Origin of the sequence: Oribacterium sp. NK2B42 (assembly GCF_000424445.1) — a bacterium.
GTDB lineage: Bacteria > Bacillota > Clostridia > Lachnospirales > Lachnospiraceae > Oribacterium.
In genome coordinates this window covers 1-94,357 of sequence record NZ_AUJX01000010.1, presented here as the reverse complement: position 1 = coordinate 94,357, position 94,357 = coordinate 1, and the positions used below count along the sequence as shown (strand labels likewise).

At 42.9% G+C, this 94,357-nt stretch carries 74 protein-coding genes, 2 pseudogenes and 2 riboswitches; of the genes and pseudogenes, 59 read left to right on the top strand and 17 right to left on the bottom strand.

Annotated features, from left to right (window positions below):
* From G625_RS0105775 to G625_RS21065, 3 genes and pseudogenes are all read left to right on the top strand, one after another.
* Positions 1–1,515, top strand: a pseudogene (locus tag G625_RS0105775) (DUF1542 domain-containing protein); the annotation flags it as partial.
* A 10-nt stretch (positions 1,516–1,525) separates the two neighbouring features.
* Positions 1,526–2,539, top strand: a complete 1,014-nt coding sequence (locus G625_RS0105770) for a DUF5640 domain-containing protein (RefSeq protein WP_029200358.1) — start codon at positions 1,526–1,528, stop codon at positions 2,537–2,539.
* Positions 2,540–2,722: 183 nt separating this feature from the next.
* Entirely contained in the window at positions 2,723–3,973 is a 1,251-nt protein-coding gene (locus tag G625_RS21065; RefSeq protein ID WP_049895749.1) for an STAS domain-containing protein, read from the top strand.
* A gap of 358 nt (positions 3,974–4,331) precedes the next feature.
* Here the strand turns inward: G625_RS21065 and G625_RS0105760 are convergent, their stop codons facing one another.
* Entirely contained in the window at positions 4,332–5,189 is an 858-nt protein-coding gene (locus tag G625_RS0105760; protein ID WP_029200356.1) for an AraC family transcriptional regulator, read from the bottom strand.
* A gap of 134 nt (positions 5,190–5,323) precedes the next feature.
* Here G625_RS0105760 and G625_RS0105755 point away from each other — a divergent pair, with 134 nt between their 5' ends.
* The 4 genes from G625_RS0105755 to G625_RS0105735 all read left to right on the top strand — a co-directional run bounded on the left by G625_RS0105755 (position 5,324) and on the right by G625_RS0105735 (position 9,796).
* Positions 5,324–7,516 carry an alpha-galactosidase gene (locus G625_RS0105755; RefSeq protein WP_029200355.1) on the top strand — a complete coding sequence of 731 codons (2,193 nt, stop codon included), beginning with the start codon at positions 5,324–5,326 and terminating at the stop codon, positions 7,514–7,516.
* Between the two features lie 219 nt (positions 7,517–7,735).
* Complete coding sequence (locus G625_RS0105750) at positions 7,736–8,185, top strand: HIT family protein (protein ID WP_044931757.1); 450 nt, start codon at positions 7,736–7,738, stop codon at positions 8,183–8,185.
* A gap of 203 nt (positions 8,186–8,388) precedes the next feature.
* The gene (locus G625_RS0105745; RefSeq protein WP_029200353.1) at positions 8,389–8,880 is read left to right on the top strand and encodes an NAD(+) diphosphatase; all 492 of its coding nucleotides are present in this window, start codon (positions 8,389–8,391) and stop codon (positions 8,878–8,880) included.
* Between the two features lie 212 nt (positions 8,881–9,092).
* Positions 9,093–9,166: riboswitch (cyclic di-GMP riboswitch) on the top strand.
* Positions 9,167–9,276: 110 nt separating this feature from the next.
* Positions 9,277–9,350: riboswitch (cyclic di-GMP riboswitch) on the top strand.
* A gap of 14 nt (positions 9,351–9,364) precedes the next feature.
* On the top strand, positions 9,365–9,796 hold the full coding sequence (locus tag G625_RS0105735; protein ID WP_029200352.1) for a CAP domain-containing protein: 432 nt from the start codon (positions 9,365–9,367) through the stop codon (positions 9,794–9,796).
* Between the two features lie 209 nt (positions 9,797–10,005).
* On the opposite strand, the gene G625_RS23615 is transcribed toward G625_RS0105735, so the two are convergent.
* Positions 10,006–10,299, bottom strand: coding sequence for a hypothetical protein (locus G625_RS23615; RefSeq protein ID WP_049895748.1), 294 nt, complete (start codon positions 10,297–10,299; stop codon positions 10,006–10,008).
* Between the two features lie 72 nt (positions 10,300–10,371).
* Positions 10,372–11,961 (bottom strand): Y-family DNA polymerase, encoded by a 1,590-nt coding sequence (locus G625_RS0105725; RefSeq protein ID WP_029200351.1) that lies wholly within the window; start codon positions 11,959–11,961, stop codon positions 10,372–10,374.
* 195 nt (positions 11,962–12,156) lie between these two features.
* Here G625_RS0105725 and G625_RS22980 point away from each other — a divergent pair, with 195 nt between their 5' ends.
* The 3 genes from G625_RS22980 (at position 12,157) to G625_RS0105710 (ending at position 15,849) form a co-directional block, all read left to right on the top strand.
* Positions 12,157–12,702 carry a DUF4298 domain-containing protein gene (locus G625_RS22980; RefSeq protein WP_242826596.1) on the top strand — a complete coding sequence of 182 codons (546 nt, stop codon included), beginning with the start codon at positions 12,157–12,159 and terminating at the stop codon, positions 12,700–12,702.
* A gap of 191 nt (positions 12,703–12,893) precedes the next feature.
* On the top strand, positions 12,894–14,090 hold the full coding sequence (locus G625_RS0105715; RefSeq protein ID WP_029200349.1) for an FprA family A-type flavoprotein: 1,197 nt from the start codon (positions 12,894–12,896) through the stop codon (positions 14,088–14,090).
* 178 nt (positions 14,091–14,268) lie between these two features.
* Positions 14,269–15,849: a glucose-6-phosphate isomerase gene (locus G625_RS0105710; protein ID WP_029200348.1), complete on the top strand. Its 1,581-nt coding sequence runs from the start codon at positions 14,269–14,271 to the stop codon at positions 15,847–15,849.
* Positions 15,850–16,005: 156 nt separating this feature from the next.
* Here G625_RS0105710 and G625_RS0105705 read toward each other — a convergent pair whose 3' ends face one another.
* Positions 16,006–17,673 carry an AAA family ATPase gene (locus tag G625_RS0105705; protein WP_029200347.1) on the bottom strand — a complete coding sequence of 556 codons (1,668 nt, stop codon included), beginning with the start codon at positions 17,671–17,673 and terminating at the stop codon, positions 16,006–16,008.
* Positions 17,674–17,969: 296 nt separating this feature from the next.
* Between G625_RS0105705 and G625_RS0105700 the strand changes: the two genes are divergently transcribed.
* The 18 genes from G625_RS0105700 (at position 17,970) to G625_RS0105615 (ending at position 35,122) form a co-directional block, all read left to right on the top strand.
* Positions 17,970–18,704, top strand: a complete 735-nt coding sequence (locus G625_RS0105700; RefSeq protein WP_029200346.1) for a hypothetical protein — start codon at positions 17,970–17,972, stop codon at positions 18,702–18,704.
* 125 nt (positions 18,705–18,829) lie between these two features.
* Positions 18,830–20,134, top strand: a complete 1,305-nt coding sequence (locus G625_RS0105695) for a hypothetical protein (RefSeq protein ID WP_029200345.1) — start codon at positions 18,830–18,832, stop codon at positions 20,132–20,134.
* Positions 20,135–20,203: 69 nt separating this feature from the next.
* Complete coding sequence (locus G625_RS0105690) at positions 20,204–20,500, top strand: DUF4176 domain-containing protein (RefSeq protein ID WP_029200344.1); 297 nt, start codon at positions 20,204–20,206, stop codon at positions 20,498–20,500.
* 1 nt (position 20,501) lies between these two features.
* On the top strand, positions 20,502–20,777 hold the full coding sequence (locus tag G625_RS0105685) for a DUF4176 domain-containing protein (RefSeq protein ID WP_044931754.1): 276 nt from the start codon (positions 20,502–20,504) through the stop codon (positions 20,775–20,777).
* Between the two features lie 44 nt (positions 20,778–20,821).
* Positions 20,822–25,876 carry an FtsK/SpoIIIE domain-containing protein gene (locus G625_RS0105680; protein ID WP_029200342.1) on the top strand — a complete coding sequence of 1,685 codons (5,055 nt, stop codon included), beginning with the start codon at positions 20,822–20,824 and terminating at the stop codon, positions 25,874–25,876.
* A 1-nt stretch (position 25,877) separates the two neighbouring features.
* Positions 25,878–26,588 (top strand): LytR/AlgR family response regulator transcription factor, encoded by a 711-nt coding sequence (locus tag G625_RS0105675; protein WP_029200341.1) that lies wholly within the window; start codon positions 25,878–25,880, stop codon positions 26,586–26,588.
* Entirely contained in the window at positions 26,585–27,106 is a 522-nt protein-coding gene (locus G625_RS0105670) for a hypothetical protein (RefSeq protein ID WP_029200340.1), read from the top strand. Before G625_RS0105675 ends, G625_RS0105670 begins: the two co-directional genes overlap by 4 nt.
* A 1-nt stretch (position 27,107) precedes the next feature.
* On the top strand, positions 27,108–27,356 hold the full coding sequence (locus tag G625_RS0105665) for a hypothetical protein (RefSeq protein ID WP_029200339.1): 249 nt from the start codon (positions 27,108–27,110) through the stop codon (positions 27,354–27,356).
* 105 nt (positions 27,357–27,461) lie between these two features.
* Positions 27,462–27,851, top strand: a complete 390-nt coding sequence (locus G625_RS0105660; RefSeq protein WP_029200338.1) for a hypothetical protein — start codon at positions 27,462–27,464, stop codon at positions 27,849–27,851.
* 22 nt (positions 27,852–27,873) lie between these two features.
* Entirely contained in the window at positions 27,874–28,176 is a 303-nt protein-coding gene (locus G625_RS0105655; protein ID WP_029200337.1) for a WXG100 family type VII secretion target, read from the top strand.
* Positions 28,177–28,192: 16 nt separating this feature from the next.
* Positions 28,193–28,516, top strand: a complete 324-nt coding sequence (locus tag G625_RS0105650; RefSeq protein WP_029200336.1) for a WXG100 family type VII secretion target — start codon at positions 28,193–28,195, stop codon at positions 28,514–28,516.
* Positions 28,517–28,532: 16 nt separating this feature from the next.
* The gene (locus tag G625_RS0105645; protein ID WP_029200335.1) at positions 28,533–28,832 is read left to right on the top strand and encodes a hypothetical protein; all 300 of its coding nucleotides are present in this window, start codon (positions 28,533–28,535) and stop codon (positions 28,830–28,832) included.
* Positions 28,833–28,891: 59 nt separating this feature from the next.
* Positions 28,892–29,185, top strand: a complete 294-nt coding sequence (locus tag G625_RS0105640) for a WXG100 family type VII secretion target (protein ID WP_029200334.1) — start codon at positions 28,892–28,894, stop codon at positions 29,183–29,185.
* A 67-nt stretch (positions 29,186–29,252) separates the two neighbouring features.
* Positions 29,253–29,579: a WXG100 family type VII secretion target gene (locus tag G625_RS0105635; RefSeq protein WP_029200333.1), complete on the top strand. Its 327-nt coding sequence runs from the start codon at positions 29,253–29,255 to the stop codon at positions 29,577–29,579.
* Positions 29,580–29,661: 82 nt separating this feature from the next.
* Positions 29,662–31,188, top strand: a complete 1,527-nt coding sequence (locus G625_RS0105630; protein ID WP_044931750.1) for a VWA domain-containing protein — start codon at positions 29,662–29,664, stop codon at positions 31,186–31,188.
* The gene (locus tag G625_RS0105625; protein WP_029200331.1) at positions 31,166–32,047 is read left to right on the top strand and encodes a PP2C family protein-serine/threonine phosphatase; all 882 of its coding nucleotides are present in this window, start codon (positions 31,166–31,168) and stop codon (positions 32,045–32,047) included. Before G625_RS0105630 ends, G625_RS0105625 begins: the two co-directional genes overlap by 23 nt.
* Positions 32,040–32,207, top strand: a complete 168-nt coding sequence (locus G625_RS22315) for a hypothetical protein (RefSeq protein ID WP_156885043.1) — start codon at positions 32,040–32,042, stop codon at positions 32,205–32,207. Before G625_RS0105625 ends, G625_RS22315 begins: the two co-directional genes overlap by 8 nt.
* Positions 32,208–32,218: 11 nt before the next feature.
* On the top strand, positions 32,219–35,122 hold the full coding sequence (locus G625_RS0105615; RefSeq protein ID WP_029200330.1) for a protein kinase domain-containing protein: 2,904 nt from the start codon (positions 32,219–32,221) through the stop codon (positions 35,120–35,122).
* A 100-nt stretch (positions 35,123–35,222) separates the two neighbouring features.
* Here G625_RS0105615 and G625_RS0105610 read toward each other — a convergent pair whose 3' ends face one another.
* The 4 genes from G625_RS0105610 to tnpA form a co-directional block, all read right to left on the bottom strand.
* Positions 35,223–36,725 (bottom strand): GGDEF domain-containing protein, encoded by a 1,503-nt coding sequence (locus G625_RS0105610; RefSeq protein WP_029200329.1) that lies wholly within the window; start codon positions 36,723–36,725, stop codon positions 35,223–35,225.
* Between the two features lie 483 nt (positions 36,726–37,208).
* Positions 37,209–38,270: a prephenate dehydratase gene (locus G625_RS21060; RefSeq protein ID WP_049895747.1), complete on the bottom strand. Its 1,062-nt coding sequence runs from the start codon at positions 38,268–38,270 to the stop codon at positions 37,209–37,211.
* Positions 38,271–38,827: 557 nt separating this feature from the next.
* Positions 38,828–40,438, bottom strand: coding sequence for a hypothetical protein (locus tag G625_RS0105600; protein WP_029200328.1), 1,611 nt, complete (start codon positions 40,436–40,438; stop codon positions 38,828–38,830).
* Entirely contained in the window at positions 40,416–40,799 is a 384-nt protein-coding gene (gene tnpA, locus G625_RS23450; RefSeq protein WP_256377618.1) for an IS200/IS605 family transposase, read from the bottom strand. Before tnpA ends, G625_RS0105600 begins: the two co-directional genes overlap by 23 nt.
* Before the next feature lie 582 nt (positions 40,800–41,381).
* Here tnpA and G625_RS22710 point away from each other — a divergent pair.
* The 5 genes from G625_RS22710 to G625_RS0105570 all read left to right on the top strand — a co-directional run bounded on the left by G625_RS22710 (position 41,382) and on the right by G625_RS0105570 (position 46,422).
* A complete protein-coding gene (locus G625_RS22710) occupies positions 41,382–41,525 on the top strand; it encodes a hypothetical protein (RefSeq protein ID WP_198014866.1) in 144 nt (47 codons plus the stop codon).
* A gap of 75 nt (positions 41,526–41,600) precedes the next feature.
* On the top strand, positions 41,601–42,542 hold the full coding sequence (locus G625_RS0105585; RefSeq protein ID WP_029200327.1) for an FKBP-type peptidyl-prolyl cis-trans isomerase: 942 nt from the start codon (positions 41,601–41,603) through the stop codon (positions 42,540–42,542).
* A 375-nt stretch (positions 42,543–42,917) separates the two neighbouring features.
* Positions 42,918–44,510: an AAA-like domain-containing protein gene (locus tag G625_RS0105580; RefSeq protein WP_029200326.1), complete on the top strand. Its 1,593-nt coding sequence runs from the start codon at positions 42,918–42,920 to the stop codon at positions 44,508–44,510.
* Positions 44,494–44,979: a hypothetical protein gene (locus G625_RS18550; RefSeq protein WP_156885042.1), complete on the top strand. Its 486-nt coding sequence runs from the start codon at positions 44,494–44,496 to the stop codon at positions 44,977–44,979. The genes G625_RS0105580 and G625_RS18550 overlap by 17 nt, the downstream gene beginning before the upstream one ends.
* A gap of 90 nt (positions 44,980–45,069) precedes the next feature.
* A complete protein-coding gene (locus G625_RS0105570) occupies positions 45,070–46,422 on the top strand; it encodes an anti-sigma-I factor RsgI family protein (protein ID WP_029200325.1) in 1,353 nt (450 codons plus the stop codon).
* A 4-nt stretch (positions 46,423–46,426) separates the two neighbouring features.
* Here G625_RS0105570 and G625_RS0105565 read toward each other — a convergent pair whose 3' ends face one another.
* Positions 46,427–47,176, bottom strand: a complete 750-nt coding sequence (locus G625_RS0105565) for a MurR/RpiR family transcriptional regulator (protein ID WP_029200324.1) — start codon at positions 47,174–47,176, stop codon at positions 46,427–46,429.
* Between the two features lie 151 nt (positions 47,177–47,327).
* Here G625_RS0105565 and G625_RS0105560 point away from each other — a divergent pair, with 151 nt between their 5' ends.
* From G625_RS0105560 to deoC, 8 genes are all read left to right on the top strand, one after another.
* On the top strand, positions 47,328–49,349 hold the full coding sequence (locus G625_RS0105560) for a flavocytochrome c (RefSeq protein WP_029200323.1): 2,022 nt from the start codon (positions 47,328–47,330) through the stop codon (positions 49,347–49,349).
* A 253-nt stretch (positions 49,350–49,602) separates the two neighbouring features.
* Positions 49,603–51,840: an EAL domain-containing protein gene (locus G625_RS18545; RefSeq protein ID WP_044931746.1), complete on the top strand. Its 2,238-nt coding sequence runs from the start codon at positions 49,603–49,605 to the stop codon at positions 51,838–51,840.
* A 161-nt stretch (positions 51,841–52,001) separates the two neighbouring features.
* Positions 52,002–53,264: a hypothetical protein gene (locus tag G625_RS0105550; RefSeq protein WP_029200322.1), complete on the top strand. Its 1,263-nt coding sequence runs from the start codon at positions 52,002–52,004 to the stop codon at positions 53,262–53,264.
* A 98-nt stretch (positions 53,265–53,362) separates the two neighbouring features.
* Positions 53,363–53,620: a TIGR03905 family TSCPD domain-containing protein gene (locus G625_RS0105545; protein WP_029200321.1), complete on the top strand. Its 258-nt coding sequence runs from the start codon at positions 53,363–53,365 to the stop codon at positions 53,618–53,620.
* A 119-nt stretch (positions 53,621–53,739) separates the two neighbouring features.
* Positions 53,740–56,343, top strand: a complete 2,604-nt coding sequence (locus tag G625_RS0105540) for a DEAD/DEAH box helicase (RefSeq protein ID WP_029200320.1) — start codon at positions 53,740–53,742, stop codon at positions 56,341–56,343.
* A 3-nt stretch (positions 56,344–56,346) separates the two neighbouring features.
* Positions 56,347–57,078 (top strand): SWIM zinc finger family protein, encoded by a 732-nt coding sequence (locus tag G625_RS0105535; RefSeq protein WP_029200319.1) that lies wholly within the window; start codon positions 56,347–56,349, stop codon positions 57,076–57,078.
* Positions 57,079–57,317: 239 nt separating this feature from the next.
* A complete protein-coding gene (locus G625_RS0105530; RefSeq protein ID WP_029200318.1) occupies positions 57,318–58,898 on the top strand; it encodes an ATP-binding protein in 1,581 nt (526 codons plus the stop codon).
* A 42-nt stretch (positions 58,899–58,940) separates the two neighbouring features.
* Positions 58,941–59,585, top strand: coding sequence for a deoxyribose-phosphate aldolase (deoC, locus tag G625_RS0105525; protein ID WP_029200317.1), 645 nt, complete (start codon positions 58,941–58,943; stop codon positions 59,583–59,585).
* Positions 59,586–59,745: 160 nt separating this feature from the next.
* On the opposite strand, the gene G625_RS0105520 is transcribed toward deoC, so the two are convergent.
* Positions 59,746–61,632 (bottom strand): BglG family transcription antiterminator, encoded by a 1,887-nt coding sequence (locus G625_RS0105520; protein WP_029200316.1) that lies wholly within the window; start codon positions 61,630–61,632, stop codon positions 59,746–59,748.
* A 197-nt stretch (positions 61,633–61,829) separates the two neighbouring features.
* Here G625_RS0105520 and G625_RS0105515 point away from each other — a divergent pair, with 197 nt between their 5' ends.
* Together G625_RS0105515 and G625_RS0105510 are read left to right on the top strand one after the other, a co-directional pair.
* Positions 61,830–63,278: a glycoside hydrolase family 1 protein gene (locus tag G625_RS0105515; protein ID WP_029200315.1), complete on the top strand. Its 1,449-nt coding sequence runs from the start codon at positions 61,830–61,832 to the stop codon at positions 63,276–63,278.
* A 59-nt stretch (positions 63,279–63,337) separates the two neighbouring features.
* Positions 63,338–64,690, top strand: coding sequence for a PTS transporter subunit EIIC (locus G625_RS0105510; RefSeq protein WP_029200314.1), 1,353 nt, complete (start codon positions 63,338–63,340; stop codon positions 64,688–64,690).
* A 142-nt stretch (positions 64,691–64,832) separates the two neighbouring features.
* Here G625_RS0105510 and G625_RS0105500 read toward each other — a convergent pair whose 3' ends face one another.
* Both G625_RS0105500 and G625_RS0105490 read right to left on the bottom strand, forming a co-directional pair.
* A complete protein-coding gene (locus G625_RS0105500; protein WP_029200313.1) occupies positions 64,833–65,942 on the bottom strand; it encodes a hypothetical protein in 1,110 nt (369 codons plus the stop codon).
* A 261-nt stretch (positions 65,943–66,203) separates the two neighbouring features.
* Complete coding sequence (locus G625_RS0105490; RefSeq protein WP_029200311.1) at positions 66,204–66,596, bottom strand: barstar family protein; 393 nt, start codon at positions 66,594–66,596, stop codon at positions 66,204–66,206.
* 374 nt (positions 66,597–66,970) lie between these two features.
* On the opposite strand from G625_RS0105490, the gene G625_RS23220 reads away from it, so the two are divergent.
* Positions 66,971–68,128, top strand: a complete 1,158-nt coding sequence (locus G625_RS23220) for a hypothetical protein (RefSeq protein WP_049895744.1) — start codon at positions 66,971–66,973, stop codon at positions 68,126–68,128.
* Positions 68,129–68,373: 245 nt separating this feature from the next.
* On the opposite strand, the gene G625_RS18535 is transcribed toward G625_RS23220, so the two are convergent.
* Together G625_RS18535 and G625_RS0105475 are read right to left on the bottom strand one after the other, a co-directional pair.
* Positions 68,374–69,678: an EAL domain-containing protein gene (locus tag G625_RS18535; RefSeq protein WP_198014865.1), complete on the bottom strand. Its 1,305-nt coding sequence runs from the start codon at positions 69,676–69,678 to the stop codon at positions 68,374–68,376.
* A 205-nt stretch (positions 69,679–69,883) separates the two neighbouring features.
* The gene (locus G625_RS0105475; protein WP_029200310.1) at positions 69,884–70,780 is read right to left on the bottom strand and encodes a TIGR01212 family radical SAM protein; all 897 of its coding nucleotides are present in this window, start codon (positions 70,778–70,780) and stop codon (positions 69,884–69,886) included.
* A 177-nt stretch (positions 70,781–70,957) separates the two neighbouring features.
* Here G625_RS0105475 and G625_RS0105470 point away from each other — a divergent pair, with 177 nt between their 5' ends.
* Both G625_RS0105470 and G625_RS0105465 read left to right on the top strand, forming a co-directional pair.
* Positions 70,958–71,908, top strand: a complete 951-nt coding sequence (locus tag G625_RS0105470; RefSeq protein ID WP_029200309.1) for a TIM44-like domain-containing protein — start codon at positions 70,958–70,960, stop codon at positions 71,906–71,908.
* Positions 71,909–72,077: 169 nt separating this feature from the next.
* Entirely contained in the window at positions 72,078–73,352 is a 1,275-nt protein-coding gene (locus G625_RS0105465; protein ID WP_044931742.1) for a chloride channel protein, read from the top strand.
* A 256-nt stretch (positions 73,353–73,608) separates the two neighbouring features.
* Here G625_RS0105465 and G625_RS0105460 read toward each other — a convergent pair whose 3' ends face one another.
* Positions 73,609–74,487 (bottom strand): ROK family protein, encoded by an 879-nt coding sequence (locus G625_RS0105460; protein WP_029200307.1) that lies wholly within the window; start codon positions 74,485–74,487, stop codon positions 73,609–73,611.
* 377 nt (positions 74,488–74,864) lie between these two features.
* Here G625_RS0105460 and G625_RS0105455 point away from each other — a divergent pair, with 377 nt between their 5' ends.
* From G625_RS0105455 to ptsP, 5 genes are all read left to right on the top strand, one after another.
* Positions 74,865–76,715: an alpha-amylase family protein gene (locus G625_RS0105455; protein WP_029200306.1), complete on the top strand. Its 1,851-nt coding sequence runs from the start codon at positions 74,865–74,867 to the stop codon at positions 76,713–76,715.
* A gap of 167 nt (positions 76,716–76,882) precedes the next feature.
* Entirely contained in the window at positions 76,883–77,707 is an 825-nt protein-coding gene (locus tag G625_RS0105450) for a Cof-type HAD-IIB family hydrolase (protein ID WP_029200305.1), read from the top strand.
* Positions 77,708–77,933: 226 nt separating this feature from the next.
* On the top strand, positions 77,934–79,799 hold the full coding sequence (locus G625_RS0105445) for a PTS beta-glucoside transporter subunit IIBCA (protein WP_029200304.1): 1,866 nt from the start codon (positions 77,934–77,936) through the stop codon (positions 79,797–79,799).
* Positions 79,800–79,846: 47 nt separating this feature from the next.
* A complete protein-coding gene (locus tag G625_RS0105440) occupies positions 79,847–80,104 on the top strand; it encodes an HPr family phosphocarrier protein (RefSeq protein ID WP_029200303.1) in 258 nt (85 codons plus the stop codon).
* Positions 80,105–80,181: 77 nt separating this feature from the next.
* Positions 80,182–81,825, top strand: a complete 1,644-nt coding sequence (gene ptsP, locus G625_RS0105435) for a phosphoenolpyruvate--protein phosphotransferase (RefSeq protein WP_029200302.1) — start codon at positions 80,182–80,184, stop codon at positions 81,823–81,825.
* A gap of 91 nt (positions 81,826–81,916) precedes the next feature.
* Here ptsP and G625_RS0105430 read toward each other — a convergent pair whose 3' ends face one another.
* Complete coding sequence (locus tag G625_RS0105430; RefSeq protein ID WP_029200301.1) at positions 81,917–82,402, bottom strand: peptidylprolyl isomerase; 486 nt, start codon at positions 82,400–82,402, stop codon at positions 81,917–81,919.
* A gap of 491 nt (positions 82,403–82,893) precedes the next feature.
* Here G625_RS0105430 and G625_RS0105425 point away from each other — a divergent pair, with 491 nt between their 5' ends.
* The 8 genes from G625_RS0105425 (at position 82,894) to dapA (ending at position 94,021) form a co-directional block, all read left to right on the top strand.
* Complete coding sequence (locus tag G625_RS0105425) at positions 82,894–83,796, top strand: S1 RNA-binding domain-containing protein (RefSeq protein WP_049895740.1); 903 nt, start codon at positions 82,894–82,896, stop codon at positions 83,794–83,796.
* Between the two features lie 222 nt (positions 83,797–84,018).
* On the top strand, positions 84,019–85,341 hold the full coding sequence (locus tag G625_RS18530) for an ATP-binding protein (protein WP_084152773.1): 1,323 nt from the start codon (positions 84,019–84,021) through the stop codon (positions 85,339–85,341).
* A 219-nt stretch (positions 85,342–85,560) separates the two neighbouring features.
* Positions 85,561–86,451 carry a radical SAM protein gene (locus tag G625_RS0105415; protein ID WP_029200299.1) on the top strand — a complete coding sequence of 297 codons (891 nt, stop codon included), beginning with the start codon at positions 85,561–85,563 and terminating at the stop codon, positions 86,449–86,451.
* Between the two features lie 223 nt (positions 86,452–86,674).
* Positions 86,675–87,316, top strand: a complete 642-nt coding sequence (locus tag G625_RS0105410; RefSeq protein WP_029200298.1) for an RpiB/LacA/LacB family sugar-phosphate isomerase — start codon at positions 86,675–86,677, stop codon at positions 87,314–87,316.
* A 214-nt stretch (positions 87,317–87,530) separates the two neighbouring features.
* A complete protein-coding gene (locus G625_RS18525) occupies positions 87,531–90,182 on the top strand; it encodes a transglycosylase domain-containing protein (RefSeq protein ID WP_084152772.1) in 2,652 nt (883 codons plus the stop codon).
* Positions 90,183–90,292: 110 nt separating this feature from the next.
* Complete coding sequence (locus G625_RS0105400; RefSeq protein ID WP_029200297.1) at positions 90,293–90,907, top strand: IMPACT family protein; 615 nt, start codon at positions 90,293–90,295, stop codon at positions 90,905–90,907.
* 56 nt (positions 90,908–90,963) lie between these two features.
* Positions 90,964–92,799 carry a translational GTPase TypA gene (gene typA, locus G625_RS0105395; RefSeq protein ID WP_029200296.1) on the top strand — a complete coding sequence of 612 codons (1,836 nt, stop codon included), beginning with the start codon at positions 90,964–90,966 and terminating at the stop codon, positions 92,797–92,799.
* A gap of 337 nt (positions 92,800–93,136) precedes the next feature.
* Complete coding sequence (gene dapA / locus G625_RS0105390; RefSeq protein WP_029200295.1) at positions 93,137–94,021, top strand: 4-hydroxy-tetrahydrodipicolinate synthase; 885 nt, start codon at positions 93,137–93,139, stop codon at positions 94,019–94,021.
* 93 nt (positions 94,022–94,114) lie between these two features.
* On the opposite strand, the pseudogene G625_RS22835 reads toward dapA, so the two are convergent.
* Positions 94,115–94,357: pseudogene (locus G625_RS22835) on the bottom strand (hypothetical protein); the annotation flags it as partial.

Genomic DNA, 94,357 nt, shown 5'->3' with positions numbered 1-94,357 from the left:
CTGCTCGACGGCAAGGCCGAGGCTGACTACGACGCGGATGACTGGGCAGCACTGAACCAGGCAATCACAGACGGCAAGGCCGCCATCGACAATGCGACCACGATTGATGAAGTGACCGCAGCAAAGAGCAATACGGAAACAGCTGCGAATGCCGTGAAGACCACAACAGAGAAAAAAGAAGAAGCTGACACTGCAGCAGCAACTGATGTAAGCGATACCATTAACGCCCTTCCGGCAGCCGATGAAGTGACCATAACTGACAAGGAGGCCATCGAAGCGGCAAGAGCGGCATACAACGCCCTGACTGCAGATCAGCAGGCGAAGATATCTGCTGATACGTTAAAGAAGCTGACCGATGCTGAAGACAAGCTTGTGATCCTGCAGGTCATGAGCGAGGTTTCAGCAAAAACAGGCATGACGTACTCGGGAAGTCCGATCCAACTGATCAACACGCCGACGACCGCGCTTCCGGCAGGCTACACCATGAAGTACGCCGTGACCACTACGAACTCAGCCCCTGCGGATAACCTTTATACCACATCCATCCCTGCAAAAACCGACGCCGGAACCTACTATGTATGGTACAAGGCTGTTGGTGATAATGCTCACAGTGACAGCGAAGCTAAAGTCATTTCAGTAACTATCCAGAAAAAGGGAGAAGCCCATACGCATACGTTCAAGCTGGTTGAAGCGAAAGAGCCGACATGTACGGAAGATGGTAATAAAGAATATTATGTATGTCCGGAATGTGGCAGGTGGTTTGAAGATGCGACCGGATCAAAGGAAATAACTGACGGGTCTTCATACAGTATCAAAGCTACAGGTCATAAGTGGGATAAGGTCGAGATCACAAAGGAAGCTACCTATGATGAAGAAGGAATAAGGACTTATACATGTTCAATATGCGGAGAAACAAAAACGGAGTCCATTAAAAAGAAGGAGAGACCAAGCAGTTACGATGATTCTGATGACAGCAGTTCAGATGACAGTGACAGCGGAAGCAACTCAAGCAGCGGTTCTTCCTCTAAGAGATATACAGAAGCTCAGGCAAAGGTTGATCAGATCAATAACGTAAGCACATACAGCATTCCCGAGAACCATCAGGTTGAGTCAGGAGTACCTGCCAGTGACATAGGCGGAAGATGGGGTAATAATGCTAATGCTGACACCTGGACATACACAAAGTCAGACGGAACTTTAGCTAAATCCGAGTGGATGAGCCTCGACTACAATGGTCTCAGATATTGGTATTACTTCAATGAGGATGGAAACATGCAGACTAACTGGTTTGACTATAAAGGCGAGAGGTTTTACCTGATGCCGGAAAAGGATGGCTGGCGTGGCAGAATGGCAACCGGCTGGAAGAACATCGAAAACAAGTGGTACTATTTCGACATTGTACCGGGATCATCACAGGGAAGACTTTACAGGTCTACAGTGACACCTGACGGACATACAGTTGGTGCCGATGGTGCCTGGAACGGCGTTGGTGCGACACCTGTAGGGCAGGAGTAAGGAGTTTAGAATGAAAAGAAAATTAATAAAAGGTCTTGAAATGCTCGTGATGGCCGGCTTCCTGGTTACAGCTGTAGGAAGTAATGCCCATGCCACCGAGAATCAGGTCAATGAAAATACAGAAAACAGTTCTCAGCAGAATGAGAAAAAGTCGGAAGAGAAGAATACTGATACCGGGAATGATGATACTGATAAAAAGGGCTCTGATACAGACAACTCAGAATCTGTAAACAAAGACCAAGACAAGTCCGGTACGGATACTGATAATTCAAATAAAGGCTCAGATAAGTCTGACTCAACATCGGATAATAAAGCCGGTGAAAAAGACACGTCAGGCAAGGATGAGTCAGATGGTAAGTCTGATGATAAGTCAAAAGATGCGGATAAAGACTCAACTGATGATAAATCAAAGGATGTAGACAAGGACTCAACTGATGATAAATCAGGAGATACAGATAAGGATTCAACTGATGATACGGAACAGATTGAAGAAGGTAAAGTAGCTGCTTCGGAAGATGGATCAGATTCAGAAAATAAAGACAAGGATGATTCAGATAAAGAAACCGATGGTGAAACAGATGAATCCGGCGAAGTTCCTGAGTCCGAAGAAACTGTAGCATCAACAGAAGACCTTGAAGAGACAACGGCAGAGGAAACATTAGCTGAGACAGAAGCTCTGATAGAAGAAACTGTTCCTGCAGAGACGACGGCACCGGCGGAGACATTGGCAGAAAAGAAAAAGGAGTACCTCACCATGGAAGACCTGGAAGGACTTTGGAGCATCGATGACATCACTTCCTACCGCTTCACAAAGAGTGGATCAGGGGCTCTGGTACTTCCGGAGCACAGCTACAGCTTCGACTATGAGCTAGAAGAAGATACTCTCAAGTTAGATTTCGAGAAGAGTAACCTCAGGGACTCAACCTTCAAGGTATCTATCGTGGACGGAGTCATGAACCTTCAGTGTCTGGATGAGTATTTCGAGAATGAGTATGAGCTTATAAGGAAACTCGAAATTCATTAGACTAGATGCGGTTAACATAAATCCATCGTTATGTGAATTTGAAGAAAAGGAATTTCTGAAAAAAAGATTAAACTAACGTATTAAAAAAGAACGCTATTGAAAACACCCATAGCGTTCTTTTTTTTATTATTTTTATCGTGCAGCCGATATATGAAATATCAATTTTTTTTGAGGAGGAACAGCATGGAAAAAGAATCCATTGACTACAGTGTACAGGCACGGACGAATCCCGTTTTTATGACGGCTAAGACGGCGGTATGCCTGATGGCGCAGGCCGGTATCCCGAATGCCGCCGAAATCGTCAATAGGCTGGGGCTTGGCAGCGCCGAGGAGGTTTCAGGTATGAAGGATTCCGGAACTATTCTCGGAAATGAGCTTGTGGTGGAGGCTAAGTACCGCACCATGTGCCGTCTGATCGAAGAATCCGGCTATAAAATCAACGTGGATCTACCCTGTGGATATACTCCTAAGGCTTTGCATTTAACGGCAAAGGGTCTTAAATTCATAGGTCTGGACCTGCCGATCGTTGCGAATGAGGTGGGTCCGATTCTCTCTGATCTCACCGATCATCCCGAGAGAATGCTTTTTGAGGGGGTGGATGCCACCAATCCGGATTCACTTATAGCAGCACTTAAGGATGTTCATGAACCCATCTGCCTGACCACTGAGGGGATGATGATGTACTTCACCGACAGCGAGGTCAATGCAGTCATCACCAATGTACGCAGCCTCCTTGAAGCACACGGTGGCTGCTGGATCACTCCGGACCCGGAATATATCCTGCAATTCACGTTGACCTTCAAGTCTGTTCTTGGAGAGGACGCCCTTCAGAAACTGATGGCATCCAGAGATGCCGCATCGGGGCAGTCCGACGCCGGCAGCCTGACCAATGCTTTTATCATCAACCCAATGGACGTTCCGGCATCATTGGACAGAGTAACAGCTCTTTTGGCAGTACATGGACTGAAGGCAAGGCGTGTGAATCTGGCCGAGCACATGCCGGAGCTGACGGTCTATCAAAAGCTGACGGGAAAACAGACAGATGCATTCAAGGAAGCAATGCGCAGCTGTCATTACTGGGTTATCACACCTGAGGAGCATTGGAAAGCCTCTGATGTCCGGCAAACAGACAGCACCTTCTCCATGGATCATATGGTGTCGGACGGGGTCTTACGAGTGAATCTTCGCGGTCGAATGGACACCATCACTGCGCCTGAGCTTTTGAAGGTCTGGGAGACTGAAAAGTCAAATAATACCATAACAAAGGCAGAAATCAATTGTGCCCGGCTTCAATACATTTCTTCTGCGGGGCTGCGTGTACTGATGATACTTCAAAAAGGCGGTGCCAAGGTTCGTCTCACCGGTGTCAATGACACTGTATGGGAGATACTGGAAACAACCGGATTTATCAATATCTTTGAGGTTGCAAGATAAATAATGGTTAACAGAAAATATTGTGATCTCTTAAAAGATGGTTTCGGATATAAAATGGCTGCTGGACATATTGCCGCCTGATACCGGACTTATACAAAAAATCCGCAACATTTTCTCGAATGGGGAGGGGGAGAAAATGGATTGCGGATTTTTTCACGGCACCGCCATTGGATTGGTCACAGTGCATTAACAAGTTTCTATTTACTATATCTTGTATTTACAATATTATAATATCACAACATTTTGCTTTCAGCATTAGTTTTTAAGAGATTTTATAATTATTTTATTGTTTTTATTGTCGTATTATAGCTGATTTACAAAGTTTATTATTCGGCTGTTGAAGTATCGTGTAAGGGGGTCAGCCCCCCTTACGATTTTCTGATTCTGCACGGTAAATGGACGGAGAATTGCCGAATACTTTTTTATATGCTTTCGAAAAAGTGAATATGTCCTTATAGCCAACCAGGTTTGAAATAGTCTGAACGGACTCGCCCGTTTCTTTCAGAAGCCGGTTGGCTTTTTTCATGCGGTAATTCATAAGATATTCCTGGATGCTTGAACCGGTGGCATCTTTAAAGATTCTGGACATATAACTTCTGTTGAGCCCGCAAAGCTCTGCAATCTGAGTGACTTGCAGAGGTTCTGAATATTTTATCTGGATGATGTGTATGATACGCTGCACAAAATCCAGTTGTGTGTTTGGCCTGGAAAGCTGCCGGTTTACGGAGGTTGATGTGACATGATCCATGATTTCAAATAGCTTTGAAATGCAATACAGTTCTCTGTCTCGTTTTTCAGAAATATCCCTGTAAAGTTCAGGCATAGGAGAGGAGTCGACGTCTGAGACAAATACAGGATTATCCTCTGACAGACCCGCCTTTGTCCATATTTCAGCCAGTCTTGCACCGCCTATATGCAGCCAGAAATAGGACCAGGGATCATTCCTGTCAGCTGTATATAGAGCCTTGACTTCATGAGGGATGAGAAAGCCCTGACCGGCTTCTACAGTATACTCGCGGTTTTTTATATAAAGCTTACCCTTGCCTGAAAGAACAAAATGGAATATATCTCTGGGACGTGCAACAGGACCATAGGAATATAGCGGAGGGCAGTTGAAGTTACCTATTTCATAAAGTGAAAGATCATCGGACCAGTCATAATCAAGAAAGGCATGATCATCAAATCTTCCGACGGACGCAGTTGTCTGAACTCTCATAAACACTCCTTTGATAAGTCACAAAAAGACAAATTCTAAACGCATTATAACATACTAAAAGATGCAAAAATAGCGTAGTATAGCCATGTCCAAATATTATGAAATATAATTTGCAAGGCAAAAGGAGTGTCATTATGGCAATAGTTTTTGATGAAACAAAAAAGTTTTTCAGACTGCTTACAGAGAATACAGAGTACCAGATGAAGATAGATGACATCGGACTCCTCTTACATACATATTATGGAAGACCGACCTATGGGACTGATATGAGTTACCAGATTATACCTGTGGACAGAGGATTTTCAGGAAATCTTTATGAGTACCGTCTTGACAGGGGTCGTTCCATAGATGTACTCCCTCAGGAGTTTTCAGGATGCGGAGTCGGGGATTTCAGAGTCAGCTCATTACATCTCATAGCTGAAAATGGCAGCAGAAGCTGTGATCTGAGATATAAATCATATAAGATACTTGAGAAAAAGCCTGAGATACCGGGGCTTCCTTCGGTGAGACAGTATGATGATGAAGTAAGCACACTTGTCATTACTATGGAAGATGAGATCATCGGATTGACAGTTGAGCTTTACTATTCTGTATTTGCTGAAAAAGATATCATCGTTAGACATACAAGATTTATCAATGCCTCGGACAATGCTATCCGTCTGGAGAAGGCTTCCTCAGCTACCCTTGACATTCTTTACGGAAGCTGGGATGAGATACATTTTGTGGGAAAGCATACCATGGAACGAGAGATGACCCGTCATAAACTGGATCAGGATATCAGAGTCATCAGCTCGAAGAGAGGCATGAGCAGCCACCATCAGAATCCTTTCGTGATTCTTTGTGATCATGAGGCCACAGAAACAACGGGCGACTGCATTGGCATGATGCTTATGTACTCGGGAAATCACAAGTTCGAGATCGAGCAGGATCAGGCCGGAGCCGTGCGTGTGGTTTCCGGTATCAATGACGAAGGCTTCTCCTGGATGCTTGAAAAGGGTACATCATTTGACACTCCTGAGGCTATCATGACTTTTACGGATCAGGGTCTCGAAAAGCTCAGCCACAATTACCATAACCTTATCCGTGATAATGTCTGCGACCGGAAGTATAGAGACCTGAAGAGACCTGTTCTCATAAATAACTGGGAAGCTACTTACTTTGATTTCAATGCTGAGAAGATCATAGACATCGCAAGATCTGCTTCGGAACTGGGAGTAGAAATGATGGTCCTTGATGACGGCTGGTTCGGAAAGCGTGACGATGATAATTCAGGTCTCGGTGACTGGTTTGTTAATGAAAAGAAGCTTGTTGGCGGACTCAAGAGAATATCAGACGAAACCGATAAGCTTGGCATGAAGTTCGGTCTCTGGTTTGAGCCGGAGATGATCAATGAGGATTCGGAGCTTTTCAGAAAGCATCCGGAGTGGGCTTTGAGGGATCCGGACAGACTCCCGAACATGTCACGAAACCAGATGGTGCTGGATATGAGCAATAAGGAAGTGGAGGATTACCTTTTCGACTGTATCAGCAAAATCCTTGCAAGTGCTCATATTTCCTATATTAAGTGGGACTTTAACAGATCTGTATGTAATGTTTACTCCAACAAGCTCCCGGCAGACCGTCAGGGGGAGGCTGGCCACAGATTTATGCTGGGAACCTACTCACTGCTGGATCGACTTTTAAAGGCTTATCCGGAGCTTATGATCGAAGGCTGCTCAGGCGGCGGCGGACGTTTTGATGCGGGAATGATGTATTACTGTCCTCAGATCTGGTGCTCAGATGATACCGATGCCATCGAAAGACTTGAGATCCAGGAGGGAACCTCATTTGGTTATCCTGTAAGCACTGTAGGAAGCCATGTTTCAGCGGTTCCGAATCACCAGACAGGAAGAAGCACACCTTTTGAGACCCGCGGCATTGTTGCCATGTCCGGAACCTTTGGCTATGAGCTTGATATAACGAAGCTTACAGAGGAGGAGCGTGAGAAAGTAAAGGATCAGATAAAAACTTTCAATAGATTCTATTGGCTTATACAAAAGGGAGATTACTACAGAATCACACCGGAAAGTCAGCGTGAGATTTATAAAGCCTGGGAGTTTGCGGCAGCCGATAAGTCTGAGGTTCTTGTCAATGTTGTAGTCAAGAAAGCTCAGGCTAATGCAAAGATCAAGAACATAAAGCTCAGAGGCCTTGACGAGGAGGCTGTATACGTACTGGAAGGAACAGAGCAGAAAATGACCGGCGCCGCACTGATGTACGGTGGTTACGCCATGAATTTATCCATGGGAGATTATCCGGCGGTACAGCTGCACTTCATAAGGGTATAATGCAGCACAACAGTTGATTAAAAGCTTTCCAAAGATGAATGTAAAGTTATTCATCTTTGGAAGGCTTTTATTATTAATGTTTTCTATACGGATATGAATATAATAATAACAGGTAAATCCTTTAAAATATCCTTTTATAATGTGACATGAAGTGCTATACTATCCAAAAATGTAAGCGATTACACAAATCATGTTTATTACTATTTTGGAGGTATTTTTATGGCACAGGATATGGCGAAAGAGCATCCGGACTGCGCATATTGCGCAAAGGGCGAGCTGGTAGAAAAGTTTGGTTATGAAATCTGCGAGCTCCCTTCTTCAACAGTTTATCTTTTTAAGGAACAGAGCCATCCGGGTAGATGTATAGTTGCATCAAAGCATCATGTATCTGAGATGCTGGACATTTCTCTCGAGGAGCGTAACGCATTTATCGCAGACGTGGCAACCGTTGCTGATGCTATCCACAAGGTTTTCAAGCCGGAAAAGGTAAACTATGGAATGTACGGTGATACAGGCTGTCATCTCCACATGCATCTGGTTCCAAAGTACAAGGATCAGTTCGAGTGGGGCGGAACCTTCGCCATGGATCCGAACCTGAAAAAGATACAGGATCAGGCTGAACTTGAGAAAATCGCAGCACCTCTTCGTGATGCAATTCTTGGCAAGTGAAGGCCGGCAACCCTCAGAGAATCAATGATCAGATAATATGCATTCTATCATCTTTGTCATAGAACTTAAGCGGTTAAGATCCGGTACATTCGGATTTTTAACCGCTAATTTTTCTTTTATAAATCCTATTATCAGTAAACTGTGTTACGATATAGTTAATATTTTAAGAACGGTGAATATAGGAATATCGATAGGAGTTAAGTATGAGCGAAAAATATTGTCAGGTATGCGGTTCTGAATTAATTGAGAAGGAATTGGAAGGAGAAGGCATGGTGCCTTTTTGCCCTTCCTGCAATGAGTTCAGGTTCCCCATGTACAATGTGGCTGTAAGCATGATCGTTATCAATAAAAAGACAAACAAGATACTCCTCATCAAGCAATATGGCAGGGATGTCTATATCCTTGTTGCCGGATATGTCAACAGAGGTGAACAGTTAGAGCATGCTGTAGTAAGAGAACTTAAAGAGGAAACCGGTATGACTGCATCACATATCCGATTCAACAGAACTAAATTCTTTGAGCCATCAAACACCTTGATGTGCAATTTTACAGTATTTGTTGATTCTGACAGCGAGCTTTCCACCAATAAGGAAATCGATTCATTTAACTGGTTCGCCTTTGATGATGCAAGAAAAAATATTAAACCGGGAAGTCTTGCCGCCGAGTTCCTGAATGCATATCTGGATGAGTTATAGTCATATTTAAGATGACAAAATATGTGGGGCTTGATATTATTAAAAAGTGAGCATCAAAACACAAATTAAAATCAAAAATTAATTGATTAATTTTAAGGAAAAGGCTTGCGATTTAAAAAATCTATAGTATAATTAGTATTGTAAAGAGGAGATGAGAAAAGAAAGGAATCAGAAAAACGGTTCGCTTCTCTTTAAACTAAGATCCAACCTAGATCTTAGTTGGGCAAACCCGGAGAAATCCGGCGACGCAAAACTACAGGGGCCGAAAGGCCAGCCAGTTGCAATCTTCATGGAGCAGAGCTCCGAAGGTTAGTTCTCGAATCAGAATTAATTCAAGAAGGTTCTAGGTTAACTGGCACAGGGTACAAAACCCGGTGCCAATTTTTTTATCCCGATTCACTTAAATAGCAAACCCGGAGAAATCCGGCGACGCAAAGCTATAGGGACCGAAAGGTCAGCCAGCTGCACTTGAAAGGAAAAGAAAATGAGAAACCTTGTTAGAACAATATTCGTAGCAATCTTCTTCGCAGTAATGATGACACTTACATCTTTTGCACAGACTGACCTTGAGGCTCAGGCACTTGCAAAGGTTAATGAGATAAGAATAGCAAACGGACTTTCAGCAGTTCAGTACAGCGCATCACTTGAGACAACATCAGTAGTAAGAGCAAACGAGATCACAACTAAGTTCTCACACACAAGACCGGACGGATCAGACTGGTACACAGTAAATGCAGATCTTCAGTACGGCGAGAATCTTGCAGAAGGCTACAACACAGCAGACGAAGTAGTAAACGCTTGGATGGCATCACCTACACACAAAGCAAACATCTTAAAGCCGGACTTTAATACATGTGCAATCTCAACAACAACTCAGAACGGCAGAACATACTGGGCACAGGAATTCGGAATCTGATTAAAACAAATATAACGGAAAAACCTCTCCTTTATAGATAAATCCTACGCAAATAGAAGACCCTGTCGGAATAGTCCGGCAGGGTCTTTTAGTTTTGCAGGTCGAGACTACGTGCCACGTGCTGCTTCAGGTATTTCGGGCAGCAAAACGATCAAGCCTGTGGCACATAAACCCACCCGCTATACGGGTGGGTGTTCAAGTTTTGCAGGCTATCGTTGATTATTCATCGTCGGAACTGTCCACAGCGGATCCTGGACAGACCCCGGATCAAAAGTCACTGAAGTAGGATTTTTTTCGGAAAAACCTGCTTCCTTTTCTGCTTTCCTGGCTTCCTCGCTCACCATGTCCTCGTATCCTGTCAGTGCAGCGAACGGAGCAAACTGAGCGGCACGGTCATAGAGACTCATGTGAGGTCTGGTGGGACTCTGCCAGTGCGGGTGGTGGAATATGTCCGCATAAACAATCTCCGGATCCGGTTCTTTATTTGTTATTCCTTTTGTCATATAATTCTCCATTCCTCCGCTTTGAGTCGGGTGCATAAAAAATAATGAATAGTATTATTTACACTACATACTTCATTCTGCCTTGTGACCACCGATCTGGCCGTTCCTTGCAATCGTCATGGCACCTTTTTTCAGATTCATTCCCTTGAGAACAGCATTCTTGCCGAATTTTTCCTGCAAAAGCAGCGTTGCCTTTTGCAGATTTTTTTCCCGTTTATCTTCTGCATCCTCTGCAGCTTTCTGTTTCTCCAATGTTTCATAGTCCGTGAAGAGATCCATCTGGAAAGGTGCGCCGGCAGGTATCTTATCTTCAGGTATCAGATCACAGGCCACAACATTAACACGACGGATCACAAGATCCTGATCAACGATGCGATCATACAGTTCAAGCATCACCTCCATGATCCGCTTTGTGGAACTCGTCCAACGGTCTATATTTCCTGTTCCATGTGCATGATATGGAAGGGGGCGGCCGTATGGATCCATAGTCACTTTCCCGGAATATCTTTTTCCTGTCTTCGTATTCCTAAAGGTCGAATCCTGAGGAGACCTTCCTTTATACTCATATTCAATGCTTGTCCTGTCATAGCCCAGGGTCAGTTCGATCCTTTTTGTTACCAGACCCTTACGCACTAAATCAAGAACCAGAAGTTCTGTCATTTCCTGTACGATCAAACGGGCATCTGTGCTGTCATAGGGTTCCATCAGAACCTGTCCGGATGACAAACTGTTCGTTTCAGGCTTATAGGATTTGATGGTTGCTATCTCTGTAGGTTCCCATCCCCAGGCATGGTCTATCAGGAGTTCGGCATTAACACCCAGGGCCTTGTACAGGGAAGACTCATCCACTTCACTCTGTCTTGCTATATCACCCATGGTATAAATCCCCATGCTTTCAAGCCTTTTAGATATGCCTCGTCCCACCCGCCAGAAGTCAGTGAGAGGAGTATGGCACCAAAGGAGCTTCCGATATCTCATTTCATCAAGCTCTGCTATACGTACACCCTGTTCGTCAGCAGGAGCGTGCTTCGCAACTATATCCATGGCTATCTTTGCAAGATACATATTGGTGCCAATGCCGGCGGTAGCGGTTATCCCGGTTTCATCCAAAACCTCCCGAATCATCTTCATTGCCAGTTCATGGGCAGTGAGAGAGTAGGTTTTGAGGTAACCGGTAACGTCGATAAAACATTCATCGATGCTGTACACGTGGATGTCCTCTGCGGAAACGAAGCGGAGATATATGGAGAAGACCCTGGTACTTATTTGCTCATACAGTTTCATTCTCGGAGGAGCTATGATATAGGATAGTTCCAAAGAGGGGTCAGCCTCAAGTGCCTCTCTGTCATAAGAGGCAGAGGAGAAACCATATTTACCTGTGCTCTCATCTTTCACTGCCACACCAAGCCGGATTGCGTTTCTGAGACGTTCTTCATTGACTTCCTTCACGCGCTTTATGACCTCAAAGAGCCTGGCGCGGCCGCTGATTCCGTAAGCCTTCAGGGATGGGCTGACAGCAAGACATATCGTTTTCTCGGTCCTTGATGCATCCGCTACTACAAGGTTTGTGGTCAGAGCATCGTATTTTCTTTCTGTAAGCTCGCAGCTGGCATAAAATGATTTTAAATCGATGGCAATGAACCATTTCTGTGAAGTGCCCATGTTTAGGTGATTCCTTTCTCTGTGGGAGAATGCTGAGTGCCCTTTATAACTATATTGTGTTCTTTTTCAGAACGCGTCCTATATCAGAAGATAGTATATTTATTCTAACAAATCAGATTCAGTAAGACGATAATATTTAAGATTTCTATGGTAAAATTGATACGGTCAGGAATGAAGAAATGAGGGGATTAGGCTATGAACAAACAAAATATGGCTGAGGGACAGATTTCACAGGTGGATAAAACGTACAGTCAGTTAAAGACCGTACAGAAAGAAAAGATAGGCAGCTGGATGTATGAGGCATATAAGAAACAGTCAGAGGAGAAACTATCCGATGATGAAGCCCTTCAATATGTCTTTGGTAAAATCGAAGCAGAACAGATCCGGATTCCTTACACAGAGATAGAAAAGAAGTACAGTGAAAAGAAAAAGCAGTACAGGGATCGTTTTGCAGCCGAGAATATTCCAAAGCACCTTAATGAGATGGAAGAAATCCTTGACAGGGCGATACAGAGGATGGACGCTCTTGAAAAGAAGATGGCTGAGTATGAAAAATTCCAGACTGAGATACAGGTACTGGAAAAGTATTATACAAGTCAGCAATGGAAGGATGACTTCGCCATGGACGAAAAGGGTAAACTTCCCGAGAGACTGAAAAGGGGTATTCTTTCGGAGGACGGTATCTATAACATGCTGGAGCGCAATAAGGAGCTCCTTGAAAGGATAAAGGAAAAGCATTAATAGTTGTAAATGCTTGTTTAAACCATAGAAACTTAGATGAATTGATTAAAAACTAATGTCCAATGAGTTTCCGTTGGTTTATAATTGTGGTCAGACGCAACTAAACAGAGACAGAGGGAATAGAGTCTTACAAGAGTTTAGATTATGTATTTTCTACGTCCCTGAAAAATACATATTTAGGAGGAAACATTATGTACAATGTGAGAGAAGTACAGAAAGACATTTGGTGGCTGGGAGCTTCCGACAGAAGGCTGGAGCTTTTTGAAAATGTTTATCCCGTGCCGGCGGGCATGTCTTATAACAATTATGTGATCCTTGACGACAAGACCTGTCTTATGGATGGAATAGATGATGCCGTTTCACGTCAGTTCCTGGATAATCTCGACCATGTCCTTGCGGGCAGAGCCCTTGATTACATGGTGGTTCAGCATATGGAGCCGGATCATTGTTCCTGCATTCCTGAACTCCTTTCGAGATATCCGGAGATGAAGATTGTGGCATCTCAGAAAGCCATACAGATGATCGACCAGTTCTATCACATCAAGGTTGAAGGTATCGCAGTAAAGGAAAAGGATACACTTGAGCTTGGACATCATACACTTAATTTCTTCACGGCACCTATGGTTCACTGGCCGGAGGTTATCGTTACTTACGAGTCTTCTACAGGAACATTGTTCTCGGCAGATGCATTCGGAGCCTTTGGAGCCATGAGTGGAAACATTTTCGCAGATGAGGTTGACTGGGATCAGGACTGGAAGTCTGAAGCCAGAAGATATTATGTCAATATCGTCGGAAAATACGGGGTACAGACCAATGCACTTCTTAAGAAGGCAGCAGCTCTTGATATCAGGATGATTCTCCCTCTCCACGGCCATCTTTGGAGAAGCGATTTCGGAAAGATAATTGATCTCTATACCAAGTGGGCGACCTATACTCCGGAAAAGAATTCAGTTGCTGTTTTCTATGGCTCGGTTTACGGAAATACTGCCAATGCCGCCGACATTCTCGCTATGGATCTTGCGGAGCTTGGTGTTAAGGACGTAAAGGTTTTTGATGTTTCCAAAACACATTTTTCATACCTGCTTTCCACAGCATTTGAGTATTCAACACTTGTATTTGCAAGTGCAACCTACAATGCAGAGATATTTGACCATATGCATACATTCCTTACAGACATTAAGAACCATAATCTGTCCGGAAGAAAGGTTGGACTCATCGAAAACGGAAGCTGGGCATCGATGGCAGGGAAGAAGATGACAGAGCTCCTCGGCACCATGAAGGACATGACCATCCTGGAGCCTTCCGTTAAGTTGACATCCTCTGTGGATGATGCATCCAGGGCACAGCTGAAGGAACTTGCAACAGCACTTGCTGAAAGCCTAAAGTAATCACGAATGCCCTTTACGTTTTAAAAGAGGCTATGCAGGACAGTTTAAACAAATGTATTCAGCTGCATTTATTTCTTGCGATTTGCCGCAATAAAAGCGATAATGTAGCTATTGGATTTTAATAAAAAACCAGACAAATTTAATCCGTGAAGGTACATGGTTAAGGAGGAATCTGAACATGACAAACTGGAACAATCTTGATACTTTAAAGTCTTATCAGGAACTTAAAAATGTTAAGCACATTAATCTTGTGGAGGCTATGTCAGGTGCAAAGGGCGCTGAGAGAGTCGGCAAGTATTCTGTACCGATGGCAGCAGGTCTTACTTACAATTATGCTTCCAAAGAGGTTGATGATGATGTATTAAAGGCACTTGCAGCTCTTGCTGATGAGGCTCAGCTTACCGAAAAGTATCAGGCTCTTTATGAGGGAGAGGTTATCAATACAGGCGAGAAGAGAATGGTTCTCCATCATCTCACCAGAGGTCAGCTTGGAAAAGACGTTATTGCAGACGGGGTGAACAAGCGTGAGTTTTATGTTAATGAGCAGAAGAGGATCGCAGAGTTTGCAAACAAGGTGCACTCAGGTGAGATTGCCAATGCAAAAGGCGAGAAGTTTACAACAGTAGTTCAGATCGGTATCGGCGGAAGTGATCTTGGTCCTCGTGCTATGTACCTTGCACTTGAGAACTGGGCAAAGAAGCATGATACCTTCAAGATGGAGGCCAAGTTCATCAGTAATGTTGATCCTGATGATGCAACAGCTGTACTTAATTCAATCGATGTTGCTCATTCACTTTTCATACTTGTTTCAAAGTCAGGAACAACTCTTGAGACACTTACAAACCAGTCCTTTGTTATGGATGCGTTAAAGAAGGCAGGTCTTGATGCTTCAAAGCACATGATCGCTGTTACTTCAGAGACATCACCGCTTGCTCACAGTGATGATTTCATTACAGCCTTCTACATGGATGACTATATCGGCGGACGTTACTCCAGTACCTCCGGAGTAGGCGGTGCAGTTCTTTCACTTGCCTTTGGACCGGAAGTATTTGCAGACTTCCTTGATGGTGCGGCAGCAGAAGACAAGCTCTCAACAAACAAGGATGCTTTAAAGAATCCTGCAATGCTTGATGCACTTATCGGCTTCTATGAGAGAAACGTACTTGGATACCCTTGCACAGCGGTTCTTCCTTACTCTCAGGCACTCAGCCGTTTCCCTGCACACCTTCAGCAGCTTGACATGGAGTCTAACGGTAAGAGCGTTAACCGTTTCGGTGAGCCTATTGATTATGTAACAGGTCCTGTTATCTTCGGTGAGCCGGGAACAAACGGACAGCACAGCTTCTATCAGCTCCTTCACCAGGGAACAGACATCGTGCCTCTTCAGTTTATCGGATTCCGCAACAACCAGTGTGAGAATGACGTAGACATCCAGGGCAGCACCAGCCAGCAGAAGCTTTGTGCCAATGTTGCAGCCCAGATCGTAGCATTTGCCTGCGGAAAGTCTGACGAGAACAAGAACAAGAATTTCGAGGGCGGCCGTCCATCAAGCATCATTATCGGTGATCAGCTTGATCCCAAGGCTCTCGGTGCACTTCTTGCTCACTTCGAGAACAAGGTAATGTTCCAGGGCTTCATCTGGAATATCAACAGCTTTGACCAGGAAGGCGTTCAGCTTGGAAAGACTCTCGCAAAGAAGGTTCTTGCCCATGAAACAGAGGGCGCACTTGCAGAGTACAGCAAGCTTCTTAATATTTAATAACGGTTATTTTAACTTATAAATTATTCCGGGTGAGGCTTATTGAGTCCCTTTTCAAGAGGTTTTTTTGAAATTTCACAAAGACTATTCTTCAAGCAAAGGATAATGAAAAGCTGCCGATGCCAGAGTGCATCGGCAGCTTTTTTGGTATTCGATCTATTTAACAAGTGCGATCCGGCATTTCTTACCTTTAAAGGACATTCCATATTTTATAAGGTTATCATAACCTTCATATGTTAGCTGGCTTTCGTACTCTTTTTGAATGATTTGATTGGACGCTTCTTTAAGCGCACTTTCCAATTCTGAAATGTTTTCAACATGCTTAAGCTCAATCAGTAATCCTCGTTTTCTGGACGGATCAAGTATGATAAGATCGCTTCTGCCATATCCGGATTCTCTTTCTGACTGAACAATATATCCTTTTCCGGTAAAGAAACCATCCAATATCAAATGATAGCTATATTCTCTATATTCGTGATAAAAAGAAAGAGTTGATTCAAGTATCTGATTTAAGGATTGTTCTGCTTTTTCGATATTTCTGTACCATAATGCCTGAACAAAATCATTTACAAATACATTGTCAATCTTATCCTGAAAATAATTCCATACTTCTTGCCTGAATACAACCTGTATTTCCTTATTTGGGATTCGAAGAGGCATAAGCTGCATTTCTTCAGTAACCGCTTTAGTCAGATATCCGGTTTCAAGAAGGGCAGACCATAAGTTATTGCCTCTTTCATATATTCTATTATATGGAATAGTGTCATCTACTATACAATCAATAGAGTTGCCTGAAAGTAATTGCTCAAAGTTCTCTGTCACAGCTTCTGTTTTGCCAAGGAAACCGTGTATCAGATTCTGAGAGGTCTCAGATGTATTGACCCAATAGCTCTTCGGACCCATGGACTCACTATAGGTACCATCAAGCTTTGAACGGACATAAAGAAGAACATCCCATGGACAGTACATTTTTTCTCTTCCAAAAATATATCCGTCATACCAATCAGAAATAATATCATACTGGTCTTCGAGACCTGCATCTTTAAGTACTCTTTTTACATTTTCATCTGTAAAACCAATTGCTCCTGCAAAGTTCGGCGAAAGAACAGTATAAGGGATAATATTATTTACTCCCGTATAAGTACTGTTTTTTACTGTATAGAAGCAGCCTGAGAGAATGACACCTTTGACATTATCATTGGTTTTGCATACAAAACTCAGCATATGCTCTATCATGTCACTGACACGGTCATACTCGGGCCTGCCCAATGCTTTTGCCATAGGGACATCATATTCGTCTATTATTACGAACACCTGCTTATGGTAATGGTCATGAAGCATCCTTGATAGAAGATCGAGGGATGCTACTGTATTTGTCTCGTCAGCCTTCTGATACTCAAGATCCGAAAACACTGCCTTATCAGCATCGTTAACTCCTTCGTCATTAAGAATGTCTTCGATTTTTTTACAGTAATTTGCTATTAACAGCTGTAAATTTCGATATGTTTTTTCAAAACTAACTCCGTATATTTCTTTTAAAGATAAAAAAATTACAGGATATTTGTTCATATATTTATCAACAACGTCCTGTTTTTTTATTATTTCCAGATTGTTGAAAATGTCATGACTGTCCTGTCTGATATCCAGAAAGTCTCTGAACATCGTCATCGTTAATGTTTTTCCAAACCTGCGTGGCCTTGCAAAGAGAACTGCTTTATCAAATTTGTCTACCAGATACTCTTCAATAATGCCGGTTTTATCAATATAGTATGAATCATTTTCTATAAGATCCCGAAAGCTGTCATAGGATGTCCGTATATTCATAATATCAACTCCATAAAACATACATTTTTCTAGAATTATACTATTTCTAAAACATTCTGTCATGGAATATGTGTTACATGTAAGACAAATAATTTAAGCGGTTCAATGCCGACTTTTGGATGGCATCGGCGACTCTCTTTACGATTTTATTAAGACACAAAAGGTGACACACGTTGAGCGAGTGTTTGTTAATCGGATAAAATAAGGATATGTTACGTAAAAGGGAATGATATGTTAAGAATTTTTTTACAGTATAGTGATAATTATTTTGGGTTATTAATAGAAATAATCAGAGCATGAACTTAAGTAAAGAGAAGATTGAACATATTTATATTGGGGCAAAAGATTATTTTAATTCTGTTCATCCTGAGTGGGCATGTACTATAGAACAGGGCGTATTGGTAATACAACTGAATTGGCAGAATTCGACATATTTTAATGGCAGAGGGGTATCTCATGTAGCTAGAGTATATAGACATGTCGTTAAGGTATTTCCAAATGGAAAGTTCATGACGATAGATGTTAATACCACAGATGAATCATCTATCGGACTTGGTAGTATTGGAATTTCACAGGAGTCATTTGCAGGTAAAAGCTGGAATTATCATTATGAAAAAGAGTTGGGATACGATAATGCCACAGGTGAGACGGGGATACTTACATATAGATTCTCAACATCTGATATTCAGGTACCTGTAAGAAAATACTTTGAAAATCTAGGATTAAAATATAATTTCTATTCCTTTGGAGAAGATATCAAGGCTATTTCTGCAACTACAAAAATATCATTGGGTGTTTTATTTTTATTTATTGGGACTGTATTTTCAGTTATAGAGTATTGTGTATTATATATAGATCCCGATCGAGTATTAGATGTGACCATAAACGGAGTTCCGCAGTTAGTACCAGTATCCGAGATATCGTTAGGTGTAAGAATTGCATTTGCACTATTTCCGGCAATATTCTTGTTTGTTGGAATTTTTCTGATAATTAATTTTGTAAAATATAATGTCAATCGGGACATGTATTGAGGACAGTATATGCTATTCATCCAATCAGAATCGCAGTTTATCAGAAATAAGGGTGGCACGCCGAGTATGCGTGTATATTATGACTATACAAAACGTAACCATAAAACATGAGTTGAGGTAAATATATGAGCAATTTTAATGTAGATACGGATGGGCTTAGATCGGCAGCCGGTATATGTGATGGTATAAGTGGTAATATCTCTAACTTAGGCGATCAGATAAATGATGTTCGGGCTTCACTTTATGGAACAATAGGTAAGTATAGTGGTGTAATGAGCGCATTAAACACCTGCTATTCTAATGCTAAAAGATGCAGTACAAAAGTAAATCAGTATGGCAATGTGGGCATGAGGATTGCCAATGAATACGCTAACACAGAAAATACAATTTCAGGAAAAATGAAGCTTGATAAATTCGGAAATATTACAAGTGGTAATCGTATTGCGCAAGCTTCGGTTATATCCGACATTTTTGATGGATCATGGCTTCCTAAAATTATAAGCATTGTCCAATTTGCTATTCCAATTAGCGCTCTTTACTTTCGATATCTATTTGGCTTGGGAGCGTTGAATGCGGAAGAGATAGTTCCGAATGATGTAATCAATGCGAAGATCAAGTTGAGGAAAAATGAAGGAACAAAATATAAATGGGATTTACAAAAAAAGAAATTTATCGAAGAAAAGAGCAAAGACGGAAAAGAGAAAAATCCATTAAAAAAAGAATATAGTTTAATTGATCACGAATGGGATTCGAAAAATAAGAAATGGGTTGAGTCTGAAAAAGAAGCTAAAAAGAAGGGCTTCGCAGGAATGGAAAAGGAGGTAACGATCCATAAGTGGAAGGCATCAACTCCAAGTGGTGAGTTTTGGGGAGGCAAAGGCACTCTTCAAGGAAAATATGGAAAACTTGAGGGTAGCGTAGATGTTTCTAAATGGGAGACCGAAGCAAGCGGCTATGTTGGATTATTAGCAGCCGGAGGCACATTAGGTGCATCCTATACAGCATTTAACGCTGAGGGACTTGCCCAACTTGGAAGTGATGATTTTGGCGGTTATCTAAAAGGAACAGTAACTGTAGGGAAGATTGAGGGAAAAGCGACCGGATCAGTTGGATTATTTGATAAATATGGAAATTTTAAGCCGAATGCAATGGCAGAAGCATCGTTAGAAGCAATTGCAGGTGAAATATCAGGAAAAGCTGGAATTAAAGTTGCCGGTATCGATGCTGGGCTCACCGGAAGTCTTAACTATGGTATTGGAGCTCATGCGAAGGTCGGTTACAGTGATGGAAAATTATCAGTAGATATAGGTGCCACTCTTGGTGTTGGAGGAAGTGTAAAACTAGATATCGATGTTTCCGGTGCAGTTAACGCGGTCTGTGGTGAGGCCAAAGCAGTTTGGGATGGATTTAAGGGATTATTTGGACATTAGCTCTTGAATACAGAAATAAAAAGTAAAATAATAATCTCTAAAGGAGGCGCAGTATTCTGCGGATAGTATATGGCGAAAAAATTATTACCAATAGGAACAGTTGTAGTATTAAAGGAATCGGATGGAAGAGTTATGATAAGCGGTTATCTTCCCGTAACACAGAGCAGGGAGAATTATGCCTGGGACTATTCAGGATTCAGATTTCCGATTGGATATGTGAACGATAATGAAGTCTTCTGCTTTGATGCAGAGCAGATAGACACGGTTATTCAGTATGGCTTTAGAGACTATGAGGCAGATAATTTCATCGAAAAGATTGAAGAATCAATGGATGAAATAAAGAAGCAGATTTCTGAGGGGGAATGATATGTTTGATTATAATAGAGTATTGCCAATTGGTACGGTTGTGCTTCTTAAAGGAGCTACAAAGAGACTTATGATTCTCGGATATCATAGAACTTCGGCTGATGATGCTGATAAGGTATATGATTATTGCGGATGCGTTTATCCAGATGGATATATCAGTCCTGACCAGACTGCTATTTTTAATCATGATCAGATTGATAGGATTTATGCATTGGGGCTTCAGAATGATGAGGAAAAGGTCTTCCAGGAGAAGCTTAGAAGCCTTATTAATGGATAAAATGATTATTTGACAAGTGCAGTGCTTGATATCGGAGGGAACAAATGAGCACAATAATAACCGTATACAGCCATGATGCTTTCAAGAGCCATCTTTTGCCTGCTATCAATGATGCAGATTACTCTATTCTTTTGGCGGAGAGTCTTTATAATACGGTAAAAGATCTTGAGCTTAAGATGGAAGTAAGGGACAATAAGTGGTTCTTTGTTCGCTCCGATGAATATGACTTAGAGTATCTGGACAATAAAGGAAATTGCTATGCATCGTCTTTGGATGATGCAGTAAGAAAAGGAAATAATGAATTTCGTATATTGATAGAGGGTAGGCATATTCTTTCGATAATGGTAAAAGAAAGTGATGAATACTTTTCGACATACGATCATTACAGCCTTAACGGCATTTCTGCACCAATAAAGATCGGAAGAGCAGAGGGTAATGATATCCAGTATTGCACTTTGGGAAAACAGTTTGTATCTTCGTCACATGCCCAAATGTATAATGACGGAACCGGATATATATTCCAGGACGATAGTTCTGCAAATGGCAGTTTCGTAAATAACAGAAGAGTGGCGAGTGCTGTAAGACTTGGCTTTGGTGATTTTATTGACATATTTGGCCTTCGCATAGTTTATTTAGGCAACGAGATTGCGGTTAATACTTTTGAGAGCGGCGCAAGAATAAACAAAAATTTGTTGAGGAAGATTAAAATCGAGGCTCCTGCTCTCGATAAGGTCAGCCATAAGAAACTTACTACAATATTCCACAGATCCCCAAGACGTTTAAATAAGATTGAGCAGGACACAGTTAAGATTGATGATCCACCTGCACCTAAGGAGGAAATAAAAAATCAAGGTGTACTGGCTGCAATTGGTTCAGCGATAAGCATGGCTTTGCCCATGCTTCTTGGTTGTGCATTTATGATTTATGCTTCTCAGGTTTCCGGCATGAGCAGAGGAATATTCATGTATGTTGGACTTGTAACAGCAGTTACATCAGCAGTTATCGGATCTATCAGAGCCATAAGCGGGATGAGAAGAGCTGTAAAAGAATACGAAGAATATGAAACTAAGAGAAATGTTAAGTATGGTGAATATCTTAAGGAACAGGAAGAATTAATCAAAGAAAAATATGATAAAAACAGCTATGCATTACGAGACAGGTATGTTTCTTCGCAGGAATGCTGCAGATACGATGAGAACCAGCCTCTTTTGTGGTGTAGAAATTCTTCTCAGAAAGACTTTCTTACACATAGACTTGGTATCGGAAATCTTCCGTTTCAAGTTGATATAGCGATACCGGATCATAAATTTTCGATGACAGATAATAATCTTATCGATATACCGGCAAACATAAAAAAGACATATTCAATACTGCGTGGAGTTCCTGTGTGCGTTGATCTTCTGACGGAGAAACTGGTAGGTGTTATCGGCGGAAGAAGAATGCATGGTGGAATAGTTGCGGTACGAAATCTCATTGCACAGATTGCTGCAAATAATTCATATACGGATGTAAAGCTTGTATTCATATATGATGAAAAGAAGAACGGAATAGGGCATGAGTGGGATTTTGCCAAATGGCTTCCTCATGTATGGAATGAGACAAAGACTTTCCGTTATGTTGCGTGCGACAAGGAATCAGCCAGCGATGTTCTATATGAGCTCAATAAAATAATCAGACAGAGAATAGATAATGCATCAAACTATGATTCGTCAAGGGAGGAGATAAAAAAACCGTATTATATACTTATTGTGGCAGCACCGGAATTTCTCGGAGGTGAGCTTGTTTCTAAGTATGTTTTGAATCCTGAAGATAGTTACGGTCTTAGTACCATTTATATGGTACAGCGTTATGAAGAGCTTCCAAATCAGTGTGAATTTATTATAGAAAATGACGAGACCTTCAGTGGATGCTATCACACCAATGATGATCTTGAAGACAGAGTGGCAATAGACTTTGATGAAATCACTGTGTCAGAGGTTTCATCATTTGCAGAGAGGATTGCGAATGTTGAAGTACAGGAAGTAGAGGTAGGTGGAGATATTCCTACTTCCATAACCTTCTTCGAGATGTATAATGCCAAAAAGCTTGAAGACTTTGACGTTGAAAACCGTTGGAAGAAAAACAGGACTTATGAGTCCATGAAAGCTCTCGTGGGTCAAAAGGCCGGTGGTGCGCCGTGTTTTCTTGACATACATGAGAAATATCATGGCCCTCATGGACTTGTTGCAGGTACTACCGGTTCGGGTAAATCGGAGACGTTGCAGACATATATTCTTTCTCTTGCCATAAACTTCAGCCCTGATGATGTAAGTTTCTTTATCATCGATTACAAGGGCGGTGGAATGGCAAACCTGTTTATGGATCTGCCGCACATGGTCGGACAGATATCCAACCTTTCCGGAAATCAGATTCAGAGAGCGCTTCTTTCTATTCAGAGTGAGAAAGACAGACGTGAAGCACTCTTTGCAAGCTATGGTGTAAAAGATATAAGAGATTACACAAAATTGTATAAAAATCATGAGGCGGCAGTTCCGCTTCCTCATTTGATAATGGTAATTGACGAGTTTGCTGAAATGAAGAAGGAAGAGCCGGAATTCATTCAGGAAATCGTCAGCGTATCACGTGTTGGTCGAAGTCTGGGCATTCACCTCATTATGGCTACGCAGAAACCGGCTGGAAGTGTCAGCGATGATATATGGGCTAACTCCAGATTCAAGCTCTGTCTTCGTGTTCAAAGCAGACAGGATAGTACGGATATGCTCCATAAGCCTGACGCAGCATATCTTACACAGTCCGGAAGGTGTTACCTTCAGGTAGGTAACGATGAGTTATACGAATTGTTTCAATCGGGTTACTCAGGGGCAACTTACTATGATGACGAGGCAGATGTTAATACAGATATCGCACAAATGCTTGATATTGACGGAACTTCATCCCTCGAAGGAAATCATGCAAGGAGTCAGAAACAGAGAGAAAAGAAAGTATGCTGGATAGAGCAGCTTCTTGATACGATCAAATCTGTTTACGGTGCTGATAGTGCATCTCTTAAAGAGATGGAGAGAGCAAGAAAAGGACAGGTTTCGGAGAAGGTTATTGCTCATCTTTTGTCTAAGGGTGTTGATTACCCTGACACTGACAATAACAGGGAAAATATGATAACTCTTCTTGAACAGATTGCGGATCTGGGATTTGATGCAGAAGCTATAGTTTCTGCTGAGAGTTCATTTACTAATGCAAAAAAGAAGCTTCCTCAGCAGCCTGAAAGAACTCAGTTAGAGGCTGTGGTTTCATATCTTGGCTATATGGCAAAGAAGAACCATTACGACCATGACTTCAGTTTGTTCCTGCCACTTCTTCCGGAGATGATGACACTTGCAGATCTGCCTAAAGGTTCAGGATTTGATGAAGATCAGTTATTTGATGGTAAAGTCTGGAAGAGCCATGGCAATTCTGCGGATATTGAGATTTGCATGGGTCTTTACGATGACCCTCAGAACCAGAGACAGGAGGCATTTGCTGTCAACTTTACAAGAGATGGAAATATCATTCTTTTTGGTGCGCCTACAACCGGAAAGAGTACTTTCCTCCAGACTCTTGTGTTTGGCATGATGATGAAGTATTCACCTTCAGAGGCGAACTTCTATATCATGGAGTACTCGGCAAGAAAGTTCTCTGTGCTTGAAAAGGCACCTCATATAGGTGGAATCATCAAGGACGGAGATGATAATGAGCGAATCGAGAAGTTCTTCACCTTACTTCTTCGCATGATGAAAGAAAGAAAAGACATTCTCGGAGATATCGGTTTTGCTCAATATACAGAGGCACATGGAAAAGATTCCATACCTGCTGTATTTGTTGTGATTGATAACTTTGCATCTCTTCTTTCAAGAACGGATGATGCATTTACAGCGGCGATACAAAAGCTTGTCAAGGAAGGAAACAGCTGTGGTATATTCCTGATCGTTTCGGCTGCAGGAACAGGAAATGGTGAGATTCCTAACAGCATAGCTCAGAACATCAAAACACCTATCTGTCTTGAGCTTAATAATAGTTATGATTACGGTAACTACTTAAGAGCTTCAAGAGTCCGTATAAGTCCGGAGGCAGGTGTCAAGGGACGAGGTGTCGGAAAGGTAGGAGAAAGAATACTTGAGTTCCAGACAGCACTTATTCTCAAAGGCGAGAACGAGAATGAGATGAATAAAGAGGCAGCCGGTATAGTTGATAAGATGAGGGAGAGCTGGACATCGGGCGGAAATGAGATTGCAAGACAGATTCCTGAGATTCCTGCAGAGCCTGTATGGTCTGAGTTCAGAAAGCTGCCTGGAACAATTAAACAGTTTGAATCCGACAGATTCCTTCCTGTAGGTTATGAATCAAGATTTGCAGAAAGCTATGGTATAGACCTTAGCAGTATCTATACATTCCTTCTTACCGGTGCAAAGAAGAAGGGTAAGACCAATGCTCTCAAGGTTCTTGCTGCATCAGCTGCGGAGAAGAATGCAGATGTTGTGATTGTGGACTTTGGAAAACACCTTGGAGGATTTGCAGAAGATATAGGAGCAAAATGTATCCAGAGTGAAGCAGAGTGGGGTATGTATCTTAGCGACCTTCTCAGAAATGTTCTTGTTGAAAGAAATGCTGCAAAGGCAGAGCTTATCAGGAAGAATGCTGAGGAAAGTGAAATATTTGATTTTATGCAGAAGTATAAAAAGGTATGTATCTTCATCGAAGATCTTCCTGATTTCGTAGAGAGGATGAAACGACCTAAGGAAGATGGAGTGCCGGAAAATATTATGGCAAATATGGAGATGATCATAGATAAGGGTGCCCTTCATAACATTTACTGGTTTGCAACTGTAGACAAGGATAACCTCGGAACTGCAACTTCTATAGACCTTTACAAGATGTTTGTAAGGGATAAGAAGGGAATACATTTTGGCGGAATGGTTCACACGACGGGTGTTGCAAATATGAATTTTGACAATCATGAAAGAAGATCATTGGATGCTGTAAGACCTGCCGGAAGAGGAATGCTTCCGATCGATAATGATACCAATGTACTTGAGGTTGTTCTTCCGATGTACAGAGGTAAATGATATGGTGTCCGGAATCATATTTGATAGTGATGTATGCGAAAGGCAGCTGATCTTAAGATATATAAAGAAAAGAATAGCCATTATGATGGATGACAGCAGCAGAATCCTTGAATGTGAGGACAGGCTTAAATTTGCTGATGCCATTAATGAGATGGATATTAACGATTTTTGCTGCCTGGAGTTTGCAAAGAATGATGGGAGAGAGTGTGTTTTAACTCTGAGAAAAAGTTTTCCGCAAAGTCCGTTACTGTTATTGGTGGATATGACAATATCGCCAAAAGAGTACGTAAGACCGGACATAATGCCATCCGCAATAGTGCTTAAGCCCTCAGATGAAAAGGACATAAAAGAAACTCTTCTTGATTTTCTTGACTCGGTTCTTAAACCTGAGAACAAGGAGGATGAATGTTTATGTATTGACACCAGGGAAGGCGTTACCAGGATTCCTTTTGATGCAATATCATATGTTGAAGCCTGTTCTAAAAAGGTTTACATAAGGACAAGGAAAGAAGAATATGGCTACTATGATACTCTTGATAATCTTGAAAAAATGCTTCCTGATTTTTTTGAGAGATGTCATAGAGGATATATAGTCAATACCAAAAAGATACAAAAGTATGTAGGAAGTGAGAACACTATTTATCTGACAGATGGTTCTATGATTCCCGTTTCAAGAAGCTATAAGGGAAAGATGCGGGAGGTACTTAAATGACCGGTAACAAGGCGGTGCTTTTATCAGGGCATGAATTTTTGCTGCTTCTGTTTAAAAGAGAAGCAGCAGGAATCGTTCTTCCGGAGGAGATAGCTGAGTTATCAGCGAATGAGGCAGAATTAAAAACAGCAATGAGTGAGCTTATTACTGATAAATATCTGATGCCCGGCCAAAATGGTCTTTATGAAACGTCTCACGAAATAGTGAAAATAATGGATGTCTTAACGGAAGCTTCGACAGTTTATCTTTTGGATGAGAAGAATCATAAATTTGATTCTTGTTTTTTATACAGAGTAAATATGGAAGCTGTGTCGTTAAAAATGGATGTTCATCATAAAGGATGGGTCAGGCTTGAAATGGTGAGGTTTGAAGAATACATTAAAGAGCTTTTTGAGTATCCGCTTGTCAATATAAAGGCACAGCGCTTCAGGACCGGGGATAATGAGCCTGATAAAGTCATATTTATAACAGACAATGACTCAGTTGATATGATGCTTGATGAAATGCTGGAGGTATAGGATGGTTTTTGTAGATGTTTTCGTACCATCGGTAGATAAAACATACAATTTTAATTTAAATGAGAATGTATCAATAGGTGAGGTTATTCTGGAAATCACAGAGATGATCGAACAGAAGGAGAGGACAAAGCTTGTAGGGGAAAAAGATGATTTAAATCTTTATGAAATGAAACAGGCAGAAATTTTGCCCAAAAGTAATTCATTGTTTGACTGTTATATCACAAGCGGAAGCCGCCTGATTCTGGTTTAGAAACATCAAAAGCGCAACTCATCCGATTTAAATTGCAGTTTGTCAGCTTCCGGTACATAGAAGTGAGTGCTGTGATAGTATACAGTCAGACAGAGGGAAAACAAGATGTTTCAGATAAGTACAGATGGCGTAAGAAGCGCAAGCTACTCCATAAGAGATGGCAGTAATCAACTAAATAGAAAATACCATGAAATAGATGACGTAATGCACATGATTCGTGGATTAAGCGGCATGAATCAGGTATTAACTACATTGAGCAGGCTTCAGAGCAATGTGCGGACAGAGGCAAGACAGGAAGAGGTCCTTTATGAAACTATCCGAATGATAGTCTCAAAATATGATGAATGCGAAGATGAAATCATCGAGAACATGGGCAACGGTAAGTTTGGATTTGAAGTCACAAGCCCCAGAGTTTCATTATTCAGATCAGGTAATGTAAATGTTAACAGGGTAGATACAAAGGTATTGCAGGAATTGCTTGGACTTTTTAACTAATTAAATCCAGAAAGGAAGTAATATGGCTGAGAGAATGGCAAATGAATTGGGAAGGTTTTCGGGAGATATCGGTGATTATAACAGTCACTACCAGAACCTGATAAGACATTTCAGTGAGATGGTTAATCACATGAATGCATTGAATAACATGTGGGAGGGTGAGGCTCATGATGAGTTCTTGCAGACATTTCAAGTAGACAGAGACAAGACAAACAAGATGATCGAAGATTTCGGGAAGATACTTGAGGAACTTAGATTCGCACATTCAGAATATACACAGTGCGAGAACAACATAGCAAACATGATAGACCAGATGCCGGTGTAAAGGGAGGGAAGTAAAAATGGCAATTAACATATCACTCCGGGTGACACCTGAACAGCTAAGAACACAGAAACAGGTTATTGACTCAGATCTTACAAATATCAGGAACGACATAACTCAGATAACAAACGAGATCATGGGTACGAGAGCTTACTGGCTGGGAGAGGCAGGAAACAAGCAGAGAAATGATTATGAAGACAGTCAGCAAAAGATAAACAGCATGTTGGACAGACTTGGAACATATCCAACCAGGATCCTTCAGATGGCAGGTATCTATGAAGAATCCGAAACACATAATACCCAGACGGCTTCACAGCTTAAAGCTGATGTACAGCTGATCTAAGAAGGAGTGGTGCAAAATGAAAACAGCATGGCAGATACAAATGGATTTTAGGCGTGCGATGAATGCCGTAAGAAAACTCAGATCCATCGCCAGCAGTATGGATAATAATGCAAGTAATCTTGGAAATACCATGGGATCCATCAACAGATGCTGGGATGGAGAAAATTCCGAAGCATATCTTGCAAAGGGAAGAAAGGTTCAGAACAATATCTCGACAACGGCAAATGGAATAAGAAGAGTTGCAGCGGCTATCGAGGAAATCGCGATAAGAACCAGGAATGCAGAAATGGCAGCAATAAGAGTTGCTGATGATTAAAAATATAACCATTCAAAAGACCATTTAAAAAACAATTCAAAAATAAGGAGGAATTAAAAATGGCAGAGATTTATGTTAAGAGCAGTAACGATATTCAGGAGGTAATCAATCGTCTGAGAACCCTTAATACAGATTTCAGAAATAAGGCAAACGATATCAGAACAGAGCAGACTAACCTTACAACAAAGTGGGAAGGTGATGCAAGCACAGCATTCCAGGAGCATTTCAGAAAAGAAGAGCCTAACTTTGAGAGCTTTGCGACTGCCATTGATGAGTATATCGAAGGACTTACACACATCCTTGAGGAATACAACAGAGCAGAAGATACAAACAAGTCGATTTCGCAGCAATAAGAATCATAAAACGATTTTTTTAACAGATAAATAGTTTCAATAATATTAATTGCTAAGGAGGCAGGTTATGATTTTAACATCTTTAAGAGTAAGTGATGTACAGGATTTAAGACAGGAAGCTACACGTTTTGATGAGCATGCAAATGAAGTAAAAAAGGTTACTGATCAGATGCTTCAGCTAGTTGAGTCTACAAACGGACTCTGGAGAGGCGAGGCTCAGCAGAGATACAACACACAGTTCCAGGGACTTAATGATGATATGAAGGTTATCTACGATATGTGTCATGAGTACTCAGCAGATTTGATTGAGATTGCAAAGAATTACGAAACAGCTGAGAATGATAACGTTGCAACATCAAGCAGACTTAAGGCAGATGTAAGCCTGATCCAGTAATATATATAGGATATGATTCTGATGAGGGACAGTGCCGAAAGGTGCTGTCCTTAGCATTTTTTTAGATCGGAGTAGATGAGGGATGAAAAAAAGATTATCGTTTTTGATAGTTATGGTGATTGCTCTTGTGCTATCAGCGGGTGGACTTAACAGTGTATTTGCATATTCAGATGGAAATGTGAAGGTGATGCAGTCCGTAGCAGATGAAGACATGGTGAAAGCATTTGTTCGCGGCGTTTCTAATGATGACGGAGCTGTTTATCAGATAGCAAATATACCGGCTGAGAATCCAAAAAGTTATAAAATAGCTGAAGATTCCTCCAGCATGAGAACTCTGATAATGGTGGATAATTCAAAGTCCATTCCCAATAGTTCCAGACCTCTTGTAAAAGAATCGATCAAGGGAATAATCGATGCGCATGGGGAAAATGAAACCTTCAGGTTGGCAACTTTTTCGGATAAGATTGGTTATCTTTCGGACCAGTATTCCGGTGATTATACGGCACTTAAAAATGTTGTGGATTCAATAGAGAATATAGATCAGGAGACATACCTTACGGATGTTCTTTATGATGTAATAGATGATCTTAATTCAGAAAACTATCCTGGATATACAAGAATAGTGATCTTTTCTGATGGTGTAGATAATAAACCGATTGGTGTAACCAGAGAAGAACTTAACAAAAAGCTGGATGATACACCCTATCCGGTTTATACGATTGGATTTAAGACAGGAAAGAATGATTCTGAACTTGAAAATATGTTTGCTCTTTCAAGGCTGACAGGTTGTGAGTATTTGATTCTGGAAGAGGGTGGAGCGCAGACAGTTTCAGAAATCACAAAAAAAGATACCGATATAACCGTGTTTGAAGCATCTATTCCTGAAGATGCAAGGATAGGAGGACGTCAAAGCAGCAAGCTTACACTTTCGGATGGTACAGCTCTTGTTTTTAATGTTAACATGCCATTTTCACTTAAGGAAAAACAAGTGACTGAAACTGTAGCTCAAACAACGGCAGCTGTTGAAGTTACTGAAACACAGGCGGTAAAGGAAGAAACGATTAAATTCCCATTTGGGATGATAATAATAGGCGGAGTGGTTTTATTGGCTGTTGCTGCTCTTATAACAGTATTGATAGTTGTTTTATCTAAAAAGAAAAAGCCTGTGCCATCAAGTTCACCTGTAGCTCCCAAAGTGATTGACGAGTATGAAAAGACAGAAATTCTTGGTGTTACACCGAGGAAACAGGACAGCTCAACGGTTTATATGACACCGGACGGTGGAGAAGCAGATGTGCAGAGATACCGCTTTATGCTGACTGATGCAGCTGACTCTGCAAGATCATTCAGATGTGAACTTATAAACGAAATAAAGGTAGGAAGACAGCCTGATAACCATATAGTTCTCAGCGATGATACAACAGTTCATGGACATCAGGCAATTGTGTCTGTAACAAATGATACTTTCTACTACACTGACGTAAAGGGAGTAAAAAATCATTCATCAGTAAATGGGGTTAAGTTAAAGCCTGAAATTCCTCAGCTGATAGTTAATAATTCGAAGATTACCATAGGGAGACACACATATGTGGTTTCTTTCTCGAAATAACGAAGAAACACCTGAATTGATTTACGCATCATACACAGACAAGGGGGACAGATCCGAAACGAATCAGGACTCTTTGCTTACGATAAACAGAGAAGACTTTGCAGTATTCTGTGTGGCTGATGGAATGGGGGGACATTCCAAAGGGGATTTTGCTTCCGGTGAAGTTGTGAATAGTATCAAGTCACACGCTGACTTGATACTAAGCCCCTATAAAGGAAGTCCAACAGAACTCTTTGACGGATTTGAAAAGGCGATTGAAGAAGCAAATAAAACCATTTTCTTAAGGTATAACCGGAATTCAATCTGTGGCTCCACAGTAGCAGTCATTGTGTTTTACAAAGATAAGTTCTGCATTATTTCTGCAGGTGACAGCAGGGTTTATAGGAAAGATGGCCGTGAAATGCTGCAGGTTACAAGGGATGATATTTGGGAAAACCAGATTAGTCCTGTGGTTAATGCGGACAATAATGGCAAACTACTTAAAGCTGTTGGGACAAGTGACAATCTAATCTGTAACCGATTCGCCGGGATAGTTAAAAAGGGAGATTTGTTTTTCCTTTGCTGCGACGGAATTTACAAAGTGGTTGGAGAAGATTATATCAGGAGAATCCCTGCGGCTTTTAGAAATATTAAGGATAACAGGGACGCGGAAAAGGCTCTTTCAATAATACACGAAATGGTTTCCCAAAAGGGATCTCCGGACGATAATACCGGTATTATTATTAAGGTTACTAAACATGGTAATGGTTTGATACAAGGCAATAAAAAAGGGTGCAAAACACTGATTATCCAACTATTGTTTCTGGCAATTGTTTTGTTTATCGGTATTTTTATAGGGTGGTACATTAAGTATGAATGAACTTACATTAACAGAACAGTTTCTATATGGCGGTATGGTCATAATGATTGCTGCGGCTGTATTGGCATTAATCATTACGATTATATTTTTGCTCACAGGCCATTCGTTAAAAAAGAAGCTGAAAAATGATTATGGTGAGCCATGGCGATATAATCTTTAGGGGATTTGGTTATGGGGAAGATTATTGCAGATTTATATGAAGTATTAGAAAGAATAGGTTCAGGCGGTGGTGGAGTTGTATATCTTGGCAGACATCTTCGCTTGAATAAAATGATAGTCTTAAAAGCAGATAAAAGAACTTTGAGTGTTGGCGAGGAAATCCTGAGACGAGAAGTCGATCTGTTAAAGGGACTTTCCAATACATATATACCTCAGGTTTACGACTACGTAGAAGAAGACGGAGTCGTTTATACCGTAATGGATTATATAGAAGGGCAGAGCTTTGACAAAATCCTGAAAAGTGGAAATATTCCAAAGCAGGCAGATGTTGTCAAGTGGGCATGTCAGCTACTTGATGCTTTGAATTATCTTCATACACGGCCACCTTACGGAATATTACACGGCGATATCAAACCGGCAAATATAATGCTTAAACCTGACGGAAATATATGCCTGATAGACTACAATATCGCCCTGGCTTTAGGTGAACATGGTTCCGTTCAGGTTGGATACAGCAGAGGCTATGCATCACCTGAGCATTATGGAATAAGCTACATAGACGGTCAGATGATAAGGTCCGAGGATGATGCGTATGAAAAAACCGAGATTCTTACTACGCATATGGATTTCGATGGAGTCAAAACTTCCATCATTGAAGACAGCGTCAATTCTGATCCCGGAGTTAAGTCAAATGGCAGTACCGGTAAACACGGAAAAAAGGTGATGCTTGATGTTCGTTCAGACATCTATAGTCTTGGCGCGACACTTTATCACATCATTTCCGGAGTAAGACCTGATCCTGAGGCTCCGAATGTAGTAGCTTTAACTGCTGATTATTGCAGACCTGAAATATGCAGAATCATAAAAAAAGCAATGCATCCTGAGGCTGATAAAAGATATCAGTCTGCTTCCGAAATGCTTAAGGCATTTCTTGATCTTTATAAGGATGATGAAAGAACAAAAAAGCATAGACGGAGAATGATTGTTTCTTATGCGGTTTTAGGAGCAGGACTGGTTTTGGGTGCGGGACTGTTTTATATAGGAATGAAACGTCAGCATCAGAGACAGGAGGCATTGACCCTTGCGGAATACTCTGCGGATTCCATGAGAGATGGAAACGTTAAACAGGCCGTGAATTATGCTCTTCAGGCAATACCGGCAAATGATTCGATTTTTAATGATTCTTTAGCACCGGAAGCCCAAAAGGCTTTGACGGATGCACTTCAGGTCTATGAACTGTCGGACAAGTTCAAGTATGAACAGATGCTGTCGCTTCCTTCAGTTCCATTTGTGATTATCGGCTCTCCTTCCGGAGATAAGTTTGCGGTTACCTACGCTTATAAAACAGCGGTTTATGACACAAAGACACAGAACCTGCTGGTTGAATTACCGATTATCAATTCTGCTTTGGCAGATGTTGCTTTTGTAAATGAGGATACCATTGTCTATGCGGGAGATGACGGGGTAACTGCATACGACCTGAAAAATAAAAAAGCTCTTTGGACGGGAGACAAGGCAACTACTCTTTCAGTATCAGGTGATGGAAAAATTGTTGCGGCCTTAAACACTGATGAAAACAAATGCCTTGTTTATTCTATGCAGGATGGGAGAATGCTAAGTTCCAAATCTTTGGGAGAACATACTCTTAAGAAGCATGTAAACAACATTTTGACCAATGTTAAAGACTATATTTTTGCATTAAACGAAGATGGGTCAAAACTGGCAATCAGTTATGATAATGGTGCTGTCAGTATCCTGGATCTTACAAGCGAAGATAACGACATTTTTGTTTATGATGAGTCTGACTATGGACACTTTGAAGGCGGATTTGTTGGAAACACTCTGTTCATGGGAGCTGATTATACCGATAAAAGCGGCGGTACACTTCATGTTATTGATGCAGGTTCCGCGACTCTTGAAGGTGCCTTTGATACTGATGATCCGATAAAACTTAATGTAAAAAAAGATAAGGTTTATTTAGCATGCGGAAATGTTCTGGAAACTATTGACCCAAAAGATTTATCCGAAAAAGAGCTTATTTATATCGATGAGAGGAAAATCTCATCGTTCTTCGCAGGTGATGAATATATCCTTGTTTCAACTAATGATAAGAATGTCACATTTTATGACAAGGGTGGGCATGTTGTTACCGGTATAAGCGGTGAAATAAATAATGATTTCCTGTTCACATCTGATGGATTCGGAGTATTGGGAAACAGAGATGAGAATGTACTTCGCGTTCTCAGGAGAGATCTGCATGATGAAGCCGAGTTTGCTTCCTATGATGCTTCGGTATTTCATGAAGAAGCCCGGGTGCTTCCGGATAAATCCGGGTTGATGTTATTTGATTATAAAAGCTTCAGCATTTTTGATATGAATAATCAGCTCGTAAAACAAGTCAAGCTTGATAATCCGGACAATATGTATGACCAGCAGTTCAGAAGAGAAGGTGACACATCATATTTGGAGGTAATATGGTATGACGGAATACATAAAAAATATGATGCCAAGGACGGAACATTGATATCTGAAGAACAACATGAAAAACCGGACAAATCTCTGTATGAGGAATTTGAAACTTCCAAGTACAGATTCATTTCATCATGGGAAAATGCGCCAGAGATATACGATAAATCCACCGGAGAACTGGTAGGTACCTTAGAAGAAGATTCACGCCTTACTTATGTCACGGAAATGGGTGATTATATAGTAGCTCAGTATGTAATCATGTCAGATGAAACGATACTAGACAAGACTGCGGTTCTTATGAACCAAAAACTTGAAAAACTGGCTATTCTGCCTAACTTATGTGACGTATATGACGATACCTTGTATTTTGACTATGGAACGGGACATATAAAGAAGAGCAAAATATATGATATTGATGAGCTTATAAATATTGCAAAATTATCGTGACACAATAACAGACACAGATTGAGGTTTATTGTGTATACAAAGTAAAATTATGAAAGAGTTTGTACAGCAGTGGTCACTATTTTCTGTACAAAGAAAGGGGTTATAGTATGAAAAGAAGTTTAAGGGGGTATTGTGCGGCTTTGCTGTCCTTGGCAATGGTCGTAAGCACAATGCAACCGGCACTGGCCAAAAATGGATCAGAAAATGAGGGAAATGAGTCTACACTGGATAAGGCGAGTCCTTCAGAACTAAAAAAAGAAAATGATGAGGATACATACGTGGCATAGCCGATCGCAGCTGACACAGCCTCCCAAGGAGAAAGCTTATTGTTTTCTGCCAATGCTGAAAGCTTATTGTTGAATCTTTCAATGAGGGTTTCAATATTATTAAGGTCCTGGTCCTTCAGGATTATGGCAAATTCGTCACCGCCTATCCTGAAGACAGGAGAGCGGGAAAATATATTGCAAACTATATGACAAATGTTCTTAATAGCTTCATCACCCTTTTCGTGACCATAAGTATCATTGATGTTTTTTAGATAATTAAGATCAACGACTCCGATTCCAAATTCAGTTTGTCCAAGCTTAAGGTTTCGTTCAAGGCTTTTGATTTCATTGTCGTATGCAGTTTTGTTTCTTATTCCGGTTAGAGAATCACGGTTTGCAAGAGCTTCCAGCTGAGAGTTCTTATCCTGCATGTCACTTAATATTTTTTCTTTGTTAATCAGGTCAGAGGCATAATCTCTGATATCCTCAACCATAGAGAAGATGGAGACTGACAGGGACTCAATTTCATCATGGGTATGTATATCAAGTTCATCCATAACAAGTTCTGATACAGGAGCACGCTTTCGGCACTTTTCTTCAATTTTGCCGGTTGCATTTTCAAGGGTTCGTATAGGCTTGACTATCCGCTTGTTATACCATCTATTGAGCGCTAAAACAAGAAGAAGACCTGCGATAAGTGCAACTATGAATGTCGCAAGTGCATATGTATAGGCTGCTTTATATATGTCATCAATAAGGATATCACCACAAATTACCGCAACGGGTTCTCCTTTTGAATTTATAAGAGGACGAATTGCGGTATATATCTTCCCAAAGTCAGTATCATTTCTAAAATAAGTGACAGTTGTATCAGTGTCCATGCGATGCAGGTACTCAAGGGCTACATCCCTTGGATAAGCATCTCCGGTATAGTTTCCAAGATCGGTAAGTTCATCTGCTTCATATGTCTTTTCGTATAAAGTATATGCAGCTAAGACATCCATCATGTTGTCCGGAGGATCAGCTCTTAACGGCTTAATTACATATATAAAAAACAGGTCATGGGTTTCCTTGAGATCATTGGCAAGAGTCTGAAGCTCATTATAACTATCGGATTTGACACCGGTGCGTATACATTGTTCAAGGTCATCAACGTCTATGCAGCTGCTCAGAAAGTTGATGGCATCTCCGGCGTAGTTCTGATATCTGCTTATCATATCTCTTCTGTAAATTTCAAAGCACAAAGAACCCACAGAAAGGGATATGAATATAACAATGATTACGCTGATGCGGATAAGTGATTTTTGCAGAGAATTATTTGCTTTTTGATCTGACATAGACGTGTCTCCTGTGTACATATTATACACTACTCTGGTTTACAATGTAATGTAATACAGGCATCTGACTCAAATAAAAGCTTTATAAACAAAAAGCATGTGCTCCATGTTTACAGGAAGTTTATATATTACGATGCATATTAAATGTTACTCTATAAATGCAGACGTTTGCATTCATTTTTAGGCTACAGAGTAATAATTATTATAATTGTACCAAATCTTTAGTGCGATTGCTATTCTACACTGATAGAAGCGGAAGATAATGCTCAGGCGTAGGTAAAGCATAATCTGCATCCTTGATAGTTTCATAATTAACTACAGCGTCATAGTCTTTTGCCATTATCTTTTCGATAACGTACTCATTGAAATTATGTAGTTTCTTTACTTTATCAATGTGTTTTCTAAATCAATTATTGTTTTTCATGAAATACATATCGCATATTTTACCACATATTTTTATATGAGGCTTCACTTATACCAACATCATTTCACATGGAACTCACCAAGATACCTGAATTCAAAGGAATGGTTTCCTGTGAGCTTTTCGTAATCTTCATAACTTAAGTCTGAGCACTCAATGAGATAATTATACTCACCAAGTTCGGTTTTTCTTGGTCTGTCATGGATCGTCACAAGCTTTGCTCCTGCATTTTCAAGATGAGCCAAAAGTCCAGGAAGACCTTCAGCTTTTCCGGAAGCCACAAATGCCATTCTTTCGTTCTTATCCATAGACGGATTATCCTTTGAAAGAACGTAGAACCGGGTTTTATTGCTGTCATTATTCTGTATGCCGGCTGCCAGGACCTCAAGTCCGTAGACCTCGGCACAGGCAGCAGATGCAATGGCAGCGTTAGAGGCATTACCTTCTTCAGCCACAAGTCTCGCGCCTTCGGCAGTACTGGATACTTCGATGATCTCAGCCTTCGGAAGATTTTCCTTCAGCCAGTCTTTTCCCTGGGCAATGCCCTGCTTGTGAGAGTATACCTTTTCTATATTTCCGGCTTCAGTCCCGGGCAAAACCAGGAGATTTTGATTGATGGGCAATTCCACTTCACCGACAACGGAAACTTCCTTCTGGTTGATAACGATGTCGACATAGTCTGTCACGGCTCCGCCGATGGTGTTTTCCTGCGGAATTACTGCATATTTACTTTCGCCATTGATCAATGCTTCTACCGCTTCGGAAACTGTTTTATACGGAGCGTACGTTCCTTTTTTTTCGAAAAACACACCACAGGCTTCCTGGGTATAGGTTCCCTCGGGTCCGAGATAACTTACAATTGCGGAATCATATTTATTTGCGGATTCTGATTCAGTTGCCGGCTCAGATTCGATTTTCGATACAGAATCATTTGCAGGTTCGGATGCTGTTTCGGATACAGATTCACTTACGAACTCCGATTCGATCTTCGATACAGATTCCGGCGAGCTTTCTTTAACGGTTTCCTCTATTGCAGGTGTATTTATTTGTTCACATCCGGTCTGAAGCACCGCCATAGACATTATCAGCAGCAATATCGATATATTTTTCTTGATCAGGTTCATAATGCTTTCTCCTTTGTGAACTCATATTTCTTTAGTTTAATTTAGACATATAGACACCGATCTGATCGGCAAAAAAATCGTTAAAATCGGAATCGGGTTTTTTACGGAAGCGGCTGCCTGATAAAAGGCTCGTTCTTGTAGTAGTATTTCAAGGCATTGGCAAAGAGTGTGACAAAAGCCCTGAATCCGGGAGTTGTAAGGGTATCTTCATTTACGATGATGGCGGCGCAGAGAGGTGGGGCATCTGCTGGATGGTCATGGTTTTCTCCTGTTAAGCAAAACGCAAGCTGAACTTGCGATATATCTAAAGAATACTTACTTTTGGGAATGCTGTAAAGATGGTATCGTCACATAACTGACTGCTTCCACGGGCAAGCCCGTGGGGTTCTGATTACCAAGCCTAGCCTGTAATCGTACATCATTTTCAGACTTTGGAGTTACAGGTGTAAATCTATTTGAATCAGGACTTTCATTACCAAGCAGTCCAACGACCACATTAGCGGTAAATTTCTGTCTTGTGACAAGGACGTACAGTCAATCGCCCATATTTAATTGTTTTAAGCTACCTTAATTCCGCTGTTTAGTATTTTAATCTTATTAGCCTTGATCCATGCGATCAGGGCTTTTTCTTTTGTGTGACACTTGTCAAAAGTCGCAATACATTTGTCTTTGTCTACATTTTTAGTCTTCCAATCGTAACAGTAAAGTAAAAATGATGAATACCAATCTCTTTGAACCATAGTCCCATCTCGGAGTTTATAAATTCTGTCAGACAACTTCTTTTTGATATAATCATCAGCAGTGTGGTCATACTGGCTCGCTCTATAATTGTTTGGTACTTCTATATATGTACCACCTGAAACCTTGAATTTATTTTTCACCGTAGTTTGGAATCCGTCCGGACATCTATTCTTTATGGACTTGCCAAACCGCTTTTTCTTATTGAATTTACCTTTGGCGTTTTTAGTTGTTTTCTTTACTTGTCTCATCAATTTGCTTGCGTTTTTAGGTTCTGTTATGAATGTATCGCCAAGACTTCTCAAATGATTAGCATCCTCATTTATTGCGAGTTGCCTGTTTACTGCATTGATACGGCATAACTCAGAATGTTTAGCCCGCAGTTTCTTGTAATGATTTGAGTATTTCCAAGACTTCCTGCCTTTCTTAACTGTACCGTTATCATTGTAATTCTGAGGATTAGTTGCTCTCCTTGATCTGTCCATAGCTCTGTAATACAGTCTTTCCAAACGCTCTGAATCTTGTATACTGTTACCTCGTTCAGATAAGTTCTTTAATCCGACTTCCGTATCAGAGGTATAGGCAACAGTCTGTGTTCCTATGTCAGCACCTATAATTCCCTTACCATATTTATGCCTTGGATTGCCAAACTTATCATATTTAGGCTTCGCTTTGCCTTCAATGGTCAGATGAAGGTATACCCTGTATTTTCCCCTGATGAATTTGGGAACAAGAGTAGCATAGCAGGGTCTGTATGTGTCTATGCAACGGGCTCCTTCTATAAATGTATCCACCGCTTTTGTATCCATAATCTCAGGATTGGCAAGATATGACATGACAGCATTTATTTCATCGGTTTGAAATCTATCCTTTATCTGCAACCCAAACATTATCCTACCAAGTTTAAACTGCACTTTATTATCTTTTATAGAGACAGGTATTCCACGATTTATCTGCTTTGCTCTGATGCAGGGAAGCTCTCCGTACTTGGAAAAATGAAGCATCTCTCCGTTACTATAAAGACATTTTTCCATACCACGCCATACATCCTCGGCTTTAGTGAGAGCGAATACTGCATCTATGCCGTATTTCTTGCCGATAGGTATCATGGAAGCCCTGCAAAAATCCCAGGTTACATTATAGACTTTCTGCATTTCGTTAAGCTGTTTAGCCAGAGATTTACGATGTACCTTATTCTCAGTATTTCCGTATAGATTGAGAAGTTTACGGTATTTCTTTGTGCGTATAAGCTGGTCATGATTCTTTCTCATAAGGCCAACAAGTTCGTTACCTGCTTTGCGGACCTTATCAGAAAGAGCAACAACCTTTTGTACATCAGAATAAGGCATATCAGTCTCTGCAACTAAAATATGTCTGTCAGAAAGTTTATGATATTGTTTCAGAAGCTTATTGTATTCTTGATTTGTCATGGTTTTTCTGTTCCTTGATGTATTTAATTACTGTTGCTTCGCTTATGTGACCTACTGTTGATACAAAATACCCTCTTGACCATAGAGCACCGCATTTTGCATAGAACTGTTTTAGTTGTGGGAATGCTTTGAAGAGTTCAATAGCGCTTATGCTTTTGAGTGTACTTACTACTCCACAAGGCGCCACTGTCTGCGGAACATCTACAAATATGTGTATGTGATCCGGCATTACTTCAAGTGCTTTTATAAGGTATCCATAGTCATTACATATTTTCTGTAATATCTTCTTCAGGGCAACATCAACATTCCCTTTTAATACAGAAAATCTGAATTTAGGACACCATATAATGTGATACTGTATAAGGTATTTTCAATGCGAAGCACTATGATACTGTTTGTCATTCATAATCTTTAGTCCCTAACTGGTACTTTTACTGGATTCCACGTCTCATCAGATCAAGAAAAGTAGCTGTTTTACCTTCTTCAACAGAATAGATACGAGCGATATTCTTCAGTTATCTGTTGCTTAATGGTTAGATACATACAGTTTTTTCATTTCGTAAGACACGGATCACTCATATATATATAATAGCACATTACGTGCCATATTCATAGTGACACCCCAAAAAAATATACACTTCTAAAAGTGACGCCATTCATCCCACGACCAAAAGGTCATGGGTTTTCTGGCTGATTATTTATAACAAGTGATTCTGATGTTGGAGGAAAATTATGGCAAAGAATATAGTGTCCAGAAGAGACTTTGTGAAGGGACTTGGAGAAGACCTGTGTTAACTATTCAAAGCCCGGAGCAAAGGGCAGCGGAATCAAGGCTTGTCTCTGGGCAGGTGCGGTTATGGATACCACACATACATCTATGATATTCTAGCGTGGTGCCATCAAGCCGGACGAAGTTGGTAAGGCAGGCTTCAGACTTTCATCCATGGAGGAGGCTCCTTTCTACGGTGTTCGTCAGGCCGGCGGATATTACAATGGCAGCTATCCAAACTATCTCGCCGGAGCTCAGGCAGGAAGGATCGCAACCTTTGGAAGACTTGCAGGACAGCTTGCGGCTGAAGGAAAGTAATGCTTTCAATAATTTGACAAATACCTTATACTTTAGAGGTTATTTAGAAATCAATAAGAGAAAATGAGGTATCAAATGAAGATAGCAGTTACTTATGATAATGGTCAGGTTTTTCAGCATTTTGGAAAGACTAAAGAATTTAAGCTTTATACAGTAGAGGATGGAAAAATCACAGCAAGTGAGATCCTTGGCTCCGGCAGTGCAGGGCATGAGGCTCTTGCAGGAGTTCTTAAGGATGCAGAGGTTGATACATTGATCTGCGGCGGACTCGGAGGCGGTGCACAGGCAGCTCTTGCAGAAATGGGTATCAAGGTTATTTCGGGAGCAACCGGAAATACAGATAAAGCTGTTGAGGAGTTCCTTGCAGGAAATCTGGTTTCCCAGGGTGTAAATTGTGACCATCATGGAGAAGATCACCATCACGGTGAGGGTCATCATTGCGGACATCACGATCATAATGGAGAGAGTGAAGAAGCAAGTGGCTGCGGCTGTGGACATCATGATGAAGAAAGCTGTGACTGCGGAGATGATTGCGAAGGCGATTGCGGTGGCTGCGGCGGAAGCCGTGAAATGAGCATCATTTACGAGGGTAAGAATGCCGGTAAGTCAGTAAGCGTTCACTACACAGGAACTCTTGATGACGGAAGCAAGTTTGATTCATCTTATGACCGCAATCAGCCGTTATCCTTTGTTGCCGGTGTCGGCATGATGATCCCGGGATTTGACAAGGTGGTTGTTGATATGGAGGTCGGAGAGAGTAAGAGCATCCATATCGAGCCGGCAGATGCATACGGTGAATATAATGAAAAGAAAGTGCTTGTCGCAAATATTTCAGAAGTTCCTGGGTCAGAGAATCTTCAGATCGGACAGGATATCATGCTCATGAATGATATGGGAATGCGCTTCCCTGTTACGGTGACCGAGAAGACTTCGGAGACTGTTACCTTTGACGGAAACCACAGACTTGCGGGAAAGGCGCTGAATTTCGACATTACCCTGTTGGAAGTTGCTGAGTAAAGATTGAAGGGTACTACATAGTGGATTGAATATTTGCCGTATCCTCCGATCTTATCTGTTTCAGGATGAAGGCCAGAATAGTAATCCCGTGTCAGGTGGCGAGTCGTTCCAATGACGATTTAAAATATAAACTCTTGCCGGATTTTATGAATGTTATGAACGTTCGGGACGTATTGAAACAACTGTAACAGGTTGGAATGGTAATGAGCTTGAATAATGTAATAGGAAAAATCATCGTTTTTTAAAAGTTTAGAATATGCTACGATATAAGCAGGTTTAAAGACATTGTTCTTTTACTCCTTATATCGTAGCTTATTTTTTTTGGCAAACCTGATTGGAAGTTGTGAATTACATGGTTCGGCAAAGGAGTTATTCGTGAAATCATTTAATACTACAGCGGTATGTATTCCGTCAAAACATTATATGGTTGATATCTCCGAGAGAGTGGAGGAGATAAAGAAGCTGGTTTATAGTGGGAAATATTTCACCATTAACCGGGCAAGGCAGTATGGAAAAACAACAACTCTGAAAGCACTGCAGCAGGCACTTGTCGATGATTATATTGTTTTAAGTCTCAGCTTTGAGGGAATAACAAAGGCCGGATATCAGACAGAGGGTGAGTTTGTTCAAACATTTTCAAGACTGGTGTTGGATCAGGTAGAGTTCTTTGGGGTTCCTATTCCTGAAAAGACTATTAGTGCCTTGGAAGGTTTTTGCGAAAAAGAAGCTGAACAGCTTAAGATGGATGAACTTTATCGTGTATTCAGAAGATGGATTGCTGTCAGTGAAAAGCCGGTAGTTTTGATAATCGATGAGGTTGATAGTGCAACAAATAATCAGGTGTTCCTTGATTTTCTCGGACTTTTGAGAGATGGATATATCGCAAGGGAATCCAGCGGGGTTCCGACATTTAAATCAGTCATATTATCAGGGGTTACTGATGTTAAGCATCTTAAGATAAAAATAAGGGATGAGGACGAACACAAAGAGAATAGTCCGTGGAATATAGCAGCAGATTTTACTATCGATATGAGTCTTTCAGCTGCCGGAATCAAAGGAATGCTGGATGAATATGAGGCAGACCATCATACCGGAATGGATACCGGCGAGATGGCAAAGCTCATCAGAGAATATACAAATGGGTATCCCTTTCTTGTCAGCCGTATATGCGAACTGTTGGATACAGAAGTAGAAAAAAAGATTGATAACATAAAAGACAGATGGTCTGTCAGAGGTTTGGACGAAGCTGTAAAGCTGATTCTCGCAGAGGACAATACTTTGTTTCAGTCATTGACAGGGAAACTCAACAATCTTCCGGAATTAAAGGCTTCGCTCAGAAGTATCCTTATGGAAGGGATTAAGCTTACATGGAATCCTGACCAGAGAGACATTGTCCTTATGCAGATGTATGGTTTTATAAGAAACTATAATAATAGTGTAAGGATAGACAACAGAATATTTGAGACAAGATTATATAATCTTTTCCTTTCAGAGGAAGAGATGAAAAACAGCGTATTTTTCAGAGAAGGTGACCTGGCTAAAAACATTTTTGTTGAAAACGGGCGCCTGAATGTACGTCTTATACTGGAGCGTTTTGTTCAAACGTATCATCAGATATATGGACCACTTAAGGAGAGGTTCAAGGAGAAGGACGGTAGAGAACAGTTCCTTCTGTATCTGAAGCCCATTATCAATGGTACAGGTAATTACTATATTGAGGCTCAGACAAGAGACCAGAAAAGAACGGACATAATTATCGATTATCTTGAGAAGCAATATATTATTGAATTAAAAATTTGGCACGGTGAGCGGTATAACGAGGCCGGAGAAAAACAAATAAGCGAGTATCTTGACTACTTCGGTTTGACCACCGGTTATATGCTCAGCTTTAATTTTAATAAAAGAAAAGAAGAAGGTATAAAGCAGGTTCATGTAGGAGATAAGCTTCTTTATGAAGCGACGGTCTAGTTTTATCAATAAAGCAGAACAGGAGGGGCGACCTGCAAGTCACATGGGAATTATGACGGATGAAAACATTGGAATAAAAGAAGAAAACATAGAAATAAAAGAAGACGGGAGCGAAGAAATAAAAAAAGGTCATTTTTTTATAAAGGATGAGATAGATAAGGTTCAGGTGCTCCTGGAGCCCTATGGCTTTTCTTTTTTTGAGCTTGCTGCCTGTTCTCCGAAGGGAGCCAAGGCTAAGGGGGCTGTCGCCGATTCGGTGGCAGTACTGGTTGAAAATCCAGCCTTCTTTTCCATGATGAGATCAAATCTCGAGCTTCCCATGAAGGAGCTTGTAAAATACAGTGGAGCGCCAAGGAAGATTATCGAGAAACACAGGAAATATATCATTGCGGCGGCGGAGATACTGAACGGAGAGTATCCGGAGCTTGGAGAATATTTTTCATATATCAGTAAAGTTATCAGGAAATAACCGATAATACTATAAATCTGTTTCGGAAAATACGGATTGGATATATGAATGAAATGTTTAAATGATATAGAAAACAGGAAGTGATGATACATGAAAGCAGTAGTTCTGGAAGTTAAAAACGGTAAGGCGGCGGTTCTCAAGAAGAACGGTGACATTATCAGAATAAAACAGAATGAGTTACAGGCGGGGGATACCATCGATATTATCGGGACCACCCGCGGTACAGGAGCCGGACCCATTGCGGCAGAGATATTGAAACGTCTCGTGGCAGCAGCATTTATGGTGGTGGTTCTGACCTTTGTGGTCTGGTATACCTACAACGCGGCATTTGCAGTTTCCTATGTGTCTGTGGATGTAAATCCGTCACTGGAGTTCTCGTTAAACCGCTTTAACCGAGTTATAAAGGTTTACTCCGTAAACGATGAAGCCATCACATTGGAAAAAGAACTGGAAACAAAACATCTTATAGGTAATACTCTTGGGCAGGCGCTCAAAAAGACTATTGATGTTATGGAGGAGCAGGGGCTTTTTGCTGATTCAAAAAATAATGCGACATCAGGAACGGGCAAAGGTGATACAGCAGGGAAAGAAGCGACCAAAGATAAAATATCCGGGAACGGGAAAAATACATCGACAGCATGTATCCTTCTCAATGTCTCGGGATCGGAACCTGAAAGAACCGGGCTGCTTGTAGATGAGATAAAAGAAAGTCTCAATGAAATTTCAGGAATGACCAATGTGACTACCAATTCGGACAGCAACGGAACCGGCAGCAGTTATTATCTGATAAACACGGCTGATCTCACGGAGCATAATATGGCATCCAATCTATCGATCTCAACGGGCAGATATCAGGCTATACGTACTGTTGAGGCAAGAAATTCCGTAAGGCCATCCGATAAGACGGATACAGCGGCGGTAGAAAAAAGAGCGTCAGAGATACAGATCGACAAGAGTCTTGCGGAACGCTATAAGGAGGCATCCGTAGAGGATCTCATGAAGGGTGTCGGTGCCGTAAAGGGTACGTACAAAGCTCCTGAATTAAAGAAAGATGATGGCAAGGTATCCATCAGTAACCTTGACATCCAGTATGAGACTCATGAATCTGTTGAAGGCTTTGAGCCGGAGACGGTTCCAGAAATGTATGATGTAAACGGAAACCTCATTACAGGTGATTGGGCTGAGATGGAAACATTACCGGAACAGTCTTTCGGTGAAGATCCGATAGAAGCTGCAGCAGAGATTAATGAAGCATATAATGCAGATTCAGAAGGCAATGACGTTCCCTCAGGTTCTGCAGGAAATGAAAATGCCTATGAGTTCGGTCCTTCAAGAGGAGATACTTCTGTCACTGTTCCTGAAACAACAGTTGACCAGGGAACTATATCCCCGGGTCCGCAGGTTCCCGTTGGTCCATGGATGCAGCTGCCATATCAAAATTAATACATCATAATTTGTGCTGCCTCAACATATATGTCAGCATCTCAACAAAGGCTATCATTACAGCCTGCTGATCCACGGCCATGTAATTGTTGGAGATGTTCGGTAAGAGAAGTATATTTGGAATAGGAGTATGTTTGGTTCTTTCAATATTACAGGTTACAAGCCAGAGGTTATCTGTGATTGAGGAGATTTCCTCAATTATGCTCTGGTAGCTTTTCATATCGTGATAGACGCTGAAGATGATCACTGTGGTGTCTGAATCTACCAGCTTTTCGGAATGCTCATAGCTCAGAAGATCTGAGGCAACAAGGCAGGGGATGCCAAGGTCTGTGAGATTCATCCGGAATTTATCGCAGACTATCTTATTTCTGTATCGTCCAAAACACATAACTTTATCAGATGAAAGTATGTCAGTTGAAAGCTTGTTTAGTCCATCACCACATGCCTCCGGTATAGACATTATGGCATCGGAAAAGGAGCTTGCGATTTTTTGAAGAGGATTGTCGGAAGCTGACTGTGCACTTTCGGAACGGAGCCAGGCATCCATTTCAAATTTGAAATCCTTATAGCCGTTAAAGCCCAGTCGTTTGCAAAATCTCAGCATGGCTGAAGTAGAGACGTCAGCAAAACCTGCGATCTGTGTGATGGTGAAGGTGTGTATGAGGTCAGGATTTTTAATGATCATCTGATAGAGTTTCTGTTCATTTGAGGTGTATGAATCCTTAAATTGATGCATTTTTTCTATGATATTCATTAATCTGCTCCGGCATTTATAAAAAAAACATAACGTTGTCAATAATATATCAAAAACCCGTTGCATTATCTATAGCCGGATGATAATATTGCCACAGAAAACCGTATCTAATTGACAAAATTGTCAAAACAAACTGAGAGGTAAGAAAATTATGAAAAAACTTGAACTGGGTAGAAAGATTACTTCAGTGGTTATGGCAGGAGCCATGACAGCAACAGCCCTTGCAGGATGTGCCGGAAGCACTCCTCCGGCAGCAACAACAGCAGCACCGGAGGCAGAAACAACCGCAGCTGCGACAGACGCAGCAACAGAAGCTCCGGCAGCAGAGGGAGGAGCGGTTTCAGGAACATTTACAGGATCAGCACCGGGAATCCACGGTGACAGCAACCCTGTAACAGTTACATTGACACTTGAAGATGGAAAGATCGCAGACGTTAAGATTGAAGGTCCGGGAGAGACTGATGGTATAGGTTCAAAGCCTATCGCTGATTTCCCTGAGAAGATGATAGCAGGAAACACAGTTCAGGTTGATGCTGTTTCCGGCGCAACCATCACGTCAGATGCCATCGTTAAGGCAGCAACAGCAGCTCTGGCAGAGGCAGGACTTAAGCCTGAGGATCTTGATTCAGTAGAGATCGATGCGGCAGTTGAAAAAGCTGAGGATATGTCCATCGATACAGATATAGTTGTTGTTGGTATGGGCGGCGCAGGTATGACAGCAGCCATTACAGCAGCTGACGCAGGTAAGAAGGTAGTTATCCTTGAGTCACAGGCAATGGGCGGAGGAAATACAGTCCGTTCAACCGGTGGTCTCAATGCTGCAGGTACAGAATATCAGAAGAAGAATGAGTTCACAGAGGGTGATGGTGTTGAGAAGACTCTCAAGACAGCAGCTGAGAAGTGGGCTGATAATGAGACTATCACAAAGCTTGCTGCAACAGTTCAGCAGCAGTGGGATGCTTACCAGGCTTCACCTGACGGATATTTCGATACTCCCGAGCTTATGGCTCTGGATACCATCATTGGCGGACATGGGATCAACGATCCTGAGCTTGTTGATACACTTACAAAGAATTCAGCAGGTGCCATCACATGGCTTAAGGAGCACAATGCAGAGCTTCCTTCCGTTGGTGCAGCCGGCGGAGCTTCAGTTAAGCGTATCCACAGACCTGTAGATGCAGAGGGCAAGACACTTGCAGTTGGTGCATTCATCGTTCCCGCTCTTACAAAGAACGTAGAGGACAGAGACGGTATCGAGGTTTACTACAATACCACAGCTAACAAGATCATCATGGAGGACGGCAAGGCAGTTGGCGTTGTTGCAGAGGGTGAGACCGGAAACGAGATCACTGTTAATGCCAAGGCTGTTGTTCTTGCAACCGGTGGTTTCGGTGCAAACTCAGAGATGGTTGAAGAGCTCAGGCCTGATCTCAAGGGCTTCTGTTCAACCAATGCTGACGGCGTTCTCGGCCAGGGTATCAAGATGGCACAGGCTGAAGATGTTAATGCTGACGTAGTTGATCTTGATCAGATACAGATCCATCCTACAGTTCATATCGATGAAGGCGGCAATGCCCACCTTATCACAGAGGGTGTTCGTGGTGACGGTGCTATCCTTGTAAACAACGAAGGAAAGCGTTTCTACGATGAGGTTTCAACAAGAGATAAGGTTTCTGCAGCAGAAATTGAGCAGACAAACGGTACTGCATGGCTTATCCTTGATCAGAAGATGATTGATGGTTCTAAGGTATATCAGGGTTACCTTGATTCCGGTTACGGCTACAAGGGCGAGACCTATGAGGAGCTTGCAGAGGCAATCGGTATCCCTGCAGATGCATTCAAGGAGACAATGGAAGGCTGGGCTAAGATCTGGGCTGACAAGAAGGATGAGGAGTTCGGACGTACATCATTCTCTAATGAGAACGACCTTGCAACAGCACCTTACTATGCAATCCTTGTAACTCCCGGTATCCATCACACAATGGGTGGACTTAAGATCAATACTAATTCAGAAGTTATCAACAAGTCAGGCGAAGTTATCCCTGGTCTTTTCGCAGCCGGTGAGGTTACCGGAGGCGTTCACGGCGGAAACCGTCTTGGCGGAACTGCTGTAACTGATATCATCGTATTTGGTCAGATCGCAGGAAACAGCGCTGTAGAGTATGTTGGATGATAGTTTGACAGCCATCAGGCTTGGTCAAGTAATTCAGGTTTAATTCCCAAAAAGCATACGTTTATATAAGTAATGTATTTAAAGGCGGTCGGGTAATCCCGGCCGCCTTTTTACATTATAGGAAAATACATTGATTATTTGGCATGCCATAAAATCTTTGGTCTTTTGAAGATTTCTATAAGTAAAAATTTATAAAAAAAGCAACAAGGTCGAAATTTCATATAAAGGGTAAAGAAAAGGAAGGGATTTTGTTTTGAAAGCAAAAAGAAACTTTAATCTGATAAGGGCTTTGATCCTAAGTCTTTTTGTTGTGCTCTGTTTTTCGTTTATGTCCTTTGCCGGTCCGGAAGCCGGAGGCAAAGAGATCCTTACGGTATGTGTTCCCGTTGACCGCTGCCCGGTTTTTTATCTCGATGATTCAAAAGAAGAGATCATAGGCATCGGTGCGGATCTTTTGAGGGAGGCAGCGGATAATGCCGGGTATGAGCTGAACTTCGTAGCTATGAAGGAAGAGACCCTGAAGGATGCTCTCGATAACGAAGAGTACGACATTCTTATGCCATTCGGCAGCGCCATAAAAAGCGCTTCAGGTCAGTCCAGCATAGTTTCTGATAACTTGATGCAGACACCCTTTACCATTGTTACAGAGAATAACCGGAACCTTTCAGACTTGAATAAGCTTAAGGTGGGGATGTTCAGATCCCTGGGCGGTGTGGCTGAGACAGTAAAGGGGATGTATCCCGACATGGAGATCAGTCTATATGATGATATGGATGATTGCGTCAAGGCTCTTCGCTCAGGAGATGTTGATGCCCTCCTTCACAATTCCTATGTTTGGAGCTTCATACTTCAGAAACCTTCTTATGAGGATCTTTCTCCACAGACTTCAACCATATTCTCTATGGATTTCAGGGCAGGAACCAGAGATACTGACAGAGGCCGTGACATTATCGAACATCTGAACCGGGGGATTTCAGACCTTCCGGATACCGTCAGCCAGGGTATAGTGCTTGATTACACTTCACGTAATCTGTATAAGTATAATTTCTTTGACTATATCCATAAGTATGGTGCTGTCATTCTTCTTGGAGTATTACTTTTTATCGCAATAATCATTATCTCGCAACAAAGATACACTGCTGTCAAACTGCAGCAGGAACAGAAAATGCGGGAGCTTCTGGATCATGATTCTCTGACCGGAGCACTGAGTATAAATGGTTTCAGAAAAAAGGTTGTTGAGATCCTGAGAGACAATCCGGACACCAAGTACTTTCTTTCCTACAACAATATCCGGGATTTCAAGTATATCAATGACCGTTACGGGAAGGAGGCAGGAGATGAGCTTCTGAGCTTCTGGGTAAAAAAATCCATGGAGGTAATGGGGGATGACGAAGCCATAGGAAGGATAGAAGGAGATCATGTTGTCGTTTTCAGGCATGCCGGAGGAAATAAGCAGCTTAAACAGGATGAAAATGATGTTATCAATCAGGTAAGGGATTTCTTTATAAGCAGGAATAAAGACAATAAGATAAGGATCTGCAGCGGGATCTATGTTCTTACGCCTGAAGATTACAGGAATCCCGATGTAGACCATATGGTGGATTATGCCAGGGTGGCGGAGAAAAAGGTTAAGGAAAACCTTAAAGAAAGCTATGGCTTCTATAATCCGGATCAGTGGGAAAGAGGAATGAGGTCTGCGGACATCATAGAAAATCTTCCCATTGCCATCGGATCCGGTGAGATACAGGTGTGGTATCAGCCTCAGGTGAATTTTGAAACAGGAAGTATCACCGGTGCCGAGGCACTATGCCGGTGGAAGCATTCAAAGCTAGGATGGATAAGTCCCGGTGAGTTTATCCCTGTCCTTGAGGAAGCAGGACTTGTCTACGATCTTGACTGTTTTGTTTGGGAAAAGGTGTGTCAGGATCTTCAGAGATGGAACGATCAGGGAATCCACAGAACTGTATCTGTAAACGTTTCGAGAAATGACATAAAGGAACAGGCAGATATCCCAAATCATTTTAAGGAATTGATAACAACCTATAGACTGACTCCGGACCAGCTGCATATAGAGATAACAGAAACTGCCTATACGGAAAATTCATCCTATATCATTGATGCTTCAAGGCGGCTACGGGAATATGGCTTTGAAGTTGAGATGGATGATTTCGGAAGCGGATATTCATCACTTCGAATGCTGAAAGAAATTCCGGTGGATCGTATAAAGCTGGATTTCCGTTTCCTTACCGCAAACGGTGACCCGGAAAAAGGAAGGATCATCGTGTCCTATATGATAAGGATGGTCAATGACCTCGGCTTGAAGCTTATTTCTGAAGGTGTAGAGGATATAATCCAGGCGAGATTCCTTCAGGAGAATGGCTGCTCGGATATGCAGGGCTTTTATTTCTGTAAGCCGCTTCCGGTGGAGGAGTTTGAAAAGTTCAGTGAAGAGAGTATAAAAGAGTTTTTAATTAAGGCAGTACGTTCCTGAGTGGGGGTGCACAATAAGCAATTATTGTGCACCTCTTAGTTTATCCATATAAAAGTGAGACAGGCTATGGTAAAATAAAAACATAAATGTATGTGCAAGATAATCTGTGCGGAATGATTGCAGAAGAACTAAGGACTTATTTATTTCAGAGGAGGATGAATATGAAAAGAAATGGCAATTATTTTATGAATGGATTAACTATTACGACATTATTATTGATGGTGACATTTTTAAGTGCCTGTGGAGGAAAGCCTGATGCGGCAGATGCCGGGAAGGCACCGGATAAAGTTTCAGAGACGACGGTTTCGGGAACTACTATGGCTCATGAAACTACGGCTGCAATGGCGGAACCTGTAGTGCATACAACAGAGCCGGCACCGGATAAAGAGTCTGCTTCCGCTAAGGAGGAAATTGCAAATATTGAGGAGGAGATTCTGGGTGGTTCAAATTCTACGAAAAAGGAATATACGGGACCGGTGGAAGGCACATATACGGCTTTCGGAGCTTTATCAGAAGGTCATGCTTTCTATGCGGAATCCTTAGAGCTTACATCTGAATTGATGTTGGAAAAGGACGGCACCGGGTACATGACATTAAACGGAGATAAGACTACTGTAAAAAAATGGACCCGGGACGGAGAAAAGCTGCAGGTTACGGTTGATGACGGAGGAACGGCAGATTGTATAATCAGAGATGGCATTATCGAACTTGAAATACCGGATACAGGCGGGGATGTTATATATTTTGCGAAAGAAGACGCGGATACTTCGTCCTATGAACTCATGACAATGGAAGAGTATACTGAGAAGGTAAATAACGGTGAACTTGATCTGCCGAATAGCGGTAATGACTCACATACAGCTGATCTCTGGAACCGTTTGGATAAAGCTGACGGAATCTATCTACAGTACGATGTGTATCTTGAGGCTCAGGATGTCACACAGGAATATGAGGTACAGGTTCTTGACGGTCAGTATCATTCTCTTCGTACTATGAAGGTGAAGAGTCTGACAGACCGCATGATCACCTATTACAGTGATGATAAGGTTTACAATCTGTATCCTGATGATATGACCGGAATCATGGTGACCGATGTGTCATCTTCCTTTATCAGGAATGATCCGGAACTGTTAGACGATCTGATCAATGATATATATGTCTGCAGTCAGAGAACCAATTACAGTAAAGATACCATGGAACATAATGGAGTAACTTATGATGCCGAGATATTCCCGGCTGAAGGTTACGAACCGGAGTGTATTTTCTTATATGATAAGGATGGTCATCTTGCAAAATGCCTGCGCACAGAAAATCCGGATTCAGATACGCCGGGTGCCACGGATGCGGTTTATATGATCCATGAGTTCGATGACCGACCTGATTCAAAGGTATTTGACATTTCTGCATATACGATAAAGAATTAGAGAGAATGAAGGCTCTTGAAAAATGATTCAAACAGAGTATATTTTATCAGAGTATCAAGTGAAGATTTTCAAGAGATGTCTGAAGAAGGAGATTTATCATGACACATTTTCAGTATAAAACCAGCGGAACCTGCAGCAGACTGATCGACTTTGAGTTGGATGATGAAAATAAGGTGCGAAATGTTTCTTTTGTGGGAGGCTGCAACGGAAACCTCAAGGCTATTTCCCGACTTTGCGAAGGTCATCCTGCAAGTGAGATTGCAGAACTCCTGAAAGGAGTGGACTGCGGAGGAAAGGGAACCTCCTGTGGTGACCAGCTTTCAAAAGCGCTGGAGGAAGCACTTAAGCAGGTGTGAGATTAACATCCTGTCAGACGGGTTGAGGGCATAGTGGTGATATAATTTTGCTAAATCATTCCGGAAGATGTATAATCATTCCCAATGATGAGTTTTGATACAAAAATGGAGGAACTACATTGCTTTCATTCATATTCACGGAGGACAGTTTTATAGTTGACAGACCTGAAGATGAAATTACAGGCGCTGAAGCTGAACAGAAACTGAGGCAGCAATTCATAGCTGATAAATACAAGGCTCTTTTGGAGGCGGGACTTTCTCCTGCAAGTGGTGGAGAAAGCCCCTCCTTTGCGTTTCTGAAAAGATTATCCGGCTATTTTATCAAGGCGGTGCAGAGTAATCCCGATCTTGAAGTACTGAGAGATAAGGTGCAGATAGAACTTTCAGAAGAGACCTGCGAAGAACTTGAGATGACGATTCCCTTCGGGATAGGAACGGAGAATATCAGCAGAGCCTGGATTGCTCTTCAGGTCATGAAGCTTTCTTCAGTATTCACAGCCGGTCTTCGGGATTATCAGGGAACAGCCGGAATGTATCTCACGGAGCTTAACCAGAATCTGAGAGTTCCGGAAAGAATATTTTTTCATCTTGTAGAGAATACCAGGGATGATACGGGAAGACCCTTTGCTTTTCTTGCTACCTATGCGACAAAGGATGGAGAAGGCGGGGTCAAGCATGTGCCTTTATCCTATGCATTGGAAGAATATAAGCATGACAGGGACAAGCTTCTTCAACTTCTTGCGTGTCTCGGAAGAACAGCAGAGGTTTCCCCGCTCATTGCTTCCTTTGTGGAGTCAGGGGAAATGTTTCATCCGCTGAGAATGACCTCGGAAGAAGCCTATGAAATTTTAAAGGCAGTTCCGAAAATAGAGGAATGCGGTGTAGTATGCCGTCTTCCGAACTGGTGGAAGCGTGGACAGAGCAGCATTTCAATGCAGGTAAAGCTTGGTGAAGACAAGCCTGCACTTCTGGGAGCAGAGTCCATTGTGTCAATGGTTCCGGAGCTTACAGTGGATGGTGTGCCACTGACTGAAAGTGATATTAAGAGCCTTTTGGATCAGACCGAAGGACTTGCCCTTCTGAAGGGCAAGTGGGTTGAGGTCAATCACTCACGTCTTGAAAGGATGCTTGGGGATCTTGAAAAGTACCGTGGTGATATGAGCCTTTTGGAAGCCTTGAAGTTTGAGGCAGGTCTTTCTTCTGACAAGATAGACATTGACATCGGACCCGTGGTTACAAATGGCAAATGGCTGGGAACTCTTTTGGGAAATCTCAAGAAACCCCAGAATATAAAGAATGAAAAGGTTCCAAAGACAGTCAAAGCCGATCTCCGTTCTTATCAGGAGACGGGCTTCAGATGGCTTTGCTACATGAATAATATCAATTTCGGAGCCTGCCTTGCTGATGACATGGGTCTCGGAAAGACTCTCCAGATAATCACATTTCTTTCATGGGTCTACAAGAAGGATAAGAATGCGGTCGCGCTTTTGATAGTGCCGGCATCCCTTCTTGGAAACTGGGAAAAAGAGGTGGAAAAATTCGCTCCGGATCTTCCGTTCAGGATCATGCATGGCGAAAAGGCGGAAGTAATGGAAAAACAGTATCTGGATGATCCATCCTTTATTAATGTCACGACCTATGGTATGGCACTAAGGATGGAAGGGCTTTCCAAAAGAAAGGCAGATTATCTCATCCTTGATGAAGCCCAGGCAATAAAGAATCCTGCTACAAAACAGACCAGAGCCATTAAAAAGATTCCTGCGGTTCATAAGATTGCAATGACAGGTACGCCTATAGAGAATGATCTTACGAATCTCTGGTCACTATTTGATTTCCTGAATAAAGGTCTTCTCGGAACTTCTGATGAATTCCGCAAATTCACAAAGGAACTTCCTCAGCATTCCGATGGCTATGGAAAGCTTAAAAATATCATCAGTCCCTTCCTTCTCCGCCGGTTGAAGAGTGACAAAAAGATAATCAAAGACCTGCCTGATAAGGTTGAAAAGATTGATTATGTAAATCTTTCGCCGAAGCAGATCGTTTTATACAGAAAACAGGTCGCAGATCTTGAAAAAGCATTGGAATCAGTAGACGGAATGAAGAGAAAAGGTCTGGTGCTTGCGACATTAACAAAGCTTAAACAGATCTGCAATCATCCGGATCAGTTTCTTGGACAGGAGAGATTTTCGCCAAAGGACAGCGGCAAGTTTGAAGTTATGAGGGCGCTCTGTGAGACAATATATTCAAGACGTGAGAGAGTGCTTATTTTTACTCAGTATAAAGAAATTATTCCGTATCTTGAGAAGTTCCTTACAGAGATATTTGAGTGCGAGGGTCTTGTCATCCACGGCGGGGTGCCGGTTTCCAGACGTCAGAAGCTGGTGGATCAGTTTAATGCTGAGGACTATGTACCCTATATGATACTGTCCCTCAAGGCGGGAGGCACAGGACTGAATTTAACAGCCGCAAATCATGTGATACATTTTGACAGATGGTGGAATCCGGCTGTTGAGAACCAGGCAACCGACAGAGCCTACAGGATAGGTCAGAATAAAAGTGTTATTGTTCACAAGTTTGTGACAGTGGGTACCATAGAGGAACGGATAGACAAGATGATAACAGATAAGGTTTCCCTGGCGGAAAGTGTTGTGGGAACAGGCGAGAACTGGATCACGGAGATGTCTGATTCAGAGCTTCTCAATCTCATGAGACTGGAGATATAAGATATGGCGAGATATTGGGACGATCATACGGTTTACTCTCAACCGTCTGCAGAAGAATTGAGGCGTAAGGCAAAAGAGAGTGCCTCAACAGCTAAAAAGAAAGGAAAAAACTATTCACCTATCATGCCTAAATCCAGACGCGGTGAGATATGTACCAGCTGGTGGGGACAGGCCTGGTGCCGGAATCTCGAGAGCTATGCGGATTACAGCAGCAGGCTTGACCGTGGAAAAGGCTATGTACGCTCCGGTACAGTTATCGATCTTCAGATTCATGACGGAAAGGTGCTTGCCAAAGTGCAGGGCAGAAGACGTTCACCTTACAATGTTGAGATCAGGATTGGCAGACTTTCTGAAGAAAACTGCCAGAAAATCATCGATAAATGCAGTACCAGGATAGAGAGTCTTGAGAAGCTGGTAAGTGGTGAATTCCCGGAAGAACTCAAGGAAGTATTCACTTCCGAAGGGGGACTTTTTCCGACTGTAAGGGAAATAAGCTTCGGCTGCAGCTGCCCGGACTGGGCTCTCATGTGCAAGCATGTAGCAGCTGTAATGTATGGAATCGGAGTGCGATTTGATGAGAACCCCTTTTATTTCTTCAGTCTTAGAGGCATAGACGTTGACAGATTTATCGGCGTCGCTCTGGAAAACAGAGTAGAAAAGATGCTTCAAAATGCTGAATGCAAAAGTGACAGAATAATTGACGAAGACATAAGCAGTCTGTTTGGTGTCATATGACAACAATGCAATTGGATTCATGGATTTCCAAACCTTTTTGTCGGATTGGAGAAAGACATCCGACGGTATTCTTATGCCGCTAAATAAGGAGCCAATTAGAGCTGCATCTGTGTGTCAGAAATAAACATTGAAAAACACGCGATTATAGATGAGAGGTGAGTACTAAATATAGGTTGAATTGTGAATAGACGTTGGCAATGATATAATTTTGCCAGGTTATTTCGAAGGAGGTCTGCAATATGGGAGAAGTGATCAGAAAATTACCTGTAGGTATACAGGGATTTATAAAAATCAGAACTGACAATTTTCTTTATGTTGATAAGACAGAGTTTATATACAGACTTGCTCATAATAACGTTCCGTACTTTTTGAGCAGACCCAGGAGATTTGGAAAAAGTCTTCTTCTTTCTTCCATGAAGGCATATTGGGAGGGTAAGAAAGAATTATTTGAGGGTCTTGCAATAGAAGAACTGGAAAAGAATAATTTGGATGCATGGAAGAAATATCCTGTATTTTATTTTGATTTTAACGGAGCAAACTATCAGACTGAAGGAGCTTTGGAGCAGAAGTTATCTTTTATGCTTTCGGAATGGGAAGAGGAGTATGGCTATGAAAACCAAGCTAATGCTTTAGGAGAAAGATTTCAGAAGCTTCTCATAAAAGCAAAGGAAAAGACAGGCCTTCGTTCTGTGGTTTTGGTTGATGAATATGATAAACCACTGCTTGATGTAATTAATAAAAAGGAACTTCAGGATCATAATAAAGAGGTGTTTAAGGGCTTTTTCAGTGTTCTGAAAAGCTGCGATGAATCAATCCAGTTCATATTTATTACCGGTGTAACTAAATTCCATAAGGTCAGCATTTTTAGTGATTTAAATCAGCTTAAGGATATTTCTATGGATAAAGAATATGCTACGTTATGTGGGATTACAGATGGTGAGATTAGTGATTTCTTTGACCCGGAAGTTCATATGCTGGCGGATAGACAGGGGCTAAACACTGATGAATGTCTGAGTACAATCAAACAACAATATGATGGCTATCATTTCCATCCTTCGGCTGAAGGTGTTTATAACCCGTTCAGTTTATTAAATGCATTCTTTTCAAAGGATTTTGGTTCTTACTGGTTTGAAACTGGAACACCAACATTCCTTTTGAGTAAGATAAAGGATAGCGGATTTGAAGTTCAAAAATTTACAAACAGGACTATTTTTGCAAATGAAGCTACCCTAAAGGATTATACCGGAGATACTTTGGATCTGGTTCCACTTCTCTATCAAACAGGATATCTTACAATAGCTGATTATGATAAAAAACGCAGAAGATACACATTATGCTTTCCGAATGATGAAGTGAAATATGGTTTCATCGAAAGCCTTTTAAAATATTATGTCCCAAAAGCAACACCCGGCAATGGTCTCGATATCTTTACTTTGGATGATTACATTGAAAATGGGCAGTTGGATAAGATAAGAGACGTGCTAACGGGATTATTTGCCAGTATTACCTATACGAGAGAAGATGATCCCTTTGAGCATTATTTTCAGTCGGTTGTCTATTTGCTCGCCATACTTCTGGGAAGGTATGTTGACTGCGAAAGACAGATTTATGATGGGCGCATTGATTTGTGCATAAGGACAGATAAATATATCTATCTGTTTGAGTTTAAGAGAGATGATACAGCCGAGGCTGCTCTTGCTCAGATTGATACAAAGGATTATGCACTGCCGTATATTGCAGACGAAAGAAAACTATATAAGATTGGTGTAACATTTGATTCAAAATCAAGAAAACTTGTAGGGTGGAAGGTGGCAGAATAATTAAATTTTGCTTCAAATAGCATAATACGAGGAGACAAAGATATGAATATCGAAAAAATGATCGATCATACAATGCTTAAGGCAGATGCAACCACAGAAACCATTAAAAGATATTGCAGTGAAGCAAAGAAGTATGGCTTTGCATCTGTATGTGTTAATACTTGTCACGTACCACTTGTGGCAGAGGAGCTTAAGGGCAGCGACGTAAAAGTCTGCTGCGTTGTGGGATTCCCTCTCGGAGCCATGAGTACTGCAGCAAAGGCATTTGAGGCAAAGACAGCGGTTCAGGATGGAGCTGATGAGGTTGACATGGTCATAAATGTCGGTGGCATGAAAGACAGAAACTATGAAATGGTGAAAGCCGATATCAAGGCAGTGGTTGATGCAAGTGAAGGCAGAACCGTGAAGGTTATAATCGAAACCTGCCTGCTCACAAAGGATGAGATCGTGAAGGCCTGTGAGCTTTCGGTTGAAGCCGGAGCTTCCTTTGTAAAGACTTCAACAGGCTTTTCCACCGGCGGAGCCCTTGCATCGGATGTTGCTCTCATGAAAAAGACTGTTGGCGACCGCGCAAAGGTCAAGGCAAGCGGCGGAATCAGGACCTATGAGCAGGCTATGGAGCTTATTAACGCCGGTGCTGACCGCATCGGCGCCGGAAATGGTGTGATACTACTCGCCAAAGAGTGACAGTCATATCAAAGCATAAGTCTGTATTAAAATCCCATAATACATAAACCGGGTCATACTTGCATGAAATAATGTATGATTACGATTGTGATAATGTTCAAAATGGGTCATTTCAGCGATTTAACAATACTTAACGTGTCAGAACTTATTATTTGTTGTATCAGGTGAGTCCGTCAATTCTACCCGGCAAAAGCAGTTCTTTTATGCAGCTGTAGAATTGTCGGATTTCCTGTTGACAGGTGTTGGTCCCGGAATCATACGACGTAGTTTCCCCGATGCCTTTTGAACCACTGTAATAATCGGAGATAACCAGCGAGTGCACATTGCTTCCGCGATAAGTGAGAAGAGCTTCAAGGTTATAAACTCTTATACTGTTTTGATAGTTTCCGGAAGCATTTTCTGCATGAATATGGGGGATAAGCAGTACGTCCGTATCCAATACGAACTCGTATCTTTCATCATTGACCAGGTTGTCATCGCCGGATTTCTCACCCAAAGTCTTAAGAAGCTCCGGGATTCCTTTGCAGCTCTTTATCTTTTCAGCCGGCACCGTAAATGTTGTCACATACTTTTCTATTGATGATGCCAATGTATCCGTCCTTCGTTTCTCAAGTATCTTACGGATTTTTCTGTCGATGTTATCGAACTCGCTATCCAGCTCCAGAGGTTTAACAAGTATAGATTCCGGGCAGGATAGTGCCATGGTGGGGCTTGCGGTAAGTATAAGCATTCGCTCCATATCGAGAAGGCTGGTTGAGCTGTCCGTCCCGTCCATCCACCGGTAATGCTCGATTATCGAAACATCTTCGATAGTTCCGGGAAATCTATCCATAAGCCATTGCTTCATAGGCCAGACAAGGCTGGGATTTTTCGAGGTGACTATGGCGCACTGTATACCTTCGGCTTTTTCTTTTAACCCCATTGCAATGTATAAGGCCACAAGCGTGACTTCGGTTTCAGGAATCCTGAACCCGAAGCTTTTTTCAAAACATGACACCACGATATGCGTCGCCAGGGGATAAGCCCTGTTTATCTCTCGTTTATTGTAGTTACTTATGTGGTGTCCCACATCAGTCCTCTGATAAAGCTTCCAGATATGAAGAAGCAGTCGGTTCTTATCCTCCTCTTTCAGCTTCGGTACGATGCCGAAGGTTTCTTTGATATTATCCAGAAAAAGCAGATATTTAGGTTCCCATTCCAGAATCCAGCCCATTTTTTCGGAAGAAACGTCCATTAGAAAAGTCGGAAGTTCATTAAGCTTTGCCTGAAGATCCTGCTTCTCTGACTCCGAAAAGCTTGTACCGGTGACCTTCCTTATACCGTCCAGAATTTCCTCCATAAGGGATGAAATCCTGAGTCCATGGGTTATTTCTTCAAGCTCATATCCGAGATCATTTCTGATTAGGGAAAGAATCACATACCTTCTGAAATTCCGCAGTGCTTCCCCTGACACATGATATTTATGTGCTACAAAAAGCTTCGTGAAATATCCCTTTAAAAGCTTATCAAGCCCTCTGTATTTTGCACCCACCTCAGGCGCATAAAGATTTACAGAGTCAATATCAAAGACCTTGGTGAGATACTGCCTTTTTTCAAATTCCGGCAGATCTATCCGAAGTCCCTTTGTTTTACTTATGGTTATGATCTTTTTTAAAACCTTCGAACTTTCGATGGTTCTGAACACGGTTCCTTTGGAAAGAAAAAGTTTTCCGGCAAGGGCTTCCATGCTTATGTAAGCTTTTTCAAATATCAGAGCCGCAAGAATATCATTGACCCGCTTCTCCGGCATGATCATGGTCTGCCGATCCTCCGCGAGTTCCAGTATCAGTGCTCTGGCCTTTGAACTGAAGTCCTTTGCGACATAACCATGCTTTCCGACATTGACAATGCAGGCCCCATCCTCAAGTGAGTCATTGATATCCTTTATCTCGTTCTGAAGTGTTCTTAATGAGATATTGCTCTGAGCGGCAAGTCTCTCCGCATCAACTCCGCCTGAGTGGTTAAGAAGATATGAAATGATGTAAATCTGTCGGTTTGTCAATACCATAGGGTTCAGCTCCGGCCATTCCATTTTTTGCATTAAAAATTTGCAATTAATGGAATGGATTAATTATTTATAAACTTTTAATCTATATACAGTCAGTTGCAGATGTATGCGGAGCCCATTATCTGATTGAGGCATCCGCAAAGTATAAAAACATGATGTCTGCATCATACCATAAATTTCAGTAAGGAGGGCGTTAAATGAAGTTTCCTTCAAATTTTCTCTGGGGAGGAGCATTAGCTGCTAATCAGTGCGAGGGTGCCTGGGACGTGGACGGCAGAGGACTCAGCGTCCAGGACGTGCAGGCCTTTAAACCAAACGTTGATCAGAAGAATCTGAAAGCACATACTTCAGTTACATTGGAAGGACTTAAACAGGCTGCACTGGAAACAGATACAACCTACTATCCAAAGCGTCACGGCATAGATTTTTATCATCATTATGAAGAGGATCTGGATCTTTTTCAGGAGATGGGCTTTAAAATTTTGAGAGTATCCATCGCCTGGACCCGTCTCTATCCAACCGGTCATGAGACAGAGGCCAATGCTAATGGCGTGGAATTCTATCACAGGCTTTTCAGTGCCATGAAGGCACGAGGCATTGAACCCATGGTTACGCTCCATCATTACGAGATGCCTCTGGCACTTGCCTTTGAAGGTAACGGCTGGGTATCCAGGAATGTTATCGATATGTTCCTGAGATTCTGCGAGACCTGCTTCAGAGAATACGGTCAGTATGTAAAATACTGGATGGGATTTAATGAAATCGACAGCTGCGGAAGACACCCGTTTACCTCTGCGGGAATCATTCCGGAACTCAGTACAGAGGGTATGGATCAGGCCTGCTATCAGGCACTTCACCATCAGTTCGTGGCATCAGCATTGGCAACGAAGATGCTTCATGAAATGGTGCCGGGTGCGATGATGGGATGCATGCTCACAAAGCTTACCTGTTATCCTTATACCTGTGAGCCCATGGATGCATTGGCAACCCAGAAGAGAAACCTTGAGAATCTGAGCTACACAGATGTTCTTGTATTCGGTGAGTATCCGAAAATGATCCTTCGTGATCTGGAGAAGAGAAACATTAAGATAGCCATGGAGCCGGGCGACCTTGAGGTAATTAAACAGTACACCTGCGATTATGTAAGCTTCAGCTACTACATGAGTATGACGGAATCGGTTTCCCCGGACGCTCCGAGAACCCCGGGAAATACAGTACTTGGCGTAAAGAATCCATATCTTAAGTCCAGCGAGTGGGGCTGGCAGACAGACCCTGTGGGACTGAGATATTCACTCATCGAGATGTATGACAGATATAAAAAACCGATCTTCGTGGTAGAAAACGGACTTGGTGCCAGGGATAAGGTTGAAGAAGACGGAAGCATTCACGATGAATACAGAATCGAATACTTCAGACGCCACTTCGAAGAAATGGCAAAGGCAATCGATGACGGCGTAGAAATGCTCGGCTACACCAGCTGGGGACCCATCGATATCATCAGCGCCTCCGGCAACCAGATGAGCAAACGCTACGGCTTCATCTACGTCGACCAGGACGACCTCGGAAACGGAACGTTGCAGCGCTCCCGAAAAGACAGTTTCTACTGGTACAAGAAGGTTATTGAAACCAATGGAGAAGAATTGTAAATAGAAAGAAAAACTCGTAGGAAAAAGCAAGGGATTCATATCAAATAAGGAGATAAACTATGAAGAAAGAACTTGATTTCACAACCATGGCACCTGCAATCGTTGCAGCAGTAGGCGGTGCCGGCAACATTAAAACCCACACACACTGTATGACCAGACTCCGCCTGGTACTTAACGATAAGACAAAGGCAAACGAAGAAGCTCTTAAGGCAATCGACGGAGTTAAAGGCGTAGTTGACCAGGCAGGACAGTACCAGATCGTCATCGGACCGTCAGTAGAGCAGCTTTACAACGAGATGCTCCCGCTTCTTCCCGCCGGCGGCCAAGAGGCACCTGTTCAGGAGAATCTTGATGAAAAGACAAATGAGAATGTAGTGAGCAGGATATTTGCCTTTATCTCAGGCTGTATCACTCCGACAATCCCTGTACTCATCGGCTCCGGACTTATTTCGGCGCTTCTTTCGATCGTTAAGTTCATGAATCCGGCTGCAGCAGAGAGCAGCACATATATGCTCATCAATACACTTGCACAGGCAGCCTACAGCTACCTGCCGGTAATGGTAGCCTTTGCGGCAGCCCGCCGTCTCAAGACCAATGAATATGTAGCGGCCTTTGTTATGCTTGCCCTTTGCTCCGGCTCCATCTCCGGTGTTGAGGAACTGAACCTTTTCGGCATTGCCCTCACAAAGGTTAGCTACACATCAAACATCGTTCCCGCGCTTCTCATGGTGCCTGTTATGGCAGCGCTTGACAAACAGATCATGAAGGTACTTCCTGATGCGGTTAAGTCGATCCTTCGTCCCTTTATCCTTGGCATGGTAATGTTTATCCTTACACTTCTCATCCTTGGACCTATCGGAACTATCATCGGTATGGCACTTGCAAACTTCTGCGTATGGCTTACAAGCTTCGGCGGACTTAGCATGGCAGTTCTTTCAGCATTACATCCGCTTCTCGTTATGGTTGGAATGCACACCATCATCACTCCTCTTATCGTAAACGAGATTACAACCTATGGTTCATCACTTCTCTTTACCAAGGCCCTCGCAGCTAACCTTGCCATCGCTGGCGCAGCTCTTGCTGTGGGCGTTAAGGCCAAAAAGGCAGAGAATAAGCAGACAGGAATCTCAACAGGCGTAACAGCACTCCTTTCAGTAACCGAGCCTGCACTTTACGGTTGTCTAATCCGTCTGAGAAAGCCACTTATCTCAGCCATCATTGCAGCAGCCATCACAGGTGTATTTGTAGGTATGTTTGATGTTCGTGCCTACGCTACCGCATCCTGCTCATTCCTTACACTTCCGATCTTCCTCGGTGGCACAATGCAGAACTTTGTCTTTGCCTGCATTGCAGCAGTACTTGCAACAGTTCTTGGATTTGTCATCACCTGGATAGTTGGTTTTGATGAGTGATATGATACATTGGAATTTGGTATAATGTCAGAGCCGGAGGGCATACGTTTTAAATGGATGCCCTCCGGCTTTTTACAAGAATAGAGTCAAAGGGGACGGTTCTCGCCGGCGAGAACCGTCCCCTTTGTTTCAGCTTTGTATTTTATGCAGTATAGCCGTAGGGGCTGTAGTTTGAAACCCAGACACCGGAGGAGTTTACATAATATCCGTCAGGGGTTGTTGTGTTAGTGAGCATTGCTCCGTCAGCGCCGCAATAGTAGTACTGGTAGTCCCAAAGGATCCAGCCGGTCTTCATGTAGCCGTAGGAATTGAAATAATAGAACTTACCGTTTATCTGTTGCCAGCCGTTGGAGGTCCAGGAACCGTCTGCATTTCTGTACCACCAGCCGTACTGATCCTGTATCCACTGGCCGCCTGTTGAATTCGCCAGGGTATTGGCCAATGTTGTGGGACCGTATACGGTTGAACCTGTAAGACCTGTTACATAGGAACTTGAGGTAGAAGAGGTAGTGCTGTTGATACTTGAGTTATATTTGGAGTAAATGTAGTTTGCCTCAGTTTCCGTCACATATATATCATCGGACTCTTCCCAGTCACCCTTATGGGAGCTTGTGTATATTGCGCGTACCTTGTAACTGTAAGTACCTGCGGATGTAAAATAGTTAGCAAAGCTGTAATAGGTATTTGTGGTTGTTACGGTTGTAAGAAGAGAGCTGCCTTTGTAAAGCTTTACCTCATATTTTTTTGCGCATTCGGCAGCTGTCCAGTCTGCAATACCGTTTCCGGACTGCCAGTCTGCATCATCTATATCAAGATCGAGAGAACTTGACCAGTTGGTGTAAACTTCATCAAGATCCTTAAGCGTATAAACGATAGTAAGGTATCCGTGGCCGCTTCCGCCTGAAACTGATGTGACTGAACCGTCATCACCGGTTACCGTGACATCGGATTTCGTGATATTCCACTTATAATCATCGCTGTCTTCAAGCTGGAGCTTGATCTGTACCTTTGGGTTATCATCTTCTTCCCAGCCATCACTCGGTGTATTTGTAATGGTCGCACTGTAAACATCATATAATGAAGAACTTGTTGTAACCTCTACATCGCTGGAAGTCGAACCGATGGAAAGATCGGTTGCCACATTGATGGTTACCGAAGAAATCGCAGTTCTGCTGTCTGCATATGCCGGAATGGAAGTTCCTGCTATCATGGCAGCAGCTGTTAATGCTGCTAATGCATGTTTTGTATTCATTTTTAGCCTCCTTAGGTTTTATCTTTTAATTCATATGATCAAACCTTTTTTGTTCTCAGCCGATATTCCTATACAGGAAAGTGATCTGCAATCCCACACAGGTTTTGTAACTGATGGCATCATGATAACAATGCATGCTGAAGTGAAACTGAAAAAAAGATACTTGAATTTTAAGAAAACATGACGAATATTGGAACAGCGAAAATCCAAGGGGCCAAAAGAAAAGCAGGATGCCGGTCAAGGCACCCTGCAAAATCCCATTTACATATCAATCTTATCATAACTGTCGCTGTCGCTGTAATTATCATCCGGATCGGAATAGTCATCGCCGCTGGAATCATATTCAGCCTCCTCGGAATTGTCATATTCATCCTCCGATTCATCTTCGGAAGAGAATCGTACCTCGAAATCCGGTATGTCCACCATCAGGGCTTTAAGAGTATGCTTAAACTTCTTAAAGAACTGAGGCTCAGACTCAGCAAGCTCCTCAAAGTTTTTCACCACAAGTTCACTATCCTCCAGGATTTCGCTAAAATCTTCATATAGACCATCCAGACTTCTTTCAAAATAGCTGGACACCGGAAGCTGATCAACGATGGCGTCAAATAATTCATCACGATCTGTTACATCGCTAAGGTCAAGAACATACTTCATGGGTTCCTCCGTAAGAACATTAATTCCTTGCTGAAACAATAGTAAAACTGTATTTATAGGTGTGACAGGTTTTGCCACACTGAAACTCACTGTACATATATCTATTTACGACAATATTCCGAAAATGATTATACCCGGATTAAAAAAATTATAGGCTATTTATCTTTTTGTAATAAAAAGTCAGATTACCGTACCCTAAAAGACAAAGAAAAAACCCCGGAATATGTTAAAATAAGCTTACAAGTGACATGTTGTCACTTTAAAAGACAGGTAATGACGGGAATATAGGTAGATAGTGAAAATACTTTTCATTACTGTTTGTGCCGCCGGTTCAAAGCGGCGGAAAACATGCATTTATAGATGAGGAAAATAAAATGAAAAAGACATTTTGTGGAGCCATAGGGCTTTTGACCGGGCTTATACTGTGTTCCGTTACAGCATTGGCACAGGAATACAGCAGCGTATCCATATCGGTTACTAAAAACGGAAGCAGTTTTTCAGTGTCAAATTATTCAGCTCTTTCAGGGTATAAGGTTTCTTCTTCAAGTAAGAACGACGATATACTGACCATCAAAATGAGCGCCGGGTCGGGTAATTCCTGGTCGAGTAAAATGAAGAAGAGCGGAGTCAGCATTTTTGGTGATTATACAAACTCGGATATCGAGGAATTTGAAAGGGTCTCAAGCTCACAGATAACCATCAAGCTTGATGTGTCTGAGGATGCAGGCAACTCCGCATATGTGGAAACCACCGACAAGGATTCTGTTAATGTTTCATCCTCCACAAGCTCAAAGAAGTCGGGCAGCTCATCCGGCAGTTCTTCAAGCAGCAAAAAATCCTCGAAGAGCACAAAAGTGACGGATGTAACCCTGAACGCAGAAACCGGTCGGGTAACCTGGAGTGGAAATGCCGATGAGTACGACATCATTTTTTATAAGGATGGTGTAAATATAACAAAGGTATCAACCAAAAAAGAAAAATATGATTTCCACAATTATTTCTCTGATGCCGGCATTTATTCTGTGGCGGTCAGGGCGGACAATGGCTCCGATGACAGAGGGAATTATGCCATTTCCAATGTCCTTAACCTGACTTCCGAACAGGCGGCTGCCATAAAGGCCAATATCTTCGGAACAGAGACAGTGACTGAAGAAGGTACTGCAGCTTCATCCTATACAACATTATCCCCTACGGCGGATACCAACGGAAGCTGGCAGCTTGACCAAAACGGATGGTGGTATCTCAATTCCGACGGCAGCTATACAGTCAACAACTGGCAGCAGATAGGAGATAAGTGGTATTATTTCAACCAAAACGGTTACATGCAGACCGGATGGGTTTTGTGGCAGGGGGTTTACTATTATCTCGGGGACTACGGAATGCTGACCAATTCATGGACGCCGGACGGTTATTATGTGGGAAATGACGGCAGATGGCTGGAAGCTCTAGGACATAACCCCTCATACGGAATCCAGCAGAATGGGGCTTACGACATGACCTCTCAAATGATACTTGGAAATCAGACCGGGTAAAAGAAAACCCGCCGGCAGACGATTCAACCCCGGATGGGAACTGCAAAACCAGAGGGGACGGTTCTCCTGGTTTTGGATTAGACATAACTCAAGGCATAGAAAAGGAGCCCTTCGGGCTCCTTTTAGTGGTATCGGTTCAGACGGTGGGCCGGGGGGACGGGGTTGGTGGTCCATTTTCCTAAAATGGACCACCAACCCCGTCCCCCCTGGTTCACCGTCTGAACTGTTAATTTTAGTGTTATGTATTATGCGGTTTCCGTAACAAGATCTCTTGTGGTTTTCGGATGAGATCCGTGAGTTGAAGTCTTCTCAAGATTATATTCTTTAAGTACGGTCTCGAATTTATCAACCGGCACAGGTTTTGAGAAGTAAAAGCCCTGGAAAAGGTCGCATCCGTTTATCTTTAAAAAGGCTGCCTGCTCCTGAGACTCCACGCCCTCTGAAATAACCTGCATATCAAGACGTTTAGCCATTTCGATGATAGAATCGATGATTATCTGGGAACGGATGAGATCCTTACTGTCATGTAAAAATCCCATATCCAGTTTAAGTATATCCGCCCGGATATTTTTCAGCATATTCAGTGATGAATAGCCGCTCCCGAAATCATCAATCTCGATGGCAAAGCCTGCATTATGAAGTCTCGAGATCATGTCGATGTAAAGATCAGAATTGTTGACGAAGCTGGATTCGGTTATCTCTACGTTCATTTTGTCAGGAGAGATGTCGTATTTTTCAATCAGCTCTGTCAGTTTTTTCTCTATATCAATATAGTAAAGATCCTTCGGAGAAATGTTGACCGAAAGGCTCAGGTTTTTCTTTTCCGGATCGTTTTTCCACTGAGCCAGAAGCTTTGCGGCGTTTTCCCACATATAAAGATCCAGCTTCCATATAAGCTCGGATTCCTCGAGTATCTTTATGAACTGTGAAGGAGAAAGGATAGTCCCGTCTTTCAGATTCCATCTGGCTAATGCTTCAGCACTCATGATCTCACCCTTGGTATTGGCCTGAGGCTGCAGATACATGACAAAATCCTCATTTTCCAGGGCGCTTTCGAATTCGTTGATGATTTTTTTGTTATAGATCCGGCTTTCCATTATGGATTCGTTATACCATGCTACAGACAGAGGCTCGTCTATCCTGATGGATTTAAGGGCGAGCTTTGCCCTGTCACACATGGAATATATCTCCATCTGAGGATCGACGATTTCGTAAATGCCTAACTGGATATGGATGCGGAATTTTGTCGTGGTTATAAGCCGGGAACAGATAACCGGTAAATTTGAAAAATCCGTAGTTGAGAATCTGTCCTTCTCCACCAGAATAACAAACTGATCTACCGCTATCTGACTGTAAGCGGCATAGGAGTCTCTGTGATCAAATAAGAAATTCTCAATACAGGACAAGATCTCATTTCCTTTTTGAAATCCGAACAACTGATTGACCAGCTTGAAATCCCTGATGTTTGAGCGCACTAAAAGATACCTTCTATCCGGATATTTATCCAGGATACTTCTGGCTATTTTTGCAAAGTTAATCATACTATTCATTTTACTCTCAGTCATTTTATTTCCCCAATGAATTTCCAATATCCCCCCAAATATTAAAAATCCATTCTCAAGTGTCATAATTAAGATATTAAGCTAATTTTAACTTAAGGAATTGAGATTAGGCAACAGGATTTTTCGAAATTTTTAATAAATATATGTCATACGGTTGCTATATAGCCCTATTTTATATCAAAGCGCCATTTATTTATGAAAGTTTTATCGCGCGATTAAGCGTATTTAAAACTTTTTTCTTATCTCCGGACCATAAAGGAGCCAGAAGAAGCTTTTTTGGTCCGTCTCCGGTTATACGGTGCACTACGGTCTCTTTCGGTAAAAGCTTTAAACATTTGACTACAAGATCGCAGTATTCCTGAAGCTCCATAACATGAAAGGGCTCATGAAGATAATCTTCCCCCAGCCGGGTTCCTTTCAGTACATGGAGCAGCTGCAGCTTGATACCGTCAAGCACGGGCGAAAGAGAAGAGAGATATCTTATGGTTTCCAGCATATCCGTTTCGGTTTCCCAGGGAAACCCCAGGATGACATGGACGATGACAGTAAGACCGGCTTCCTTCAGCTTTCTGTAGGTATCTTCAAAAACCGGCAGAGGATATCCTCTGTTTATACGTTTGGCAGTGCTTTCATGTATGGACTGAAGCCCCAGTTCCACCCAAATCTTTTTGCCGTACTTTGTCTGAAGGTTTTTCAATGCCTCAAGCATATCGTCCTTTATGCAGTCCGGTCTTGTTCCGATGGATAATGCAACCACCCGGTCATCACTGAGAGCCTCTTCATACAAAGCCCTGAGCTTAGCTGTGTCTCCGTAGGTGTTTGTGTAGGACTGAAAATAGGCTATGAATTTATGTTCTTTTCCGGCAGGCAGCTTTTGTTCAACTTTTTTTATGGCAATGTCTATCTGTTCCTTTACCGGAAGCAGCGGAGTGGCAAAATCTCCCGAGCCGCCTTCGGAACAGAAGATGCAGCCTCCCACGGACAGGGTTCCGTCCCTGTTAGGACAGGTGCAGCCGGATTGAAGAGAAATCTTATAAACCTTTTGACCGTAGGTCTGTTTTAGATAGTCTGAAAGAGATAAATAATTCATTAAAAAAACCGTTATATATAATGTATTCAAAAAATGCTAAACTAAGAAGCAGGTAGATTACGGATGCGGTTATATTAATGTTTTTGTCCGGGAATTCATGAAGGAAGGGAACCTGAACATTATCCTGATCATCCGATGAACTTGTTTCCTACATTATATTACAGGAGTATGAGATTTATGAAAAATAAGTTTAAACGGAAGCTTATAAGTTTTTTTCTGGTGGGAATGCTTATAGCGGCTTTTGCATTAACCGGACGCGCAGACTTTGGCAGCTTTTCAGGCGATTCCGATTACAGCTCAGGAGGCTGGGACAGCGGCTCAAGCTGGGACAGTGGTTCAAGCTGGGACAGCGGCTCAAGTTCAAGTGGCTACAGCTCGGGTGGCTACAATTCCTACTATAACGTACCGGAAGCAGAAGGTTTTGACGCAGTTTACATCATTGCCGTAATCGTTTTCATTATACTTTTAGTATATTTTATGAGAGCGAATGCGAAGATGAATTCCGTCCACGCAAACAAGCCGGTTAATATCAATACAAGGAGACAGGCACCTAAGGGTAAACCTGTCGATACCTACAAAGAGATCGATCCTGACTTTGACAGCGTGGCCCTGGCATCAAAGCTTTCCAATGTCTATGTGAAGCTTCAGAACGCATGGCAGTCAAAGGATATTTCCGAAGTACGTCCATATCTTACCGACAGTTTCTATACACAGGCGGATCGTCAGCTTGATGCTTTAAGAAGAAACAGGCAGACGAATTATATCGAGAGAATCGCTGTTCTTTCGGTTGAACCTATGACCTGGTATCAGGAAAATGGCATGGATCACATTGTCTGCGAAGTACGGTCACGTATTGTGGATTATACGGTTGATGACGAGACAGGAGCATTGATCTCAGGCGATAAGAACAGAGAAAAATTCATGACCTATGAGTATGATCTCTGCAGAAAGACCGGAATCAGGACATCCACAGAAACGGGACTTAAGTCAGTGGTATGTCCTCATTGCGGAGCACCTCTTGATATCAATCAGACAGCAAAATGTCCATATTGCGGATCTATCATAACCATAGAAAATGAAGACTGGGCTATCGACAACATTAAGGGCATTGCTCAGCAGACAGTTTAATCATCATAAATATCTGCCCACGATTTGTCTTTTGATCGTGGGAGCCGCGCGCATATGAGCGGTTCAGAAGAAGCCATTAGGATTATTTCATTGTTATTATCTCAGGGAAATGTTTTGGATAACATTTCCCTGAAAATCTGAGTATGTATCAAGAAAAAGGAATAAGAAAATGTTTATTAAATTATCTAAGCAAACCGGGATTTTATTTGAGAAATTCTTCATCAATCTGAAATGGATGATATTTGGAGTTATTTGCGGAGCCTTAATAGGGACTGTGGCTGCATTATTCGGTAAGGCCATTTCCTATGTTACCGCCCTGAGGACAGCTCATTCGGCGATTCTTTTCGGATTGCCGCTTGCAGGTGTTGCCATCGTCTGGTATTACCATATCCTCGGAGCGGATTCGCCGAGAGGAACAAACCTGGTCATAGATTCCATACATAACGATCAGAAGGTTCCTTTTCGCATGACACCGCTTATCATAGTTTCAACTGTAGTAACTCACTTATTCGGAGGTTCCGCCGGAAGAGAAGGAGCGGCGCTTCAGGTTGGCGGTTCTCTTGGGGATGCCCTCGGAAGACTGCTTATAGGATTTAATGATAAAGACCGGAGACGTACCATCATGTGTGGCATGAGTGCTTCCTTTGCGGCATTGTTCAGAACGCCGTTGGCAGCCTCGGTCATGCCCATAGAGATGAGTACCGTGGGAGTGATGTATTACTCCGCATTTATGCCCTGTGTGGTTGCTGCTCTTACGGCACATGTTGTTGCCGGTATCATCAATCCGGGTTCCGAAGAAACCATGGTGATCGCGAATGTGCCGGAGTTTTCATTTAAACAGGGCGGACTGACGGTCCTTTTTGCAATTTTTTGCTCCCTGGTGGCAGTACTTTTCTGCGCAGTTCTTCACAGCACAAAAAAGCTTGCAAAGCTGACTGTCAAAAACAATTATTTAAGAGCCGCGGCCTGCGGTGTAATTGTGGTTGTACTTACCTTGATAGTGGGCTCCCAGACCTACAACGGTGCCGGTGCGGCTATCATAGAAGCTTGTGTTCTTGACGGAGCATTTAAGATAGTGCCCTACGCATTTTTGCTGAAAATGCTCTTCACCGCTGTAACACTTTCCGGAGGCTTTCAGGGTGGCGAAATCGTACCCACACTGTTCGTGGGCGCCACCTTTGGACATGCAGTTGCTGTTTTTTTCGGAATGTCTCCCACCATGGGCGCAGCCCTTGGTGCAACCTTCGTTTTCTGCGGAGTGACAAACTGCCCCATGACCTCGATCCTGATCGGCTTCGAACTCTTCGGCTTCGAACTCTCACCATTCATCCTTTTGGGCGTAGCAATCACTTTCCTCTTTTCGGGAAATTACGGCCTCTACGGCTCTCAAAAGATCCGCTACAGCAAGTACGACCCTGGAAGGGTTGATATCAACGCACATTAAACCCGGTAGGGAGCCAGTAAAGTAGGAGCCGGAGGGCATCCATTTGAATGCGTTGAGCTGAGTCGAGAAAAATCAAAATCTGACCCCTTAGAGGCACTTGGTCCCATTTTCCTTAGCCCCCTCGCCAAGTCAGAGTTGTCATAAAGAGAACTCTGACATTGGCGAGGGCCTAGTGCCTCTTAGGGGTCAGATTTTAGATTTTTCCGACGAAGCGACTCGCATTCAAATGGATGCCCTCCGGCTCCGGCCGGTTATATTAACCTTCCAGTTCCTTTTCGTCTATAGCGAGCTTGATACATCCCATGATACCCTGATCGTCATTCAGCGACGCAGGAACGATATAGTGATCAAGATCCGAAAGCTCAGAAGTCTTCAGATATCCGTTCAGCATCTCCCTGACCTTCTCACGGATGAGAGGGAAAAGCTGAAGCTGGTGCATTACTCCGCCTCCCAGAATGATGATCTGCGGACTCGTGATAAGTATGATATTGCAAAGCGCCTGGGCAATATAAAAGGCCTCCATGTCCCAAACCTTTGCGTCATCTTTAAGATCTATGGCTTTTTTGCCCCAGCGGTCCTCGATGGCGGGACCGGATGCCATACCTTCCAGGCAGGTTCCGTGATATGGGCAGTGACCTTTGTAAGTGTCTCCCTCATAAGGAAGCAGCTTCATATGACCAAGCTCCGGATGAAGCATTCCATGAACAAGCTTTCCGTTGGACATTACTCCACCGCCTACACCTGTTCCGATAGTGAGATATACAGCATCTGTGAGCCCCTTGGCCTGTCCATAAGTTATCTCACCAAGAAGTGAACCGTTAACGTCGGTATCAAAGCCGATGGGAATATGCAGGGCATCCCTCATGTCTTTAACAATGTTGTAATTTGCCCATTTAAGCTTCGGAGTAGTTGTGAAGCTTCCATAGGTGGGCGATTTACGGTTCAGATCTATAGGTCCGAAGGCCGCAATACCCAGAGCTTCAATGTTTTTGTCCTTAAACCAGTCAATGATCTTTGGCATGGTTTCTTCCGGGGAAACGGTTGGTATCGAAATCTGTTCCAGAATCTTACCGTTTTCATCACCTATGGCACATACCATCTTGGTTCCGCCTGCTTCTAATGCTCCATATAACATATGTTGTCCTCCTCTATAAACGCATGTTTTTCGCCGTTTATCTCTGACATACAGCTGCAGATCTAATTGGCTCCTGAATACCTAACCGTCAGACCATCGATATAATCTGCTTTGCGAAAGACTGACGCTTGAATTTGATCATTCATAAAACCTTATGCGATCCACGCAAATTGTGAAAAAATAGACTAATTCGATTGTAGAAGAGAGGCGATAAAAAATCAATCATCATAGTGGATAAAAGAAATAATATTTTTTTTATAAATACTGCCTCATTACATTGCGGCGATGGATATTTTTTCTTATAATTACGTCTAGGACAATATTAATTCTATTTAGAGCGTGAACTAAAAATAAAATAACAAAGGACATGGTTAGATATGTTTGAAAGCATTAATTTGGAGAAAGAGTTTAAGGAGCGGCTTGATAAGCATTATGATGAACTTAAGTGGCTCTATAGCGAGCTGTATCATAATGATCAGCAGGCCTTTGACTATTTTTTGTGTATGCTTCATCAGTACTATGAGGAACGTGACTCTGTTCTGAAGGAATGGGATGAAGCAAGAGAACTGGTTCCTGACTGGTATCGCGGAAACGAGATGCTGGGAATGCAGATGTATGTGAACTGTTTTAATAAAACTCTGAAGGGTGTTAAGGAAAAGATTTCATATCTTAAAGAGACAGGTTCAAATTATATTCATCTTATGCCTCTTCTCGAGAGCCCTAAGGGACGTTCCGACGGAGGATATGCGGTTTCTGATTTCCGAAGAGTACAGCCGGAGCTTGGAACCATGGAGGATCTGAAGGAGCTTGCGGAAGAATGCCATAGGAACGGAATGAGTGTGTGCATGGATTTTGTCATGAATCATACTTCCGAAGATCATGAGTGGGCCCGTCGTGCAAGGAATGGTGAGATGGAATATCAGGACAGATATTTCTTCTACGATAACTGGGATATCCCCAACAGGTTTGAAAAAACCGTACCACAGGTTTTCCCGACTACGGCACCCGGCAATTTCACTTGGTGCGAGGCGGTTCATAAGGTGGTGATGACTACCTTTTATCCATATCAGTGGGATCTCAATTACAGAAATCCGGTTGTGTTCAATGACATGACTGCTAACATGCTGAACCTGTGTAATCACGGTGTTGATGTCATAAGGCTTGATGCCACACCTTATATCTGGAAGGAACTGGGCACCAGCTGCCGGAATCTTCCTCAGGTACATACCCTTGTGCGTATCATGAGAATGGCATCCGAGATCGTATGTCCGGGAACACTGCTTCTGGGAGAAGTCGTAATGGAGCCAAGCAAGGTAGTTCCGTACTTTGGTACCATCGAAAAGCCGGAATGCCATATGCTTTACAATGTTACCACTATGGCAAGTACCTGGCATACTGTGGCGACTCAGGACGTGAGACTCATGAAGCATCAGCTCGGACAGGTTTTCGCACTTCCGAAGCAGTATGTTTTCCTTAACTATCTGCGCTGCCATGACGATATAGGATGGGGTCTCGACTATAACTATCTTAAGCAATTCGGGGTAGAAGAGGTTTCCCATAAAAAGTTCCTTAATGAATATTTCTGCGGAGCACACTATGGCCTTGATTCAAGGGGCGAGCTTTACAACAATGATCCGAGACTTGGAGACGCAAGACTTTGCGGAACTACAGCATCCCTTTGCGGCATTGAGGCAGCAGAGTATGAAAGAAATGACTGGAAGCTGGATATAGGAATACGGCTTGACATAATGCTGCACGCATTTCTGCTTACCCAGAGCGGAATCCCTATCATCTATTCCGGAGATGAGATAGGTCAGCTTAATGACTACACATACCATGAGGATCCGGAAAAATGGGATGATTCAAGGTATCTCCACAGAGGTGCCTTCAAATGGGATGAAGTTGCGGCAAGAAAATCCCCCGCAAAGAGACAGGGACGTATCTATAAGGCTTTACGAAAGCTTGAGAAGCTCCGTTCTAAACATATAGTTTTTGAATCCGGAGCAGATTGCTGGATAATTGAAACCTACAATGATCACGTCCTTGGAATAGGAAGATATTTCCACGGTGAAAAGATGATAGCTCTCTTCAATTTCTCAACTCAGGATGAAACCGCCTGGATCAACGAAGAAGAGAAATATATAGATCTGATGACCAATAAACGGAGAGAAGCAAAGGCTGTTGGAATTCCGGCAAGAGATTTTGTATGGCTTATTACTAAGTGCTAGAAGCTTAAAAAGATCTTTATCTGTTTAAATATCAGGGGTTTTATACAGAGAACAGTACAGATAATTTTTTTTAATCGATAATTGAAGTTTTATAGTGCAAGATTGTTAAAAATTTGTTAAATTACATTTGTGTCAAACGGTTGACACAGATTTGGAGATGACCGGATATGAAAAACAAACTGATTTTCGTAGACATTGACGGCACTCTGACTCCCGCGGGAACCAATGTTCCGCCGGACAGTGCTGTGGAAGCCATAAAGAAAGCCCAACAGAACGGACATAAAGTATTTCTGTGTACAGGAAGAAATTTTGACATGCTCAAGCCTGTTCTTAAGTATGATTTTGACGGAGTTGTGGGTAGCTCGGGAGGATATGTTACCTGTGGTGACGAGGTCCTTTATGATTGCCCTATGAGTACTGAGCAGCTGAACATAGCGCTGGAGTCACTCCATAATAACGGTGTGTTTTGCACCATCGAAGGAAAAGACGGATCTTTCGGTGATGCCAACCTTAAGGATTTTCTTGACAGTACCGAGGGAGGTAATTCCGAAATAGAGCGCTGGCGGAAAGCTCTGAGCGAGAACCTCGGCATCCGTCCCATGGATGAGTATGACGGGCAGCCCATTTACAAGGTGGTCATCATGGCTAGGGAGAATTCCCAGATAGATGAATGCAGATATCTTCTTGAGAAGGATTTCAGCTTCGTCATACAGGATGTTCCTGCACATGGATGTGTCAATGGCGAACTCATTAACCGGAAATTCGATAAGGGTAAAGGCGTAAGGCTCATTGCGGAGCACCTGGGAATCCCCATCGAAGACACCATAGGCTTCGGAGACAGCATGAATGACCTTGAGATGATAGAGACCGTAGGTGTTTCTGTATGTATGGCAAACGGCTCCGAAAAGCTCAAGGAGATTTCCGATATCGTCTGTCCGTCGGTTACTGAGGATGGTCTTGCCAAGGCATTTGCAGATCTTAAGCTCATATAAAGCGTTGAGTACAGACTGGTCAGGACATAAACAGCCTGATACCTGATGTGTCCGGATTCGAAAACCGATCAATCGGTGTGATGCAGGCAATATAAGATCTGAAAACCGGCCGGCTGTTTTTCATGGAGACAGCATTAATCAAATAATCCATGCTTTCAATCGTGCATGTCTGCCGGGGGGTTATGTGGCAGATAAGTGTTATATATCTAAAAGCGAGGTAAATAAAATGGCACTTGATTACAGAAAGTGTGCGCAGGAAATCGTTGACCACATTGGTGGCCGTGATAATGTCGCACAGGCAGCGCATTGTGCAACGAGACTCAGACTTGTCATCAAGGACAACAGCAAGGTAGACAAGGAGTATCTTGACAATGTCGAAGGCGTTAAGGGTATGTTTGAATCCAATGGTCAGCTCCAGTTGATCATCGGAACAGGAACCGTAAACAAGGTTTATGATGAGTTCCTGAGTATCACAGGTATGACAGCAGCTACAAAGGATGATGTAAAGGCAGCTGCAGCCGCTAAGCAGCCACTATGGAAACAGCTGCTTAAGCCTATCGGCGATGTATTTGTGCCGATACTTCCGGCTATCGTTGCATCCGGTCTTATGATGGGACTTGTAGAGGCTCTCGGAAAGATCCCGGGGCTCAATTTTGCGGGAACAGACTGGTATGCTTTCCTTGATATGGTAGCGAATACTGCATTTGCATATCTGCCTGTAATCGTTGCCATTTCAGCAGCCAGAGTTTTTGGCGGAAATATCTTCCTCGGAGCGGTTATCGGTCTTTTGATGATCCACTCTGCACTTACCAATGGTTGGAACGCAGCTGCGGGTTATGATGTCTGGTATCTCTTCGGACACATCAGGATCACTGATTCCTATTCATTGTTCCAGATCAACCAGCTTGGTTATCAGGGACACGTAATCCCGGTAATCATCGCAGTACTTCTTATGAGTAATGTTGAGAAATGGTTCCACAAGCATGTTCCTGAGATGCTGGATCTTTTCATTACACCGCTTTGTACAGTTCTCATCACTGCTCTTGTTACATTTACCATCATAGGACCTATTTTCTCAGGACTTGAGACCATGGTTCTCAACGGAGCACAGATTCTTGTAAAGAATCCTCTGGGCGCAATGGTAATGGGTGCTATCTACCCTGTAACCGTAGTTATGGGTCTTCACCACATGTACAATGTTATCGAGGCCGGTATGCTTTCAAGTGTTGGTCTCAACACCTGGATGCCTATAGCATCAGCAGCGAACTTCGCACAGTTCGGTGCATGTCTTGCAGTAGGTCTCAAGTCTCAGAGCAATAAGACCAAGGTTATTGCGGTTCCTTCAGCTCTTTCTGCTGCCCTCGGAATTACAGAGCCTGCAATCTTCGGTGTAAACCTTCGTTTCTATAAGCCTTTCGTGGCAGGTATGGTGGGCGGAGCCATCGGTTCAATCTTTGGTGCCATCACAGGAATCGGAGCTACAGCTTACGGTGTAACCGGTATCCCCGGATATCTTACTATCAATAATGCAGGAGTTTATACGGTTCTTCTTCTGGTTTCCGGCGGAATAGCATTTGCAGGAACCTGGACCTTCTGGAAGGAAGAAGTTAAAAAGCCTGTAAACAAGCCTGTGGATGAGGCAGCAGCAGAGACTGAGAAATTTGAGCAGAAGCCGGTTATAACCTGCGAGGCAGGAACCATCCTTGCACCTATCGATGGTAATGTGATTCCTCAGGACAAGATTCCTGACGAGACATTTGCATCAGGAGTACTTGGGGCGGGTGTTGGAATCGAGCCGGAGGGAGAAGTTGTTTACGCACCTTTCGATGGCGAGGTTTCCTCAGTGGCTGATTCAAAGCATGCCATCGGACTCAGCGGTCCCGGAGATATGGAAGTTCTTATCCATGTGGGAGTTGATACCGTTGCCATGAACGGAGAAGGCTTCGAGCCGCTGGTAGAGGACGGAGACAAGGTTAAGGCAGGTCAGCCCATACTTAGATTCTCCAAGGCTGCAATTAAGGCTGCCGATCACCCGGATGTAGTTGTAGTTCTTTTAACAAATAGTGACGATTATAATGAAGTTAGTGTATAATATGATATAATTGTAACAGTACTTAAAAAATAAAGGAGATTATCAACATGAAAGAGATCGAGTTTACAGTTAATGACCCTAATGGAATCCATGCAAGACCGGCTGGTATCCTTGTAAAAGCTTTAAAGGTTTTTAATTCAAAGGTAACTATCTATAAGGGTGACAAGAACGCAGATATGAAGAAGCTTCTTGCTCTTATGGGTTTGGGCGTTAAGCAGGGTGATTCCATCAAGATTCAGATCGAAGGCGATGACGAAGAGGCTTGCGCTGCTGAGCTTGAGAAGGCACTTAACGATAATTTCTGATCAAAGACATAAGCTTCTCGGAAGACCGGAAGGTAACTTCCGGGAGGCTTTATTTTTATCTCAAGAAGGAGAAAAGTATGCAAGTTGCAACAGGAAAAAGTGTTCTTAACGGAATAGCAATCGGAAAGATCAAGGTGTACACACCACCGAAAGTAGTTATCAGTGAAAGTCTTGTTGAAGATACAGACGCTGAGCTTGCGCGTTTTGACGAGGCACGTGAAAAGGCTATCGATCAGCAGAATGCATTATACGAAAAGGCAGTTATTGATGCCGGCGAGGAAAGTGCAGAGGTCTTCTCAGTGCATGCAATGATGCTTGAAGATGATGACCTCATCGACGCTACAAAGGAGATCATTGTCAGCCAGAAGCACAATGCAGAGTATGCCGTAAAGACAGCCTTCAACAATCAGGCACGTGTTTTTGCCGAGATGGATGATCCGTACATGAAGGAGCGTTCGGCAGATATCTATGATATCGAGCAGGCAGTTCTTAATGTACTCTTTGGTATCGATCCCGAATCTATGCAGGGAACAGAGCCTTGCATCCTTGTGGCAAATGATCTTACGCCTTCAGAGACTGTACGTCTCGATAAATCACTTCTTCTCGGAATCATTACGAGAGAAGGTTCACTTAACAGCCATACAGCTATACTTGCAAGATCCATGGGAATCCCGGCTCTGGTTCAGTGCGGTGATGTAGCGAGCAAGTGGGACGGAAAGACAGCCATTCTTGATGGCTACAATGCCTGCGCTTACATTGAACCTACAGAGGATCTCATGAAGTCTCTTAAGAATAAGCAGGATGCCGATAACAGACAGAAGGCATTGCTTCAGGAACTTAAGGGACAGAGCAATACAACCATCGATGGAAAGACAATCAAGGTTTATGCTAATATAGGCGGACCTTCAGATATCGGACTTGTTCAGCAGAATGATGCCGGCGGAGTAGGACTGTTCCGTTCAGAGTTTGTATATCTGAATTCCAAGGATTATCCTTCAGAGGAAGAGCAGTTCAATGCCTACAGACTGGCAGTTGAGTCACTTGCTCCAAAGCAGGTTATCATTCGTACCTGTGATATAGGTGCTGACAAGCAGGTAGATTACATGAATCTCGTAAAGGAAGACAATCCGGCATTGGGATGTCGTGCGATAAGACTTTGCCTCACAAGAAGAGATTTCTTCAAGACTCAGCTGAGGGCACTGCTTCGTGCTTCTGCTTACGGAAATCTGGGTATCATGTTCCCGATGATCATTTCCGCAAGAGAGCTTCATGAGTGCAAGCAGCTTATTAAGGAGTGTACAGAAGAGCTTCTTGAGAAGGGAGTTACAATCGGCAAGTACAGTATCGGTGTTATGATCGAGACACCGGCAGCTGTTTTGATTGCGGATGAGCTTGCCGAAGAATGTGATTTCATGTCCATCGGAACCAATGATCTCACCCAGTATACATTGGCTATAGACCGTCAGAATGCGGCTCTGGATCCTTTCCTTGATACTCATCATCCTGCAGTTCTGAAAGCGATCAAGATGACTATCGAGGCAGGACACCGTCACGGTGCATGGGTTGGAATCTGCGGAGAGCTCGGAGCGGATCTGACTTTGACAGAGACATTCCTCCGCTACGGAGTTGATGAGCTGTCTGTAAATCCTGTTTCCATACTTGGACTTCGTAAGGTTATTCGTGGAATCGATCTTCGTAAGACTCCCGGAAAGACTGAGTGATGGAATAGAGCCAGAGGGCATCCGATTATAAATGGATGCCCTCTGGCTCTGTTTGAACTTATCTCTAGCGGAATTGCTCAAATGATTATAGTTATTCTGTAACAGTGACCTTGGTCATTGTAACGGAGATTTTAGGGGCGTCGTTCCAGTCGGTAGGAATGGAAGCGATACGGTCAACTTCCTCCATGCCCTCTGTAACCTTTCCAAAGGCTGCATAATCGCCGTCAAGATGAGGTGAATCCTTATGCATGATGAAGAACTGTGAACCTGCTGAATTCGGGTTCATGGAGCGTGCCATGGAGATGACTCCGCGGGTGTGCTTCAGATCGTTCTTAACTCCGTTTGATGAAAACTCACCCTTGATTGACCAGCCAGGACCGCCCATGCCGGTTCCCTCTGGATCTCCGCCCTGGATCATAAATCCCGGAATGATTCTGTGGAAGGTAAGACCGTCATAAAAACCATCCTTAACAAGCTTTACAAAATTTTCTACGGTGATCGGTGCGATATCGGGATAAAGCTCGATCTTTATGTCCTTACCGTCATCCATTGTGATAGTAACTATAGGATTTGCCATAAATTATTCCTCTCATTCGATATACAAAAAGTCAAACAAAGCACCCGGATAAGATTTATGAGGGTGCTCAGCAATATCTCGAAAATTTTTCAAAGCAATTCTCCAAAGATATTTAACAACTACTTGATTTTATCAATTATTCCCTGTCTGAACAATAGAAAAATAGCCGATTAGATGTTCATCTGTGTGTCAGATATTAATCAAAAATAACATCAGTATTCATGTAGTGGTTTAAGTGAAGAAAAATCAGAGGATGGGTGACAAGGCTTGCGGGTTGAAAAGACATCCGGCTCTGTATGTACGGCACAGACGCACGCCAGTGCATCTGTGCCGTACATACAGAGCCGGATGTCTTTTCAATCCCGTGGGCCGTCGCGCATCCCCTGCATTTTCTGGAGTAAATCATTATGTAAAACTTCCGTTTTTGTGCTACAATATAAGGCAATAGGGCGCGTCCCGGGATTATTATGAAAAAAGAGGTACCATCTATCATGGCAGAAGAAATCAAGAACGAGAATGTTAAAACAGAAGCACAGAAGGCAACAGAGAACGTTGCTGTCGACCTTGCAGTAACCGCTGATGACGTAAAGGATCTGGCAGTTGCTGCCGCAGCTGAGATAAAGGAAAAAGCTACGGAAGCTGTAGAAACAGTAAAGAAGGCTGCTGAGGAGAAGATCCCATCCATGGATGACTTCAAGGATGAGCTTGAGGCATCATTCAAGAAGCATGCCAATGCAAAGCGCGTTGACATGAGCAAGTGGGAGAAGGTTCTTGATGACTTCGAGAACAAGAAGACCATTCAGGTTGAGATCGCTGAAGCAGTCAAGAGCGGTGTTACCGCAACAGTTGACGGTCTCAGGGCGTTCATCCCTGCTTCAAAGCTTTCACTTAACTTCATCAAGGAAGAAGAGCTGAAGGACTGGATAGGAAAGAAGCTTAATGTTCGTGTTATCACAGCTGAGCCTGAGAACAACAAGCTTGTTCTTTCTGCAAGAGATGTTCTCCGGGAAGAGCAGGAGAAGGCTAAGGAAGAAAAGGCTGCAAAGATTCAGGTTGGTCTCGTAACAGAAGGTACTGTTAAGACCCTCAAGGACTACGGCGCATTCGTTGACCTCGGAGATGACGTTCAGGGACTTCTCCATGTATCAGAGATTTCCAACAAGCGTGTTAAGTCACCTTCAGATGTACTTAAGGAAGGGCAGATAGTCCAGGTTCAGGTTATCGCCATAAAGGACGGAAAGATTTCTCTTTCAATGAAGGCACTTGAGGCTGAGAAGAAGGAACGCAAGGAAAAGGAAGAGCGTGATGACTTCCGTGCAAACTACAAGGAGTCCGGCGCTGCTACCGCTACACTCGGCGACCTCATGAGGAAGAACGGAATCAAGCTTAACTGATCAGTATAAAATAAAAAATGATTGCATTAGGACATCGGAATATTTTCCGGTGTCCTTTGTTTGTACTTGCCGAAATCCTGCACATAACATATAATCGTCGTTGCTGTTTCGAAGAGGATAATATAGGAGCATTGTTCAAGAGATTTTTTGCAGCCTTTTATATAAAGGAAAATGTACTTTTTTGAGAAAATGCTTTGATTGGAATTAAGAACTGAGGATTATATGGACGCAACAATCAGAGAAATAACTATAGATGAATTTGAAACCTGGCCTAAGGAGAGCTATACCCTTATAGATGTCCGGGAGGAGCAGGATTTCATAACAGGAAAGATGCCTGACGCCATGAGAGTGGATCTTGTGGAAATAGCGGATAAGAAACATGCCATTCCTAAGGACAAAAAGGTTGTTCTTTACTGTAAGTATGGCGAACTTTCCCTTGCAGCTGCCGACAATCTTTCGGAGCAGGGCTATGAAGCCTACAGCCTTCAGGGAGGTTACGGTAAGTGGGTGCTACGTCAGATACAGAGAGATCTTGACTCAGATCAGAGAAGGGAAGATATCGAGAAATCTCTCAGAAAGAAGTTTAAACGAAACATTTACGGCATGTTTGTGAAAGCCATCTGCGATTACAACCTGGTGGAAGAGGGAGACAAGATCGCTGTCTGCATTTCCGGCGGCAAGGATTCGATGCTTATGGCTAAGCTTTTTCAGGAGCTTAAGCGTCATAACAAGCTTCCTTTTGAGGTTGTGTACCTTTGCATGGATCCCGGCTATAACGAAGCAAACCGTAAGATCATCGAGAGAAATGCTGAGCTACTGGGCATTCCTCTCACTATTTTTGAAACAAACATATTTGATTCGGTTTACAACATTCCAAAGTCACCATGCTATGTCTGTGCCCGCATGAGAAGGGGATATCTTTATAAAGAAGCCCGGAAGCTGGGCTGCAACAAGATAGCTCTCGGACATCACTTTGATGACGTGATTGAAACCATTCTTATGGGAATGCTTTATGCCGGGCAGTATGAGGCCATGATGCCGAAGCTTCACTCCACCAACTTCCCGGGGATGGAGCTCATCAGGCCTTTATACTTTGTGCATGAGGCGGAAATAAAGCATTGGCGGGACTACAATCACCTTAACTTTATACAGTGTGCCTGCCATTTCACAGCCACCTGCTCCACCTGTCACACCGACGGACAGACCAGCTCAAAGCGGCTTGAAACCAAGCATCTCATAGAAAAACTTAAGGAGACTAATCCGTACGTTGAACGAAACATCTTCAGCGCCATGGAGAACATAAGTCTGAACAAGATCCTTGGCTTCAAGCGTCAGCATGTGAAGCACAGCTTCCTTGAGTGGTATGATAATGAAAACGACCTGAAGATCGGAGTTCTCACTGAAGACGAGATTCATCTGGAGGATGAGAAGCGAAAGGCTCAGGAGCTTCAGAAGGAGAAGGCCCGCATTGATTCCATGCCGAAATCCGAACAGGCCAGAAAGAACGCGGAAGAGAACAGGAAAAATGCTAACTTCCGAAAGTGAAATCTAATCCACCGGTAATCCACCGGGGACGGTTATCGCTGGCGAGAACCGTCCCCGGTGGATTACTTAGTATCATGAACAGTCGATATAGCGGATAATAAATCGTGTCCGGATAATACCGGTATAGAATCTTGTGGACAAATAAAGTGGTCATAGAAAATGAATAAACCTGTTATTACAAAAGAAAAAGAACTAAGAGATATTCATTCAACTCACCCGATGTTGGAGCACTGCGAACTTTGCCCGAGAAAGTGCGGAGCGGAAAGAAACACCGGAAAAACCGGTGTCTGCGGAGTTTCATCTGATATATATGTTGCAAGAGCGGCACTTCATTTCTGGGAGGAGCCTTGCATCTCAGGAACCAAAGGCTCAGGCACGGTATTCTTTTCGGGCTGTACGCTTAAATGCGTCTTCTGCCAGAACTATGAGCTGAGCCATGGTGAGAACGGCAAAAGAGTAAGCATTGGTCGCCTTTCGGAAATCTTTCTGGAGCTTGAAGAAAAAGGCGCCAACAACATTAACCTGGTAACTCCGGATCATTACATTCCGGAAATCAGGGAAGCCATGATTTTCGCAAGAGATCAGGGGCTTAAAATCCCTTACGTGATAAACTGCTCCGGTTACGAGACAAAGGAGCTTATCAATATGCTGGACGGTCTCGCCGATATTTACCTTGACGATTTCAAGTATATGGACTCTGAAAAAGCAAAGAAGTATTCCGGCGCCGGGGATTATCCCGAAAGAGCGAAAGAAAGCCTTGACGAGATGGTGAGACAGTGCCCGGAACCGGCATTTGACGATAGCGGCATCATGCAAAAAGGTGTAATAGTCCGACACCTCCTAATGCCCGGAATGGTAAAAAACGGAAAGGCTGTAGTGGACTACGTTTACGACACCTACGGTGACAATGTTTACCTTAGCCTCATGCACCAGTTCACTCCCTTCGAACGCCTGGAAAAATATCCCGAGATAAACAGAAAAGTAACCCACCGTGAATATGAACGTCTCATAAATTATGCCATGGAAAAAGGCGTGACCCGCGCCTTCATACAGGATGGAAGCGTTGCAAAGGACAGCTTCATCCCTGACTGGAACGGGGAAGGAGTGTGACGGATATGCCGTAAAACCACCGGGGGACGGTTCTCACCGGCGAGAACCGTCCCCGGCGGTTTTAGCTGGGTTTTAATGACCTTCGATTCCGGCTATTATGGTTCGACTATACCGATGCATATTGTCATACAATCTTGCGATAAGCTCTTGTAATTGCCGACAAAGTGATTTAGAATGATTTTTAGTAAAACGGTTAACTTTTTTGCAATTAAGGAGAAATATAATGAGAATCGCGTTAATCAATGAGAACTCCCAGGCAGGAAAAAATGCCATGATCTACAGCTCTCTCAAGAAAGTCGCAGATGAGAAGGGCTACACAGTAGATAATTATGGTATGTACAGTGCAGAAGACGAAGCACAGCTCACCTATGTTCAGAACGGAATCCTTGCAGCTGTACTTCTCAACAGCGGTGCGGCAGATTTTGTCGTAACAGGCTGCGGAACAGGCGAGGGCGCAATGCTTGCACTTAACTCATTCCCGGGCGTTATCTGCGGACATGTAGAGGATCCGCTGGATGCATTTACATTCGCACAGATCAACGATGGTAATGCTGTTGCCCTTCCTTTCGCACTTAAGTTCGGCTGGGGCGGAGACCTGAACCTCGTTTACATTTTTGAGAAGCTCTTCTCACAGCCCTTCGGAGGCGGATACCCACCAGAGAGACGTGAGCCCGAGCAGAGAAACAAGAAGATCCTTGACGAAGTACGCAGGCACACCCTGAGACAGGATCTCGTAGAAGTTCTGAAGGAACTCGATCCAGAACTTGTGAAAGGCGCTTTCCGGGGCGAAAAGTTCAAAGAGCTTTTCTTCGCCAACTGCAAGGACGAGAAAATCGCAGACTATATCAAAACACTTGTGAACTGAGTTCAAAAAATATCTCAGCTTTACGAAAGAGCAGGTCAGAGCCGGAGGGCATCCATTTAAATGGATGCCCTCCTTTTGATTAAGTGAAATATATTTGTAAGCCCTGTTTCATTGCATAGGTTTGCGAGGGCTAGTATAATTAAAATGTTTTACTATGCGTAAAGCAGACAGATATACATATTTAAGATGCTCAGGCATTTCAGGCAGGAAATAAATGACAAATTACACCAGATACAATATAGATAAAACACTGGACGCGCTGGATGATACCAAAGGTAAGATAGGAAACCGTATCACTCACTTCTTTCAGATGAGTCTTCTTATCGGAGCAGTATTCGGCAGTATCATCGCCGCAGCCTTCGGCTTTGGTATGTTCAGAGGCGTTCTGGATTCTGCACCGGATCTTAAGACCATTCATGTGGGCCCCACAGCCTATGCCTCCAAGGTTTATGACACGGAGGGCAATGTTACCGCAACCCTTGTACAGGAGGGTTCGAACCGTGAAAGAGTAAAGTATGAGCAGCTCCCTCAGGATCTGATAAATGCTTTCGTTGCCATAGAGGACGAGCGTTTCTGGGAACATAACGGAATAGACATTAAATCCATACTCCGTGCCGTAAGAGGTGTTGTTTCCGACGATTCCTCAGCCGGCGGCGGATCAACCATAACCCAGCAGCTTATCAAGAATAATGTTTTCGGCGGCGGTCTCAACGAGGGTGCCTTTGAAAAGTATGTCCGTAAGTTCCAGGAGCAGTATCTGGCCCTCGAGCTTGAGAATCAGCCTAACATGACGAAGGAAGAGCTTAAGCAAAGCATTATCACCGAGTACCTGAACACCATAAACCTTGGTGCCAACACACTCGGAGTCAAAGTTGCTGCAAGGCGTTACTTTAATAAGGAGGTTAATACTCTGACACTTTCCGAATGTGCCGTTATAGCCGCCATCACCAAGAATCCTTCGGGCCTTAACCCCATCACGCATCCAAAAGCCAATGCCGCAAGACGCGCCCAGGTCCTCTCAAACATGCTTGAGCAGGGCTATATTACAGAGGCACAGTATAATGAGGCAAAGGCGGATGATGTTTATGCCCGCATAAAGGACGTAGATACGCAGAAATCCGCACAGGTAGAGGAACCCTATTCATATTTTGTTGATGAGCTTACAGAGCAGGTTGTTCAGGAGCTGCAGGACAGACTTGGCTACACAAAGGAAGAGGCAACGGATCTTCTGTATTCCGGAGGACTGAGCATTTATTCCACTCAGGATCCGAGACTTCAGAAAATAGTTGATGAGGAGGTCAATGACCCCGAAAACTATGATACCGCAAAGTATTCCATCACCTGGCGATACACTGTAAAACATGAAGACGGTACGATAGTCAACTATTCAGAAAGAGACCTTCTTCATTATATAAAAGAAGTAAGAGGCATTTCTTTTAACGGTCTGTTTAAGTCTGAGGAGTCCGCAAAGAATTATATAAGTGAATATAAGGCAGAGCTTCTTACGGATACTGATGTAGAGATAGGTGAACGCTTTTTCACAACTCTGGAGCCCCAGGTATCCTTTGTTCTGATGGATCCTCACACAGGTCAGGTGAAGGCTGTAAACGGAGGACGCGGAGAAAAGCTGTTCTCATTGTCACTTAACAGAGCCACAAACACCCTGAGACAGCCGGGATCCACCTTCAAGGTTATCTCAAGCTTTGCTCCGGCCATAGATCTTTACGGCGCCACACTTGCCACAAGTTTTTATGACGGTGAATATACATTAGGCGCAAAAACCTTTAAAAACTGGTACAGCAAGGGTTTTCTGGGTTATCAGACCATAAGGGACGGAATCATTTACTCCCTCAATATCGTTGCGGTACGCTGCCTCATGGAGCAGCTGGACCCTCATAAGGGACGTCAGTATGCCGAAAGTCTGGGAATCACCTCTCTCGTTGATGAGGATGAGAATCCGGCACTTGCTCTGGGCGGTATTACAAACGGTGTAACAAACCTCGAACTGACCCAGGCTTATGCGACCATAGCAAACGGAGGAAAGTTCAACAAAGCGAAGTTTTTCACCAGGATCATAGATCAGAACGGTAATGTCATCATCGATACAACTCTGGATGAACCGGTACAGGCTATGAAAGCCACTACGGCCTTCCTTCTGACAGATGCCATGAGTCAGTCAATGCTTCCGAACAGAGCATTTTCCGGTTCCATAAATGTAAACTCTACCTCTACAAGAGCTCATTTTGACGGAATGAGTCTTGCGGGAAAATCAGGTACCACCACAAAGGATGTGGACATCTGGTTTGTTGGATTCTCACCTTATTTTATAGGTGGTGTCTGGGGAGGCTGTGACGAAAACCAGCCCCTCATTGACAATGCAAGCGGTGAGTACAACGGAGGCTCAGGTTTCCACAAAGACATCTGGCGAAAGATCATGGAGAGAGTTCATGAAGGACTGCCGGATATCGGTTTCGAGCAGCCGGATGGCATCGTTCAGGAAAAGGTATGCCGTAAGTCAGGCATGCTTCCTTCCCGGGGCTGTTACAATGATTTCCGCGGCAGTGCCGTGATAACAGAGTACTTTGCCGAAGGCACAGTACCAAAGGATAATTGCGAGCTTCATTCCAGAGGAGGCAGCATTAAGATTCCTGATGATGAGGATCGTGGTACTGATGATGGTTACGGCGGAAGATCCAGTACAGCTGCCCCTCAGCTGCCGATCACGTTTGAAATTCCGGTAACTGTGGAAACACAGGCTGAGACCAGAGAGTTTGGACCGAGCGGTGGACCGAGCGGTGGACCAAGTGGTGGACCAAGTGGCGGTTCAGGCGGTGGCATAGAAGCCCCGGTAGTAATAGTAGACTGATGCGGGGGCTGCATTGATTTGTGATGGATGAGCTCCCCGGATCAAATCCCTGAGCCCCGGTGAAGCGGGTATTACAGAAACATTGACAAAAGATTTATACACCTGAATTTATGAAATATATCAAAGATTACGCAACAGGGGAATATGAGGAGAAGAAGTCCCGTTTTATAGGCGAGGTGTTTCCCATTAAGTCTGAGGAAGAAGCCCAGGAACATATCAATGCTGTAAGAAAGAAATATTATGATGCAAGACATCATTGCTATGCTTACGTCATTGGCGACAATTATGAGATCATGAAACAGTCGGATGACGGCGAACCCTCACAGACTGCAGGCATGCCGATCCTTAATGTTCTGAAGGGACAGGACATACATGATGCGCTCATGATAGTGACCCGTTACTTCGGCGGAACACTTCTCGGTACCGGTGGACTGGTCAGAAGCTACACCAATGCCGCAAAGGCTGCCATTGACAGCGCTGTGGTCCTTTCGGCAGTGGAAGGTTACAGGGCAGAAGCTGAGATTCCATATACATTGGTAGGAAAAATTAAATATTTCACGGAGACCACCGGCATTACCGAAGCTGGGGCTGAGTATGGGAATAATGTTAAAATGACCTGGCTTGTGCCTGAACTTAAGCTTGTCCCGTTTCAAAATCACATACAGGAGATATCCGGAGGCAGTATAACACTTGCAATCGAGAAATCCCGGTGGTATAATGCCTAGGATTTTTTTGTAATGAGAAGCAAACGTTTCTTTAATGTAATATCTGAGGTAATAGAATGAAGCAGAAGAGAGAAAATATTCGTAACGTCGCTATCATCGCCCACGTCGATCACGGTAAAACGACTCTGGTAGATGAACTTTTAAAGCAGTCAGGTGTATTCCGTGACAACCAGGATGTAGGTATCCGTGTAATGGATTCCAACCCTCTTGAGCGTGAGAGAGGTATCACCATCCTTTCCAAGAACACAGCGGTTACGTATAAGGATACCAAGATCAATATCATTGATACTCCGGGCCACGCAGATTTCGGTGGTGAGGTTGAGCGTATCTTAAAGATGGTTGATGGCGCAATTCTCCTTGTTGATGCATTTGAAGGACCTATGCCTCAGACAAGATTTGTACTTCAGAAGGCTCTGGATCTCAGACTTCCCGTACTATGTGTTATCAACAAGATCGATAAGCCACAAGCACGCCCTACAGAGGTTGAGGACGAAGTTCTGGAGCTTATGATGGATCTTAATGCTTCCGACGAGCAGCTTGACTGCCCGTTCCTTTACGCTTCTTCAAAGGAAGGCTTCGCAAAGGCAAAGCTTGAGGACGAAGAGAAGGATATGGAGCCTCTTTTCCAGGCTATCCTTGATTATATTCCTGCTCCTGAGGGAGATGCGGAAGCTGATACTCAGATGCTGGTTTCTACTATTGACTACAATGAGTTCGTCGGACGTATCGGTATCGGTAAGATCGAGAATGGTTCACTTAAGCTCAATCAGGAAGCATTTGTAGTTAACCACCATGATCATGACAAGAAGACAAAGGTAAGAATCACAAAGCTTTATACCTTTGATGGACTTAAGAGAGTGGATGTTCAGGAAGCTTCCTGCGGTGAGATAGTTGCCATTTCCGGAATTGAGGATCTTCATGTAGGAGATACTGTTGTAACCGGTGAGGCTGAGGCTATTCCTTTCCAGAAGATCACTGAGCCGACTATTTCCATGGATTTCATCGTTAATGATTCTCCTCTTGCAGGTCAGGAAGGAAAGTTCGTTACATCAAGACATATCAGAGACCGTCTCATGCGTGAGCTTCAGACAGACGTTTCACTCCGTGTAGAGGAGACTGATTCCGCAGATACATTCAAGGTATCGGGACGTGGAGAGCTTCATCTTTCCGTACTTATTGAGACTATGCGCCGTGAAGGCTTCGAGTTTGCGGTTTCAAAGGCGGAGGTTATCTTTAAGACCAATGAGCAGGGCAAGAAGATGGAGCCTATGGAGATTGCATATATCGATGTTCCCGATGACTGCACAGGTACTGTTATCCAGAAGCTTACCCAGCGTAAGGGCGTGCTCAACGGTATGACTCCTCTTGCGACAGGCTATACCCGTCTTGAGTTCGATATCCCTTCAAGAGGACTTATCGGTTACAGAGGCGAGTTCATGACAGATACAAAGGGTAACGGCATCCTCAATACCGAGTTTGACGGTTATGGGGAGTTCAGAGGTGAGCTTTCATATCGTCATCAGGGATCGCTTATTGCATTTGAGAACGGTGAAGCTGTAACCTACGGTCTTTTCCAGGCTCAGGCAAGGGGAACTCTTTTCATCGGACCCGGCGAGAAGGTTTACTCAGGTATGGTCATCGGTCAGTCACCTAAGTCCGAGGACATAGAGCTTAATGTCTGCAAGACCAAGCATCTTACAAATACCCGTACATCAGCTTCTGATGAAGCACTCAAGCTTACACCGAAGAAGATCATGTCTCTTGAACAGTGCATCGATTTCATCGATACAGATGAGCTTCTTGAGGTAACCCCTGAGAATCTCCGTATCCGTAAGAAGATTCTTGATCCTACCCTCAGAAAGAGAGCAGGTATCGCTCGTAAGAACAGCTGATCATCATTAATATACTGACAGTGATACTGTCAGGTTGAAAAGGCTGCGTTCGTCACGAGCACAATATATATAAAGTATCCGGTATATTCACACTGTCCGTAGTACGAGGATATATGTGTATGTTCGAATCATTGTGTACCTGATACATATTATTCGATGTTCCGGTTAAAAATTGGATGAGAATAGCGAAGAGAATTGCATTTAAAGCTTTTTTATCTTATATTTCTGAAATGAATAAAAATTATGGCAGGCGGCAGATTTTCTGTCGCTTGTTTTTGCTTAGTGTTGTATAATAGGCTGAGTTTAGTGTTTAAAACCCTAAAAATCGGAGGTTATTATGGCCATATTTAAAGGAGCAGGAGTAGCTCTCATTACTCCATTTCATGAGGATGGTTCAGTAAATTACGATAAACTGGCAGAGCTCATCGAAGAGCAGGTTGAAGGCGGCACAGATGCCATCATCGCATGCGGTACCACAGGTGAGGCTTCTACAATGTCAGAAAAAGAGCATATGGACGTTGTACGTTTCATTATAGAAAAAGTTGCTCATCGTATTCCGGTTATTGCAGGCACCGGCAGTAATTGTACAGCAACAGCCATAGAGCTTTCAAAGCAGGCTGAAAAGGATGGAGCTGACGGAGTTCTTCTGGTTACACCTTACTACAACAAGGCTACACAGAACGGTCTTATCAAGCACTTTACAGCTATCGCTGACAGCATCAGCATTCCCTGTATCCTTTACAACATTCCTTCAAGAACCGGCGTTACCATACAGCCGGAGACCATGGCTTATCTTTACAACAATGTAAAGAATATCGTTGGTGTTAAGGATGCTACAGGAAATATCGAGATGAGTACAAAGCTCATGACTCTCGTGGATAAGGATTTTGCTCTTTATTCAGGAGATGATGATGAGGTTGTTCCTCTTCTTGCACTTGGCGGCTCAGGAGTTATTTCTGTTCTTTCCAATGTTGCTCCGAGAGAGACTCACGAAATCTGCCAGAAGTGGTTTGACGGTGATGTTAAGGGCTCACTGGATGCCCAGCTTAAGGCATTTAATCTTATCAAGGCTCTTTTTGCAGAGGTTAACCCTATTCCGGTTAAGGCAGCCATGAATCTTCAGGGAAAGAAGGTAGGTTCTCTGCGACTTCCTCTTACAGAGGCATCAGATGCCACAAAGGAGCTTCTCAAGAAAGAGATGGAGAAATACGGAATTCTTTAATCTTGAATTGAACATAGTAATATAACTAATACTTCCCACACCCAAAAGGGCGTGAAACTCAGTGTTTACAATGTTTGCGGCACAAAAATACCATTATGCCGCCGACAACTGCTCCGCGCAGGCCTCTAAGGGCGCTTTCAGATAGTTTGGCAGGTTGTTGATGAATTGCTGTACAAACCCTGCCATTTGAGCATCAGTGAGCGCAAAGAACTCTTTGACGGTTGAAAGCAGTGCGATCATGATTAGTCGCATAGAATGGTCAAAGGTTATTTCCGCTACTTCCTGGACATACAGGTAGAACAGTTCTCCGAGCGATCGGTGATCTGTGTTTGCCCT

Coding starts and splice junctions, on each gene's coding strand:
- G625_RS0105770 (WP_029200358.1), top strand. CDS start 1,526: ATGAAAAGAAAATTAATAAAAGGTCTTGAAATGCTCGTGATGGCCGGC.
- G625_RS21065 (WP_049895749.1), top strand. CDS start 2,723: ATGGAAAAAGAATCCATTGACTACAGTGTACAGGCACGGACGAATCCC.
- G625_RS0105760 (WP_029200356.1), bottom strand. CDS start 5,189: ATGAGAGTTCAGACAACTGCGTCCGTCGGAAGATTTGATGATCATGCC.
- G625_RS0105755 (WP_029200355.1), top strand. CDS start 5,324: ATGGCAATAGTTTTTGATGAAACAAAAAAGTTTTTCAGACTGCTTACA.
- G625_RS0105750 (WP_044931757.1), top strand. CDS start 7,736: ATGGCACAGGATATGGCGAAAGAGCATCCGGACTGCGCATATTGCGCA.
- G625_RS0105745 (WP_029200353.1), top strand. CDS start 8,389: ATGAGCGAAAAATATTGTCAGGTATGCGGTTCTGAATTAATTGAGAAG.
- G625_RS0105735 (WP_029200352.1), top strand. CDS start 9,365: ATGAGAAACCTTGTTAGAACAATATTCGTAGCAATCTTCTTCGCAGTA.
- G625_RS23615 (WP_049895748.1), bottom strand. CDS start 10,299: ATGACAAAAGGAATAACAAATAAAGAACCGGATCCGGAGATTGTTTAT.
- G625_RS0105725 (WP_029200351.1), bottom strand. CDS start 11,961: ATGGGCACTTCACAGAAATGGTTCATTGCCATCGATTTAAAATCATTT.
- G625_RS22980 (WP_242826596.1), top strand. CDS start 12,157: ATGAACAAACAAAATATGGCTGAGGGACAGATTTCACAGGTGGATAAA.
- G625_RS0105715 (WP_029200349.1), top strand. CDS start 12,894: ATGTACAATGTGAGAGAAGTACAGAAAGACATTTGGTGGCTGGGAGCT.
- G625_RS0105710 (WP_029200348.1), top strand. CDS start 14,269: ATGACAAACTGGAACAATCTTGATACTTTAAAGTCTTATCAGGAACTT.
- G625_RS0105705 (WP_029200347.1), bottom strand. CDS start 17,673: ATGAATATACGGACATCCTATGACAGCTTTCGGGATCTTATAGAAAAT.
- G625_RS0105700 (WP_029200346.1), top strand. CDS start 17,970: ATGAACTTAAGTAAAGAGAAGATTGAACATATTTATATTGGGGCAAAA.
- G625_RS0105695 (WP_029200345.1), top strand. CDS start 18,830: ATGAGCAATTTTAATGTAGATACGGATGGGCTTAGATCGGCAGCCGGT.
- G625_RS0105690 (WP_029200344.1), top strand. CDS start 20,204: ATGGCGAAAAAATTATTACCAATAGGAACAGTTGTAGTATTAAAGGAA.
- G625_RS0105685 (WP_044931754.1), top strand. CDS start 20,502: ATGTTTGATTATAATAGAGTATTGCCAATTGGTACGGTTGTGCTTCTT.
- G625_RS0105680 (WP_029200342.1), top strand. CDS start 20,822: ATGAGCACAATAATAACCGTATACAGCCATGATGCTTTCAAGAGCCAT.
- G625_RS0105675 (WP_029200341.1), top strand. CDS start 25,878: ATGGTGTCCGGAATCATATTTGATAGTGATGTATGCGAAAGGCAGCTG.
- G625_RS0105670 (WP_029200340.1), top strand. CDS start 26,585: ATGACCGGTAACAAGGCGGTGCTTTTATCAGGGCATGAATTTTTGCTG.
- G625_RS0105665 (WP_029200339.1), top strand. CDS start 27,108: ATGGTTTTTGTAGATGTTTTCGTACCATCGGTAGATAAAACATACAAT.
- G625_RS0105660 (WP_029200338.1), top strand. CDS start 27,462: ATGTTTCAGATAAGTACAGATGGCGTAAGAAGCGCAAGCTACTCCATA.
- G625_RS0105655 (WP_029200337.1), top strand. CDS start 27,874: ATGGCTGAGAGAATGGCAAATGAATTGGGAAGGTTTTCGGGAGATATC.
- G625_RS0105650 (WP_029200336.1), top strand. CDS start 28,193: ATGGCAATTAACATATCACTCCGGGTGACACCTGAACAGCTAAGAACA.
- G625_RS0105645 (WP_029200335.1), top strand. CDS start 28,533: ATGAAAACAGCATGGCAGATACAAATGGATTTTAGGCGTGCGATGAAT.
- G625_RS0105640 (WP_029200334.1), top strand. CDS start 28,892: ATGGCAGAGATTTATGTTAAGAGCAGTAACGATATTCAGGAGGTAATC.
- G625_RS0105635 (WP_029200333.1), top strand. CDS start 29,253: ATGATTTTAACATCTTTAAGAGTAAGTGATGTACAGGATTTAAGACAG.
- G625_RS0105630 (WP_044931750.1), top strand. CDS start 29,662: ATGAAAAAAAGATTATCGTTTTTGATAGTTATGGTGATTGCTCTTGTG.
- G625_RS0105625 (WP_029200331.1), top strand. CDS start 31,166: ATGTGGTTTCTTTCTCGAAATAACGAAGAAACACCTGAATTGATTTAC.
- G625_RS22315 (WP_156885043.1), top strand. CDS start 32,040: ATGAATGAACTTACATTAACAGAACAGTTTCTATATGGCGGTATGGTC.
- G625_RS0105615 (WP_029200330.1), top strand. CDS start 32,219: ATGGGGAAGATTATTGCAGATTTATATGAAGTATTAGAAAGAATAGGT.
- G625_RS0105610 (WP_029200329.1), bottom strand. CDS start 36,725: ATGTCAGATCAAAAAGCAAATAATTCTCTGCAAAAATCACTTATCCGC.
- G625_RS21060 (WP_049895747.1), bottom strand. CDS start 38,270: ATGAACCTGATCAAGAAAAATATATCGATATTGCTGCTGATAATGTCT.
- G625_RS0105600 (WP_029200328.1), bottom strand. CDS start 40,438: ATGACAAATCAAGAATACAATAAGCTTCTGAAACAATATCATAAACTT.
- G625_RS22710 (WP_198014866.1), top strand. CDS start 41,382: ATGGAGGAGGCTCCTTTCTACGGTGTTCGTCAGGCCGGCGGATATTAC.
- G625_RS0105585 (WP_029200327.1), top strand. CDS start 41,601: ATGAAGATAGCAGTTACTTATGATAATGGTCAGGTTTTTCAGCATTTT.
- G625_RS18550 (WP_156885042.1), top strand. CDS start 44,494: ATGAAGCGACGGTCTAGTTTTATCAATAAAGCAGAACAGGAGGGGCGA.
- G625_RS0105570 (WP_029200325.1), top strand. CDS start 45,070: ATGAAAGCAGTAGTTCTGGAAGTTAAAAACGGTAAGGCGGCGGTTCTC.
- G625_RS0105565 (WP_029200324.1), bottom strand. CDS start 47,176: ATGAATATCATAGAAAAAATGCATCAATTTAAGGATTCATACACCTCA.
- G625_RS0105560 (WP_029200323.1), top strand. CDS start 47,328: ATGAAAAAACTTGAACTGGGTAGAAAGATTACTTCAGTGGTTATGGCA.
- G625_RS0105550 (WP_029200322.1), top strand. CDS start 52,002: ATGAAAAGAAATGGCAATTATTTTATGAATGGATTAACTATTACGACA.
- G625_RS0105545 (WP_029200321.1), top strand. CDS start 53,363: ATGACACATTTTCAGTATAAAACCAGCGGAACCTGCAGCAGACTGATC.
- G625_RS0105535 (WP_029200319.1), top strand. CDS start 56,347: ATGGCGAGATATTGGGACGATCATACGGTTTACTCTCAACCGTCTGCA.
- G625_RS0105530 (WP_029200318.1), top strand. CDS start 57,318: ATGGGAGAAGTGATCAGAAAATTACCTGTAGGTATACAGGGATTTATA.
- deoC (WP_029200317.1), top strand. CDS start 58,941: ATGAATATCGAAAAAATGATCGATCATACAATGCTTAAGGCAGATGCA.
- G625_RS0105520 (WP_029200316.1), bottom strand. CDS start 61,632: ATGGTATTGACAAACCGACAGATTTACATCATTTCATATCTTCTTAAC.
- G625_RS0105515 (WP_029200315.1), top strand. CDS start 61,830: ATGAAGTTTCCTTCAAATTTTCTCTGGGGAGGAGCATTAGCTGCTAAT.
- G625_RS0105510 (WP_029200314.1), top strand. CDS start 63,338: ATGAAGAAAGAACTTGATTTCACAACCATGGCACCTGCAATCGTTGCA.
- G625_RS0105500 (WP_029200313.1), bottom strand. CDS start 65,942: ATGAATACAAAACATGCATTAGCAGCATTAACAGCTGCTGCCATGATA.
- G625_RS0105490 (WP_029200311.1), bottom strand. CDS start 66,596: ATGAAGTATGTTCTTGACCTTAGCGATGTAACAGATCGTGATGAATTA.
- G625_RS23220 (WP_049895744.1), top strand. CDS start 66,971: ATGAAAAAGACATTTTGTGGAGCCATAGGGCTTTTGACCGGGCTTATA.
- G625_RS18535 (WP_198014865.1), bottom strand. CDS start 69,678: ATGAATAGTATGATTAACTTTGCAAAAATAGCCAGAAGTATCCTGGAT.
- G625_RS0105475 (WP_029200310.1), bottom strand. CDS start 70,780: ATGAATTATTTATCTCTTTCAGACTATCTAAAACAGACCTACGGTCAA.
- G625_RS0105470 (WP_029200309.1), top strand. CDS start 70,958: ATGAAAAATAAGTTTAAACGGAAGCTTATAAGTTTTTTTCTGGTGGGA.
- G625_RS0105465 (WP_044931742.1), top strand. CDS start 72,078: ATGTTTATTAAATTATCTAAGCAAACCGGGATTTTATTTGAGAAATTC.
- G625_RS0105460 (WP_029200307.1), bottom strand. CDS start 74,487: ATGTTATATGGAGCATTAGAAGCAGGCGGAACCAAGATGGTATGTGCC.
- G625_RS0105455 (WP_029200306.1), top strand. CDS start 74,865: ATGTTTGAAAGCATTAATTTGGAGAAAGAGTTTAAGGAGCGGCTTGAT.
- G625_RS0105450 (WP_029200305.1), top strand. CDS start 76,883: ATGAAAAACAAACTGATTTTCGTAGACATTGACGGCACTCTGACTCCC.
- G625_RS0105445 (WP_029200304.1), top strand. CDS start 77,934: ATGGCACTTGATTACAGAAAGTGTGCGCAGGAAATCGTTGACCACATT.
- G625_RS0105440 (WP_029200303.1), top strand. CDS start 79,847: ATGAAAGAGATCGAGTTTACAGTTAATGACCCTAATGGAATCCATGCA.
- ptsP (WP_029200302.1), top strand. CDS start 80,182: ATGCAAGTTGCAACAGGAAAAAGTGTTCTTAACGGAATAGCAATCGGA.
- G625_RS0105430 (WP_029200301.1), bottom strand. CDS start 82,402: ATGGCAAATCCTATAGTTACTATCACAATGGATGACGGTAAGGACATA.
- G625_RS0105425 (WP_049895740.1), top strand. CDS start 82,894: ATGGCAGAAGAAATCAAGAACGAGAATGTTAAAACAGAAGCACAGAAG.
- G625_RS18530 (WP_084152773.1), top strand. CDS start 84,019: ATGGACGCAACAATCAGAGAAATAACTATAGATGAATTTGAAACCTGG.
- G625_RS0105415 (WP_029200299.1), top strand. CDS start 85,561: ATGTTGGAGCACTGCGAACTTTGCCCGAGAAAGTGCGGAGCGGAAAGA.
- G625_RS0105410 (WP_029200298.1), top strand. CDS start 86,675: ATGAGAATCGCGTTAATCAATGAGAACTCCCAGGCAGGAAAAAATGCC.
- G625_RS18525 (WP_084152772.1), top strand. CDS start 87,531: ATGACAAATTACACCAGATACAATATAGATAAAACACTGGACGCGCTG.
- G625_RS0105400 (WP_029200297.1), top strand. CDS start 90,293: ATGAAATATATCAAAGATTACGCAACAGGGGAATATGAGGAGAAGAAG.
- typA (WP_029200296.1), top strand. CDS start 90,964: ATGAAGCAGAAGAGAGAAAATATTCGTAACGTCGCTATCATCGCCCAC.
- dapA (WP_029200295.1), top strand. CDS start 93,137: ATGGCCATATTTAAAGGAGCAGGAGTAGCTCTCATTACTCCATTTCAT.